We start from the raw sequence: 96,683 nt of genomic DNA, 5'->3' as shown, positions 1-96,683 counted from the left end.
ACATTCCGAACCCGGAAGCTAAGCCCTCCAGCGCCGATGGTACTGCACTCGGGAGGGTGTGGGAGAGTAGGACACCGCCGGACAATCTTCCAGTCAGGGCCACCCTTCGGGGTGGCCCTGACTGCGTTTGTGGCCTGCTTCGGTGAATCGCCCCGGGCACGCGGTCGCGTCTCGTACGGTCGGTGCGTGAACCGCCGGTGCCTGCCCCGTCAGGCCGGCGGAAAACGTGACGTGCTGTACGCGTCGTCCACGGTCGGGCCGGCCCGGCCGGGGTACCTGCTGATGGTTCGGCCGGAACTGACCGCCAGGCGCTGGCGGAGGCAGGAGTGGTCATGAAGATCGGAATCATCGGGTCGGGGCACATCGGCGGCACCCTCACCCGTCGTCTGCGGACGCTGGGCCACGACGTCACCGTGGCGAACTCGCGCGGGCCGCAGAGCCTGACCGACCTGGCCGGGGAGACCGGTGCCACGGCCGGCACGCTGGAGGAGGCCGTCCAGGACGCGGAACTGGTCGTCGTGGCCATCCCCCTCAAGGCGGTGCCGGACCTGCCGGCGGGGCCCTTCGACGGCAAGCTGGTCGTCGACGCGGACAACTACTACCCGGAGCGGGACGGCGACATCCCCGAGCTGCTCGACCGAAGCCTCAGCTCCAGCCGCTGGACGGCGGACCACCTCAAGGGCGCCCGGGTGGTGAAGGCGTTCAACAACATCCAGGCCGCGTACCTGATGGACAGCGGGAAGCCGGCGGGCACGCCGGACCGGATCGCGCTGCCGGTGGCCGGGGACGACGCCGAGGCCAAGCGCGTGGTCATGGAACTCGTGGACGCGCTGGGCTTCGACCCGGTGGACGCCGGCACGCTCGACGAGAGCTGGCGGCAGCAGCCGGGAACCCCGGTCTACGGCACCGATCGCGGCGCGGACGGCGTACGGCAGGGGCTGGCCGAGGCGCGGCCCTAGGAGGCGTACGACAGGCGAATGCCCCGCCGGCGACCTGGCCGGCGGGGCTTTTCCGTGCGTGGGTGCGACGGGCGTCAGGCGGGCGGCTTGGCGCAGATGAAGCGCGGCTCGGGGTCGTAGCGCCAGCTGAACTTCTCCCGCTTCACCACCTTGCCGTCCTTCTTGATGACCCGGAAGGCGTCCTGCGCGAAGCCGACGCTGCCCGCGGCGGAGATGCAGTCCGGGCCGGGGTCGAGGTAGACGGTCTTCGGCTGGGTGATGTTCCGGCGCGGCCCGTACTCCGTCTTGACGCTGTCGTAGATCTTGGTGCTCCACATCGACACGGTGATCGTGCTCGACGTGTAGGACGTGTCGATCAGGACGCCGTACTGGGTGTTGTTGCGGAACTTGAAGTCCAGCTGGGGCCAGTAGATGGTCGACTCGATGACCGCGGGGTAGCGGCTGAAGTAGAACGAGTGGGGCTTGTGCTCGACGTCCTCCAGGCCGGCGTAGTAGCTGGCGTTGAAGAGCGTCGTGGTGAACTGCGAGACACCGCCGCCGACGCCCGGCACCAGCTTGCCGCCGACGATGGTGGGCGCGTCCTTGTAGCCCTGGTCGTAACCTCGCTCGCCGGTGTGGCCGTTGAGCGAGAACGTCTCGCCCGGCTGCACGATGGTGCCGTCGACGTCCTTGGCGGCCTGGACGATGTTCTGGCTGCGCGGCGAGGAGAGGCCGCCGGGGAACCGGGTGGTGAAGGTGGAGACCCGCTCCTTGATGCCCAGCGCGGCGAGCTTGGCCTCGGTCAGCTCGGGCTCGGCCGGCTTCAGTGCGGCGGTCACCGTGCGGCCGTCGGCCTTCGGCAGCACGGCGAGGAGGTCCCGGCCGAGCGCCGCGGCGTCGACCTGCCGGCCGGCCCGGCCCGGCACCACCTTCGGCTTGCCGCCGCTGATGGTCAACCCGGCGTCCTTCGGCGCGACCTCCAGCTTGGCCAGCCCGTCGCCGAGCGCGGCGCGCAGCCGCTTGACGTCGACCCGAGGGGTCAGCTTGCCCGCGTCGTCAGCTGAGAAGCGCAGGCCGCGCGCGATGGCGGCGGGCGGGATCGTTACCTTGCCGCCGTCTGTGGTGAGCGTGACGGGCGCCGCGACGGCCGGCCGGGCCAGCTCGGCGAGGAGCCGGTCGACGTCCTCGCGGCTGCTCGCCGGCCACTTCTCGACCAGCGGCACGGTCACCGGCCCGCCGGCGAGCCAGCCGGCCTTCACGGCGTGGGTCGCGCCGTCCGTGTCGACCGTCAGCGCCGGCTTCGGGTAGACCGGCTTGGGGGTGGTGCCGGTGAAGATGATGGCCGGCATGGTCATCTCGCGGCCCTGGTCGCCCATCGCCTTGCGCAACGCGGCCTCCAGGCGGGCGGTGTCGACGGTCACGACCGGCTCGACCGTGCGGGAGCCGACGAGACGGCTCACCGGGTGCGCCTCGGCGGCGGCCGCCGCGGCCACGGTGGCGTCCACGTCGACCGCGAGCCCGATCTCGGCCGGCTTCAGCTCGGCGTTCTTCTCGCCCACGGCGACGGTGATCGGGGCGTTCAGCGCCGCCGACCGGCGGGCCAGCTCGGCGTGGAGGGCCTGCGCGGCCTCGGCCCGGCTCCGCCCGCCCAGCTCGGCGCCGAGGACCGTGGTGCCCCGGGGGACGTCTCCGGCGTAGGCGTAGGCGCCGAGACCGGTGCCGGCGGCGAGCACGGCGGCCACGATCCCACCGGCGAGCAGCATCCGCCCGCGCCGGGACCGCCTCGGTGTCCCGGGCCCGCCCGCGGCGGGTGCGGCGACCGGTTCCGGCTCGACGTCCGGCCAGCTCACCGCCGTCACCTTCACGGTGGGCCGGTCGTCGGCGGAAGGCACTTTTTCGCCGTACAGCGTCACAGCAACCTCGATCGGAAGTACCACGTGGGGACCGCTTCCCCCACGGGAGACACCTACGGTAACCAACGCTTGAGCCGGCCGGGAGTCTCCGTCCCGGCGCACGCCCGGGCCGCGCGTCCGCCGCCGCCGGGTGTCGTCGGCATCACCCCTGGCGAGCCCCCACACCGGTCCGGATCGTGGGACGGTGGCCGGGTGCGGACGGATGAGCGGACCCTGGCGTACGGCGGTGGCTGGCTGGACCGGGCGGCGGTGCAGCGTGCCGACCCGGGGTGGGTCGCCGACCGGTTGAGCGACCCGGAGAGCGAACTGCTGGCGCTGTGGCGGGACCGCTGCCTGGTCTCGGCCGACCGGGCGCCGGTGCGCCGCTCCGGGGCCGGGACGGCCGGGCTGCGCGCCGCCGCCGACGAGACGGTGTTCCTCGGGGTGGACGCCGGCCGGGCGGTGTTCGCCGTGGACCTCTCCGGCCGGAGCGAGGCGGAGGCGTGCGAGCTGGCCGGTGCGGCCGAGGCGGTCGACGTCCGGGCGCTCGTGGGCGGGCTGGGGCCGGCCGAGGCGGCCATCCAGGCGTACGCCAGGGGGTTGCTGCACTGGCACCGGGGCCAGCGGTTCTGCGGCGGCTGCGGGGCGGTGACGGTGGCCCGCGACGGCGGCCACACCCGGTCCTGCACCGGCCCCGGCTGTGGGCGGCTGCTCTTCCCCCGGATCGAGCCGGCGGTCATCGTGCTGGTCGAGGCGCCCGGTGAGCCGGAGCGTTGTCTGCTGGCCCGCCACCAGGGTGCGGGCGAGGACTCCTGGTCGACCCTGGCCGGCTTCGTGGAGGTCGGCGAGAGCCTTGAGGACGCCGTCCGCCGGGAGCTGGCCGAGGAGGCGGGGGTGTCCGTGGTCGACGTCGCCTACCAGGGCTCGCAGGCCTGGCCGTTCCCGGCCGGACTGATGGTCGGCTTCCGTGCGACGGCGGTCTCGACGGAGGTGCGGGTGGACGGCGTGGAGGTGGTGGACGCGCGCTGGTTCACGCGGGCGGAGCTGCGGGAGCGGGTCGCGGCCGGCCGCCCGCTCGGTCGCATCGACTCGATCGACCATCACCTGCTCCGGTCCTGGGTGGACGGCTGGAGCTGACCGCCCGCCGGACGGTCAGCCGGGTCGGCCGGACGGGTGAACGGGGCATCACCCTCAGCGGTCTGTCAGCTCCCCGTTACCGAACTGTGACGTATATGCGTGACGGCTACCACAGGTGAAACCTCGCTGCCTTCCTGTCGTAATAGAGCTGTTTTGCCCAGAGCTCCTTGCTGTCGGGATGTTAACCGTTGGTAACCATGGGCGATCTTGATACCACGACTGTGTTACCCGTCAGTAGCAAGGGACTTGTGAGGTCTGTCGCTTCGCGAGAGCATCCATCCGCGTACCGCGCAGTCCGTCGGCACACGGGCCCGCGGCGCCCCGCAGCTTTCCCCGTCCCGCGTCGCGTCTCGCGCCGGTGACGAACCCCCGTCGAGGAGGACCTTGTGAGTGAATCGGAGAACCGCCAGATGAGTGGCGGCACCCGCTGGCGTCGGTTCGCCGCCATGATGGTGCCCGCCACCGTCGTCGCCGGCGGCATCGTGCTGGGCATGGCCAACGGCGCCATCGCGGCCTCGTTCGCCGTGTCGGGCCAGACCTTCAAGGTCGGCGCCTCGAAGCTGGTGGGCAACGGCTTCAAGCAGTACGGCGGCATGGTCCAGGAGAAGAGCAGCGGCAACCAGCACCCGGTGGCCGTCTCCGAGATCGCCGACGCCAAGCTCTACGACCTCTGCCAGTCGGTCGACGCCAGCCTGCCGGGCATCCCGATCGTGCTGACCATCAACGCCGGTGGCGGCGGCAACCCGGCGACCGCCACCAACCTGCTGATCGACATGGACTCGCTCGAGGGCAACGCCACCTTCGAGAACATCCAGATCGGTCGCGACGCCAACGAGCTCAACCCGAAGAAGGGCCAGCCCGGCGGCTTCGGGCAGAGCGCGGACGTCGTGACCATCACCGACCTGGAGCAGGTGGCCCGGTCCACCAGCGCCGGCGTCTTCACCCTCAACGGCCTGAAGCTGAAGGTCAACGTGGGCAAGGACGCCAAGGAATGCTTCTGATCTGATGTCGAGGCCCGCGGAGGGCGCCCTCCGCGGGCCTCGTCCTTGTCTCACGCCGTCAGCACCGCCAGGAGGAGTACGTGACAACCGCCGATACGCAGCAGGCTCGGCCCGGTCGGGTCGGCCAGGCGTGGCGCGACTTCCGCCGGTGGCGGCGGACGCGGCCGTTCTGGGGCGGGCTCTTCACCGCGCTGGCCGGCCTGGAGATCTTCGGCACCACGCAGATGAGCCTCAACGGCCTCACCTTCCAGATGGGGCCCACCGGCTTCCTGTCCTGGCTGATCCCGGCCATCCTCTTCGCCTGCGGCATGCTGCTCTGGTTCAGCCCGCAGCAGCGGATGTTCTACTCGGTGGTCGCCGCGGTCACCGCGCTCTACTCGATGATCGGGGTGAACCTCGGCGGCTTCTTCATCGGCCTGCTGCTCGGCATGGTCGGCAGCGCCCTCGGCTTCGCCTGGGTGCCGCGGAAGCAGCCGGCTCCGGCGGAGGAGCCGGCGGAGCCGGTGGCCGGGGCCGAGGACGACGACGCGGCCGGGGAGCCGGAGCCGGCCCTGGTCGACGACCTGATGCCCCGGCAGCGCGAGGACGAGACGACCGGTGTCCTCACCGACACCCTGCCCGAACCGCGTAACCCGCTGCGCGAGGCCGCACCGGCGGAGCCGTCCGGCGGCACCGACAGCACCCAGGTGCTGCCGCCGGTCGGACCGGACACGCCCCGAAGCGGCAGCCACCGGGACCCCAGGGCGTACGCGATCCTGTTCGTCGTCGCCACCGTCTCGGCGGCCGGCCTGTTCGCGCTCCGCGGTCCGGAGCCGGCGCTCGCCGCGCCGGCCGCGTGCCTGACCGCCACCGCCCCGGCCCCGAGCGCGTCCGCCTCGGCCTCAGCCTCGCCCTCGGCGTCGGCGTCGCCGTCGGCCAGCCCGACCACCGCGCCGGCCGAGGAGCCGAAGGACGGCAACCTGCTGACCGACATCGTCGACGGCATCACCGGCCTGTTCACCGGGGGCGACGACACCGAGCCCTCGTCCAGCCCGAGCACCTCGTCCGCACCGGTTGCGGCCGCCGAGCCGGCGGCGACCGCGACCACCACCCCGACCGGCAGCGCCACCGCCACGCCGAAGCCGAGCGGCAGCGCCACGACGAAGCCGTCCGACCCGGCGAAGCCGGACGCCGACTGCGACAGCCCGGCGCCGACCAAGCCGAAGCCGGTCGAGGCGGGCGAGCCGCTGCCGAAGCTGGCCGCCGACCCGGACCAGCCGATCGTCGCGGACCCGCCCGCCAAGCTCATCGGTTCCAAGGTCACCATGACCGGGCTGCGGTTCGAGGGGATCGTCGAGCTGCCCACCCACGACGGCAAGCTCAAGTGCCTGAAGTTCACCATGGACAAGGCCGTGACGGAGGACTTCACCCTCCTGGCCAGCGGCCCGGCCGGCAAGAAGCAGCGGTACGTCACCGACCGGCTCACGGTCGAGGGCGACGTCGCCTTCTACGCCACCCGGTTCGTGGGGCACCTGCTCGGCATCAAGATCACGCTCACCCCGGACCTGCCGTTCCCCGACGGCCTTCCGATCACCTCGCCGATCCCGATCAGCTTCACCGACCCGGTGATCGACCTGGCCTACGAGAACTCCAAGTCGCTCACCGCGCGGCCGCTGCTCAAGCTCGACCTCGCCTGACCCGACGGACATGCGGAACGGCCGGGAGCCGGAGGATCCCCTCCGACTCCCGGCCGTCGTCGTCGCTCAGAGCCGGGCCAGCGCCCGGCGCAGCGGGTCGAGCCCCAGCGAGCCCAGGTCGAGCGCCTGGCGGTGGAACTCCTTGAGGTCGAAGTCGGCGCCCTTGCGGGCCTTCGCCTCCTCCCGGGCCTGGAGCCAGATCCGCTCGCCCACCTTGTACGAGGGGGCCTGCCCCGGCCAGCCCAGGTAGCGGTTCAGCTCGAAGCGCAGGTTCTCGTCCGGCACACGGCAGTGCGCGCGCATGAACTCCCAGCCCAGCTCCGGCGTCCAGCGCTCGCCCGGGTGGAAGCCGAACGGGTTGTCGGCCGGGATCTCCAGCTCCAGGTGCATGCCGATGTCGACGATGACCCGGGCGGCCCGGAACGCCTGCCCGTCGAGCATGCCGAGCTTGTCGCCCGGGTCCTCCAGGTAGCCCAGCTCGTCCATCAGCCGCTCGGAGTAGAGCGCCCAGCCCTCACCGTGCCCGGAGACCCAGCAGAGCAGCCGCTGCCAGCGGTTGAGCAGATCGGCGCGGACGGCGGTCTGGGCGATCTGGAGGTGGTGGCCCGGCACGCCCTCGTGGTAGACCGTGGTCACCTCACGCCACGTGGAGAAGTCGGTGATGCCCTGCGGCACCGCCCACCACATCCGGCCCGGCCGGGAGAAGTCCTCGCTCGGGCCGGTGTAGTAGATGGCGCCGTCGCTGGTCGGGGCGAGGCAGCACTCGATCCGGCGGACCTGCTCCGGGATGTCGAAGTGGGTGCCGTGCAGCTCGCTGATCGCCTTGTCGGCGAGCGCCTGCATCCAGTCCCGGAACGCCTCCTTGCCCTGGATGGTCCGGGCCGGGTCCGCGTCCAGCGCGGTCACCGCGTCGTCGATGCTGGCGCCGGGGCCGACGATCCGCGCGGCGACCGCCCGCATCTCGGACTCCAGGCGGGCCAGCTCGGCGAAACCCCAGGCGTACGTCTCGTCGAGGTCGACCCGGGCGCCGAGGAAGTACTGGGAGGCCAGTTCGTAGCGCTCCCGGCCGGCGGCCTGCTTCTGCCGCCCCTGCGGGGCCAGTTCGGTGCGGAGGAACTGCCCGAACTCGGCGGTGGCAGCCGTCGCGGCCGCCGCGCCCTTGCGCAGCTCCGCGCCGAGCGCGCCCTCCGCGCCCAGCCGCTCGGCCAGGCCGTGGAAGAAGTTGTCGCCGTTCGGGTCGACCCAGATGTCGCACTGCTTGGCGACCTCGACCAGCTGCACCTGCGAGCTGACCCGGCCGGCCGTGGCTGCCTCGCGCAACGTGCGCTTGTAACCCTCCAGCGCGCCCGCGAAGCGGTTGAGCCGGGCGGCCACGTTCGCCTTCGCGTCGTCGCCCTCGGTCGGCATGAGGTCGAAGACCATCCGCAGGTCGTGCAGCCCGCTGGCGATCACGTTGACCTCGCTGCTGGTCTCGCCGGCCTCGTAGCGGGCGAGCTCAAGGCCGAGGCGCTCCTGCATCGCCTCCTTGGCGGTCCGCTCGGCCTCCGTGTCCGGCTCGGTCACGTCGAGGTCGGCCAGGGCCCGCCGGGTGAGGTCGGCGCGGGCCGCGTAGCCGTCCGGGGAGAGGTCGTCGAGCTGGTCGTCGTAGCCGGCGATGCCGACGTAGGTGGCCCCGGTCGGGCTCAGCGGAGCCCAGTCGGCCACGTAGCGGTTGGCGAGGTCATCGATTCGTCCCACGATGCGACCCTACGTGACCGGGCCACCCCGCTGTCGACGGTGTTTGCCGTGTTGAAGGGCGCGGGCGGGTGCGGTGCCGCCGAGCGGCTGTGGCGGTCGACACGGCGTCCGAATATCGCGGGACTTCGTCGTACCCCTGCGGCAGAGTGTCAGGGGTGACAGCGGATATCACTCCTGACCGGGCGCCGTTGCGCAGCTGGCTGCCCGGGTTCCTCGCGCTCGGCGTGATCTGGGGTTCCAGCTTCCTCTTCATCAAGGTGGGGGTGGCCGAGCTGCATCCGCTGCACCTCACCCTCTACCGCGTCGCCACCGGTGCGGTCACGCTGCTGGTCGTGCTGGCCGTGTTGCGCGACCGGCTGCCCCGGGAGCCCCGGGTCTGGGCCCACCTGGTGGTGGTCGCCGCGTTCGGCGTCGCGCTGCCGTTCACCCTGTTCGGCTTCGGTGAGCAGCGGGTCGAGTCGATGCTCGCCGGCATCTGGAACGCCACCACGCCGCTGATCGTGCTGCCGCTGGCGGTGCTGGTGTTCCGCACCGAGCGGCTGACCGTGCGGCGAGCCATCGGGCTGGGCCTGGGCTTCGCCGGGGTGCTGGTGGTGCTCGGCGTCTGGGAGGGCGTGGGCGGGTCGCACTTCATCGGCCAGCTCATGTGTCTCGGGGCGGCGGCCTGCTACGGGGTGGCCATCCCCTACCAGAAGAAGTTCATCGCGGGCAGCGCGTACTCCGGGCTGTCGCTCTCGGCGGCGCAGCTGCTGGTGGCGACCGCGCAGCTCGCGGTGGTCGCGCCGCTGGTGGCGGGCGCGCCGCCGGTGCCCACCGGGCTCTCCGCGAAGGTGGTGGCGTCCGTGCTGGCGCTCGGCGCGCTCGGCACCGGCCTGGCCTTCGTGATCAACCTGCGCAACATCCGGGTCGCGGGGGCGAGCACGGCGTCCACCGTCACGTACCTGATCCCGGTGTTCGCGGTGCTGGTCGGCGCCGTGGTGCTCGGCGAGCGGATGAACTGGCACCAGCCGGTGGGCGCGCTGGTCGTGCTGCTGGGTGTGGCCGTCGCGCAGGGGATGCTCGGCCGGCGCCGGTCCGCGCCGGCGTCCACCCCGGCCACTCCCGCGACGGTTCCGGCCGGTCGCTGACCGCCGGCCCGGCGAGGTGGCGGGGGTCAGTCTCCCGCCGCCGCGCGGGCGTGTTTCAGCCCCGACCCGCCGTCCATTTCACGAGGCGGTCGGCCTTCCAGGTGTTGACCACCCGGTTCGCCGGCACGCCGCAGAGCGCCGCCCGTTCGCAGCCGAAGCGCTGCCAGTCGAGCTGGCCGGGCGCGTGCGCGTCGGTGTTGACGGCGAAGCGGCAGCCCGCCTCCAGCGCGCGGCGGATCAGCCGCTTCGGCGGGTCCTGCCGCTCCGGCCGGGAATTGATCTCGACGGCCACGTCGTGCTCGGCGCAGGCCGCGAGGACCGCCTCCGCGTCGAAGTCGCTCTCCTTGCGGGTACGCGCCCGGTGCCCCCGGTCGCCCGGGCCGGTCACCCCCGCCGGCCGGGAGGACACCATCCGTCCGGTGCAGTGACCGAGGATGTCCAGGTGGGGGTTGGCGATCGCGGCCAGCATCCGGCGGGTCATCTTCGCCCGGTCGTCGTTGAGGCCGCTGTGCACCGAGCCGACCACCACGTCGAGCCGGGCCAGCAGCTTCTCGTCCTGGTCCAGTGAGCCGTCGGCCAGGATGTCCACCTCGATGCCGGTGAGGATGCGGAAGCCCTTCGGCAGCGCCTCGTTCACCGCGGCCACGTGGTCGAGCTGCTTGCGCAGCCGGTCGGCGGTGAGCCCCCGGGCCACCGTCAGACGGGGCGAGTGGTCGGTGAGCACCAGGTACTCGTGGCCCAGCTCGACGGCCGCCAGGGCCATCTCCTCGATGGGCGAGCCGCCGTCGGACCAGTCCGAGTGGGTGTGGCAGTCGCCGCGCAGCGCGTCCCGCAGCTTCGCCGCGGCCTCGTCCAGGTCGGTGCCCTCGGTGGCGACCAGCCGGCGCAGGTAGACCGGTTCCTCGCCGGCCAGCGACTCGACGACGCAGCGGGCGGTGACGTCGCCGACCCCGGACAGCTCGGTGAGCTTGCCGGTGCGGGCCCGCTCGGCCACCTCGCCGGCCGGCAGGGCGCCGAGGGTCTTGGCCGCCGATCGGAACGCCCGGACCCGGTAGGTGGCCTCGTTCGCCCGTTCCAGCAGGAACGCGATCCGCCGCAGGTCGGCGATGGGATCCCGGGCAGTCATGCCCTGCAACCTACGCGCCCGCGCCGCCCGCCGCGCGGTGTCGCACCGGGTGTCGGGAGTGGACGGCGGTCAGCCGGCCGCGGCGGAGTCGCTCGGCGCCTTGGGGCAGCCGTGCCGGCGCTGCCACGCGGCCACCTCGGCGGCCGGCCCGCGGTTGCCCTGCTTGCGCCACGAGTCGAGGTACTTCGCCGGCCAGATCACACCCCGCCGGATCCACCAGTCGTCGTGCCCGGTGCACTTGGGGGAGAGCCCGAAGTGCAGGTGGCAGACGTTGTTGGCGTTCCCGGTGTGGCCCACCTTCCCGAGCTGCTGACCGGCCCGGACCCGGACGCCGGCGTCGACGCCGGTGGCGATCGCGCTCAGGTGCGACCCGTAGTAGCGGACCCCGTCGTCGCCGAGCAGCGACACCGACAGCCCGCCGTTGTTCGGCCCGAGCGGCCCCCGCTTGCTGAACCGGTCCACCCGGCTCACCTCCAGGATCACACCGTCGGTGACCGCAACCACCGGCTCGCCGCAGTCGGCGAAGATGTCCGTCCCCGGGTACGCGGAGTGGGTGGGGTGGTAGGCGACGTTGCCCGCGCGGACCGGGAAGACGTGCCGTGACGCGGTGCGGCTCGGCGACGGGGCCGGCGTGGACGGGACGGCCGACGCGGCGGGGCCGGTCGGCTGGCCGGTCGGCGCCCCGGTGGCCGACGTGCCCGGGCTCTGCCACGAGCTGTCCGGCGCCGCCGTCGGGCCGGCGTCCGGGGCGCACCCGCCGGCCAGCGTCGCCACGAGGAGCAGGACCGGGTACACCGGACGCGCGCGGCGTCCGATCGATGGCGAGCGCATCCGGTCATCCTGGCAGACCACTACCGTAGGGACGAACGCTGCGACCGGTCCGTCCCGGGCCGTCGCTCTGCGTGACCTGGGTACATCTACGGTCCGTGAAGGGGGCAGCGGTGACGAACGGGTGGCACGGCGTGGCCGGGGAGCCCGGCGCGGGGCCGGGGCGCCCGCTGCCGCGTACGCCCTCGGGGCTCTTCCCGTCCGGGGCGCCGATGCGGCCGAGCTACCGCGAGCCGTACCCGGTCACCGGCCCCGGCGTCGCGATCGGCGCGGTGACCGCGTTCGCCTGGCTGCTGCTGTTCGGCCTGCTCGGGCGAAACGTGTCCAGCTACGCCTGGTGGACGCTGCTCGCCGGTGGGCTGGCCTGGCTGGCCGCCGCGGTGCTGGTCCGGCACGGCGACCGGGGGGTGGCCACCGGGGTCGCGATCGTCACGGCGGGCGGCTGGAGCATCGCCGCGGCGATCGTGGCGGTGCGCTGGGCGCAGAGCGGCGACTGGCCGCTCTGGTGACGGTGCGTGCCGGTTTCGCTGCTCAGCGAAGACCGTCTTGACGTACGCGCGGTGACGGTCCACGCTCGCGGTATGGCCTGGATCACCCCGCCGCGGCTCGACCCCGAGCGGAGCCGCCGACGCCTGCAACTCCTCGCCGAGTTGGCCGGTGCCCGCACCGTGCGGCAGCGGGAACGGCCGCAGCAGCGGGCCCGCTCCGAACGCCTGCGCGAACTCATCGCGACCCGCCGGCGCGTCGCCGGCTGACCGACTTTCTCCGGGATCGGCGGGCCCTTCGGGGCGTTGACCGGTCGCCTGCCGACCCGACCGGTTAACGTGCATCGCGTGACGAGTCGGCGTGCTGCCGAGGCCGAATTGGGGGGACCGTGTCGTACTTCGCTGCTGCCGTGGCGCGCGTCGAGGGCGCCTGGACCGCCGAAGAGGTGAACCTGCGGGGGGTCACCGACATCGAGGAGGTGGCCGACCGGCTCCGCGACGTCGAGCCGGACGCCGACCTCTCGCTGCTGTTCGTCGAGGCCGACGACACGTACCTGGTGATCCTGCGGCTGGACGAGGGCGAGGACCTCCGGGTCTTCGGCTCCGACTCGGCCTACGCCGAGGAGTCCCGGCTGGGCGCGCTGCTGGTCGGAGATCTGAAGACCTCGGTGACCGGGCTGGAGGACGCCGACGAGCCGCGGCCGGCCGCCGGTGGCGACGAGGAGACCGAGCAGCCGGCCGTGGACCCGGAGGCCGACCCGGTGGGCGACGCGGACATCCTCGCCGACCTGGGCATCTCGGCGCCGAAGCTGCTCGCGCTCTGCGGCCACGAGGGGATGATGCCGGCCGACGTCACGGCCGAGGTCTGCCAGGTGCTCGGCTGCGCCGACGAGGTCGAGGAGCTGCGTGAGGTCTGAGCCGCCCGGCGCGGCGTGGACCGGTGGGGCGGAGCCGGCCGACGCCACCGATCCGGCCCTGGAGACCGTACGCCCGGGGCAGCCCACCCCCGGCCGGCCGGCGCGGGTCGGTCCGGGCGCGGACGAGGGCCTGGCCGACCTGAGCGCCGTGGGTCGCCGGCAGCGGCACGAGCTGTGGATGCGCCGGGCCCTGGAGGTCGCGGTGACCGGCCCGGACGGGGTTCCCGGCGCCGGCGAGGACGCGATCGAGGACGTCCCGGTCGGCGCCGTGATCTACGGCCCGGACGGCACCGAGCTGGCGGTCGGCCGCAACGAGCGCGAGCTGACCGGCGACCCGACCGCGCACGCCGAGGTGCTGGCCCTGCGCCGGGCCGCCGAGCGGCTGGGCCGGTGGCGGCTGGAGGGCTGCACCCTGGTGGTGTCGCTGGAGCCGTGCACGATGTGCGCGGGGGCGATCGCGCTGGCCCGGATCTCGACGGTGGTCTTCGGGGCGTGGGAGCCGAAGACGGGCGCCGTCGGCTCGCTGTGGGACGTGCTGCGCGACCGCCGCCTCACCCACCGCCCCGAGGTGTACGGCGGGGTGCGGGAGGCCGAGAGCGCCGCCCTGCTGCGCGCCTTCTTCCGCTGACCGTCCCCGCTCAGACCGCGGCCGGCGCGGGACGGAGCAGCGTCTCCGCGACGGCGCGGGCCGCGTCGGTCCATGCGGTGGGGCGCAGGGTGGCAGGGTCCAGCCGGACGATCGACCGGGTGCCGTCGGCGTGCAGGACGCTGCCGTCCACCGAGCGGAACTCGAAGGCGTAGCGGGCGCTGCTGGTGCCGAAGTGCTCCAGCCAGAAGTGCACCGCCACGGGGCCGACCCCGCTGACCGGGGCGCGGTAGGTGATGGTGAACTCCCGGACGGCGTGGAACACGTCGGGAGCGGCGTGCACGTCGCCGCGGAACACGACGCCGCGCTCGGCCCAGTATGGCGTCAGGGCGCGTTCCAGCAGCACCGCGTAGCGCGCGTTGTGCAGGATGCCCATGGCGTCGAGGTCGTCGAAGTGCACCGGGACGTGCTCGACGTGCCCGAACTCCTGGCTCATGGCTGGCCTTCCGCTAGCAGGGCCGGATCCGGGCAGAGCGCCCGCAGCCGGTTCAGCAGGCCCTGGCGGGCGTGCCGGTAGGTGGCGTCCGGGTCGAGCATCCGGGACCGCATGACGGCGCTGATCCCCAGCGCGTCGATCTCGTACGCCAGCAGCGGCACGTCGAGGCCGGCGGGGAGTTCGCCGAGGTCGACGGCCTCCCGGACGAGGCGTTCGAGGAACGTGGTCCACCGGCCGAACGCCTCGGCGAGCCGGTCGCGGACCGGGCCGGGGCGGGCGTTGTACTCGAACTCGGTGTTGGCGAAGAAGCAGCCGCCGGGGAGGACCCGGGCGGCGTAGAAGTCGATCCGGGCCTCGTGCAGCGCGTGCAGCCGGCGGACACCCCGAGGAACGCGCAGGGCGGGGGCGACGATCCGCTCCTCCCACTGCGCCACGGCGCGGTCGACGGTGGCGAGTTGCAGCGCCTCCTTCGAGCGCCAGTGCGCGAAGAGTCCGGACTTGCTGACCCCGAGCCGGTCGGCGAGCTGGGCGAGGGAGAGCCCGTCCAGGCCGACCTCGGTGGCGAGCGCCACGGCGGCGTCCAGCACCGCGGTGCGGGTGCGGTCGCCGCGCGCGACGCGGCCGTCGGAGATCATGCGAGCAGCGTACCGACAAAAAGCACGACCGGTCGTATTTATTTGTGTGACCCCGGTAACGCGACCGCCCCGCCACCCGGGGCGGGCGGCGGGGCGGTCGAGGGATCGGGTCGGGTCAGGCGATGGCGGTGTCGAGCGCGATCTCGACCATCTGGCCGAAGGTCTGCTCCCGCTCCTGCGACGTGGTCTTCTCGCCGGTCTTGATGTGGTCGCTCACGGTCAGGACGGTCAGCGCACGGGCCTTGAACCGGGCCGCGATCGTGTAGAGCGCCGCCGACTCCATCTCCACCGCGAGCACGCCGTAGTCGGCCAGGGTGTCGTAGAGGTCCGGCCGGTCGGTGTAGAAGGCGTCCGCGGCCAGGATCGGGCCGACCCGCATGGTGATGCCGCGCCGCTCGGCCACCTCGACCGCGGTACGCAGCAGCCCGAAGTCGGCCACCGGCGCGTAGTCGATCAAGCCGTCGAACCGCATCCGGTTCATGTTCGAGTCGGTGGACGAGCCGATCGCCGCCACCACGTCGCGCAGCTGGAGGTCCTCGGTCAGGGCGCCGCAGGAACCGACCCGGATCAGCGTCTTCACGCCGTACTCGTTGATCAGCTCGTGGGCGTAGATGGAGGCGGACGGCATGCCCATGCCGGAACCCTGGACGGAGACCTCGACGCCGTTCCAGCGGCCGGTGAAGCCCAGCATGCCGCGAACCGTCGTGTAGCAGCGGGCGTCCTCGAGGTAGGTCTCCGCGATCCACTTGGCCCGCAGCGGGTCACCCGGCATCAGGACCCGCTCGGCGATCTCTCCCGGCTCAGCGCCGATGTGCGTACTCATGGCAAGGATCCTGCCAGGCCGGGCCCGGGGATACCGGTTCGGCGTCCAGACCCGGGGTCCTGTACCCTACTCGGCGGTGGCGTGTCCGAGTGGCCTAAGGAGCACGCCTCGAAAGCGTGTGAGGGTTTACGCCCTCCGCGGGTTCAAATCCCGCCGCCACCGCCGCTCAACAGGCGAAACGCCTGGCCGGTCCGAACGGACCTGCCAGGCGTTTCGTCTTGTGGTCCCAGTTGGTGTCCGCCCCTAGCTCGCGACCGGCTGGGGCGATGTTTCTGTTGCCGGCACGTCCCCGGCCGGCCGGCGCAGCCGGGACAGCGCGACGACGCGGGCGGTCAGCACGCCGGCGTTCATCACGGCCGCGACGGCCGTCCAGCTGACCAGCGCGATCGAGTAGTAACAGAGCTGGATGAACGTGATGTCCCGCCCGCCACCGACGATCCGACCGAGGAGGTCCGGAAGAGCGACCAGCAGGGCGAGGGGGATGAGCCGGGGCAGCAGCCGGAGGGCGGGCCGCCACGACGGCCGGGTGGCGAAACGGTCCGCCCAGATCCGGGCGCGTCGTAGGTTGCGGATGCCGAGCAGAAGGCTGAGCAGGGTGAGGCCGGCCAGCGTCAGGTCGACGATCAGCCGTACCGGTGCGTCGGATGAGGGCTCGCCCCCGGTCACGAGGGTGGCCAGTTCGTCCGCAAGCGCGGTGATGCCCTCGTTGGCGAGGCCGATTCCGCTGTTGCCGATCACCGCGATGCCGTAGCCGCCCGGGAGCAGGAGTGCGTCGGCGGTGTAGGTGAACCAGATGCCGTTGTGGTTGACCCGGCCCTTCTGGTCGGTGTCCCAGCCCATCCCGTACGTCCAGCGTGGGTCCGACGAGGTGTGCATGGCGGTGATGCTCGGGGCCGAGACCAGGCGGGTCCCATTCGCGGCCAAGCCGGCGTTGCTGTGCACGATCAGCCATTTCGCCAGGTCCGACGCCGTGGTGACAACGCCGTCGGATCCGTTCACGAACCGCTTCGGCTCGGCGGCGGGAATCGACGCGCCGTAGGCGTAGACGTGTCCCTCACGCACGTCGCGCGGCAGATCCCGTGGGGTCTGGTTGATCGTGGTGGTGGCCCCCATGCCGATCGGCTCGAAGACGTGGCGCCGTAGATAGTCCGTGAACGGCTCGCCCGCGACGACCTCCACCAGCCGGGCGGCAAGGTGGTAGTTGGTGTTCGTGTACCTGTGCTCCGTGCCCGGCTCGGTCGACAGATCTGCGGTCCGGGCTCGGGTCACGGCGTCAGCGAGCGAATCGGGCTGAGGCAGACTCTTCTCCGGGAACGTGCCATCGGTGATCCCCGAGGTCTGGTTCAGCAACTGGCGTACCGTGATCCGTGCTCCTCTGGGGTCGGCGATCCGGAAATCAGGCAGGTAGTCGCGCACCGGCGACTCCAATGTCACCTCACCCGCTTCGACCAGCTGCATCACGGCGAGCGCGGTGAACGACTTGCTGACGGAGGCGGCCGGCATCGGTGTCGTCGCGGTCACTGCGGCGCCGGAGGAGTCGTGGCCGTATCCGCCCGCGTACAACACCTGGTTGCCTTTGGTGATCGTCACGGCGATCCCCGGATAGCCCGCCCTGCCCGCGTAGGCGGACACCACCCGCTCGATCGCAGCCCCGTCCGGTTCCTGCTTCGCGCTCGCGGTGCCTGGCACCATCAGAACCACCAAACCGGCGGTGAGCGGTGCCACCGCACCCCACCGCGAGCCTTTGCCCTGCCACACAGCGTGCTCCCAACGCTCGGTTGTACCGGCCACGCTAGGAGTCGCGACAGGCCAGGGGCAGGACCCGAAAGGCACGGGTGAGCCCTGACTTTCGTTGAGTTTCGGACGAGTCGTTCCCTGGCGCGGAGTGGTCCGAGGCCGCGCCTTCCGCTGTTGTGCCCTCAGTGCTCACGTCGGCGGTCGATGAGTGCCTGGATGCCGTCGAGGAGCAGGTCGAGCCCGAACGTGAAGTCGGCGTCGTCGATCCATTCCGCGCCGGCCCCGAACGCGTTCGCGCCAACGGCCTCGGTCAGCGCGGGGTAGGTGGCCGGGTCGAGGACCTCAGCCAGGATGTCGCCGTACTCCGCCAGCCCGGCGATCGGCCCGCCGGCGGCGGCGACGTTCAGAGCGTGCGCCAGCGCCGCCTGCTGGGAGGCGTAGCCGGTGAGGGTGGTCGCGATGTTGACCCGCTCGCCGGGGCCGAGGCCGGTGCCGGCGAGCGCGGCGAGCGCCCGGTCGAGCCAGCGCAGTGCCCGGGGCCCGGCGGGTGGGGTGTGCTGGCCGAGCGCCAGCAGCCAGGGCCGGCCGAGCAGGAAGTCGCGGTTGGCCCGGGTCCAGTCGGTGAGGTAGTCCCGCCAGGCCCGCCCGTCGAGCGCCGGGGGCTCGGGTGCGGCGGCGTCGGCCATGGCGATCAACAGTTCGTCCTTGCTGCCGACGTAGCGGTACAGGGACATCGTCGCCATTCCGACCTCGCTGGCGACGCTGCTCATCTTCACCCCCTCCAGGCCGTCGCGGTCGGCGATCCGGATGGCGGCGTCGACGATCCTGCCCAGGTCGAGGCTCGGCCGGGGGCCGTGCCGGGCGCTGGTCTCCCGGCCCCACATCCGGGCCACCACGGGGGGAAGACGCCGTTCCGCCACGTTCGACTCTCCTCGTTTCCCACCCGCGGGTCTTGTGCTCACTCTAGAACTCGGGGACTCTGTATCTCGTACGCTGTATCTCATACGCAGATTGCGGGGGTTCGGTCGTGAGCACATCCAGTCCACCCGGACGCGTCTTCGACGTCGACGCGGTCCGGGGCTTCGCGCTCTTCGGGATATTCGCCGTCAACGTGACCTTCATGGCCTCCGGCTATCCGGGGAACCTGGTGACCGACCCCGACTTCGGCTCGGGTCTCGACGACGCCGTCCGCGCGCTCTCCTCGGTCTTCGTCGACATGAAGTTCTACGTGCTGTTCTCGTTCCTCTTCGGATACAGCTTCACCCTCCAGATGGCGGCCGCCAGGAGGGCCGGCGCGGCCTTCCCGGCGCGCATGCTCCGCCGGATCGGCGGCCTGTTCCTCCTGGGCGCCCTGCACACCGTCTTCCTCTACGGCGGCGACGTCCTCACCACGTACGCGGTGGCATGCCTCGCGCTGCTCCTGCTGCGGCGGGTGACCGACCGGACGGCGATCCGGATCGCCGTGGCCCTCTACGCGCTCGTGCTGCTCAGCCTGATCGCCGGCGCGCTGTTCGTGGACCGGTCGGCGTTCCTGCCGAGCGAGGCCGAGGCGCTGGCCAACGGCGAGACGGCGACGCAGGCGCTGCTCGGCGGCTGGGGAGCGAACATCGGCGAGCACCTCGCCGGCCTGCCGCTGCTGGTCCTCCAGGCGGTGACCCTCCAGGGCCCGACCGCACTGGGCCTCTTCCTGCTCGGCATGGTGGCCGGCCGCCGGCAGTGGCTGACCGGGGTCACCGGCCGTGAACCCGTGCTGCGGCGGATCCAGTGGGTCGGGTTCCCGGTCGGGCTGCTCGGGTCGATCGTCTACGCGGCCAACGGCGGCAACGGCAACAGCCTGGGCGTCGCCGCGAGCGTCGCGACCGCGCCACTGCTGGCCGCCGCGTACGTGGCGACGCTGCTGCGGATCATGCACCACCCGCGTACGGCGTTCGTCCGGTCCGCGCTCGCGCCGGCCGGCCGGATGTCCCTCACGAACTACCTGGGCCAGTCGGTGGCCGGCCTGATCGCCTTCACCGGCATCGGGTTCGGGCTCGCGGGCACGTTCTCCCCGCTCGCACTCTTCGCCTTCGTGCTGGCCGTGTTCGCGGTCCAGCTCGCGGCGAGCGCGTGGTGGCTGCGCGGGTTCCGCTACGGGCCGGTCGAGTGGGCGTTGCGCTGGCTCACCAACGCCCGCCGCCCGGCCTTCCGGCACCAGCCCGCGGACCGCCCCGGCGAGGCGGTCGCACCGCCGCTGGCCGTGCCCGAGGCGGCCCGGCTCCAGGACACGAGCGGCTGAGAGCCGTGCGGTTCACCGCGGGGCGTCCCGGACCTCCTGGGCGCCCCGTAGCTCGGCCCTCCGGGACCGCCCGGCGGCGCGGAGCTGCGGCAGTGGCATGGCGGCCTCCGCGCGCCCGGCGAAGTGGTCGAGCAGTTCCCGGTGGACGAAGATGTAGCCGTCGCCGACCTGGCGCAGGAAGAGGCACTGCACCGCGTGGTCGAGGAACGGCAGCAGCGGGTGGGGAACCAGGTCCTCCCGGGCGAGTCGCCGCCGGACCAGGGCCTGCTCGATCATCGGGGTGAACGCGACGACGGTGAACAGCACGAGTGCGGTGCCGCCACCGAGGAGCACCGCGAAGCTCAGCGCCTCGGCGGTCCCCCGGGCCAGCGCGGCCGGCACGAAGCCGAGCACCGCGACGCTCAGGCCGAGCGTGGCGAAGTCCGCCGCCATGACGGTCAGCCGTTGCCGCAGCAGCGGGCTCGGCAGCTCGCGGCGGTCGGTGCGGGGCGGCGGCGGACGGAAGTGCAGCAGCACCTGGGCGCTGTCGAGGCCGACCAGGGCGACCACCGTGGCGAGGAAGAAGGCGCCGCCGTAGCCGAGGCCGGCCGTCCAGCTCGGACCGCCGGCGGCGAACCAGCCGGTGAACCCGCCGACGGCCGTGCCGGCGACGAGCGCCGAGACCAGGATGAGCCGTTCCAGCTCGGCCACGCTCGCGGTCCACGCGGCCGCCCAGCTTCCCGGCGGCCGGTCGTCGCGAGCGCGGATCGACGAGGTCAGCTCGAACAGGTCGTCGTAGTTGACGGTGTGCATGAGCACGGCCAGCCCCAGCAGGCCACCGGCGACCACCAGGCCGGTCGCCCGGCCCAGCGCCCAGCCCGCCGCGCCCAACGGCACGGCCAGCGCGGCGCAGCCGAGCAGCCGGGCGAGCACCGTCGAGGTCCACCGCGTCGCCGGACGCCGGGCCGACCAGGACTCGTCGATCAGGTCCAGCACGAAGACCGTCTGGTCGCGTAGGCGCAGCGCCCGGGCGAGGGTGGCGAGGTGACCGGTGGTCTGCTCCGGGCGGTAGCGGGGGTGCGGCCGGCGGCGCAGCATGGTGTCGACGTACCGCGCGAAGAGCCGTTCACGCCCGGAGCGGGCGGAGGACGGAGTGGTGCCGGCGTCGCCCGGGTCCGCGTACGCCAGGGCCATGATGCTGAGCATCAGCGGCGAGTCGGCGAGCTGCCACAGCTCGGGGTCGGCGTCCAGCGCGGCCCGCAGGCCGGCCAGTCCCGGCCGGTCGACGTACCGCCCGATCTGCGACCGGTCGAGCGGCTGGATGGCGACGGTGCCGTAGAGGGGCGGTGCCGAGCGGAGCCGGGCGTACTCCGCCTCGCGGCAGCAGACGGCGAGAGGCGTGAGTGGCTGCCGCTGGTGGAACGCGGCGATCGCCTCCGCGCACTCGTCGCGGTGCTGCTCGCCGACCTCGTCGAGGCCGTCCAGCAGCGGCAGGATCTCCCCGGCCGCCACCCACGTGGCTGCCTGCCCCGCCGGGATGCCGTACCGCTCGGTGAGCTGCTCGACGAGCCACCGGTCCAGGGGCCGGCGCAGGGTCGCCCAGGAGGACAGGTTGAACACGGCCGGGATCGGGGCGTCCGGGTCGTGGTCGGCGCGGTCGAGCAGGTCCCGGGCGAGTTCCAGCAGGGTGGTCGTCTTGCCGGCGCCGGGTGCGCCGACGATGACCACCGCCTGGTCGAGCTGGTCGAACAGCGCCGACATCGAGGTGCGGTCGTCCAGCGAGCCGGTGAAGCCATCCCGGTGGCTGGCCCGCAGGCTCCACGGGTGCCGGCGATCCTCGGCGGTCGCCGCGATGCCCAGCTCGATCCGGGCCTCCTCGTGCAGGGACCGGTCCAGGACGCTGGTCACCCAGTAGCGGCGGACCCGCTCCAGCAGTACCCGGCGGGCCCGCGCCGCACCGGCGGGCCCGGCCCGCCGCGGCTCCCGGCCACGCTGCACCTCGATGAGCACCAGGACCGCCACCAGCAGCAGCACCAGCGGCCAGGCCAGCCAGAGGTACGGGGACCAGCGCGCGGGCAGCGCCCCGGTGGCGACGTTCGTGGCCACGCCGAGCAGGGCCACCACGACCACCGACAGGCCGACCATGACCACTCGACGCATGCGTCGTCTCTACCGTCCGGCCGGGCGGCCGCACAACCCGTGCAGGGTCAGCAGGGGCCGTAGCCCTCGTCGAAGAGGCGGCGGGCCCAGTCGGCGTACCCGGCGATGATCTTCCGGACCGTGGTGCCGTCGTGCAGGAAGAGGTACGCGCGGTCGCCGCTGCGGGCGAGCAGCCCGTCGAACCGTTGCATCTCCTGTGGAGCGTGGAGCCCGACCACCGACGGGTAGGCGTCGTGCACCGCCTCGACCGGCGTGCCGACGGTGATCCCCTCCGGGGTGCTCATCGGGTCGTCGAGCCAGAGCAGGACGAGCCGGTCGTCGACGAAGATCGGGCTGACCGAGCCGTGCCCGGCCAGCGTCGGCCCGCACGCGTCCTCGTCGGTACGCAGCACGCCGCGCCGGGTCAGGTCCTCCTCGGTGGCGCCGAACTCGGCGTTGCCCAGCCCGTCGAGGCTGACCACCTCGGCGGCGCCGACCGGCCGGGCCGGGATGTCCGCCCCCTGTGGACGGACGCCGCTGCCGGCGATCGAGGCAGCCGCCATCAGTGTGGCGATAAATCCGAATTGTCGCAGCTTCATGCAATCCCCCAGTCCCCAACGGGACCGGGGCGATGAGGTTGCTGGTGCTGGTCGGATTGCCGCAGTTCCCACTCGTCGGCCAGTTCGTCCCAGTAGTCGGCGGAGAGCCCGCGCCGGCCGTGCGCCAGCCAGCCGGCCGTCTCGCGCTCCAGGTGCAGACCCAGTTCGGCGAACGGGTCGATCCACGGCCCCGGCTCGACGCCCAGCCGGGCGAGCGCCGCGTTGATCGGCCATTCGGCGCGCGGCCGGTCCAGCCGGTCGTCGAAGCTTGGCCCCCAGCTCGGCCGGCCGCCCAGCCAGACCGCCGCGGCCTGGTGGCCCAGCCCGCCGGCGAACTCCGCCTCCAGGTAGGCCACCGGGCCCGGCTGGGACCAGCGGGCGAACAGCTCGACCAGGGCGGGTGAGAGGACGAGCTGGAAGGGCTGCTCCGCCGACGGTTCGCCGGTGGCGAAGTCCGGCAGCCGGCCGGTCAGCTCCTCGACCAACTGCGGGGTGACCGGCAGGAGTGCGAAGTCCTGGCGCAGCGCGGCGAGCACCGCGTGGTCCAGCTCGACGGTCTGCTCGCGGAGCAGCTCGACGTCCGCGACCACCGCGCTGAGCTGGTAACTCATCCGATCCCCTCGGCGTCCACAGGCTGTGGATGGAACATGTGTACGACGGCTGGTCAGTCCTCGGCGGCCGGCGACGGGTCCGTCATCTCGAAGGCCATGAGGGTGGCGCCCACCCGGACCGTACCGGGCGCGTGCGGCGGTTGGGCGGCGTCGTGCAGCTCGGTCATGATCGCGTGCAACCGGCTGCGGGCCGCCGCCCAGGCGTCGGGGGACACCCACAGCTCGGCGTCGGTGCTGACGCCGGACGTGCCCGGGGCGCGGTGGACCACCCGGTCGAGAAGGTTGCGGGCGAGCGACTCGGCGAGCAGCGGCTGCCCCTCCTGCTGCTCGGTGAGCCAGGCTCCGCGAACCGCCCGGTAGCGGCGTTCCCGGCCGCCGCGCCGGGCGCGCACGTCGGCGAGCTCGACCAGGCCGGCGGCGTCCAGCCGGCGCAGGTGCTGACTGGCCAGGGCGTGCGAGATGGCCAGTTCCCGGGCGAGCGCGGCGGCGGAGAGCGGCGCGCTCCACAGCAGCGAGAGCATGCGCAGTCGTACCGGATGGGCCAGCGCGCGCAGGCGTGGGTCGGCGGTGCTCACGGCCGCCATTGAACCGCACCCACCCGCCGGACTCACCCCCAAGCATTGACTTGGGGGTTGCGCGTGGACAGAATCGGCACCGCACGGGGGAGGTGCCATGAACTGGGGTACGGCCAGAGTGCTGGGCAACCGCGACGCCGGGCGCTACCTCGCCGGCGTGCTCGTCTCCGGCTTCGGCACGGCGGCCATGCTCCTCGTGGCCGGGATCTGGGTGAAGGACCTGACCGGGTCGAGCAGCCTGGCCGGGCTGGTCACCCTCGGCACCTGGGGGCCCACGCTGGTCGCCCCGCTGATCGGGGTGCTGGCCGACCGGTTCCGCCGCCGGCCGCTGCTCATCGCGCTGCACCTGGCCATGGCCGCGCTGCTGCCGGTGCTGCTGCTCGTCGACTCCGCCGCGCGGGTCTGGCTGATCTTCGCGGTGATGATCGCGTACGGGTTCAGCTTCGTGCTGATCGACTCGGCCGAGGCGGCGCTGGTGCCGGCCGTGGTTCCCGGCGAGCTGCTCGGCGACTTCAACGGCCTCCGCACGACGGTCAACGAGGGCATGAAGCTGGTCGCCCCGCTGGCCGGGGCCGGTCTCTTCGCCGCGTATGGCGGGCGCTCCGTGGTGCTGCTCGACGCCGCCACCTTCGTGCTCGCCGCCGTGCTCGTCGCGCTGATCCGGGTACGCGAGGCGCCGCCACCGCCGCCCGAGCCCTGGACCCGCCAGCTCGCCGACGGGCTGGGGCACCTCCGCCGGCACGCCGCCCTGCGGCACCTCGTCGCCTGCGCCGGGGTCGCCATGCTGCTGATCGGGCTCAACGGCGCCCTCGCGTACGCCGTGGTGGACGACGGCCTGCACCGGCCGCCGGAGTTCAACGGGGTGCTCGGCACGATGCAGGGCATCGGGTCACTGGCCGGTGGACTGGCCGCCGGGACGCTCCTTCGGCGGCTCGGCGACCGGCGGGTGACCGCGGCGGCGATGGTGCTCCTGGCCGCCGGCCTGGCGCTGCGGGCCGTGCCCGGCCTGGTCCCGGTGTTCGCCGGCACCCTGGCAGTCGGGGTCGGCGCTCCGCTGGTGCTGATCACGGTCTGGACGGCGGTGATGCGGGAGACGCCGAACGCGCTGGTGGGGCGCGTCTCCGCGACCGTGAACACGCTGACCTTCGGCCCCGGCACGCTCGCCGTGCTGGCCGGCGCGAGCCTGCTGGTCCTGGTCGATCACCGGGCGATCCTCGTGGGGGCGGCGGCCGGTGCGCTCCTGCTCGCCGTGTGGGCGCTGCGCGGCGGCCCGCGTCCCGCCGGGCCGCAGGGGCCGACCCCGGTGGAGCCGGCCCCTGCCGGGGCTCCGGTCAGCTCGTGAAGCCGCCGTCCGCGTGGATCGTCGCGCCGGTCACGTACCCGCCGTCCGGCCCGGCGAGGAAGGCCACGACGGCGGCGATCTCGGCCGGGGCGGCGTAGCGGCCCAGGGCCGTGAGGCCGCGGATGGCGTCCGCGTTCGGCCCGTCCGCCGGGTTCGCGTCGGTGTCGGTCGGCCCGGGGTGGACCAGGTTCGCGGTGATCCCCCGCCCGCCCAGTTCACGGGCGAGGCCCCGGGTCAGGCCGATCAGGGCGGTCTTGCTCATCGAGTAGAGGGCGAGACCGGGGAAGACGGCCCGCTCGGCCACGTTGCTGCCGATGTTCACGATCCGCCCGCCGTCGGCCAGGTGCCGGACCGCCGCCTGGGCGAACACGAACGGCGCCCGCACGTTGACCGCGATGGTCCGCTCGACCTCGTCCGGACCCAGCTCGGTCACCGGGCCGGTCAGGAACACGCCGGCGTTGTTGACCAGCACGTCGAGCCGGCCGAACTCCCCGGCCACCCGGTCGACCGCCGCGCGCGCCGCCGCCGGTTCGGCGCTGTCGGCCCGTACCGCCAGGGCGCGCCGCCCCACCGCCTTGATCTGCTCGACCAGCTCGGTCGCCCGGTCGGCGCGCCGCTCGTAGGTCAGCGCCACGTCGGCGCCCTCCCGCGCCAGCCGCAGGGCCACCGCCGCCCCGATACCGCGGCTGCCGCCGGTCACCAATGCCACTTTTCCGTCCAGAACTCCGTTCATGCCACCAGCCTGGTCGGCGGCGGGCGGTGAGTCTGGCGGCGATCAGACGCCGCGTTCGCGCGGCCGGGGAACGACGAAGGGCCGGCCCCACGGCGGGAGCCGGCCCTTGCGTCGACGGCGGAGGATACGAGATTCGAACTCGTGAGGGTGTTAACCCAACACGCTTTCCAAGCGTGCGCCCTAGGCCTCTAGGCGAATCCTCCGCGAGCCAGGATACAGGTCCCCGACCGCCGGGCCACCCCACCACCCCCTGAAGATCCACGCCGGGTCGGGTAGGCTTGGCGGCACCCCCCGTGCGGCGTGCATCTCGTGAACCTCCCCAGGGCCGGAAGGCAGCAAGGATAAGCGGGCTCTGACGGGTGCACGGGGGGCCTTTCTGTCTCCGGGTGCCGGTAACGTCCCTGCGGGTCAGGTCACGGGGTGGTGGGTGGTCACCCGGGGCCGACCGGCGCAGAATGGCTCGGTCGAGAGGAGGCGGGACGGGTGGCACTGGCCCTTTACCGCAAGTACCGGCCCCGTACGTTCGCCGAGGTCATCGGCCAGGAGCACGTCACCGAGCCGCTGTCGCAGGCGCTGCGCAGCGGGCGGCTGAACCACGCCTACCTCTTCTCCGGCCCCCGGGGCTGCGGCAAGACCTCCAGCGCCCGCATCCTGGCCCGCTCGCTCAACTGCGAGCAGGGGCCCACCCCGGAGCCGTGCGGGCAGTGTGAGTCGTGCCGCTCGCTGGCCACCGACGGTGCCGGCTCGATCGACGTCATCGAGATCGACGCGGCCAGCCACGGCGGTGTCGACGACGCCCGTGAGCTGCGCGAGAAGGCGTTCTTCGCGCCGGCCCGCAGCCGCTTCAAGATCTATGTCATCGACGAGGCGCACATGGTCTCGTCGGCCGGTTTCAACGCCCTGCTCAAGCTGGTCGAGGAGCCTCCGGAGTACGTCAAGTTCATCTTCGCCACCACCGAGCCGGAGAAGGTCCTCGGCACGATCAAGTCGCGGACCCACCACTACCCGTTCCGGCTGATCCCGCCGAAGGTGCTGCGGCCCTACCTGGAGCAGCTCACCGAGGCCGAGGGGGTCAAGGTCGAGCCGGCGGTGTTCCCGCTGGTGGTGCGCGCCGGTGGCGGCAGCGCCCGGGACAGCCTCTCCGTGCTCGACCAGCTCATCGCCGGCGCTGGCCCGGAGGGCGTCAGCTACGCCCGGGCGGCCGCGCTGCTCGGCGTCACCGACTCCGCCCTGATCGACGAGATGTGCGACGCGCTCGCCGCCGGTGACGGCGCCGCCGCGTACGCCACCGTCGACCGGGTCGCGGAGGCCGGGCACGACCCGCGCCGGTTCGCCTCGGACCTGCTGGAGCGGCTGCGCGACCTGATCGTCATGCAGCAGGTGCCGGACGCCGCCGCCAAGGGCCTGATCGACGGCCCCGACGACCAGATCGAGCGGATGGCCGCCCAGGCCCAGCGGCTCGGCCCGGCCACCCTGTCCCGGTGCGCCGACATCGTGCACAACGGCCTGGTCGAGATGCGCGGCACCACCGCGCCCCGGCTGCTGCTGGAGCTGATCTGCGCCCGCATGCTGCTGCCCGGCGTGGACGACTCGTCCGGTGGCCTGCTCCAGCGCCTGGAGCGGATGGAGCGCCGGCTCACCCTGGGTGGCGCCGCGCCGCCGCCGGCCGCCGCCGGCTCCGCGCCGGTCGGCTCCGCCCCGGAGGTACGCCCGGCGCCTCCCGCCCCGACCGCGGCTGCCGCCGCGCCCGACCCGGAGACCGCCGGCACGCCGGCGGCTGCCGGTGCCCCGACCGGGGCGGCCGCCGCCCGCGCCGCCGCAGCGGCGGCCGGTGCCCGCTCGACCCCGGCACCCCGCCCGGCCGACCCGGCCGCGAGCGGCCAGTCCGGTCCGGGTTCCCGTCCCGCCGACCGGCCCGGTCCGGCCCAGCCCGCCCCGGCCGACCGGGCCTCTGGCGCCCCGGCTGACCAGGCACCCGACGGTCCGGTGCCCGGCGCTCCCGCCCGGCGGCCGGTCCCGGCCTCTGCGGTGCTGCCCGATCCGGCCACCCCGGAGCCGCCACGTCCCGGTGCGGCCCCGGCCGGCGCGCTGGACGCCGTCGCGGTGCGGCGGGTCTGGCCGGAGGTGGTCGGCAAGGTCAACCGCAGCAACAAGCGCATCGCGGCGCTGATGCGCGACGCGGTGGTCCGCGACCTGGACGGCGACACGCTGGTCCTGACCGTGAAGTCGACGGTGCTGGCGAAGATGATGGCCGACCACGCCGCCGTGCTCACCGACGCGCTCTACGAGGAGCTGGGCGGCCGCTGGCAGATCCGGTGCGAGGTGGCCGGCGAGCGGGGCGCGGCCTCGCTCGGCGGCCCGGCTCGCTCCTCCGGTTCGTCCCGTCCGGCGCCCGAGGCCGCCCCGGCAGGGCCGACGGCCGGTCCGGATGCCGCAGCGACACGTCCGGCTGCGGGTCCAGGCCGCCCGGCCGGCCCGCCCGACACGTCGGGTGACCAGGCGGGGGGCTCGGGCGGGGGCACCGCAGGCTCATCCGGCTCCCCGGCGAACCCGGCCGGCGGTCGGCCTGGGAACGCCGATCCGTCCGGTGGCCCTGCCCGGGCGTCGGAGTCGTCCGGTGGTTCCACCCGCCGGCCGTCCGGCCCGTCCACGCACGGTGCGGCTGCGGGTGGGGACGACGGGGAGGACTGGCCGGAACCGGCCCGCCCGGGAGGCACCGGACAGCCGGCGGGTGACGCTGCTGCGCCGACCGCTGCCGCCGATACCGACTGGCCCGAGGCCGCCCGTCCGGGTGGGGCGGCAGCGGTGGCCACGGCCACCGCGCCGGCCCCCGTCGCAGCGCCCGCCGCCGCGTCCGGCGTTGCCGCGCCCGCCGTACCGAAGCCGGCCGGACCACCGGGCAGCACGCCGGCGACGGGTGGCTCGCCGAAGAGCAGCGCCATCGCGGCGGCCCGGGCGGCCGCGGCGGCGGCCGCCGCCGGTGGGGGGGCCAGCAAGGGTCCGCGGGCGGCGCAGGCGGCCCGGAAGACCGCCGACGCCGACTGGGCGGGGGAGCCGCCCTACGACCCCGACTACGACGGGCCGGTCGGCAACCGGTCGGCGGCCCCGGCGCCGGCGGCGCCCGCCTACGAGGGCTTCGACCCGGGCGACGAACCGCTGGACGACGTGATCGACGAGCGGACCGCCCGGCAGTCCAGCGAGGAGCAGGCGGTGCAGTTGCTCCGCGAGGCGTTCGGGGCCGAGAAGATCGACGAGGTCGACGCGCGCTGAGCGCGCGTCGACCGCCGAGGAGCAGTGCCGTCGCCCGACTAGGCTGGGCGCGGCCGATCAGACGAGTGCGAGAAGGAGCCATCCGTGCGCCCAGGTGGACAGCCGAACATGCAGCAGATGCTGAAGCAGGCGCAGAAGATGCAGCAGCAGATCGCCAAGGCCCAGGCCGAGCTGGCCGAGGCCGAGCTGACCGGCACCGCCGGCGGGGGCCTGGTCACCGCCACCGTGGCCGGCACCGGTGAGCTGAAGGCGATCAAGATCGACCCGAAGGCGGTCGACCCGGAGGACGTGGAGACGCTGGAGGACCTGGTCGTCGCCGCCGTGCACAACGCCGCCGAGGCGGCCCGGGAGCTGACCGAGAAGAAGATGGGCCCGGTCGCGGGCGGGATGGGCGGCCTCGGCCTGCCCGGGTTCTGAGCCGGCAGATGTACGAGGGTGCCATCCAGGACCTGATCGACGAGCTGGGGCGGCTGCCGGGCGTGGGCCCGAAGAGCGCCCAGCGGATCGCGTTCCACGTCCTCTCGGCGGATCCCGCCGACATCAACCGGCTGGCCGGTGCGCTGCGCAAGGTCAAGGAGCTGGTGCGGTTCTGCACCAGCTGCTACAACGTGGCCGAGTCGGAGCAGTGCCGGATCTGTCGTGACCCGCGGCGCACGGACGAGGTGCTCTGCGTGGTCGAGGAGCCGAAGGACGTCGTGGCGATCGAGCGGACCGGCGAGTTCCGCGGTCGCTACCACGTGCTCGGCGGCGCCATCAACCCGCTGGAGGGCATCGGCCCGGACAACCTGCGGATTCGCGAGCTGATGACCCGGCTGAGCGGGGGCGGGGTCCGCGAGCTGATTCTCGCCACCGACCCGAACACCGAGGGTGAGGCGACCGCGACCTACCTGGCGCTGATGGTGAAGCCGATGGGCATCTCGGTGACCCGGCTGGCCAGCGGCCTGCCGGTCGGCGGCGACCTGGAGTACGCCGACGAGATCACCCTGGGCCGCGCCTTCGAGGGTCGCCGGGCGATCTGACCGGAACGACGAGCGACGCCGGCCGGCCCCGCAACGGGACCGGCCGGCGTCGCTCGCGTATCCGGAATGTGAGACGGGCGTGATTCACCACATGCTCGCCACCCGATCGACGACCTGCCCGGTTTTGCACTGATACGCCCGGTCCCACTATCTGCTCATGCCTGTGACAGTCCTGTTTGTCGGGAGATCGCGCGCTGTCAGACCCGGCCACTTGGTGTCGGCTTGATAGCGATTGCCTCACGGGCGTTCCGCATTCTGTGTGTCGTGTCATAGCCTCCCGCACACGGACTGAGTCACAGCTCGGCGTGGACACATGTGCATGACAGAGGTGAGAGATGCAGGCGAGCAGGCTTAAAGCGGCCGTGGCCCTCGCGGCCGCCGCCGCTCTGGCGGTCGGAGCGTCCGGCTGCGCCAAGAGCGAGCGCGACGAGGACAGCGGTGGGGCCAAGACCGGCGGCACCTTCGTCTTCGCGGGCGCCGGTAACCCGAAGAACTTCGACCCGATCTTCAACGACGACGGCGAGTCCTTCCGGCCGATCCGGCAGATGTACGACACCCTCGTGCAGAACAAGCCCGGCACGGCCGATCTCCAGGGCGCCCTGGCGGAGAGCTGGGAGCACGACCCCGAGGGCAAGGTCTGGACCTTCCACCTTCGGAAGAACGTCAAGTTCCACGACGGCACCCCCTTCAACGCCGCCGCGGTCTGCTTCAACTTCGACCGCTGGTTCAACATGAAGGGCGCCGCCGCCCAGTCGCAGATGATCTACTACTCGGACGTCTTCGGCGGCTTCGCCAAGAACGAGGCCGAGGGCGTGGGCGACCCGGTCTACAACAAGTGCGAGGCGAAGGACGACGGCACCGCCGTCGTCACGATGAACCGGTACAAGGGTGCCTTCCCCGGCGCCTTCGCGCTGACCGCGCTCTCGATCGCCAGCCCCGAGGCGCTGAAGAAGTACGACGCCGACACGGTGAAGCAGAACGGCGACTCGTTCGAGTACAGCGCGTTCGCCAACGAGCACCCGGTGGGCACCGGCCCCTTCACCTTCGGTGGCTGGGACAAGGCCAAGGGTGAGATCACCCTGAACCGGAACCCCGACTACTGGGGCGAGAAGGCCAAGGTCGACAAGCTCGTCATCAAGATCATTGAGGACGAGAACACCCGCAAGCAGGAGCTGCGGGCGGGCACCGTCCAGGGCATCGACTTCCCGGCCCCGGCCGACCGGAAGGCGCTCGCGGGCGAGGGCTTCCAGGTCCTCGACCGCCCGGCGTTCAACATCCTCTACCTCGGCTTCAACCAGAAGAACCCGAAGCTGAAGGACCTGCGGGTGCGCCAGGCGATCGCCTACGCCCTCAACCGCCAGGGACTCGTCCAGACCAAGGGCCCGGGTGGCACCAAGGTCGCCGACGAGTTCATGCCGGACACCGTGCTCGGCTACGCCCAGGACGTGCAGAAGTACGACTACAACGTCGACAAGGCCAAGCAGCTGCTCAAGGAGGCGGGCGCCGAGAACCTGACGCTCAACTTCTACTACCCGACCGACGTCTCCCGGCCGTACATGCCGAACCCGCAGGAGATCTTCACCGTCCTGGCCAACGACCTGCAGGCCGTCGGCATCAAGGTCAACGGTGTGGCCCGCCCGTGGAACGGTGGCTACAAGGACGACGTGCAGCAGTTCGGCAAGCACGACCTGCACATCCTCGGCTGGACCGGTGACTACAACGACCCGGGCAACTTCGTCGGCACCTTCTTCGGCCGTGCCAAGGTCGAGTTCGGCGACCAGGCGATGACCGAGATGTTCGACGCCATCAACAAGGCCGACGCCACGGTTGACGACGCCGGCAAGAAGGCCGCGTGGGAGCAGGTCAACCGCGACATCGCCGCCAAGTGGCTGCCGGCCGTGCCGATCTGGCACGCCCCGCCGGCCATCGTGGTCACCAAGGACGTCAAGGGTCTGGTCGCCAGCCCCCTGACCGACGAGCGGTTCAACACCGTCAGCGTTGGCTGAAGGCGTTACTGACCACTGACGCCGTACGCGGAATCGGCCCGGGCCGGGCTCTCTCTCCCGGCCCGGGCCGACCCGCTGTTACCGAGAATCTGGTGTGTGAGAGATGTTGCGAGTCATAGTCCGCCGCCTGCTGCAGCTGGTGGTGACCCTGATAGGGCTGTCCGCGCTGGTCTTCATCTGGCTGCGGAACCTTCCCGGCGGCCCGATCGAGGCGCTGCTCGGTGAGCGGGCCACGCCGGAGCGGCGTGCCCTGCTGATCAAGGCCCTCGGCTACGACCAGCCGATCCTGGTGCAGTACGCCAAGTTCATGCAGCGGCTGCTGACCGGCGACCTCGGCAACTCGATCCGGAGCGGCGACCCGGTCACCGAGGTGATCGGCCGCGCCTTCCCGGCCACCATCGAGCTGGCTGCGGCTGCCATGATCATCGCCATCGGGCTCGGCGTGCCGCTCGGCTACCTGGCCGCCCGGCACCGCGGCCGGCTGCTCGACAACATGAGCATCGCCGGCACCCTGCTCGGCATCTCGATCCCGATCTTCTTCCTGGGCTACCTGCTCAAGGACGTGTTCACCCAGAACATGCACTGGTTCCCGCCCTCGGGCCGGATCAGCACCGGGGTGGACAACACGAACGTCACCGGCTTCTTCGTCCTCGACGGGCTGCTCACCCGCGAGTTCGACGCCACCGCCGACGCGCTGTGGCACCTCATCCTGCCGGCGTTCACCCTGGCCACCATCCCGCTCGCGGTGATCGTCCGGATCACCAGGGCCAGCGTGCTCGACGTGCTCAACGAGGACTACGTCCGCACCGCCGAGGCGAAGGGCCTGCGCCACAAGACCATCCGGGGCCGGCACATCCTGCGCAACGCCTTGCTGCCGGTGGTCACCACCATCGGCCTCCAGACCGGCGCGCTGCTCTCCGGCGCGGTGCTCACCGAGCGGGTCTACAACTGGGGCGGCCTCGGCACGCTGATCTACAACTCGATCAGCGGCGGCCGCGACTACCCGGTGCTCCAGGCGCTGATCCTGCTCGCCGCGCTGGTCTTCGTGGTGGTCAACCTCCTGGTCGACCTCTCCTACGCCTTCATCGACCCGAGGGTGCGTGTGCGATGAGTGACCCGATCACCCGGCCCACCGTGGGCACACCGCGCGAGAGCGTGGACTCCTCCGCAGTCGAGGAGAAGCGCGAGGGCACCCTGCCGCGCGGCATCGACCGGCTCGGCGAGCGCAAGCGCGCCCGGCTGGAGCAGCTGGCCCAGGCCACCGCCGACAAGGGGGGCGTCAGCCTGGTCCGGGACGCTTTCCGCCGGCTCCGGCGCAACCCGACGGCGATCGTCGGCGCGTCCATCGTGGCGCTGTTCGTCCTGGTCGCCATCTTCGCGCCGCTGCTCGCGCCGCACGACCCCGCGCAGCGCTTCGACGAGCTGACGAAGAACCTCACCGTCGACAGCATCCCCGGTGCCAGCAGCGAGTTCCCGCTCGGCTCGGACCCGCTCGGTCGGGACTTCCTGTCCCGCATGATCCACGGCAGCCGGCAGACCCTCTTCGTCGGCGTGCTCGCCACGCTCATCGGGCTGGCCCTGGGTGTGCTGATCGGCGCGATCGCCGGCGCGTTCGGCGGCTGGGTCGACAACATCCTGATGCGCGTCACCGACGTGATGCTGGCTCTGCCGGCCCTGCTGCTGGCCATCAGCCTGGTGGCCATGGCCAGCCGGTCCAGCCAGTGGACGGTCATCCTGGCGGTGGCCATCGTCAACGTGCCGATCTTCGCCCGGCTGCTGCGCGGTTCGATGCTCGCCCAACGCGAGAGCGACCACGTGCTGGCCGCCCGGGCACTCGGTGTGAAGCAGGGGTCGATCGTGCTCCGGCACATGCTGCCGAACGCGATGACCGCGGTGATCGTGCAGGCCACGCTGACCCTCTCCACCGCGATCCTGGAGGCGGCGTCGCTCTCCTTCCTCGGTCTCGGCGACCCCGACATCAACCGCGCCGAGTGGGGCCTGATGCTCGGTGTGGACGGTCAGCGCTACTTCGAGGTGCGGCCGGAGCTGGCCTACTACCCGGCCGTCGCGATCATCGTGGTGGCGCTCGGCTTCACCCTGCTGGGTGAGGGCATGCGCGAGGCGATCGACCCGAAGAGCCGGCGGTGACGGCGATGCGGACCAAGGACCAGCACGGTGAGGAAGTGACCCGATGAGCCTGCTCGACGTACGCGATCTGAGCGTGGTGTTCCAGCGTCGCGGTGAGCGGCCGTTCACCGCGGTCGACAAGGTCAGCTTCAGCGTGGAGCCGGGGCAGACCGTGGGCCTGGTCGGCGAGTCCGGCTGCGGCAAGAGCGTGACCAGCCTGGCGATCATGGGCCTGCTGCCCCGGCGGGGCAACAAGGTCACCGGCGAGGTCAACTTCGACGGCGCCGACCTGCTCAAGCTGCGCCCGGACGACATGCGGGACCGGCGCGGCCGGGACATCGGCATGATCTTCCAGGACCCGCTGTCGTCGCTGAACCCGGTCGTGCCCATCGGCATCCAGGTGGCCGAGGTGCTGGAGCGGCACCGCGGGATGGACCACAAGGTGGCCATGAAGGAGGCCCGGGAGCTGCTCGACGCGGTCGGCATCCCGGACCCGACGCGGCGGCTCAAGGAGTATCCGCACCAGATCTCCGGCGGCATGCGGCAGCGCGCGCTGATCGCCATCGCGCTGGCCTGCAAGCCGCGGCTGCTGATCGCGGACGAGCCGACCACCGCGCTGGACGTGACCATCCAGGCGCAGATCCTCACCCTGCTCAAGCAGCTCGTCGACGAGACCGGCACCGCGCTGATCATGATCACGCACGACCTGGGCGTCGTGGCCGGCCTCTGCGACACGGTCAACGTGCTCTACGGCGGCAAGGTGGTCGAGCGGGCCGCCCGGCACGAGCTGTTCGCCCGGCCGCGGCACCCGTACACGCACGGGCTGCTGAACTCGGTGCCGCGGCTGGACTCGCCGCGGGGCGAGCGGCTGCACGCCATCCGCGGCTCGGTGGCCGACAACATCCCGTGGGTCGAGGGCTGCGCGTTCGCCCCCCGCTGCGACAACGTGGTGGACGCCTGCCTGGAGGGCACGCCTCCGCTCGAACCCACCGCGACCGGCGGCGACCTGCGCTGCAACAACCCCGTTTCCGAGGAGGTGGCGGTGCCGTGACCGAGTCGACCGAGCGGACCGGACCACTTGTCGAACTGCGCGACGTCAAGGTCCACTTCCCGATCAAGAGCGGCGTGCTCTTCGACCGCACCGTCGGTCACGTCTACGCCGTCGACGGCGTCTCGCTCTCCATCAACAAGGGCGAGACGTACGGGCTGGTGGGCGAGTCGGGGTGCGGCAAGTCCACCCTGGGCCGGGGCCTGCTGCGGCTGGTCGAGCCGACCGACGGCGAGGTCGTCTTCGACGGCACCGACATCCGCGCGCTCAAGGGCGAGTCGATGCGCCGGATGCGCCGCCGGATCCAGATGATCTTCCAGGACCCGCTGTCCAGCCTCGACCCCCGCCAGTCGGTGGAGTCGCTGCTGGTCGAGGGACTCAAGGCGCACGGCCTGGCCAAGGACAAGGCGGCCACCGCCAAGCGGCTCCGGGAGGCGCTCGCCGCGGTGGGCCTGCCCGCCTCGGCGCTGAGCAAGTACCCGCACGAGTTCTCCGGCGGCCAGCGGCAGCGCATCGGCATCGCCCGGGCGCTGGTGCTCGACCCGGACCTGATCGTCGCCGACGAGCCGGTCTCCGCGCTGGACGTGTCCATCCAGGCCCAGGTGATCAACCTGCTGGAGGAGCTCCAGAACGAGCGTGGCCTGACGTACCTGATCATCGCCCACGACCTGGCGGTGGTCCGGCACATCGCCGACACGGTCGGGGTGATGTACCTCGGCGGCCTGGTGGAGGAGGCGTCCAGCGACGACCTCTACCGGGAGCCGATGCACCCGTACACCAGGGCGCTCATGTCGGCCGTGCCGGTGCCGGACCCGCAGGTGGAGGACCGCCGCGAGCGGATCCTGCTGGCCGGCGACCTGCCCTCGCCGACGAACCCGCCGGCCGGCTGCCGGTTCCACACCCGCTGCCCGTGGGCCCAGCCGACCCGCTGTGCCGACGAGCGGCCGGCGCTGCGCCAGGTGCTGGACGGGCACCGGGTGGCCTGCCACTACGCGGAGGACATCGCGGCCGGCCGGATCCGGCCGCACGAGGTCGAGCCGGAGCTGGTCCGGCCGGACGACGGCGCGGCGCCGGGCGACACCGGCGAGCTGATCCCGACCCCGTGACCTGACGACACGAGGCCCCTTCCCCGCCGTGGGGAAGGGGCCTCGTCGCGCGTGGAGGGGGTCAGCCCTCGGGGCGGTTGAGCAGGGCCACCGCGACGGTGTGCACGGCGTCCAGCGCGGCCGGGTCGGCCAGCGGCACCCGGCCGCCGGTCACCGCGTACCACTCGTCGGCGTCCTTGTACTGCACCCGCAGGGTGACCTGGCCGTCGGCGTACTCCGTGCGCAGCGTCAGCTCTCCGGTCACCACGCCGGCCTCGTCGGTCATCACGCCGCCCGGACCGGCCGTGATGTCGCTGGTCCGTTCCCGGGCTCCGGGCGCCGCCGGTGCGGCGGCGGGCGCGGCCGGTGTGGCGTCGGCGGACATCCCGGCCCCGGAGACGTCGGCGGGGGCGGACGGCGTGCCGTCGGCCGTCATCCCGGCCGAGGTCGGGCCCGGCGCGGTCGCGCCGCCGGCGGTCGCCGCGGCGTCCTCGCCGGTGGCGTCCGGCGTCCTCTCCGGCGCCGGCACGCCACCGGCCCCGGTCACGGCTTGTTCGCCCATGTGCAGCCCTCCAACATGTCGGTGAGGGCGGCCTTCTCGGCACTGGTCACCGTCAGCCGCCAGTAGTGCTTGACCGTCACCCAGTCCGCCGCGTACTGGCACCAGTACGACCGGTTCGCCGGCTTCCACTGGGACGGGTCCTGGTCACCCTTTGCCCGGTTGGAGCGGAGGGAAACCGCAATGAGCTGCGGCCGGGTCAGGTCGTTCGCGAAGTCGCCACGCTTCGAGTCGTCCCACTCGTCGGCGCCGGAGCGCCAGGCGTTCGCCAGCGGGACGACGTGGTCGATGTCCACGTCGGCCGGATCGGTCAGCGCCAGCCCGTCGTACGGGCTGTCCCAGCGGCCGTCGACCACGTTGCAGCCGGAGAGCTTGATGCCCTCGCCGTCCCGTTGCAGCACGCTGTCCCGCACGTCGCAGTTCTTGCCGGTGTCCCGCCAGTGCGGGAAGCGGGTCCGGCTGTAGCCCTTCATCGACCCGGCGGCGGCCACCGTCAGCTGGCCGAGCTGCTGGTCGACGTTGCCGGCGCTGCTCGGCGGCGTGTCCGGTTCGCCGATCGGCACGCAACCGGCCGCGCCGAGGGCGAGCACCGCGGTGAGCGCGACCGCCATCCCGGCACGGGCTCCTGATCTCGTACGCACAGATGACACCTCTCCAGCTTGCGGGCTCCCGGCGAGTACGCACAGTACCCAGCGACGGATTCCCAGATTCGTGGCGTCGGGAGTGGAGTCGCGGCAGAGTGGTTACCCATGACCGCACCCGCTCCCGAACTGCGTCTCGGGTCCGCCGCCGGGCGCGGCACGCTGCTCGCCGCGATCCTCGCCTCCGGCATGGTCTTCCTGGACAGCACGGTGGTCAACGTGGCGCTGCCCCGACTCGGCGCGGAACTGGACGCCACCGTGGCGGGTCTCCAGTGGACGGTCAACGGGTACCTGCTGATGCTGGCCGCCTTCGTGCTGCTCGGCGGCGCGCTCGGCGACCGGTTCGGGCGGCGGCGGGTCTTCCTGCTCGGCGTGGTGTGGTTCGCCGCGGCGTCGATTCTCTGCGGGCTCGCGCAGGGGACCGGCTGGCTGATCGCCGCCCGGTTCCTCCAGGGCGCCGGCGGGGCGCTGCTCACTCCCGGCTCGCTCGCGGTGCTCCAGGCCAGCTTCCACCCGGACGACCGGGCCCGGGCCATCGGCATGTGGTCCGGGCTCTCCGGTGTCTCCACCGCGCTCGGGCCGCTCCTCGGCGGCTGGCTCATCGACGCGCTCTCCTGGCGGTGGATCTTCTTCGTGAACCTGCCCCTGGCCGTCGGGGTGGTGCTCGCCGCGTTGCACTGGGTGCCGGAGAGCCGGGACGAGGCCGCCTCGCGTACCGGGGCCGGCCGGCGGTTCGACGTGGCCGGAGCGCTGCTCGGCGCGCTCGCGCTCGGCGGCGTCACGTACGCCCTGATCGACGCGCCGGCGCGCGGCGCCGGCTCCCCGGCGGTGCTGGCCGCGGCGGTGGTCGGTGTGCTCGGCACGGTGGTCTTCGTGCTGGTCGAGCGGCGTCGCGGCGACACCGCCATGCTGCCCACCGGGCTGTTCAGCAGCCGCCTCTTCTCGGTGCTGAACATCTTCACCGTGGTGGTGTACGCGGCCCTGGGCGGGTTCACCTTCTTCCTCGCCGTCTACCTGCAGAACGTCGTCGGCTGGTCGGCGCTGCTCACCGGCCTGGCCACCGTGCCCATGACGCTGCTGCTGCTCGTCGGCTCGGCCCGGGCCGGGGCACTCGCCGCCAAGATCGGCCCCCGGTTGCCGCTCACCGTCGGCCCGGTGGTCGCCGCGGCCGGCCTGCTGCTGCTGCGCCGGGTCGGCCCCGGTGCGTCGTACTGGACGGACGTGCTGCCCGGGGTGCTCCTGTTCGGTGCGGGGCTCACGCTGGTGGTCGCCCCGCTGACCGCGTCCGTGCTGGCCGCGGTGGCGGACCGGTTCGCCGGCGTGGCGAGCGGCTTCAACAACGCGGCCGCCCGGGCGGGCGGCCTGCTCGCGGTGGCCGCGCTGCCGCTGCTGGTCGGTCTCTCCGGCAGCGGCTACGAGCAGAAGACCGCGCTGGCCGGCGCGTTCCGCGGGGCGATGCTCTGGTGCGCCGGGCTGCTGCTCGCCGGCGCGGCGCTGGCCGGCCTGCTGATCCACCGTCCGCAGCGGGAAGGGCCCCCGTCGGCGGGGGGCCCTTCCCACGGCGGGATCAGGCGCGGGCGCGGTTGACCGCGCTGGTGACCGCCTTGATCGAGGCGGTCACGATGTTGGCGTCGACCCCGACGCCCCAGACGGTCCGGCCGTCGACCTCGCACTCCACGTACGCGGCGGCCTGCGCGTCCCCACCAGAGGAGAGCGCGTGCTCGTGGTAGTCGAGCACCCGCACCGCCACGCCCAGCGACTGGAGCGCGTTGACGTACGCGTCGATGGGGCCGTTGCCGACCGCGGTGAGCGGCTGGACCTCGCCGTCGTAGCCGACGCGGGCCTCGATCTCGACCTTGCCGTCGGCGGTGCCGATGGCGTAGCCGGCCAGGGTGACGGCCGGGTCGACCTGGTGGTCGACCAGATAGTTGCGGGCGAAGATCTCCCACATGGCGCCCGGCTCGACCTCGCCGCCGTCGTGGTCGGTGACCTGCTGGACCACGCCGGAGAACTCGATCTGGAGGCGGCGCGGCAGGTCGAGCTGGTGCTCGGACTTCATGATGTACGCGACGCCGCCCTTGCCGGACTGCGAGTTGACCCGGATGACCGCCTCGTAGGTGCGGCCCAGGTCCTTCGGGTCGATCGGCAGGTAGGGGACGGCCCAGGTGAACTCGTCGACGGGCACCCCGGCCGCAGCCGCGTCGGCGTGCAGTGCGTCGAAGCCCTTCTTGATCGCGTCCTGGTGGGAGCCGGAGAAGGCGGTGTAGACCAGGTCGCCCGCGTACGGGTGACGCTCGTGCACCGGCAGCTGGTTGCAGTATTCGACGGCGCGCTTGACCTCGTCGATGTTCGAGAAGTCGATCATCGGGTCGATGCCCTGGGAGAACATGTTCAGCCCCAGGGTGACCAGGTCGACGTTGCCGGTGCGCTCACCGTTGCCGAACAGGCAGCCCTCGATCCGGTCGGCGCCGGCCAGCAGGCCCAGCTCGGCGGCGGCCACGCCGGTGCCCCGGTCGTTGTGCGGGTGCAGGCTCAGCACCAGGCTGTCCCGGCGCGGCAGGTGCCGGTGCATCCACTCGATCGAGTCGGCGTAGACGTTCGGCATGGCCATCTCGACGGTGGCCGGCAGGTTGACGATCAGCTTCCGGTCCGGGGTGGGGTCGACCACCTCGATGACCTTGGCGCAGATCTCCAGCGCGTACTCCAGCTCGGTGCCCGTGTAGGACTCCGGCGAGTACTCGTAGTGGATGTCGGTGTCCGGCGTGTGGATCTCCGCGTACTTCTGGCAGAGCCGGGCGCCCGTGGTGGCGATGTCGGTGATGCCGTCCCGGTCCAGGCCGAAGACCACCCGGCGCTGGAGCGTCGAGGTGGAGTTGTAGAAGTGCACGATGGCCCGGCGGGCGCCGCGCAGCGACTCGAAGGTCCGGTCGATCAGGTGCTCCCGGCACTGGGTCAGCACCTGGATGGTGACGTCCTCCGGGATCAGGTCCTGCTCGATCAGCTGCCGCACGAAGTCGTAGTCGGTCTGGCTGGCCGACGGGAAGCCGACCTCGATCTCCTTGTAGCCCATCTGCACCAGCAGCTGGAACATCCGGCGCTTGCGCTCCGGCGACATCGGGTCGATCAGGGCCTGGTTGCCGTCACGGAGGTCGACGGCGCACCAGCGGGGCGCGGCCTCGACGCGGCGGGTGGGCCAGGCGCGGTCCGGCAGGTCGAACCGGAACTGCTGGTGGTAGGGCAGGTAACGCTGGAACGGCATCCGGCTGGGGCGCTGCCGGGCGATCGGATCGGTTTCGGCGTCAGTGACAGGTTGAGCCATCTCGGAGTGCTCCCTGGGAACATGTGGCGTCAGCAGATCGGAAGGTGTCGGCGAGGTGCCGGGCGACGGTGCGCGGCGGTGCCGAGAGGAAGTTCGGATGTGCTGGACGGCGCGGTTCAACTCCGCGACGAGGTGCCGGCCGGTCAGGCCTCGTCGCGGCAGCCAAGGAGAAGGTACGCCCGCCACATGACAAGGTCACCCTACGTGGTGAGGGCGGGAGTGGGAAGCCGGGTCCGGACTATGGGACCGGGGTCACGGTCTGCTCCGGGGCCGTCGCACCCAGCCGGGGCGTCCGGCCGGCCCAGGCCACCACGGGGACGATCGCCAGCCCGACCAGCGCGAAGAGTGCCGCCGTCGGGAACCACCCCCAGCCGCCGGTGGTCACGCCCAGGGCGGTCAGCCCGGCCGGGGCGATCAGGTACTGCAGCTGCGTGCCGAGCCGGAAGGCCCCCACGTACGCGCCGCGCTGGGCGGCCGGTGGCAGGGTGGCCGTGAGCCGCCAGGTGCCCGCCGACTCGACCAGCTCGGCCACGATCAGCAGCATCGCGGCCGCCACCAGCACGACCAGGGTGAGCGCGCCCCGGGTCACCCCGGAGATCGGCAGGACCAGGCAGAACAGGGCGATCAGCAGGGCGCCCCGGCGGGACGACCGGGCCGCGCCCGGCGCGGTGTCGGCGCCCCGGCTGGCGCGTACCTGGAGCAGCACGATCAGGACCGTGTTGAGCAGCACCAGCCCGGCGATCACGGTCTTCGGCGCGTCGGTGTGGGTGAGGATCCAGAGCGGCATCACCGTCAGATAGAGCGTCTGGTGCGCGGTGAGCAGCCCCGAGAGCAGCGAGACCGCCATGAACGGCCGGTCCCGCAGCACGGCGAACCGGCTCATCGGCTCGGCCGGGCGGGCAACCTCGGGCAGCCGGGGCAGCCGCCGCACGAAGAGCGCCGTCACCAGAAAGACCGCCGCGATGAACCAGACCATCGCCCGGTACGCCGCGATCGTGTCCACCGCCAGCACCAGGCCGCTGATCGTCGCGCCCAGCCCGAAACCGACGTTCAGCAACGAGCGCTGATAGGCCATCGCGGTGACCCGTTCGGCCGGGGGGAGCGCGTTGATCGAGTAGACCTGCCGGGCCACGCCGGCCGCCGCGTCCACGGCGGCCAGCGCCACGACCACGGCGAGGAACCCGGCGAAGCCACCCACGAGCGGGTACGCGGCGAACAGCGCGGCCTCCAGCACCAGCGCGAGCACCCAGACCCGCTGCGGACCGTACCGGTCGGTGAGCCCGCCCAGCGGCACCGTGCCCAGCAGCGACACCCCCGCCGCGATGGACAGCCCCAGCCCCACCTGGGCGGCGCTGAGCCCCAGCGCCCGGGTGAAGAACACGGCGCTGCCGGCCTGGAACAGGCCGCCGCCGACGGCGTAGACCATGGCCTGCACGGCCAGGGCGCGGGTCAGCCCGGCCGGCGGTACGACGTGGCGGACGGCGGTGCGGATGGTGTCTCTGGCCCCCATGGCCGGTGAGTGAACCGTGCCCCCACAGCCCAACGCGAGCAATTTCAGTCTGGGGCGAATCCCCGGCCCGGGTGGGTCAGGTGAGCAGCAGGGCGGCGAGCGGCCGGCGGCGGCGCAGCGCCGTCTCCCGGTCCCGCAGGTCCTCGGGGAGTGCGGACGGGTCCCCGAGCCGGCCGATCGCGACCACCACCAGGGGCCGGACCCCGCTGGACAGGTCCAGCTCGGTGGCGAGGCCGGCGCGGTCGACGCGCGTGAGCTGGTGCACGTGCAGGCCGAGCGCCGTGGCCTGCACGGTCAGGTGGGCGACGGCCTGGCCCAGGTCGTAGGCGGCCCGTTCCGCGTCTCCGGCGGTGTGCGCACCGACGACCAGGGCGGAGGCGTGTCGCGCCCAGCGCTGGTCGCCCTCGGGCAGGTTGACCAGGATGCGCTTCCACGTCTCGTCCTGCCGGTGGCCCAGCGCGAAGCGCCACGGCTGGGCGTTGCCGGCCGAGGGTGCCCAGCGGGCGGCCTCCAGCAGGGAGACGGCCTCGTCGCCGGTCAGCTCGGCGGCCGGGTCGAAGGCACGCGGGCTCCACCGGAACGCGAGCAGCGGGGTGAGGTCAGGCATGCGGAGAAGCATCCCCGATGGGTGTTTTGCCCTGCCGAGCACCCCTGGCCAGATGTGGCCAAGAGCACCCGTAACGGACATCGAGGTCAGGGCGTTCCCGCGGACGGGCTGTCGGCCGGCGACGGTGCCTCCCGGCTCACCGGCTCGCCGCCCTCGCTGACCGGCCCGGCCAGCGGCACGGTGGCCGGCGCCGCGCCCGGCTCGCCGGCCAGCTTCAGGGTGCCGAAGGCGGCCCGGACCGCCGCCGGGGTGCCGTCCGGCAGGTAGCAGTAGATCCCGACGTCCAGCGGGGCGTTCAGCGAGGCCGACGTGGACTCGACCGAGTAGCACTGGCCGTGCACACCGGGCAGCGGGGCGGCCGGCGAGACGGCGAGCGGGGCGCGCCGGTCGGTGAGCACCTCCAGCCAGTCGGTGAACGGGTGCTGCACCCGCGGGTCCAGCCTCCGGGGCACGGCGTCGTCGGCGTCGCCGAGGCGTACGCAGGCCGCCGGCTGCGCCCAGCCGGCCGAGGGCAGGGCGCACTGGAAGAGCCCGTCGCCGGTGGCGGCGAGCGAGACGTCGACCGTGCCGCCCTGCCCCCAGCCCGGCACGTCCACCCGCCAGGTGCCGTCGTTCGCGCTGGTCACCGTGACCGTCCGGGGAGCGCCGTCACCCGGCTCGAAGGCGTACGTGGCGGTGAGGTGCCGGTCCTGCGCGGCGGCGGCCAGCGCGGCCAGCTCGTCCCGGGCGGCGTCCACCTCGGCCGGGACCGGGTCGGCGGTGCCCGTCGGGGCCGGAACCGGTGGGTCGGCGGTGCAGGCGGCCAGGAGCGCCGGCAGGGTGAGCGCCAGGGCGCCGGTCAGCCGCCGGGCCGCGCGTCGGTGTGCGTGCACCGGGTCATTCTGCGGTGCGGACCGGGCTCCGGGGAGCCCGCCGTACGGGTGTTCCGGCCGGCGTGTCGCGCGGCCGCGCCGGGCCGGTGAGCCGCCCCACGCCGGGCCGGATGGTGGGATCACCCGACCCGGCGTCGTCCGCCGCCCGATACCCTGGGGAGGTCTGACACGCGCCGCCGGACCGAAGAAACCGGCGGCGCAGGCACGCTCAGGGTCGTCGCTGGGAGGGAGTGCACCGTCGTGGCACTCGTGGTGCAGAAGTACGGCGGGTCCTCCGTCGCCAACGCCGAGCGGATCAAGCGGGTGGCCGAGCGCATCGTGGCCGCCCGCAAGGCCGGCGACGACGTGGTCGTGGTGGTCTCCGCCATGGGCGACACCACGGACGAGCTGCTCGATCTGGCCAACCAGGTCAGCCCGCTGCCGCCGGGCCGCGAGCTGGACATGCTGCTCACCGCCGGGGAGCGGATCTCCATGGCGCTGCTCGCCATGGCCATCCACAACCTGGGATACGAGGCCCGCTCGTTCACCGGCTCGCAGGCCGGCGTGCTCACCACCTCGGTGCACGGCCGGGCCCGGATCATCGACGTCACCCCGGGCCGCCTCAAGGGCGCGCTGGACGAGGGAGCGGTGGTCATCGTGGCCGGCTTCCAGGGCGTCTCGCAGGACACCAAGGACGTCACCACGCTGGGCCGGGGCGGGTCGGACACCACCGCCGTGGCCCTGGCCGCCGCGCTCGACGCGGACGTCTGCGAGATCTACACCGACGTGGACGGCGTCTTCAGCGCCGACCCGCGGATCGTGCCGAACGCCCGGCACATCAAGCACATCACCTACGAGGAGATGCTGGAACTGGCCGCCTGCGGCGCCAAGGTGCTGCACCTGCGCAGCGTCGAGTACGCCCGGCGCGCGGGCTTGCCGATCCACGTCCGTTCGTCATACTCGACCAACACCGGCACGATGGTCACCGGATCGATGGAGGACCTTCCTGTGGAACAGGCACTGATCACCGGGGTCGCCCACGACCGCAGCGAGGCGAAGATCACCATCGTCGGGGTGCCCGACGAGCCGGGTGCCGCCGCGCGGATCTTCGACACGGTGGCCGGCGCCGAGATCAACATCGACATGATCGTGCAGAACGTGTCCACCGAGGGCACCGGCCGCACCGACATCTCGTTCACCCTGCCGAAGACCGACGGCCCCACCGCCATGGCCGCGCTCAGCAAGATCCAGGAGCAGGTCAAGTTCAAGGGTCTGCTCTACGACGACCACGTCGGCAAGGTCTCCCTGATCGGCGCCGGCATGCGCTCGCACCCGGGTGTCGCGGCCGGCTTCTTCGCCGCCCTCGGCGCGGCCGGCGTGAACATCGAAATGATCTCCACGTCGGAGATCCGGGTCTCGGTGGTCTGCCGGGACACCGATCTCGACAAGGCGGTCCGGGCCATCCACGACGCCTTCGACCTGGGCGGTGACACCGAAGCCGTCGTCTACGCCGGCACCGGGCGGTAGCGCGGATGTCGCCGCTGCCCACCCTCGCCGTGGTCGGAGCGACCGGTGCCGTCGGCACGGTGATGTGCCAGATCCTCTCCTCCCGCCGCAACGTGTGGGGTGAGATCCGGTTGCTCGCTTCCGAGCGGTCGGTCGGCCGCCAGGTGTCGTGCCGCAGCGAGCTGCTGACCGTCCAGGCGCTCACCCCCGAGGCGTTCGACGGCGTGGACGTGGCGATGTTCGACGTCCCGGACGAGGTCTCGGCCGAGTGGGCGCCGGTGGCGGTCAGCCGCGGCGCCGTCGCGGTGGACAACTCGGGCGCGTTCCGCATGGACCGCGACGTGCCGCTCGTCGTCCCCGAGATCAACCCCGAGCAGGTCCGCAACCGGCCGAAGGGGATCATCGCCAACGCCAACTGCACCACCCTCGCGATGATCGTGGCGATCGCCCCGCTGCACCGGGAGTACGGCCTGCGCGAGCTGGTGCTCGCCTCCTATCAGGCGGTCTCCGGCGCGGGGCAGGCCGGTGTGGACGCGCTGCACGCCCAGCTCGGCAAGATCGCCGGGGACCGGGTGCTCGGCTCCCGGCCCGGCGACGTCCGGCAGGCGGTCGGCGACGAGCTGGGTCCGTTCCCCGCGCCGCTCGCGCTCAACGTGGTGCCCTGGGCCGGCTCGCTCGCCGACGGCGGCTGGTCGTCCGAGGAGCTGAAGATGCGCAACGAGTCGCGCAAGATCCTTGGGCTGCCCGACCTCAAGGTCTCCGCGACCTGCGTCCGGGTGCCGGTGGTGACCGGTCACTCGGTCGCCGTGCACGCGGTCTTCGCGACCGAGGTCGACGCCGAGGGCGCCCGCGAGGTGCTCCGCAACGCGCCGGGCGTGATCCTGGTCGACGACCCGGCCGCCGGTGAGTTCCCCATGCCGATCGACGCGGTGGGCACCGACCCGTCCTGGGTCGGCCGCATCCGCCGGGCCGTCGACGACCCGCGCGCGCTCGACCTCTTCGTGACGGGCGACAACCTGCGCAAGGGCGCCGCCCTGAACACCGCCCAGATCGCCGAACTCCTGGCCAAGGAGCTGACCCGCCCCTGACCTCCGCGCCCCCTCGGCCGCGATCTTGCACTTCGTGTCCGGGTGAACCGGAAGTGCACGATCGCGGGAGAGGTCAGGCGGCGGACAGGTGTACGCCGTCGCGGCCATCCCGCTTCACCGCGTACAGGGCCTGGTCGGCTCGGCGCAGGGTTCGCTCCGGCGACTCGCCGGGCTCCGGAAGGGCGATGCCGACGCTGATCGTCCGGCCGGTGCGGCGGGCGGCCTCGGTGAGCCGCTCGGCGATCCGCACGGCCTCCTCGGGGCGGCTCACCTCGATCACCGCGACGAACTCGTCGCCGCCGGTGCGGTAGAGGTCGTCGCCCTGGCGCAGCGCGCCCTCCAGCGCCCGGGCCAGCCCCACCAGCAGCCGGTCGCCGGCCTGGTGGCCGTACGTGTCGTTGACGTCCTTGAAGCCGTCCACGTCGATCGCCAGCAGGGCGGTACGCCCCGGCGTGGCACTCGCGATCCGCTGCCCGAACGGCCCGGTGTGGCGCAGCCCGGTGAGCGGATCCGAGCTGGCCTGCTCGCGCAGCCGGGCGAGCGTACGCAGCCGGTCGAGGCAGATCCACGCCTGCCCGGCCAGCAGCTCGATGAGGTTGACAGTGATCGGGTCGGGGCGCAGCAGCCGCTCGTCGGCGGCCAGCAGCACGCCGCCACCCTCGGTCGGGCCGACCGGCACCGCCACCAGGGTGCGCGCCCCGGCCCGGGTCAGCGGCAGGTAGTCCGCGGTCGGCGGATGCCCCTCCTCGCCCAGCGTGTACGCCGAGCCGTGCCGGTGCGCGCGGGCGATCATGCGGGCGAGCGCCGCCGGGCCGGCCTCGGCCAGCTCGGCCCGGATCCGGGCCTCCAGTGCTCCGGGGGTGCCCGTCGGCGCGCCCAGCCGGGGTTCGCGCGGGCCGGGGAGGATCAGCACGGCCGCGGAGAGCGCCGAGACGTCCCGCGCCGCGGCGATCGCGGCGGTCATCAGGTCCCAGTCGGTGGCGGCGGTGGTCATGGCGGCGGCGTGCCGGAGCAGCTTCTCGCTGCGGCTCTCGGCGGGCGGGCCGCCGAGAGCGGCGATCCGGGTGCCGAGCCGGTCGGCCAGCCGCTGGGCGGTCTTCCGCCACCGCTCCGTCTCGACCGGGCCGCTCCACTGGAGGTCCAGCACGCCGAGCGGTCGGCCCGCCCGGTCCCGCACCGGCACGCAGATCTCGGCGGTGACGTCGGGGCGTACCGGCAGGTAGTCCGGATCGGCGGTGACGTCGGGTACGAGGGCGGGCTCACCGGAGTCGTACACCCGCGCGACGATCGAACGCCGGTGGTCCCGGCGCGGCGGGCCGGAGTCGTCGTTCCCGGTTCGCGCCGGCACGGTGGAGAAGACCTGCCAGGCGCCGGTGGCGGCGACGCACCGGAGCGAGTCGTGGACCCCGAGCAGGATCGAGATCGTCGCCGGGGTGTGCCGGGCCAGCGCCGAGACGGTCCACTGGCACGCCTCCAGCGCGGTCGACGCCATCGGAAGGCGGACCGTGACGTCCCGGACGACTCGCTCGTGATCCACGTCGTTCCTGCTCGGAGGGGGCGGGGCGCGATCAAGAGTACTCATCGGCGACGCCGGCGACCTTCGTACACATGTGCTATCCACAGGCTGTGGACGGCGCCTGTGGGTGCGGTGGGGCCGCGCGGCGGGGTGCGGCGGCGATAGCGTGGTGGTCCCGGGCCCGTCAGGAGACGCCGATGCTCATCGCCCAGCTCAGCGACCCGCACGTGACCACCGGCCCGCTCGCCGCCGAGCAGGCGTCCGGGCTGCATCGCGCGCTCGGCCGGGTGCTCGCCCTGCGTCCGCGGCCGGACTGCGTGGTGATCACCGGCGACCTGGTGAGCAACGGCCGGCCGGACGAGTACCTGGCGCTGCGCGAGATCATCGGGCGCTTCCCGCTGCCCGTCCACCTCGCCGCGGGCAACCACGACGACCGGGAGTCGTTGCTCGACACCTTCGGCGGCACCCCGTACCTGGGCGGCGGCTTCTCGGCGCACTACCACGTGGACCAGCCGGACGGCACGCTCGTGGTGCTCGACTCGCTCGCCCCCGGCGACGACGCCGGGCGGCTCGGCGACGACCAGCTCGGCTGGCTCGACGGGGTGCTCGCCGGCCGCCCGGAGGCGCCCGCCGTGGTGTGCCTGCACCATCCGCCGGTGGCGGTCGGCGTCCCGGCCATGGACGCCATGGGGCTCACCGACGCCGCCGCTCTCGCCGAGGTGATCGGGCGCCACCCGCACGTGGTGCGGGTCGCCGCCGGCCACCTGCACCGGCCGGTGACCAGCGCCTTCGCCGGCACGGTGCTGACCACCGCGCCGAGCACCTGGATGCAGGTCAGCCTCGCCATGACCGACGAGGAGGAGATCGGGTGGGTCGCCGAGCCCACCGCGTTCCTGCTGCACCGGGTGGCCGGCGGCGGTTGCGTGACGCACACCGTCCAGGTCAGCCACGCCGCCGGCCGGACCTGCTGGTTCTGATCCCGTGGACCCGCTCGTCTGGTACGTCGCGTACGGCTCGAACCTGCACGCGGCGCGGCTCGACCGGTACCTGCGCGGCGGGCGGCCGCCCGGCGGGCTGCGCACGTACCCGGGCTGCCGGGACCGCCGGCCACCGCGGCGGACCGTCCCCGGGCTGCTCCCCGGCGGCGTCTACTTCGCCGGCGAGTCGCGGGCCTGGACCGGCGGGATGGCGTTCTACGACCCGGCGCTGCCCGGCCGCGCGGCAGTGCGGGGCTACCTGGTGACGGTCGAGCAGTTCGCCGACATCGCGGCGCAGGAGATGTACCGACCGCCCGGCACGGACCTGGACCTGATCCGGGTGGCGGCGGAGACCGGCCGGGCCACCCTCGGTCCCGGCCGCTACGAGACCCTGCTCCGGGTCGGCGCGCGCGACGGCCTGCCGATGCTCACCTTCACCGCGCCGCACGCGGCGTCCGACGTGGACTGGACCTCGCCCGCCCCGGTCTACCTCGGCATGCTCGCCCGCGGGCTGCGCGAGGCGCACGGCTGGGACGTCGCGCGGATCACCGACTACCTGGCGGCCCGGCCCGGAGTACGGGGCAACTGGCCCGGGTCGCGGGTCCGCCACCTGGCCGAGGACGCGGTCGCCGGGGCGCGGCGCGACGGCGGCCACCGGGATCCGGCGCCGAGCGAGGTGCCGGCGGAGTCGGTGAGGGTGCCGGTCGGCGTGCCGACGGCGGCGAGCTGACCCTTCTGGTTGACGAACCGGATCGGCGTGCATCCGGTCCAGGGGTGAATTGTCCCGATGCAACCCGGCTCGCGGGTGCGTCCGTCCCAGGTGCGGAGAGTCCCGGAGAGGAGCGGCATGCGGGCCGAGGACGAGACGGAGTACGTGGGGTATGTGACGGTGCGGTTGCCCGCGCTGTACCGCACCGCGTACTTGCTGTGCGGGGATCCCCATCAGGCGGACGACATCGTGCAGACCACGCTCACCAAGCTGTACCGGCACTGGCGGCGAGCGGCCGGCGCGGACAACACCGACGCGTACGTCCGCCGGATGCTGGTGCGCACCTACCTCGACGACCGGCGCGGCGGCTGGTCCCGGATCCGGCTGGTGCCGGAGACGCCGGACCGGCCGGTCCCCGGGGCGCCCGGCATCGAGGACCGCGAGGCAGTCCGTGACCTTCTTGCCGGGCTGCCACCGGCCCAGCGGGCCGTCCTGACGCTGCGGTTCGCCTGCGATCTCTCCGTCGCCGAGGTGGCCGACGTGCTCGGTTGCTCCACCGGCAACGTCAAGAGCCACACCTCACGAGGGCTGGCGGCGTTGCGCCGCCGCCTGGACCTCGAAGCCTGTACCGACCAGCGAGCGGGGGGATGACATGACCTGGGACGAGGAGCGGGCGAGCCGCTTCGTCCGTCGGACGTTGACCCAGGCGCACGTGCCGCCAAGCCGGGTGGACGTCGGTGCGGTGCTGGACGCCGGACGCCGGTCGGAGCGTCGGCGTCGCCGGCTCACCGTCGGGCTGGCGGCGGTGGCGGTGCTGGTCGTGGGACTCGGCTCGACGGTGGTCGTCGGCCGGAGTGGGCACGACCGCGGCCTGAGTCAGGTCACGGACCGTCCGCCGGAGATCCTGCCCACCGCGACCCTGGTGCCGGTCACCGTCGACATCGCTGCTGGCGCCGCTGCCCCGTGCAGGTATGAGCAGTACCCGGTGCCGGAGGAGGCGTGGTTCCCCCGGGTGTCCGCCGCCGATCCCAGCGGCCGCGTCCTGGCCGGGCGGGCCGAGGTGAGCAACAAGGCGGTCGAGCAGGTGCGGTCCTATCTTCTGCTTTGGGACCGGGGGAGGCCTTCCCTCATCGACCTGCCCGAGGTGCGGGGCGCCACGGTGAACGCCGTGAACGCCTCCGGCGTCGTCGTCGGCACGAGCCGACGCCAGGATGACGAATCCCGGGTCTCCTGGGTCTATCGGGACGGGAGGCTGAGGCACCTGAGCCCTCCCCCGGGATACGACCAGACCCTTCCGCTGGCCGTGAACGACCGCGGTGACATCCTGGGGATAAGCAGCGCGGTCGGTCGCGGCAGCACGCCGGTGGTCTGGCCGGCGGGCTCGGAGGGACCACCGCGGATCCTCAGGGGACCCGACCGCGGTCGGGTCATCGGCTGGACTGCCGACGGCACCGTCGTCTGGTTCGTTCCGGAACCGTCGGCCGGGGTGAAGGTGCCGGCGGAGATCCGCTTCCTGCGGGCCGACGGAAGCAGCGCCCTGCGGCCCGTCCCGGCCGGTTGGAGCCCGGGAAGTATGCGGTTCGAGCAGCTGCCGATGCGCGGCGACTGGGTGGCCGGCATCATCCCCGGCGCGGGGGAGAAGTCTCCACCGGCGGTGTTGAACCTGCGTACCGGGGAGCTTATCGTCTACCACGGCCTGGACACCCGCAATCACTTCTCCGTCGTCGCCAGGCCGGACGGCGGGGTCCTGGCCGGCGTTCCGGGCCAGGGCTGGAAGCTGGTCGATCGGGACGGCACCACACGCTCCGTCCCTCTACCCGCCGGCGCGGACCCCGAGTACGGCCCGCAGCCGCTTCTGATCGACGACGCGGGAACCATCCATGGAGCGGTGCATCCCGCTGATCCCGGTTCCCGGCGAGCCGACCAGGATGTGCCGACGGTCTGGCGCTGCCGATGAGGCCAGGCCTTCGGCCGGATACGACCGGCGGACCGGCAGATGTTGACCACCGATCGGTCGCCTTCGGCTCGTCCGCGGATGTATTTACCTCTGGGAAGGTTGCGCGAGCAAGGTTCTCCACGTGACATGAAGGGGCCGGCCTCGACCGCCGCCTGATCGTGGATCAGCAGGCGCCGCACCCTCCTGCTGGTCCGCCCCGCGCACGGCGCCGGCTCCCTGGTCCCTGGGAGCCGGCGCCGTGGGCGTAGATGCGGGACTTTCCCGGCTCCGCCCGGTCCGCGGAACTCAGCCGAGCAGGGCGTCGCGCAGTGCGGGGGCCAGTACCTCCGGCGGCACCTCGTGGAAACCGCCCGGCAGGCTGAGGTGGGTGGCCCCGGGGATCGCCTCGGCGGTCGCCCCGGCGGCGTCCCGCAGCCACGGCGGGCTGCCGGTGCTGTCCACGACCACGGTGGGCACGGCGATCGCCGCGAGCCGGTCGGCGGGCAGGCCACCGTAGCCGGTGACCGTGGTGTCGTAGGCCAGGGTGTGTGCCAGCCCCGTCATCCAGCCCCATTCGGGGGCGTCGCGCATCCCGCCGACCGCCTCCTCGGGCACGCCGACCGCCTCGGTCAGGAAGAGGGCGACCGCGTCGTCGCGCCGGCCGGCCGAGACCAGCTCGCTCAACCGCTCGGCCAGCCCCGGCTTCCGGCCGCCGTGCGGGCCGGCCTGGAACGGCGGCTCGAACAGCGCCAGCCCGGTGACCGGAACCCCCTCGGCCGCCACGTACACGGCCAGGATCGCGCCGGAGGAGAGGCCGTAGAGGTGGGCGCCGCCGCCCGCCCGGTCGGTCAGGGCCGCCACGTCCTCGATCTCGCGCTGCACCGCGTAGGGTCCGGTGTCGCCACTGTCGCCGCGACCCCGGCGGTCGTAGCCGTAGACCGTGAAGTCGGCGCTGAGTGCGGCGGCCAGCGGCCTGGTCGTGCTCCGGTCGTTGAACGCCCCGCCGACCAGGATGATCGGCGGCCCCTCGCCGGCCGTCTCGTAGGTGATCGTGGTGCCGTCGGTGGATCGCACCGAGTCCACCGTCCAGTTGGTGCCGCTCGACTCCATGGCTACTTTCCTAGTCCATACCTCCGACAGCGGCAGGGCATGAAGGAATTCACCCGCCGGTCATGTCCGACTAGTCGGGCGTACCGGTGCAGGTTGCCCTCGGTATCCACGGTTGAGATGGACTGCCCCGGTCGACCGATCGCTTGACGGGTGGCAAGCTTGCTTCGGCAGGCGGCGTCCCCCGACCGCCGTCATCCGCGATCGACCCCTGTCACGGCACGTCCAGGGTCACCGGTGCGAACCATCGCCCGGACAGCCACGCGCCGAGTCTCACGAGGAGTTCCATGTCCGTCCCCGGGATGCGCCGGGCCGCCGTCGGCCTGGCCGCACTCGCCGCGACCGCGTTCACCGCGGTCGCCGTCAACCCCAACCAGGCCGCGGCCGACCCGAAGCCGGTCGACGTCAAGCTGCTGGCGATCAACGACTTCCACGGCAACCTCGAGCCGCCGACCGGGTCCAGCGGCACCATCGACGGCAAGACCGCCGGTGGCGCGGAATACCTGGCCACCCAGCTGAACATGCTGCGCGGCACCACCGAGGAGGAGCGGGAGCGCACCGTCACGGTCGCCGCCGGTGACCTGATCGGCGCCTCCCCGCTGCTGTCCGCCGCGTTCCACGACGAGCCCACCATCGAGGAGATGAACCTCGCCGGGCTCGAGTTCACCAGCGTCGGCAACCACGAGTTCGACGAGGGCGCCACCGAGCTGCTGCGCATGCAGAACGGCGGCTGCCACCCGGTCGACGGCTGCGGCGACGGCACCCCGTTCAAGGGCGCCGACTTCCAGTACCTGTCGGCGAACGCCTTCAAGACCGCCACCGGCAAGCCGCTGCTGCCGCCGTACGGCATCAAGAAGATCGACGGCGTCAAGATCGGCTTCATCGGGATGACCCTGGAGGGCACCCCGCAGATCGTCAGCCAGCAGGGCGTCGCCGGCCTGTCCTTCGCCGACGAGGCGGACACCGCCAACAAGTACGCCCGCATCCTCCAGGCCCAGGGCGTGCAGTCGATCGTCGTCCTGCTCCACGAGGGTGGCGTGCAGAACGGCGGCGGCATCAACGACTGCACCGGGTTCAGCGGCCCGATCGTCGACATCGCGAACCGGATGGACCCCGCCATCGACGTGATCGTCAGCGGGCACACCCACGCCGCGTACAACTGCAACATCAACGGCAAGCTGGTCACCAGCGCCAGCTCGTTCGGCCGGCTGGTCACCGACATCGATCTGAAGATCGACCGGCGGACCAAGGACATCGTCAGCGCCAGCGCGAACAACGTCGTGGTCACCCGGGACGTCGCCAAGGACCCGGCGACCACCGATCTGATCAACCACTACAAGACCGCCCTCGGCCCGGTGGCCGACAAGGTGGTCGGCGAGACCACGAGCGCGATCACCAAGACCCAGGAGAACCTGTACCAGACCGGGGTCGACGCCAACGGCAAGCCGACGTACCAGACCGGTGAGTCGCCGCTCGGCAACGTGATCGCCGACGCCCAGCTCGCCGCCACCGACAACGAGCAGAACGCGGTCGCCGCGTTCATGAACCCCGGTGGTGTCCGCGCCGACCTCGACGCCGGCCCGGTCACCTACGCCGAGGCGTTCACCGTCCAGCCGTTCGCCAACAACCTGGTGACCCTGGACCTGACCGGCGCGCAGCTCTACTGCCTGCTGGAGCAGCAGTTCACCACCGCCAAGGTGCTGTACGCGTCCTCGACCGTGCACTACGTCGTCGACGTCAACGGCACCACCGCGCCGGTCGCCTCGCCGTGCAGCGGCACCCGGGTGGTCCGGGGCAGCCTCACCATCAACGGCGCCCCGGTCACCGACACGGCGACCTACCGGGTCACGGTGAACAACTTCCTCTCCGGCGGTGGCGACGGCTTCAGCGTCCTCACCGGTGGCACGAACGCCGTCACCGGCATGATCGACCTGGACGCCTTCACCGCGTACCTGACCGAGAAGTCGCCGGTCTCCGCGCCGGCGCTGGACCGGATCCAGACCACCGCGGAGGTCCCGGCCGCCTGACGGCCGACCCGTACGACGACGGGCCCCGGAGCGGATGCTCCGGGGCCCGTTCGCGTGCCGCGACAGTGCTCAGGCGTGCGCGGGCTCCGGCTCCCGGACGACGGCGGCGACGCGGCCGTCCTGGGCGCTGGTGAGCAGCCGGCGCAGCGACAGGGCCAGCACCGAGGCGGTCAGGCACCCGCCCACCACGACCGCCACCCAGAGCCGGCCGTGCGCCGCGCCGATCAGCGGGCCCGCGGTGACCGGGCCGATGACCCCGCTGATCCCGAAGATCATCGAGCTCATGGCGTTGTAGCGCCCGCGCAGCTCGTCGGTGGCGAGCGCGTTGGTCAGCGCCGGCATCACCGGCGACAGCATCGTCTCGCCGAACCCGAAGATCACCGAGCAGGCCACCACACCCAGCGCCGCGAGCAGCGCGTTGCCCGTGCCGACCACGCCGGCCGCACCGAGGACCAGCCAGGCGGCCGCGAAGACCGCGCCCACCGCGGCGAGCGCACCGGTCCGGCTCCGGCCCTCCATCCGCCGGATCACCAGCAGCTGGGCGACCACGATCATCACGGTGTTGCCGGCGAGCGCCCAGGCCACCACCCGGGGCGACACCTCCACCACCCGCACCGAGTACGCGGCGAAGCCCACCTCGACCTGCGCGTAGCCGCAGGTGGTGAGGACGAGGCCGAAGAGGACCAGCCGGCGGAACGGCCGGTCCCGCAGCACGGTGAGGTAGCCCCCGGCCTTCGGCGCGGCGTCGGCCGCCCCGCCCCCGACCAGGCGGTGGCCGACGTGCGGCAGGGTGAGCAGGATCAGCCCCGGCATCAGGTAGCTCAGCGCGTCCAGCAGGTAGATGGCCTGGAAGGTGGCCGGCCGGGCCACGTCGACCACCGCGCCCGAGATCAGGCCGCCCACGCCGATGCCCAGGTTGAGCAGGGCGAAGTTCAACCCGAACACCCGCTGCCGTTCGCCGTCGCCGGTGAGCGAGGCGAGGATCGTGTTCTGGCCGGCCCAGATCGCCGAGCTGCCCACGGCGATCAGCGTCATCACGCCGAACGCCGAGGCCGTCGAGTCGACCAGGGCCAGCGAGCCGGTGCCGAGCGCCTCGATCACCAGGCAGGGCAGCACGACCCGGCGCGCGCCGAACCGGTCGATCAGCGTGCCGCCCAGCGGCGACAGCGCGAGCGTCACCGCGCCGAACCAGCCGATCACCAGGCCGGCCCGGGCGTCGCTCAGCCCGCGTACGTCGGTGAGGTAGATGAAGAGGAAGGGCAGGGTGAGGCCGCGCCCGACGGCCGACAGCAGGGTGCCGATCAGGAGGCGGCGGGCTTCGGGACGGGCGGGCAGGGCGCGGCGCAGCATGGCTGCATTCTTCGTGCCGGGTACGACGACCCGCGAACGGATTTGGGCCGGTTATGCGCTGGGCAGAGCCGGCGGGTGAGGAAGCTAACGCCGTCTGCCATGCTGGCCCGGTGACGACGACCTGGCGCCACCTGCCCGCCCCGGCCCGCGAGATCGCCCAGGCCGCCGCCGAGGCTGTCGGCGCCGCGCAGGCCCGGGACGCCGGGGCGTACGAGCCGGCGGTCGAGCGGCTCGCCGCCGCGGACCGGGCCGGGCTGGTGCTCGGCGGCGTGGTCCGGTTGCTGCTCGAGGAGAGCCACCCGGACGGGCTGGACGGCGACGACGTCCGTCAGGTGCTGGAGCGGTGTGTCCGGTCGAACGGGACCTGGCGGCCCGACGTCGACCCGCACGTGCTGCTCGTGCTGCTGGCGAGCGCGCTCGGCGTCTACGACCCCGGCGACGACGACGCGCCGCCGGCTCCGGCCGCTATCGCCCGGCAGGCCCCGCTGCTCGTCGCCGACCTGCTGGCGGCCACCGGCCGGCCCCTGGCCGACTACCTGTCGGCCGCGTTCGCCGAGGTGGCCCGCACCGAACTGCACGACTGACGCCCTCGGCGACGCCCGGGGCCGCCGACGGCCACGGCCCGGTGGCGATCACGGACCGGCGACGGTCACGGAGCGGGTGGCGGTCACCGGCCGGTGGCGGTCACGGGCTGGCGGCGAGGAAGACGAACGCGGCGAGCAGCACCAGGTGCACCCCGCCCTGGAGAACGGTCGCGCGGCCCGGCACCACGGTGAGTACGCCGGTCACCGCGGTCAGCGCGAGCAACGTCAGCTGGGTGCCGCCCAGCCCCAGCAGCAGCGGACCCTCCAGCCAGATCGAGGCAAGCGCTATGGCCGGGATGGTCAGGCCGATGCTGGCCATGGCCGAGCCGAGCGCCAGGTTGAGGCTGATCTGCACCCGGTCCCGGCGGGCCGCCCGGGCGGCGGCGAGGGTCTCCGGCAGCAGCACCAGCAGGGCGATGACCACGCCGACGAACGCCTGCGGCAGGTTCGCCGCCTCGACGCCCGCCTCGATCGCCGGGGAGACGCTCTTCGCGTCCCCGACCACCGCGACCAGGGCCACGACCAGCAGCACCAGGCTGGCCAGGGCGGTACGCGTGGACGGCGGGTCGGCGTGCCCGTCGCCGTCGGCGTCCTCGGGCATGATGCTGCCCTCCTGCGTCACCGGCAGGAAGTAGTCACGGTGCCGGCCGGTCTGCACCATCACGAACAAGCCGTACAGGGCGAGCGAGGCGACCGCCGCGAAGGCGAGTTGCGCCGGGGAGAATTCCGGGCCGGGCCGGCTCGTGGTGAAAGTGGGCACCACCAGGCTGAGAGTGGCGAGCGTGGCCACGGTGGCCAGCGCCCCGCCGGTGCCCTCCGGGTTGAACACCGCCACCCGCCGGCGCAGCGCGCCGAGCAGCAGCGACAGGCCGAGTATCCCGTTGCAGGTGATCATCACGGCGGCGAAGACGGTGTCGCGGGCCAGCGCCTGCGTCTTGTCGCCACCGCTGATCATCAGCGTGACGATCAGACCGACCTCGATCACGGTGACCGCCACCGCGAGCACCAGCGAACCCAGCGGCTCGCCGACCTTGTGCGCCACCACCTCGGCGTGGTGCACGGCCGCCAGCACCGCGCCGGCGAGCAGCGCGGCCACCAGGATGACGAGAGGGCCGGACAGCTTCCGATCCCAGGTGGCCGCGAGCACGACAACCGCGATCAGGGGTAGGAGGGTGGTCCAATCGGTCAGACGGGATCGGATCATGGCGGCCATGGCATCAACCTTGCCAGGAAGATTGATCAACCGCCCGTGCCCGGACGTCTGGGATCCGGTCATGCCAGGTTCTGTGGTGAGCCGGGCCACAGTTGAGCCCACGACATGCCAAGCGGCCGCACCCGGGGATCGGTCTCAGGACCTGCGTGACAGCCAGGCGTGGCAACCGTCAGGTGGTGGTCTGGAGCCGTTGGGGAAACGTGGCCTCGGTGATCGTTGCTGTGCCGGCCACTGGCATCCGCCCGTGCATCCTGATCACTTCGCCGGCGGTCAGACGTCGCCAGCGTTCCGGGCTCAGTGGTGCCAGACGAACAGCACCACGCTCGCCGGGCTTGAGATCCGACCCGCCCTCGATCCAGATGCGCGCGACGTACAGGTCAGGGCTGCCGGCAGCTGTCACGTCGCCGATGTCCCACAGCGGTCGCAGGCGGCCATCGCCTGGTATGGGCGTGTGCCTGCCGCCCGGAGCAGTGGCCTCGACGAGCTGAAGGTCCGCGCGGACAACGCCGTGAAGGGCTTCAAACCGGCGCCAGTGACACCACCGCTCGACACTGTCGAGCTGCATCCCCTGGGCGGCCTGGGCGCACAGCTCCCAGAACGGGGTTTCGGCCGCGTAGGCATCCCCGAGCTCAGTGAGGACGTCCAGTGCCGCCCTCCAGTCGTGGTGCCCGAGGTACTCGTTCGCATCGGCCACCGTCCAGCCAGTGCTGCTCGTCGCTGATGCGGGGACGCGAGAGGCTGCCTCGCGGAGCAGCTCCGGGACATCCAGCCGGCGATTCTCCCGCAAGGCTCGGCGCTCCTGTCCGCGCCGACGGGCGCTGGTGTGAACTCGGCACGTGACCGGGATCGCAGAGCGCCCGCCTCGGTTGTTGCCTCCTCGCTGCCTCAGGAGGAGCGGTGACCTTGAGAAATGAATCAAGGCCCCTCCGTGGAGGGGCCTTGACCTGCTGTTACCTCTGGTCGGGGTGGCCGGATTCGAACCGACGACCTCTTCGTCCCGAACGAAGCGCGCTACCAAGCTGCGCCACACCCCGAGGCGTGCCGACAAATAGTAGCCCACCCGGTCCGATGGTCAAACTCGGTATCCCCCCGCGCCGACCTGCCCGCAGATCTCGGTAGCTGCCGGCCCCGGTGGGGGCCGTGTCGTACCAGGATCTGCGGTCAGCGGGGGATCAGCGTGAGGATGCTCGCCTCCGGCGGGCAGGCGAAGCGCACCGGCGCGGTGGGGTGGGTGCCCAGGCCGGCCGAGACGTGCAGCCAGGAGTCGGAGCCGGGCCAGCGGTGCAGCCCGCGCGCCATCGACCGGGGCAGCCCGCAGTTGGTGACCAGCGCGCCGTAGCCGGGCACGCAGACCTGTCCCCCGTGGGTGTGCCCGGCGAGCAGGAGCCCGAAGCCGTCGGCGGCCATCCGGTCCAGCACGGCTGGTTCCGGGGAGTGGGCCAGGGCGATGGAGAGTGCCGCGCCCGCGCTGACCGGCCCGGCCACGACCGGGTAGTCGTCGCGTTCGATGTGCGGGTCGTCCACGCCGACCAGCTCGATCTCCCGGCCCCCGGCCTTGAGGGTGGTCCGCGCGTTGTTGAGGTCCACCCAGCCGGCGCCGATGAAGACGTCGCGCAGCTCCTCGTACGGCAGCGGCACGCCCTCGGTGTACTCCCGGTCGGGCAGGAAGTAGGTGAACGGGTTCTTCAGCACCGGCCCGGTGTAGTCGTTGGAGCCGAACACGAAGGCGCCGGGCAGGTCGAGCAGCGGTTGCAGGGCGCGCAGCACACCGGGCACCGCGTCCGGGTGAGCCATGTTGTCCCCGGTGACCACCACCAGGTCGGGGTCGAGGGCGGCCAGCGAGGCCACCCAGTCCTGCTTGCGCCGCTGGTCGGGCATCATGTGCAGGTCCGACAGGTGCAGTACGCGCAGCGGCTCGGCGTCGGTCGGAAGCACTGGTACGTCGTACCGGCGCAGGGTGAACATGTTGCGCTCGATGAGCGACGCGTACGCCAGGGTGGCCGCCCCGGCGGCGACGGTCCCGGCCGCGAGCCGGAATAGTGTGCGCTTTCGCATGGCGTTCAGGGTAGTTTGACCGTCCATGAGCACGCTGAAGGACCGCCTGACCGCCGACATGCGCGCCGCCCTCAAGGCGCGCGACGAGCTGACCACCTCCACGCTGCGGATGGCCCTCGCGGCCGTCGGCAACGCCGAGGTCGCCGGCCGGGAGAAGCGCGAGCTGAGCGACGACGAGGTGCTCGCGGTGCTGACCAAGGAGGCGAAGAAGCGCCGCGAGGCGGCCACCGCCTTCGCCGACGCGGGTCGCGCGGAGCAGGCCGGCAAGGAGACCGCCGAGGGTGAGGTGCTGGAGCGCTACCTGCCCAAGCAGCTCTCCGACGACGAGTTGGCCGAGCTGGTCTCGGGAGCGCTCGGCGCGGGCGGCTTCACCGGCAAGGCGCAGATGGGCCCGGCCATGAAGGCGGCCCAGTCCGCGGTGGCGGGCCGGGCCGAGGGCGGCCGGGTCGCCGCGGAGGTACGCCGCCAGCTCGGTCTCTGACCGCATCCGACGACGAAGCGGGCGGGCACCCGGTGGGGTGCCCGCCCGCTGGCGTTACCGGGGTCAGCCGCGCGGTCGGCCCGGGCGGCCCTGGTTGGGCGGTGGCGGGACCACCGGGCCGCCGGGACCGGTGCCGGTGCCGGGCTTCGGCTGGCCGCCGCCGGCGCTGACCTCGATGGTCACCACGCCGCCCTTGATGGTGCGCCCGTCCGGGCTGGTGCCGGCCGCGGTGCCTTCCGGGCACTCCGACGGGGTCTTCTGGCTCGCCACCACCGGCTCGAAGCCGGCGCTGCGCAGCCGCGACTTCGCGGTGTCGATGGACTCGCACTTCACACCGGGGATGGAGCGCTGGTCGCCCTCGATGATCTTCCCGCTTGGCGGGGTGAAGTTGATTCGCTCCTTGCCCTTCATGGCGTCCCGCAGCGTCTGGTAGACCGCCGGGTTGATGCCCCACGGCACCTCGTTGTGCCGCATCCGCTGGGTGGTCTGCGGCCAGTCCGGGTCAGCCTCGATGCCGGCCACCGCGTACTGCTTGGTCATGGCGACCAGGGCCGAGGTCTTGTCCCCGTCGGTGGTGCCGGACTTGCCGGCCACCGGGGCGTTGACGATCCCGCGGACGTTGCCCGCGGTGCCGTTCTTGCACTTCGAGGTCGACGAGTGGTCACCCACCGGGCAGCGCGCCGCGTCCACGGCGGCCCGGGCCACCTCGGTGCTGATCCGCTGCTCGCAGTGCGGGTTGGCGATGTCCAGCTTGTCGCCGTCCGGGCCCCGGATCTCCTGCACCGGGATCGGCTCGCAGTACTTCCCGTCCGCCGCCAGGGTGGCGTACGCGTTGGCCAGCTCCAGCGGAGTGGTCTGCGAGACGCCCAGGGTGAACGCGCCCCACTGGTGCGCGGCGTCCTTGTTCGCGGCGAACGCGGCGTCGTTGGACGCCCGGAAGGTGATGCCGAGCTTCTGCGCGGCCTTCACCACGTTCTCCGCGCCGACCCGCTGCTGGAGCTCCACGAAGAAGGTGTTGACCGAAGCGCCGAAGGCGCTCCACATGTTGTGCACACCGGCCATCGACTTCGCGGCGTTCTGCGGGCAGTAGAAGTGGGTGCCCTTGCAGGCGGCCGGGTTGCCCGAGTCGATGATGTATTCCGACTTGAACTGCTCCTGGGCGTTGATGGTGTAGCTGAGCGGGTAGCCCTTCTCCAGGGCCGCCACCAGCGTGAACATCTTGAAGGTCGAGCCGGCCTGGTAGCCGGTGATGCCGCCGCCACCGCTGATCAGGGGGTTGACCGTGTTCGGCCGGCTGCCCCGGATCTTCTTCTTGGCCTTTTTCGGGTCGCTGGAAATCTTGTTCTGCGGATGGTCCGGGTCGTCGAGCTTGAAGTTGCGGTTGACCGCGATGGCGCGGACCCGGCCGCTGCCCGGCTCGACGACGGCCACCATCCGGGCCGCCGTGCTGCTCTCGCTCAACTGGTTGCGGACCGCCTTGTCGGCGCCCTTCTGCGCCTGCACGTCGAGCGTGGTGGTGATGGTGTAGCCGCCGCTCTTCAGCCGCCGCTCCCGGTCGTAGGAGGTGGAGCCGAAGGTCTCCTGCTGGAGCCACCAGCGGTAGAAGTAGTCGCAGAAGAAGCCCCAGGAGCGGGTGTTGGTGGCGACGCAGCCGTTCGGGGTGCGCTTCTTCGCCACTCTGAGCTTGATCTGCTTGGCCTGGTCGGCCTGCTCCTTCGTGATGGCGCCGATCTGCACCATGTTGTCGATGACGTAGTTGCGCCGGTCCACCGCGTCCTGATAGCCGCCCGTGGTGGTGGGGTCGAACGCCGTCGGCGCCTTCACCAGACCGGCGAGCAACGCCGACTCCTGGATGTCGAGCTTGCTCGGCGGCTTGTTGAAGTAGACCTGGCTGGCGGCGTAGATGCCGTACGCGCCGTTGCCGAAGGCCGCGATGTTCAGGTAGCGCTCCAGGATCTCGTCCTTGGAGAGCTCCTTGTCGATCTGGAGCGCGTAGCGCATCTCGCGCAGCTTGCGGGCGCTGGTGTCCTCGGTCGCCGCGACCACGTCGGCCGGGTGGGTGGCCGAGTAGGAGATGGCCAGGCGGACGTACTGCATGGTGAGCGTCGACGCGCCCTGCCGCGAGTTCGTCCCGGACTGGTTGTTGACGAACGCCCGGGCCACGCCGTTGAGGTCCACGCCGTTGTGCTTGTAGAAGTCGTGGTCCTCGGCCGCGACGATGGCCTTCTGCATGATCGGCGCGATGTCCTTGAGCTTCACGTCGCGCCGGTTCTCGTCGTACATGGTGGCCAGCGGCGTCTTGCCGTCGGACGCCATCAGGTAGGTGATCTGCGGAGACCGCGCCACCGTCAGTTCCGTGGGGAGCGCCCCGAAGGTTTCGGCGCCGGCCTTGGCGGCCAGTCCGGACATCGCCACCGCGGGGAAGGCCGCCGCTGCGACCACCACGCCGGCCAACAGGCCACAGATGAGTAGCGATGCGGCGTTGGTCAGCACGTTGTGGTCACGTTTCCGCATCCAGGTCACCTCGACAGGGTACGCGAGTAGGGAACGAGGGGCGCGCGGGGAAGTTTCCCCATTTCCTGCGCGCGCCGGCCTCGTTGTGCTAAACGCACGAACCCCGGTGCGTGGTTGCGTGAAACCTGGCAGAAGTCTCCTCCGAACGGGGGAGTGGCGCAGCGTTTTCACCCACTCCGGCGGGGTAGACGGCGGGCGAAAGCCCGGGAAGCCGGGAGTGTCCGGAATGATGGATTTCGCCGACAACGTTGCGTAATCAGGCGACTACACAGCATGATGGTGGCGGCGACAGCAGCCACACGTCGTCCGCGCCGCCCTGGGGAGGCCGGCCCGGACGACCGGGGGGAATTCGACGGCTGGTCGCGCGAAGTCGGTAGGTACTGCAAGGGGGGACGTGTACAGATGGGCATGATCACTGACTGGCCGTCACTGGCGGCGTGTCAGAACGGGGACCCGGACGCGTTGTTCGTACAGGGCGCCGAACAGAACGTGGCGAAGAGGATCTGCCGGAGCTGCCCAGTTCGGTACGAGTGCCTGGCCGACGCGCTCGACAACCGGATCGAGTTCGGCGTGTGGGGTGGCATGACCGAACGCGAACGCCGGGCGTTGCTGCGGCGTCACCCGCAGGTCACCAGCTGGCGGAAGATGTTCGAGGCGGCCATGAGGAAGAACGCCAAGGAGAAGGCCGGCCGGGACAAGGTCCTCGTGACCACGGCCAACTGACCGACGCGCCGGTCGGCCGCGCCGCTCAGCGCCGGCTGATCGCCTCGCCGATCGTCCGCAGCCCGTCGACGTCGTGCACGTCGGCGGGCTGCGCCGTCACCGACACCGCCGGCACCGCCGGGAACTCACCGGTGAACCGGGCCGCCACCTGCTCCTCGCGTGCCGCCTGCTGGGCCAGCGCGGCGTGCGCCCGCAGCACCTCGGCGGTGCCCTCGTGCCCGCCCGCACCGGCCAGCCGCTCCGCGGCGGCCAGACTGTCCGCCGCGGACAGGTCCGGCACCGCCGGCCGGTGCACCCGGTTGAGCACCAGGCCGGCCAGCGGCATCCGCTCGGCACGCAGCCGGCCGGCGAAGTAGGCGGCCTCCCGGACCGCGTCCGGCTCCGGCGCCGCGACCAGCAGGAACGCCGTCTCCCGGGCCTGAAGGATCCGGTACGTCTGCTCGGCCCGCTGCCGGAAACCGCCGAACATCGAATCCAGCGCGGCGACGAAGCCGGACAGGTCGGTGAGCAACTGCGCGCCGATCACCTTCTGCACGACCTTCGAGAACATCCCGAAGCTGGCCGTCACGAGGCTGAACATGCTCCGCCCACCGCTGCGGGCCGGGGCGAGCAGCAGCCGCAGCATCCGCCCGTCGAGGAAGCGGGAGAGCCGGGCCGGCGCGTCCAGGAAGTCGAGCGCCGAGCGGGACGGCGGGGTGTCCACCACGATGAGGTCCCACTCGCCCCGGGCGTGCAGCTGGCCCAGCTTCTCCATGGCCATGTATTCCTGCGTGCCGGCGAAGGTGGAGCTCATGGCCTGGTAGAAGGGGTTGGCGAAGATCTCCGCCGCCTTCGCCGGATCGGTGTGCTGGAGCACCACGTCGTCGAAGGTGCGCTTCATGTCGAGCATCATGGCGTGCAGCTGGCCGCCGCTGGACTCGACGTCGATCCCCTTGACCTGGCGCGGGGTGTTGTCCAGCTCGGTCAGGCCGAGCGACTGGGCCAGCCGGCGGGCCGGGTCGATGGTGAGCACCACCGTCCGCCGGCCGTGCTGCTCGGCCGCCCGCAACGCCAGGGCCGCCGCGGTGGTCGTCTTGCCCACTCCGCCCGCCCCGCAGCAGACCACGATCCGTACGCCCGGATCGGCGAGGATCTGGTCGACGTCCAGCGGTGGCGCCGCGTCTTCGGAAGGCACCAATCGAGCGTATCGGTCTCGAGGGTCTCTCTGCTCCGTGCCGGCCGCAGGTGTGAGTCAATCCGCCCGGACGAGCGTCTCGGCCAGCGTCTCCAGCCCCGCCCGGTCGACCCCGCCGGGCAGCAGCGGCAGCTCGGTCAGGGGAAGACCCAGCTCCACCAGCTCGGCGCGGAGCGAATCCTCCAGCTCCCGGCGTACCTGCTGGTCACGGGCCTCGGCGGCGAGGCCGGCCACGGTCCGCGCGTCGGTCGGCAGGCCGGCGGCGGCCAGCCCGCGCTTCAGCTCGGCGCCGGTCACCGTGCGGCCGGCCGGCACCGGGGGCCGGGCCCCGTTCACGATCACCCGGCCGACCGGGAAGCCGAGCTTGGTCAGCTCGGCGATCGCGTCGACGGTCTCCTGGACCGGCATCTCCTCCAGCAGCGTGACCACGTGCACCGCGGTCATCGGCGATCGGAGCAGCGCGGAGACCCCCTCGCTCTGGGTCTTGATCGGGCCGACCTTGGCCAGCCGGGCGGTCTCCGCGGTGACGTTGAGGAAACGGCCGATCCGGCCGGTCGGCGGCGCGTCCAGCACCACGGCGTCGTACGCGCGGCGCTGCCCGCTGGTCCGGGTGGTCGCCTCCTTGACCTTGCCGGTGAGCAGCACGTCCCGCAGGCCCGGGGCGATGGTGGTGGCGAAGTCGATGGCGCCCAGCTTGCGCAGCGCGCGGCCGGCCGCGCCGAGCTTGTAGAACATGTCCAGGTACTCGAGGAGCGCCTCCTCGGCGTCCACCGCCAGGGCGCGCACCTCGCCGCCGCCCGGGGCGTCGGTCAGGTGCCGCTCCTCGTAGGGCAGCGGGTCGGTGCCGAAGAGCTGGGCGATGCCCTGCCGCCCCTCCACCTCGACCAGCAGGGTGCGCCGGCCGCCGGCGGCCAGCCCGAGGGCCAGCGCCGCCGCCACGCTCGTCTTGCCCGTGCCGCCCTTGCCGGTCACCACGTGCAGGCGGGCCGGCCATCTGCCGGCGGACTCGGCCGGCTGCTCAGTCGCTGCCACCCGTCGAGCCTAACCAGCCGCCGCGCTCACGCGACCTCGCAGACCCACCAACCCGTCTTCCGCACCACCGTGAAGCGCAGCTCCTGGTCGGCCACCTTCTCGTCGGCCGTGGTCATGGTGACCCGGGTGCTGACCGTGGCGCGGTCCCCGGTCTGGTTGTCGACCTTCGGGGTGGTCCACCGGAACCGCGCGTTCTGGTACTGCCCGGCGTACTTCCGCACCTCGGCGACCTTGGCGGCGATCTTCTTGTCGTCGCGTGACGACGAGCAGACGAAGGTGGCCGCCGCGCGGGGGTCCTGGTCCTTGTAGACCGCGGTGAGGAAGCCGTCCACCGCGACCGCCGGCTCCTTGGCGCCCTGGCCGTCCTCGGCCTGCCGCAGGGTGAGGAACGCGGCGGTGGCGCCACCACCGCAGAGCAGGATCGCCGCAGCCAGCACGATCGAGGCGATCAGCAGGCCGCGCCGTTTCTTCGGAGCCACCGGCTGGGGGTACGGCGGGTAGCCGGGCGCGGGCAGGGCACCGGGGGCCGGCGTGGCGCCGGCGGGCGGCTCCGGGTGGGCGGGACCACCGGGCGAGCCGGCGGCGCCACCGATGGGCGGTTGGGTCATGTCTTCCCCCGGGGTGCGGCGCGCCGACGCCGCCCGAGGCGACGGACACGTGATCGAGCGTGGCGGGCGAGCGCGGGGTGGCTCGTCCAGACCGGAAGGGTAGCGGTCGGCGGGCGGCTTGCCAGCCCCGCGTACGCCCCGCGCCGGACGTGAAGCCGCCGCCGCTCTCCCGATCGACGATGTGTCGCATATGTGACTCCACGTGGCCGGGCGTGCGCGTCCCGTTGTCGGGACTTGCCGCAGGTCCTACGTTCGTCGCGAGGCGGGGGCCCGGCCGGCGACGTTTCCGAGCCGGATGGTGACGGTGAACAGGCACGAGGCCCGGAGGCAGCTGGATGCGCGACGCGGAGAACATTCCCCGAGCCCACTTTCCCCCCGGCGAACGGGCGGGCCGGCCCGGCGACGCCGAGGGGCCCGGCGCGGGAGGGCCGGTCAACGAGCGGTCCTACCGCCCGCCGGCGGAGGTGCTCCGCGTCCTGGTCCGGCCGGCCGGGCGGAGCCGGGACGAGGAGGAGCCCGGCTACGTCATCCACCTGCCCGTCCGCGTCCCCGACCTGGCGGCGGCCACCGCGCTCGCCGGCACCGTGGCCACCTCGCTGGGCTTCCTCGGCGAGCTGGACGCCGGCGAGACCACGGTCTCCACGGCCGACGACCAGAACAACCGCCACCGGGTCTTCTGCGATCTGCTGCTGCCCGACCGCACCCGGTGCCCCCAGCGGTACGAGCACGAGGGCCCCTGCGGTGAACCGCCCGCTGCGCCCGACCAGCGTCCCGCGTCCCCGTAGCGGCGCCGGACCGTAGGCTGTGCCTGACCGAAGTCCATGCCAGGCAAGGGAGCCTTCACCCGATGCAGAAGTGGGAATACGCCACCGTCCCGTTGCTGGTCCACGCGACCAAGCAGATCCTCGACAACTGGGGCGAGGACGGCTGGGAGCTGGTCTCCGTGGTTCCCGGCCCGAACCCGGAGCAGCTCGTCGCCTACCTGAAGCGTCCGAAGGGCTGAGGCGATGAGCAACGGACCGCACGCGAAGCTCGCGGAACTCGGCCTGACCCTGCCCGAGGTGGCGTCGCCGCTGGCCAGCTACGTGCCGGCCGTCCAGTCGGGGCAGCACGTCTACGTCTCCGGCCAGCTCCCGCTCGCCGAGGGCAAGCTGCTCGCCACCGGCAAGGTCGGCAACGGCGTCTCCGCCGACCAGGCGAAGGACCTGGCGCAGCGGTGCGCGCTGAACGCGCTCGCCGCGATCGACTCGCTGGTCGGGCTGGAGAACGTGGTCAAGATCGTGAAGCTGACCGGCTTCGTGGCCAGCGCGCCCGGCTTCACCGGCCAGCCCACCGTGGTCAACGGCGCCTCCGAGCTGTTCGGCGCCGTCTTCGGCGAGGCCGGCCGGCACGCGCGCAGTGCGGTGGGCGTCGCCGAGCTTCCGCTCGACGCCCCCGTCGAGGTCGAGGTCATCGTCGAGGTCGCCTGACGCCGCGCACCCGCGATCTTGCGGATGCCGGTGGGCAGACGCCCCCGCAAGGGGACATAACCCCTGGTGGCACCGCAAGATCGCGGGGAGTGGCGGGCGGGGTCGTACGATCGCTGCCATGGGCGCTGTGACCGGAGCCGCAGGGGCTCTCGCGGACGAGCTGCCGGGGTGGGTGACGCTGGTGCGCGCCCCGAACCCGGGGCCGATGACGCTCGACGGCACGAACACCTGGGTGCTGCGCGCCCCGGGCGCCGAGCGGGCCGTGGTGGTCGACCCCGGTCCGGCCGACGAGGAGCACCTGGCCGCGCTCGCCGCGCACGGCCCGGTCGGCTTCGTGCTGATCACCCACGGGCACGCCGACCACACCGAGGGCGCGCCGCGGCTCAGTGAGCTGCTCGGCGGGGCGCCGGTCCTCGCCGTCGACCCGGCGCACACCGTGGGCGGCACGCCGCTGACCCCGGACACCGCGCTCGACGCCGGCCTGGAGATCCGCCTGCTGTCCACCCCCGGGCACACCGCCGACTCGGTCTGTTTCCTGGTCGGGCACGGCGACCAGCGCGTCGTGCTCACCGGCGACACCATCCTGGGGCGGGGCACCACCGTGGTCGCCCACCCGGACGGGCACCTCGGCGACTACCTGTCGAGCCTGGAAGTGCTCGCCACGTACCGCGGGATCCCGGCGCTGCCGGGACACGGCCCGGCGCTTGCCGACTGCGGCGTGGCGGCCGAGTTCTACCTGGCCCACCGGCGGGCCCGGCTCGACCAGGTCCGCGCGGCGGTCGCCGCGGGCGCGACCACCGCGCCGGAGGTGGTCGAGCGGGTCTACGCGGACGTCGACCGGTCCCTGTGGTGGGCCGCCGAGTGGTCGGTCCGGGCCCAGCTGGAGTACCTCGGGGTGACGCCCCGGGAATCCGGCGCCGGGGGTGCGGGGTTGGAGCAGCCGTGACGTGCCCGGTGTGTGGAACCGTCGCCGTGCCCGGCGCGCGGTTCTGCCACAACTGCGGCGCCGCGCTGCCGGCGGCCGCCACGCTGCCCGCCGCCGAGCGGCGGGTGGTCACCGTGCTCTTCGGCGACCTCTCCGATTTCACCTCCTGGTCGGAGGACCTGGACCCGGAACGGGTCGGCGCGGTCACCGACCGGGTGCTGGCCGCCCTGGCGGGCGCCGTCAAGACCTTCGGCGGCCACGTCGACAAGCTCACCGGCGACGGGATCATGGCGGTCTTCGGTGCGCCGGTGGCGCACGAGGACGACGCCGAGCGTGCCGTCCGGGCCGCGCTCTCCATGCAGCGGGCGGTCCGGCGGGTGCTCGACGACGAGCGGGGCGGCGGCGCGCCGCTCGGCCTGCGGGTCGGGCTGAACACCGGCGACGTGATCGCCGGCATCCAGGCCGCGATCGAGTACACGGTCATCGGCGACACGGTGAACACGGCGGCCCGGCTCGCCGACGCCGCCGCCGTGGGCGCGATCTACGCGGGCGCCCGCACCTCAGCCGCCACCCGGCACGTCGCCTCCTGGCGGGCGCTGCGCCCGCTGCGGCTCAAGGGCAAGCGCGAGCCGGTCGAGGCGTACGAGCTGCTGGGCCTGCTGGACGCGCCGGGCACCCGGTCCGGCCTCGGCGACGAGGCGCCCTTCGTGGGCCGGGAGACCGAGATCGGCCGGGTCGCCGGCCGGCTCGCCGAGGTGATCGACCGGGGCGAGCCCCGGGTGCTGCTGATGACCGCCGAGGCGGGGATCGGCAAGTCCCGGTTCGCCGCCGAGGTGGAGCGCCTCGCCGCCGGCTACGACGTCGGCGCCGGCCGGTACGCCGCGCACACCGGCGCCCGGGTGCTCTCCGTCCGCTGCGCCGCGTTCGGCGAGCGGCGCCGGCTCGCCCCCCTGGCCGACCTGGTCCGGGCAGCCGTCGGCCTGCCCAACGACGCCGCCACCGCGCTCACCCGTCCGGCCGTCGAGGAGCGGTTGCGCCGGCTCGGGCAGCGCCTCGGCCGGCTCCCCGGCGAGGTGCCCCCGCTCGCCGTGGACCAGCTCCTGGCCCTGCTCGGGTACGCCGAACTGCCCGCCGCCACCGAGAACGGCGAGTGGAACGCGGCGTCGCCGCCGCCGGACGCCGAGGCGGTGCCCAACGCGGTCGCCGAGCTGCTCAGCGCGCTCGCCCGGGAGGCGCCGCTGGTGATCGTGGTCGACGACCTGCATGACGCCACCGCCGAGACGATCAAGGCGCTCGCGCTGACCCTCAACCGGCTCGGCGGCCCGGTGCTTGTGCTGCTGCTCGGCCGGCCCGAGCTGGTGCGGACCGCCGGCGCGCTGACCCGGGTCGCGGACGCCGAGGTGCACGCGCTGCCCCCGCTGCGTGGCGCCGACGCGTCCCGGCTGCTCACCAGCTATCTGGGCGGCGGCAAGCTGTCGTCCGCCGACGCGGACCGGCTGCTCGCCACCGCTCAGGGCAACCCGTTCTACCTGGCCGAGCTGGTCACCCTGCTCATGGAGCGCGGCGCGCTGACCGCCGGCCCGGGGCGGGACGCCAACGTCGGCTGGCGGCTCGCGCCCGGCTCGCTGGGCAGCCGGCTCCTCTCCCGCGACCTGGCGGCCGTGCTCGCGGCGCGTATCGACGCGCTGCCGCCGGACGCCCGCTCGGTGCTGCGGGACGCCGCGGTCGTCGGCGACACCGTGCCCGACGGCGCGCTGGAGGCGCTGCGCGAGCAGCGCGTCGGGCGAGACGGCCGGCCCGCCGCGGTGGCCGCGGTCGAGCTGGACCGGGCCGTCGAGGAACTGTTGCAGCGCCGCATGCTGCACCGCACCCGCACCGGGTTCGCCTTCGCCACCCCGCTGATGCGGGAGGCCGCGTACGCCGGGGTGAGCAAGGCCGAGCTGGCCGAGCGGCACGCCGCGCTGGCCCGCTGGGCCGCCCCGGAGAGCGCCGAAGGCACTGCCGTGCCGCCCGGCGGGTTCACCGAGTCCGCCCGGGACGACTTCGTCGCCGAGCACGTCGAGCGGGCCGCCGCGCTCGCCGACGCGGTCAAGCTCCGGCCGGACGCGCCGGCCCGGGCGGTGGCACCGCTCGGCGTCGCCGCGCTCGGGCGGGCCGCCCGCCGCGCCCTGCGGTCGGGGGAGCCGGCGATGGCCGTCGAGTACGCCGAACGCGCCGCCGAACTGGCCCGCGACGGGTTGCCGATGGCCGACCGGGTGGTGCACGCCCGGGCGCTGCTCCAGATCGGCCGCCCGGCCGACGCGCTCGCCTTCGCCGAGAAGATCGCCGCCAACGCCGGGGACGCGGCGGCCACCCGGACCAGCGCCCTGCTGCTGGCCGGGCAGGCCCACCAGACGCTGGGTGACGCCGCCCGGGCCGAGCGGAGCTGGCAGGAGGCGTTGCAGGTGGCCACGGCGGCCAACCTGCCGACCATGCGCGCCTCGGCGATGCGCCGGCTCGGCATGGCCGACTTCATCGCCGGCCGGCTGGGCCAGGCGAGCAGCCGGCTGGCCGCCTCCTACCAGGTCAGCCTCGCCGCCAAGGACCCGCGCGGGCAGGCCTGGTCGTTGCAGAACCTGGCCTGGGTCTCCACCACCCGGGGCGACTTCGCCGGCACCGACGCGGTGCTCGGCCGGGCCGCCCGGCTCTTCGCCGAGCTGAAGGACCCGTACGGGCGGGCCTGGTTGCGCGGCACGACCGCGTTCGCCCGGCTGCTCGCCGGCCGGCTCCGCGAGGCGTGCCGGATGGCGCAGGTGTTCCTGCCGTTCGGCGAGCGGGTCGGCGAGGCGTGGGCGGTGGGCACCCTCCGTGCCGTCGAGGCGTACGCCACCGCGGAGCTGGGCGAGCTGGGCGAGGCGGACCGGGCGGCGCGCCGCGCGTACCGGGACTTCGCCGAGGTCGGCGACGACTGGGGGCAGGGCTTCGCGCTGGTCGTGCGCGGGGTGGTGGCGCGCGGCCTGGGCGAGCCGGAACATGCCGCCGACCTGGTCACCGACGCCCTCACGTACGCCGACCGGACGGCGCACCCGCTGCTCACCGGGATGGCCGGGACGCTGCGCGGCTTCGTGGCACTGGACATGGGTGACGCCGAGACGGCCGAGCGGGAGGCCCGGTCGGTGCTGACCACCGTGGAACCGCACAACCCGCAGGCGCCCGCCCAGGTCGCGCCCCGGGTGCTCCTCGCCATGGCCCGGCTCGCCGCCGGCGACTCCGCGACCGCGGTCGGGCTGCTCGCCCCGGTGGCCACCACCGCCGCCAACACCCCGTCGCTGCTCTTCTCCCGCCGGCAGACCATGGCCCGCTACGCGTCCGCGCTGCTCGCCCACGGCCAGCGGGAACAGGCGCTGGACTGGGCGCAGCGGGCGGTGTCCGCCCCGGCCGAGGACGTCCGCAGCCAGGTCGTCGCGCGGATGGTGCTGGCCGAGGCGCTCGCCGCCTGCGGCCGTCCGGCCGAGGCGCTGGCCAGCGCCGAGGAGGCGGTGCGGCTGGCGTACGCCACCGAGCAGCGCAGTGAACGGGCCGTGGCCGACGCCCTCCGCGTTCGTCTCGCCGGAAGCTGATTCCGCCGGCGCGTTCGTCTCGCCGGAAGCTGATTCCGCCGGCGCGTCCGTCTCGCCGGAAGCTGATTCCGCCGGCGCGTCCGTCTCGCCGGGAGTTGATCCCGCCGCCGGTTCTGCCGGTTCCGGGGATGTGTCCGTCGTAGGGGGCGGTTAGCGTGGGGGCGAGGGCCGTCCACGCCGACGGCCGCGGGTGGGAGGGACGATGAGGCTGCCGCGCTCGGGCGCCGGCTGGACGATCGCGGTCTTCGGGCTTCTGGCGCTGCTGCTCGGCGCGCTGGGGCTGATCTGGCCGGAGGCCCAGCTCCGCCTGCTCGGCTTCGAGGTGCCGGCCGAACGCGCTTCCGGTGACTACACCGGGACGTTCCTGACCGCGTCGTCGATGGCCTCGTTCAACATGGGCGTCTACTACCTGCTCGCGGTGGTCACCGAGTGGCGGCCGTTCTACCGGTTCACCGTCTGGTTCCGGCTGGTGACCTTCACGGTCTTCAGCATCGCGGTGCTCTCCGACGTCGCACCGGACCGGTTCTTCGGGGTCGCCGCCTGGGAGGGCCTGGGCGCGGTCGCGACCGCCGTCGGCCTGTGGTGGGACGCCCGCCGGGCGGCCACCGGGCCGGGCCGGCCGGCCGCTGCTGACGACGCCGTGCCGGGGCCGGGCCCGGTTCCGGCCACCGACGCGGTGCACTGAGCGACCGGAACCATTGGGTATTTTCGAGTCGTGACCGAGACCCCGCCCGGTGCCCTGCGGCTGCCCATCGTGCCCGGTCTGACCGACCTGGAGGTCTTTGCCCGGGGTGGCTACGCCACCGTCTACCGGGCCACCCAGATCTCGGTGGGGCGCGAGGTCGCGGTCAAGGTGGAGAACCGCACGCTGGACAGCGATCGGGACCAGGCCCGGTTCCTGCGCGAGGCGCGGGCCGCCGGAAAGATGTCCTCCCACCCGCACGTCGTGGACCTCTTCGACGTCGGGGTCACCGTCGACCAGCACCCCTACCTGATCATGGAGCTCTGCGACGGCTCGTACGCGGAGCGGATGCGCCGGCGTCCGCTGGGGGCGGCGGAGGCCCGCGACCTCGGTGTGAAGATCGCCGACGCGCTGGCCCACTCGCATGCGGCCGGGGTGCTGCACCGGGACGTCAAGCCCGCCAACATCCTCTACTCGCACTTCAACCCGGCGGTGCTGGCCGACTTCGGGCTGGCGGTGCTGGCCGAGGTGCGCGACGCGTCGGTCACCCTGGAGGTGCTCACACCGGCCTACGCGCCGCCGGAGATGTTCAGCCACAGCCCGCCCAGTCCGGCCGTCGACGTCTACGCGCTCTGCGCCACCCTCTACGCGGTGATGCACGGCCGCCCGCCGCGCTGGCAGTCCGAGCGCAACCCGAGCCTCGTCACCGTGCTGGAGATGTTCCAGCAGCCGATCCCCGGCCTGCCCGGTGTGCCCGACGAACTGGTCGACGTGCTGCGGCTGGGCATGGCCAACGACCCGGGCGAGCGTCCCTCGGCCGTCGAGCTGCGCGGCATGCTCGCCGCACTCCCGCTGGACCCGGGCGCCGCGCCGGTGAGCGGTGCGCCCTATCCGGGGCCTCCGTTCAGCGGCGGCTCCACCACGGGCGGCCACCCGCTGACGCGCTCCGGCCAGCCGAGCCCGCGCCCGCCTTCGGACGACACCCACCCGACCGTGCCGGCCCGCGGCCGGCGCTGGCCGCGGCGCTGGTTCCTCGGCGGGGCGGGTGTGCTCGCGCTCGCCGCCTCGGCCGGGGCCGGTGCCTGGCTGGCCGACGGTGGGCCGACCGTGGTGTCGCCGACTCCGGTGGCCAGCGGGGCCGGAGCGAAGGTCGCGCCCGGCTGCGCGGCGGGTGACGCCCGGTTGCCGGCGGGTGCCCGGTGTGCGTCCGAACTGGAGTGTTACGGCCCGGTACGCCTGCGCCGCAACCAGGCCGAGGCGACCCAGGTGCCCTGCGACGGCCGGCACACGTGGGAGACCTACGCCCAGGGCGACCTGCCGGCCGCGCTGGCCGGGGCGGGCCACGGCGCCGTGCTCGCCGACCCGGCCGTCCAGCAGGTCTGCAGCGTCAGCACGTTCCAGCTGGTCAGCGGAATCCGGCAGGTGACCGGCTGGAATCTGGAGGTGCTGCCGCCGGCCGCGACGGACCTCGACCGCACCTACCGGTGCCTGGCAGGGCGGGGCGTGGACGCGCTGGCCGTGCCGACCCTCACCGGTCGCTGATCCCGTTCGCCGCCCGCTGCTGCCGTACCGCCCGCGGGTCGAGTGCGGCCAGGGTGTCGGCGTCGCCCGGGTGGCCGCCGGCCGCCCGCAGGTCCCGCACCGCTCGCGGATCGAGTGCCTCCAACGTGTCGGCGTCACCCGCGTAGCCACCGGCCGGCGTGCGGAGCTGCCGGACCGCCCGGGGGTCGATCGCCTCCAGCGTGTCGGCGTCCACTCCGTACGGGGCGGGGACCGGCCATTCGTCGCTCGGGGCGTCGACGCGGGGCGGCGCCTGCCGGGCGGCGGTGACCGCCACCCCGGCGATCATGCCGAGCAGCACGCAGACCAGGGCCAGCACCACCGACAGGATGCCGGCCGGGCGCCACACCACCAACGTCACCAGCGCCGCCACCGCCGCCAGCGACGCGACGACGGCCTTGACCCGCGCATCGGGCTTCGGGAACGAACTCACCCGACAAGCATGGCCCAGGGTCCCGAACTGTCAACCGCCGGACCCGGACGGCTTCCCGTCAGAAGGCCCGCGCAGCCGGTCACCCTCTACTCCGGAGGGCTGCTTAAAGCGCCGATCAAGACAATCTCGTTACATCAATCGGCAATCTGTCGCTTCTGCCCGCGTTTGACGGACGACTCCGGATGGCCGTGATCCCTAGAGTCATGGACGCGGCGGGTGATCGGGCACCCGCCGCACCCCAGGCCCTGACCCGGTGGACGGTCGGAACGCCGAGCGTTCGGGACACCGGAAGGCCGGTGCGGCGGGTTAGAGTACCGCCGAACCCCGCTCCGGCCGATACCCCCGGCCCGAACGCGAGGGTGTTCCGCCGCCGTGATCCGCGCCTGGGCGACCGGCGGCCCTCGACCTCCCGACCGAGGAGATCCCGACCTCCATGTCCCGAAGACTGATCTCTGTTCTGGTGTCCGCCGGGCTCGCGCTCGGCACGGCGTTCGGCATGTCGCAGCCGGTCAGTGCGGCCGGCTCCGCTCCCGACGGCGGTGGCCGGGCGAACGCCGGCGTCAAGCCCGGTGCGCGCACCGCCTCGGCATCCACGAGCGCCACCACGCCGGCCGGCTACGCGATCCGCGGCATCGACGTCTCCAGCCACGACCACAATCTCGGGCCGATCGACTGGCCGGGTGTGGCGGCCAACGGCTACAAGTTCGCGTACGTCAAGGCGACCGAGGGGCAGACGTACCGCAATCCCTACTTCGCCGAGGACTACGCGGCGGCCAAGGCGGCCGGCCTGCTCGTGGGCGCCTACCACTTCGCCCGCCCGGACGGGCGCGACCCGGTCACCGAGGCGAACTTCTTCGTCGACAACGCGAAGTTCGCCAAGGACAGCCAGACGCTGGTGCCCATGGTGGACATCGAGTGGCCCTACTGGTCCGGCGCGCCGACCTGCTACGGGCTGACCACGACGGAGATGTCCGCCTGGATCAAGTCCTTCACCGACCAGGTCAAGGTCCGCATCGGGCGGCCCGTGATGATCTACACGAACACCAACTACTGGAACCCGTGCACCGGCAACAATGCCACCTTCGGCGCCAACCCGCTGGACATCGCCGGCTACACCACCACCCGTCCGCCCCTGCCGGCCGGCTGGACGACGGAGACCATCTGGCAGTACGCCGCCGGTGACGCCAGCAAGCCCGCCAACTACAGCCAGAACGTGTTCAACGGCGACTACGCGGCCCTGACCCGGCTCACCGGAGCCCCGGCGGTCGCCGCCCCGATCGCCCTGCGCGCGCGGATCAACAGCCGCTACGTCGTGGCCGAGAGCGCCGGTGCCAAGCCCCTCATCGCCAACCGCACCTCCATCGGCCTGTGGGAGCAGTTCGACGTGGTCGACGCGGGCGGCGGCTTCGTGGCCCTCAAGTCGCGGGCCAACGGCCGCTACGTGGTCGCGGAGAGCGGGGGCGCCAAGCCGCTGATCGCCAACCGGACGGCGGTCGGCCCGTGGGAGAAGTTCACCATCATCACCAACGCGGACGGCAGCATCAGCCTCCGGGCCAACGCCAACGGCCGGTATGTGGTGGCGGAGAACGCGGGCACCAAGCCGCTCATCGCCAACCGGACGGCGATCGGCCCGTGGGAGAAGTTCGACCGGATCGCCACCTCCTGAGCCGCCGCCGTCGCCCGGCGCCCTGACCAGGGGTGCCGGGCGCCGGCGCTCACCGGGCTCAGTAGGACTTGTCCTGGCCCAGCACGTGCTGGGCGACGAAGTTGAGGATCATCTCGCGGCTGACCGGGGCGATCCGGCCGGCGCGGACCGCGCCGAGCAGGGTGGCCACGCCGTACTCGGTGGTCATGCCGGCACCGCCGAGCGCCTGGACGGCGGTGTCCACGGCGAGCGCGGCGGCCTCGCCGGCCGCGTACTTGGCCATGTTGCCGGCGACGCCGGCCTCCAGGTCGCGCCCGGCGTCGTAGAGGGTGGCCGCCTTGTGGATCATCAGGCGGGCCAGCTCGACCTGCACCGCCGCGTGGGCGAGCGGGTGGGCGACGCCCTGGTGCGAGCCGATGCTCTTCCCGCCCCACACCGTCCGGGTGGCGGTGTACCCGCTGGCCCGTTCGATGGCGTACCGGCCGGTGCCGGCGCCCATCGCGGCGATGGTGATCCGCTCGGGGTTGAGGCCGGAGAAGAGTGCCGGCAGCCCGGCGTCGAGGGACTCGCCGACCAGCGCGTCGGCGGGCAGCCGGACGTCGTCCAGGTAGAGCAGGAACTGGTTCTCCGGGGACAGGATCTCCATGTCCAGCTTGGACCTCTCCAGTCCGGGTGCGTCGGTCGGCACGATGAACAGCGCCGGCTTGAGCTTCCCGGTGGACGCGTCTTCGGTACGTGCCACGACCAGCACGTGCCCGGCCTCGTCGACGCCGGAGATGTAGCACTTCCGGCCGGTGAGCAGCCAGTCGTCGCCGTCGCGGCGGGCCACCGTGCCGAGCCGGTGGAAGTTCGACCCGGCCTCCGGCTCGGTGATCGCGAACACGATCTTCTGCGAGCCGTCGGCCAGGCCGGGCAGGTGGCGCTTGCGCTGCTCGTCGGTGCCGTGCTTGTTGATGACGGTGGCCGCGATGGCCGGCGAGACCACGAGCAGCAGCAGAGGGCAGCCGGCCGCGGCCAGCTCCTCGCAGACGATGGCCAGCTCGGTGATGCCGCCGCCCCCGCCGCCGTACTCGGTGGGGATGTTGACGCCCAGGTAGCCGAGCCGGCCGGCCTCCTGCCACAGCTCGGTGGTGTGCGCGCCGGCCTTGGCCTTCTCGACGAAGTAGCCATGGCCGTACTTCCGCCCCAGCGCGCGGACGGCGTCGCGGAGCTGGTCCTGCTCGGGGGTGAGGTCGAAGTTCATCGGGGGTCCTCCTCGTCGGCGTTGACCACGGCCAGCACGGCCCCGGTGTCGACCTGGCCGCCGGCCGGCACGGGCAGCTCCGCCACCACGCCGTCGGCCGGGGCGAGCACGGGGTGTTCGAGCTTCATCGCTTCGAGGGTCAGCAGCAGGTCACCGGTGCTCACCCGCTGGCCGACCTCGACGTGCACCCGGGTCACCGCGCCGGGCAGCGGCGCGAGCAGCGACCCGGCCGCCGGCTCCGCGGTGGGCAGCGGAAAGCGCGGCAGCTCGGTGAGGCTCGCCGCCCCGTCCGGGCCGTCCACGAAGACGTCCGACCCCACGCGGTGTACGCGGAACGCCCGCCGCACCCCGTCGACGTCGAGCACCACGCGGTCCGGGGCGGCCTCGACCAGGGTCACCGCCTCGACGCCGGATCCGGGGTCGCCACCCGCCGCCGACACCGACCAGTCGGCGAGCGCTCCCGTGCGGTCCAGCCGGTACCGAACTTCGATCTCGGCGCCGTCCGCTCCGGCGAACCGGGCGACCTGCGGGAACGCCGGCACGTTGCGCCACCCGGACGGCAGCCCGGCCAGCATGGTGGCCTCGGCGCGCCGCCGCACGGCCGACGCGAGCGCGGCGGCCAGGGCGGCCAGCGGGAGCCGGTCCGGCGGGAGCAGCGGGGCGAAGACCTCGTCGTGCCGGTCCAGGAAGCCGGTGTCGATGTCGGCGGCGCCGAACTCCGGGCTGCGCAGCACCCGGACCAGCAGGTCCCGGTTGGTGACGACGCCGTGCAGCTCGGCCCGGGCCAGCGCGCCGGCGAGAGCGCGGACCGCCTCGGCCCGGGTGGGCGCCCAGGCGATCAGCTTGGCGAGCATCGAGTCGTAGTGGACCCCGACCGTGGAGCCGTCGACCACGCCGGAGTCGAGCCGCAGGCCCTTCGCCGGGGCGAACTCGGCGGCCACCCCGGGAATCGCGAACCGGTGCAGCGTGCCGGTGGCCGGGCGGTAACCCTGGGCCGGATCCTCGGCGCAGAGCCGTACCTCGACGGCGTGGCCGTCGGCCGGTGGGGTGGCCGTCAGCGGCAGCGGCTCCCCCTCGGCCACGAGGAGTTGCAGCCGCACGAGGTCCAGCCCGGTGGTCAGCTCGGTGACCGGGTGCTCCACCTGGAGGCGGGTGTTCATCTCCAGGAAGTGGACCTGCCCGTCGGGGGCGAGCAGGAACTCCACCGTGCCCGCGCCCACGTAGTCGACCGCCCGGCCGGCGGCCACCGCCGCCTCGTGCAGCCGCTCCCGCACCTCGGGCGGCAGGACGCCCGGCGCCTCCTCGACGATCTTCTGGTGCCGGCGCTGGATCGAGCAGTCGCGCACCCCGAGAGCCACCACCGTGCCGTGGCTGTCGCCGAAGATCTGCACCTCGACGTGCCGGCCGCGTTCGACGTACCGCTCGATGAAGACCGTGCCGTCGCCGAACGCCGCGGCCGCCTCGCGGCGCGCGCCCGCGACGGCCTCGGCGAGCCCGGCGGCGTCGCGGACCACCCGCATGCCCCGGCCGCCACCGCCCGCGGCGGCCTTGACCAGCACCGGGAAGTCCGTCACCTGATCGGTCTCGGTCCAGGTGTGCAGCATGGGCACGCCCGCGTCGGCGAGCAGCGCCTTGGCCGCCATCTTGTCGCCCATCGCGGCGATCGCCTTGGCCGGCGGGCCGACCCAGATCAGCCCCGCGTCGGTGACCGCCGCGGCGAACTCGGCGTTCTCGGCCAGGAAGCCGTAGCCCGGATGGACTGCGTCCGCGCCGGACCGGCGGGCCGCGTCCAGGACCAGGTCGATCCGCAGGTACGTCTCGGCCGGCGTGTTGCCGGGCAGCCGGACGGCCTGGTCGGCCTCGGCCACGAAGGGCGCGCGGGCGTCGGCGTCGGAGTGCACGGCGACCGTCTCGACGCCGAGCGTGCGGCAGGTGGCGAAGACCCGGCGGGCGATCTCCCCCCGGTTGGCGACCAACAGCCTCGTGATCATGGCTCGACCCCTCACATCCGGAAGACGCCGAAGCCGTCGGCGCCCTTCACCGGTCCGTTGTGGATCGCCGACAGGCAGAGCCCGAGGACGGTCCGGGTGTCCCGGGGGTCGATCACCCCGTCGTCGTAGAGCCGGCCGGAGAGGAAGAGCGCTCCGGACTGCGACTCGATCTGCTGCTCGACCATCATGCGCATCGCGGCGTCGGACTCCTCGTCGTAGTCGCGGCCCCGCGCGGCAGCGGCCTGGCGGGCGACGATGGAGAGCACACCGGCGAGCTGCGCCGGCCCCATCACGGCCGACTTGGCGTTCGGCCAGGTGAACAGGAACCGCGGCTCGTACGCCCGGCCGCACATGCCGTAGTTGCCGGCGCCGTAGGAGGCGCCGAGGTTGACCGTCAGGTGCGGGACCGTCGAGTTGGACACCGCGTTGATCATCAGGGCGCCGTGCTTGATGATGCCGCGCTGCTCGTACTCGGTGCCGACCATGTAGCCGGTGGTGTTCTGGAGGAAGACCAGCGGGGTGTCGGCGGCGTTGGCGAGCTGGATGAACTGGGCGGCCTTCTGCGCCTCCTCGCTGAACAGCACGCCCCGGGCGTTGGCCAGCACCCCGACGGGGTAACCGTGCAGCTCGCCCCAGCCGGTGACCAGCGCGGTGCCGTAGGTGGGCTTGAACTCGTCGAACTCGCTGCCGTCGAGCACCCGGGCCAGCACCTCGCGCGGGTCGAACGGCACCTTGAGGTCCGCGCTGGCGATGCCGAGCAGCTCGTCGGGGTCGTACCGGGGTGGCGCGGGGGACGGGTTGCGCGGCGGTGGCCCCTGCCTGCGCCGGTTCAGCCGGCGTACGCACCGCCGGGCCAGCCGGATGCCGTCCCGCTCGTCCTCGGCCAGGAAGTCGGCCAGGCCGGACCTCGTGGCGTGCATGGCCGCCCCGCCCAGCGACTCGTCGTCGGTGACCTCGCCGGTGGCCATCTTCACCAGCGGTGGCCCGGCCAGGTAGACCTGCGACCGGTCCCGGATCATGATCGTGTAGTCCGACATGCCCGGCACGTACGCGCCGCCCGCCGTGGCGTTGCCGAAGACCACGCTGACCGTGGGGATCCTCGCCGCGGAGAGCCGGGTCAGGTCGCGGAACACCCGGCCGCCCGGTATGAAGATCTCGGCCTGGGTGGGCAGGTCCGCGCCGGCGCTCTCCACCAGGTTGACCATGGGCAGCCGGTTGGCCAGGGCGATCTCACCGGCCCGCCGGGTCTTCGCGAGCGCCCAGGGGTTCACGGCGCCGCCGCGTACGGTCGGGTCGTTGGCGACCACCAGGCACTCCACGCCCTCGACCACCCCGATGCCGGTCACCGTGCTGGCGCCGACCGGGAAGTCGGTGCCGTACGCGGCCACCGGCGACAGCTCCAGGAACGGGCTGTCCGGGTCGAGCAGCAGCTCGATCCGCTCCCGGGGGAGCAGCTTGCCCCGCTCGTGGTGCCGGGTCACGTACTTCTCACCGCCACCGGCCCGGGCCCTGTCCAGCTCGGCGTCCAGCTCGGCGAGGCGTTCCAGCAGCGCCTCGCGGTTGGCCCGGTATGCCGGCGAGGACGGGTCGATCGCGCTCTCCAGTGTGGTCAAAGGCCCATGCCCTTCGCGATGATCTCGTTCATGATCTCGGTGGTGCCGCCCCCGATGCCGAGGATGCGGGCGTCGCGGTAGTGCCGTTCCACCTCGGCGTCGCGCAGGTAGCCGAAGCCCCCGTGCAGTTGCAGCGCCGCATCGACGACGAAGTCGCAGGCGGCCACCGCGACGTTCTTCGCCATCGCCACCTCGGCCACCACGGGCTGGCCCGCGGCGACCCGCTCGGCCACGTCGTGCACGTACGCCCGGGCCGCCTCGGCGCGGGTGTGCATCTCGGCCAGCCGGTGCCGGACGAGTTGCCGGCTGGCGAGCGGGCGGCCGAAGGTGTTCCGGTCCCGGCACCAGCGGGCGGCCAGCTCCACGCAGCGCTGCGCGGTGGCGTACGCCTGCGTGGCCAGGGAGAGCCGCTCGGTGGCGAACTGCTGCATGATCGCGAGGAAGCCGGTGTCCTCCGGGCCGATCCGATTCGTCACCGGCACCCGGACGTCCACGAAGGAGAGCTCGGCGGTGTCGGAGCAGTGCCAGCCCAGCTTCTCCAGCCGCCGCCCGACGGTGAACCCGGGGAGGCTCTTCTCGATCACGAGCAGGCTCAGCGAGCCGGAGCCGGGGAAGTCGGTGCAGACGGCGGTGGTCACGAAGTCGGCCCGCCGGCCGCTGGTGATGTACGTCTTCGACCCGTTCACCACGTAGTGGTCGCCGTCCCGCCGGGCGCAGGTGCGGATGCCGGCCACGTCCGAGCCGCCGTCCGGCTCGGTGATGGCCAGGGCGCCGATCATCGTGCCGGCGAGCGTGGGCCGCACGTACCGGTCGATCAAATGCTGCGGACCGGCCGCGCCCGGGCCTGCCTTGTCGCCGCAGGCGGCGACGATGTGCGGCAGCGCGATGCCGTGGGTGAAGAGCGCGGCGACCAGGCCGGACGAGCCGCCCGAGCGGATGATCTCCTCGGTGACCAGGATCGAGTCGAGCAGGTCACCACCGCTGCCGCCGACCGCCTCGGGGAAGCCGATGCCGAGCAGCCCGATCTTCGCGGCGGTCTCGTGCAGCGCGCGGGGCACCTCGCCGGCCCGCTCCCAGTCGTCGAGGTGGGGCAGGACCTCCCGGGTCACGAAGGCGCGGGTCAGCTCGCGGAGCTGCCGCCGCTCGGGGGTGTCCACGATGGTCACGAGGTCACCCCCGGGGTGAGGTCGGCGGGCAGGTCGGCCAGTCGGGAGCGGAGCAGCTCGCCGAGCGCCTTGGCCTGCGGGTCGAAGCGGGTGGAGGCGGCCACCCCCTGGCCGAGCAGCCCCCGGATCACGAAGTTCACCGCGCGCAGGTTCGGCAGCTCGTAGCGCTCGACCGTCAGCGGTGCGGTCTCCGGCAGCAGCTCGGCCAGCCGCGCGACGGTCAGCCAGCCGCGCAGCCAGGCCCAGCCCGCGTCGTCCCGGGCCCAGACGCCGAGGTTCGCGTCCCCGCCCTTGTCGCCCGATCGGGCGCCGACCAGCTCGCCGAGCGGCGCCCGCCGGGTCGGCCCGGCGTGGTCGGACCGCCCGCCGGGGGTCTGTTCGCCGGTCGGGGGTGCCGCCGTCCGCGCCGGTGGGGCGATCGGCACCCGGGCGCCGTCCGGCAGCACGGCCACGTGCGCGACCGCGTCCTGCGGCACGGCGTCGGCGGTGAACACCCCGTACGGCGTGGCGTCGCCGGGCAGGGTGGTCAACGTGCAGCCCGGATAGGAGGCCAGCGCCAGCTCCACGGCGGCCGCCGAGAAGGCCCGCCCGGCCCGCGCCTTGTCGCCGTCCCGCAGGTGTACGTGCAGCAGCGCGCTCGCCGCCTCGGTGTCGCCGGCGTCCGGGTGGTCGGTCCGGGCCAGCGTGAACTCCAGCCCCTCCTTGCCGACCGCCTCCTCCAACTGCCCCCGCACGAGGGCCGCCTTGGCCGGGATGTCCAGCCCGCAGAGCACGAACGTCATCGAGTTGCGGAAGCCGCCCAGGTTGTTGACGCCCACCTTGAGGGTGCCCGGCGGGGGCGTGCCCCGGACGCCGGAGACCCGCACCCGGTCCGGCCCGTCGGGGGCCAGCTCCACCGTGTCCAGCCGGGTCACCACGTCCGGCCCGAGGTACGCCGGCCCGCCCACCTCGTACAGCAGCTGGGCGGTGACCGTCTCGACGGTGACCGCGCCGCCGGTGCCGGGGTGCTTCGTGAGCACCGACGAACCGTCCGCGTGGATCTCGGCGATCGGAAAGCCGGGGCGGTGCCCGCCGTCGGGCAGCTCGGTGAAGAAGCTGAAGTTGCCGCCGGTGACCTGGGCCCCGCACTCGATGAGGTGCCCGGCGACGGTGGCCCCGGCCAGCGCGTCGAGGTCGTCGCGGGTCCAGCCGAAGCGGGAGATGGCCGGGCCGACCGCCAGCGAGGCGTCGGTGACCCGCCCGGTGACCACGACGTCCGCCCCGGCGTCGAGGCACGCCGCGATCCCGAACGCCCCCAGGTAGGCGTTCGCGGTCAACGCGTCCGGCCGGGCCAGGGCGTCGCCCTCGACGTACCCGATCCGGACGGTGAGGCCGAGCCGGTCGGCGAGCGCGCCGATCGCGGCGGCCAGCCCCGCCGGGTTGAGCCCGCCGGCGTTGGTGACCAGCCGGACCCCGCGCTCCAGCGCCGTGCCGAGGGCACCCTCCAGTTGGCGCAGGAACGTCTTCGCATAGCCGAGCGAGGGGTCGCGCATCCGGTCCCGCCCGAGGATCAGCATGGTCAGCTCGGCCAGGTAGTCGCCGGTCAGCACGTCCAGCTCGCCGCCGTCGAGCATCTCCCCCCAGGCGGAGAGGCGGTCGCCGTAGAAGCCGGACGCGTTGCCGACCCGCAGCGCGTTCACCGGGCCACCCCGCTGCCCGCCGCCTCCCGCTTGTCACCGGGCGGGCCCGCGAACGCCTGGGCCACGTCGAGCCACTCGTCGGCGACCGGCCCGGTGGCGACCAGCGCCAGGTCCGCGCGGTGGCGGCGCTGGGTCACCAGCAGGCAGAAGTCGAGCGCCGGGCCGGTGACCCGGTCGGCGGCGTCCGCCGGCCCGAAGGCCCAGGTGCTCCCGTCGGGTGCCACCAGCTCGACCCGGACCGGCGCCGTCGGCACCGCGCGGCCGTGGGCCGCGAAGCCGTGCCCGAGGGTACGGAAGCCGAGGTGCGCCACGTGCCGCAGCCGGGCTGTCGGGGCGCGCCCGACGCCCAGCGCGTCGGCCACGTCCTCGCCGTGTGCCCAGGTCTCCATGAGGCGGGCGGTCGCCATCGAGGCGGGTGACATGCGGGTGCCGTACCAGGGCAGCTTCTCCCCGGCCGGGACGGCGGTGAGCGCCGCGGCGAGCGCGGTGCGGCCCGCCCGCCAGCGGCCCAGCAACGCGGCGGGCGGGGCGAGGAACGCCTCGGCGCCGTCGTCGACCAGCCGCGACGGGTCCGGCGCGGAGGTGACCGAGGCGAAGAACGCCGCCGCGTCGGTCGCCGCGAGATGGGCGACGTGGTCGGTCCAGGCCAGGTGCGCGATCTGGTGCGCGATGCTCCAGCCGGGCGCCGGGGTCGGCCGCGCCCAGGCCTCCGGCGGCAGCGGCGCGACGAGGGCGTCGAGCTCCTCGGACTCGGCGGCCAGGTCCGCGAGCAGGGCTGTCAGGTCGACCATGGTGCCTCCGGAGGGATCAGTGCGGCCGCGCGCTCCCGGGCGTCGGCGGGCCGTCGTCGGGGGTGAGCAGGGCGGCGAGCTGGCGCTTCCAGGTGTGCAGCAGGGCGGTGCGGCGGGCCGAGTCGTCGCTGAGCAGGTTGGCCACGCCGAGGCCGCGGAGCAGATCGAGGGTGGCCTGCACGGCCTCGCGGACGCCGGGCCGCCGCTCGTCCACGCCGAGCAGGTCGGCGGTCAGCCGGTGCATCTCCCGGCCCACCCGGGCTTCGAGGGGGACCAGGGCGTCGCGCAGCTCGGCGTCGGTGCGGGCGGCCACCCACAGCTCCAGCGCCGCGACGAACAGCGGCCCGGTGAAGGCGGCGGCGAGCAGGTCGACCACCCCGTCGAGCCGGCGCGGGCCGGCCGGCAGCGCGGCGGCCTCGGTGCGCAGCTCCACGGCCCGGCGCTCGGTGAGGTGGGTGACCGCGGCGGTGACCAGGGCCGCCTTGGTCGGGTAGTGGTGCAGCTGGGCGCCCCGTGAGACGCCGGCCCGGGCGGCCACCACGGTCGTGGTGGTGCCGGACCAGCCGTGCTCCACCAGGCACTCGACGGTCGCCTCCAGCAGCCGGGCCTGGGTGGCGCGGCTGCGCTCCTGCTGGGGGACGCGGGTCGATGCGGCGGGCACGGGGACAGCGTGCCGCCCCTGAAACAAACAGTCAAGACTGACTTTTTCTGCGTCGCTTTGTCGATGTTTTCAATCCAGGCACATGGATCTAGCTGTCCGCCGGTGGCTGGACTAACGTGCGGCCTCACCAGATCAAGGAGGCGTGCCGTGACTCAACCTCCCGACCCATCCGCCACCGGTGCCCAGGTCGAACGGTTCGGCTACCGGCAGGAACTGAACCGGACCCTCAGCTTCACCGACCTGCTCATCTACGGACTGATCTTCATGGTGCCGATCGCACCCTTCGGCATCTTCGGCAGCGTGTACTCCGGCTCGGGCGGCATGGTCGCGCTGGCCTACATCATCGGCATGGTGGCGATGATGTTCACGGCCCTGTCGTACGCCCAGATGGTCCGCGCGTTCCCCATGGCCGGCTCCGTCTACAGCTACACCGGTCGCGGCATCGCGCCGCCCGTCGGCTTCCTCGCCGGCTGGGTGATCCTGCTCGACTACGTCCTCGTGCCCGGCCTGCTCTACCTGGTGGCCAGCGTGGCCATGCACTCCCTGGTGTCCGGCGTGCCGGTGTGGGCGTGGCTGGCGGCCTTCGTCGTGCTCAACACCGTCGTCAACTACTTCGGCATCCGGATGACCGCCCGGGTCAACCGGGTCATGCTCGCCGCCGAGCTGGTCATCCTCGCGATCTTCCTGGTGGTCGGCGTGGTCGCGCTGGCGCAGGGCAAGGGTGCGGGCTTCTCGCTCCGGCCACTGTTCGACGGAGACACCTTCTCCTGGCCGCTGGTCTTCGGCGCGGTGTCGATCGCCGTGCTGTCCTTCCTCGGCTTCGACGGGATCTCCATGCTGGCCGAGGAGAGCCGCGAGGAGGCCCGGCAGATCGGCCGGGCGATGGTCGCGGCGCTGCTGCTGGCCGGTGCCCTGTTCGTCGTGCAGACCTGGGTCGCGGCCCTGCTGGTGCCGGACGCGCCCGGCCTGCTCGACAACGGCGACCCCGAGGGCACCGCCTTCTACGACGCGGCCCGCGTGGCCGGCGGGGGCTGGCTGGCCGGGCTGACCGCCCTGGCCACCGCCATCGCCTGGGGCTTCGCCAACTCCCTCGTCGCCCAGGCCGCGACCTCCCGCCTGCTGTACGCCATGGCCCGCGACCGGCAGATGCCGCGCTTCCTCGCCCGGATCAACCCGAGGCACAAGGTGCCGGCCAACGCCACCCTGCTGGTCGCCGCCATCTCGCTGGCGCTCGGCCTCTACATGGCCAGCCGGGACGACGGCATCTCGCTGCTGTCCACACTTGTCAACTTCGGTGCCATGACCGCGTTCCTGGCGCTGCACGTCTCCGTGGTGACCCACTACGTCGTGCGCAACGGCAGCCGGGACTGGTTGCGGCACCTGGTGGTGCCGGTGATCGGGTTCCTGATCCTGCTCTACGTCGTGATCAACGCCAAGGTCGCCGCCCAGGTGCTCGGGTTCGTCTGGCTGGGCGTCGGGCTGCTGGTCCTGGTGGTCTTCTACCTGACGGGCCGGCGTCCCGAGCTCGCCGCGCTGGTCGACGTCGCCCACGAGAGCACCGACGAGCCGGTGAAGGAGCCGCACTGATGACCGACGTGGTGAAGTACCGGCCGGAGCCGGACGAGCTCTCCTACACCTTCGGCGGGCGCGAGGCGGTGCTCCGGGTGCGCCCGGGCACGATCCTCGAGCTGTACACCGAGGACTGCTTCGGCGGGCGCGTCCGGAGCGTCGACGACCTGCCGTCGCAGGTCTGCGAGTTCCCCTACCTCAACCCCGTGACGGGGCCGATCCACGTCGAGGGGGCCGAGCCGGGTGACACCCTGGCCGTGCACTTCGTCGCCATCGAGCCGGCCCGGGACTGGGCGGTGTCCACGACCTTCCCGCACTTCGGCGCGCTCACCGGCACCCACACCACGGCGACCCTGCACCCCCCGCTCGACGAGGTGGTCTGGCGGTACGACGTCGACGTCGCCGCCGGCACGGCCACGTACCGGGCCCGCCGGGGCGACTACACCGTGGCGCTGCCGCTGGACCCGATGCACGGCACCGCCGGGGTGGCGCCGGGCGCCTTCGAGGCGCGGATGACGATCACCCCGGACGCGCACGGCGGCAACATGGACACCCCGGAGCTACGGGCCGGCGTCACCGCGTACTTCGGGGTGAACGTGCCGGGCGCGCTCTTCGCCCTCGGCGACGGGCACTGCCGGCAGGGCCACGGCGAGGTCTGCGGCACCGGCATCGAGGCGGCCATGAACACCACGGTCGTGGTGGACGTCGTCAAGGGGGCCGGCACCCCGTGGCCGCGGCTGGAGTCGGACGACGCGCTGATGTCGACCGGCTCGGCCCGCCCGCTGGAGGACGCCTACCGGATCAGCCAGCACGACCTGGTCACCTGGACCGCCGAGCTGGTGGGGCTGGACCAGCTCGACGCGTACCAGCTGGTCAGCCAGGCCGGCGAGGCGCCGGTCGGCAACGTGTGCGACACGAACTACACGATGGTGGCGAAGGTGGACAAGCGTTACCTGGGCGGGGCCGGCGCGTACGACGGCGTGCACGCCCGGCTGCGGGAGACGGCCCGGCACTACCTGACCCACCGCTGACCGGCACAGAGGACCGGCCGGGTCGCCTCCGGCCGGTCCCGCCGCCCGCGGCACGAGCCCGCGCGGGCGGGCCCGGTCAGCGGCCGTCGCGCGGGCCGAAGACGGTGAGCGCGTCGGCGTCCGAGTGACGGGAACGCAGGTACTCGTCGGCCCAGGCAGCGGCGTCCGGGAAGCCCGACTCGGCGGCCACACGGGCACAGGCGGCGTCCACGTCGTAGCCGGTCCGGCGCAGTTGCACGCCCGGCCCGAGCAGCGCCCACCAGGCGCCCGCGCCCCCGTACGGCATGCCGACGCTGCCCGGGTTGACCACGAGGCGGCGGTCGACCAGCCGGGTGAACGGCATGTGGGTGTGCCCGCAGACCACCGTGCCGACCTCGGCCGGCAGCCCGGCGAACACCTCGGCCCAGCGCTCCAGCCGGGAGTCGACAAGCACCACCTCCTCGTCGTCCCGCGGCGTGGCGTGGCAGAAGAGCACGTCGCCGAGCCCGGCGACCGGCAGCGTGACGGTCGGCGGGAGCGCGGCGAGCCGGGCCACCTGGTCGTCGCGGAGCCGGGCCGCGGCCCAGTCGGACACCTCGATACCGGCCGGCCGGCCGGCCCGTGCCTCGACCAGTTCGCGGTCGGCGTTGCCGCCGACCCAGCACGCCCGGTCGCCGAGCGCGGTGAGCAGGTCGAGCACCTCGACCGGCTGCGGGCCGGCGGCGATGTCGCCGGTGAGCACGATGAGGTCGGCGGCGGCCACGTCCGGCTCGGCCAGGACGGCCTCCAGCGCCGGCAGCGCGCCGTGGATGTCGGAGAGGACGGCCACCCGCTCGATCATCGCCCCAGCCTGCGCCCGGGCGGGCAGTTGGTCCAGCAATTCTGCGGCCGGCAGAGACGGAACCGGCCCGGACCCGCGGAACCATTGCGCCGGGCCGTCCGCCGTGCCGCAGCGTCAGACGGAACCGGCCCGGACCGCAGAAGCGGGCCGGGCCGGGGCGTCGGTAAGCGGTCAGACCCGCGCGCGGCGGGCCAGGCGCTCCGGGTCGAGGATGATGATGCTCTTGCCGTCCAGCCGCAGCCAGCCGCGCGAGGCGAAGTCGGCCAGGGCCTTGTTGACGGTCTCCCGGGAGGCGCCGACGAGCTGGGCGATCTCCTCCTGGGTGAGGTCGTGGGTCACCCGCAGGACGCCGCCGTCGCGGGTGCCGAACCGGCCGGCCATCTGGAGCAGGTTCTTGGCGACCCGGCCGGGCACGTCGGTGAAGATCAGGTCGGCGAGCGAGTCGTTCGTCCGGCGCAGCCTGCGGGCGAGCACCCGCAGCAGCTGCTCGGCGATCTCCGGCCGGTTGTTCAGCCAGGGCCGCAGCGCCTGCTTGCGCAGCCGGACCAGCCGGGTGTCCGTGACCGCCGTGGCCGTCGCCGTACGCGGGCCGGGGTCGAAGAGCGACAGCTCGCCGACCATGTCCGACGGGCCCATCACGGCGATCAGGTTCTGCCGGCCGTCCGCCGCGCGGCGACCCACCTTGATCTTGCCGGACAGGAGGATGTAGAGACTGTCGCCGGGCTCGCCCTCGTTGAAGACGACCTCGCCCTTGCGGACCTCGATCGTCTCCATCTCCTTGGCGAGCGCCTCGGCAGCCTCCGGGTCGACACCCTGGAAGATCCCGCTGCGGGCCAGTACCTCGTCCATCGCGCACCTCCGCTTGCGCGTGCCGTCCGTCGGCCGGGTCCGCCGTCCGCTGATCCCTCGCGCGCCGCCAGTCTAGGCGCACATGAGCAGGAATCAGAGGTGCACCCCTGGAATCTTGATCGTTGGGCGTAACCTGCCCGACCCGGTCAACGACTAGGATCCCGGCTCCGGTGCGGGTGGGCACCACCCGTCCCCACCTGTGATCGTAGGGTGACCGGCGTGCTGAGCGAGCCGTTCCTGACCACCCGGCCCGAGGACGGGTCGGACATCCCGCTGCTGGTCTGGCGGGCCGAGGCGCCGTTGCTGGCGGTCGGCTCCGCCCCGCTGGGCGGGGGGATCGGCGCCCGCGGATGGGTGGTCAACGCGACCGTGCCGATGTCGTACGACCGGGACGACCCCGCCGCCCACCTGGCCGAGCTGGCCGACGGCCTCGGCCTGACCGGGCCCGGCGTCGGGCTGCTGACCGGCGTCGACGTGAGCGAGGTGGTGGCCCGGACGGACGGCGGCGTGCGGGTCTGGGCGACCGTCGGCCTCGGCATGCCGATCTGGGCCGCCGCGCCGGCGCCCGCCACGCCCGCCCAGCGGGTCGGCACGGTCAACATCGTCGTGTACGTGCCGGCCCGGCTCGGCGACGCCGCTCTCGTCAACGCGGTGGCCACGGCCACCGAGGCGAAGGCCCAGGCGATCTGGGAGCTGGGGTTGCCCGCCACCGGCACCCCCACCGACGCGGTGACGATCCTCTGCCCGGCCGACGGCGAACCGGCCCCGTACGGCGGCCCCCGGTCGGCCTGGGGCGCCCCGCTGGCCCGGGCCGTGCACGCGGCCGTGCTGGCCGGCGGCGCCGGCACGGTCGTGCCCTGGTCCCACCGGCGGGCGGGCTGAGCGTGGACCCGTCCTCGCCGGGCCGGCGGGTTTTCCGACCGATCGGCCCTCGTCGCCGCGTTCCCGGGACGGTAGCGTCGCCCACGATGTACGCTTCCGCCCGCTCCGTGCCTCGTCCCGGTCGCCGCCGCCCCACCGCCCTCGGCGGCCGCCTCACCGCCGCCCTCGGTGCCGTGCTCGTCATCCTGCTCGCCGCCGGCTGCGGCGACGCCGGTTCCGGCGACGGGCCGCTCTGGCAGGCGGGTCAGGGCGGGGGGTCGACCGCGTCGGGAAGCCCGGTCGAGGGCGACCAGCCCGCCGCGCCGAGCGAGGCGGCGGAGAAGTCGATCTCACTGACCGCGACCGGCGACGTGATCATGGGCAACGCCCCGTCCCGGCTGCCCGCGAACGGCGGGAAGGGCTTCTTCGACGACGTCGAGGCCGCGCTCAAGGGCGACCTGGTGATGGGCAACCTGGAGGAGCCGCTCACCGACGACACCGGCGCCGGCAAGTGCGGCCCGCAGCCGAAGAACTGCTACCAGTTCCGGGCGCCCCCGGGTTGGGCGGCGCACCTGCGCTCGGCCGGGTTCCAGCTGCTCAACCAGGCCAACAACCACGGCTACGACTACGGGCGGCAGGGCTACGAGAACACCCAGTCGGCGCTGGAGGCGCACGGGCTCAAGCACACCGGCGCGCCCGGCGAGATCACCGTGGTCGACGTCAAGGGCATCAAGGTCGCGGTGGCGGGCTTCTCGTCGTACCCCTGGTCGAACAGCCTGCTCGACCTCGACGCCGCGAAGCAGGTCATCACCATGGCCAAGGGGATGGCCGACCTGGTCGTGGTGCAGGTGCACATGGGCGCCGAGGGCGCCGATCGCAGCCACGTGAAGCCGGGCACCGAGATGTACGTCGGGGAGAACCGGGGCGACCCGATCCGGTTCTCGCACGCCGTGATCGACGCCGGTGCCGACCTGGTGATCGGGCACGGCCCGCACGTGCTGCGCGGCATGGAGTTCTACAAGGGGCGGCTGATCGCCTACAGCCTGGGCAACTTCGCGGGCGGCGGGAAGTCGCTGAACAGCTCCGGCCGGCTCGGCTGGGGCGGTGTGCTGAAGGTCTCGCTGACCGCGGAGGGCCGCTTCGTCGGCGGCCAGTTCACCTCGACCCAGATGAACAGCGTGGGCCGGCCGGCCATCGACGGGCAGGACCGGGGCCTCGGGCTGGTCCGCGACATGAGCCGGGCCGACTTCCCGAACTCCGGCGCGCGGCTCGACGGATCCGGCAAGATCAGCGTCCCGGCGGGTGACTGAGACGCACCGCTGCCCGCGTGGGCCCGGCCGGGACGTCGTCCCCGCGACGTAGGCTGGCCGGCGTGACCACGCGCTCCCCCGAGACCGACCTCGGTCGCACGCGCCGTGCCCGCCGGATCGGCCGGGTGCTGACCGAGACCCACCCCGACGCGCACTGTGAGCTCGACCACTCCAACGCGCTGGAGCTGGCCGTCGCCACGATCCTCTCCGCGCAGTGCACGGACAAGAAGGTCAACGAGGTCACCCCGAAGCTGTTCGCCCGCTACCGCAGCGCGGCGGACTACGCCGGGGCCGACCGCGCCGAGCTGGAGGAGCTGATCCGGCCCACCGGCTTCTACCGCAACAAGACCAGCTCACTGATCAACCTGGGCCGGGCCCTCTGTGAGCGCTACGACGGTGAGGTCCCCGGCAAGCTGGCCGACCTCGTCACCCTCCCGGGGATCGGCCGCAAGACCGCCAACGTGATCCTCGGCAACGCCTTCGACGTCCCCGGCATCACCGTCGACACCCACTTCCAGCGGCTCGTGCAGCGGTGGCAACTGACCACCGAGACCGACCCGGTGAAGATCGAGCACGCGATCGGCGCGCTCTACCCGAAGCGCGACTGGACGATGCTGTCGCACCGGATCATCTTCCACGGCCGGCGGGTCTGCCACGCCCGCAAGCCGGCCTGCGGCGCCTGCACCCTGGCGAAGCTCTGCCCGGCGTACGGCACCGGGCCGACCGATCCGGCGGCCGCGGCCAAGCTGCTCAAGGGGCCCCGCGCCCGGGATCTGGCGGCGGCTGTCGGCATCGACCCCGACCTGGTCCCGCAGCAGGCGGTCGCGGCGGAGGTGCCGTGACCCGCCGGCTCGCGTACCTGCTCGTCCCGCTCCTGCTCGCGGTGGCCGGCTGCACCGCCACCACCGACGAGCCGGCGGGCCCGGCGCCGGCCACCCGGGCCGACCGGCCCTCGCCGTTCGCCGACTGCGCCCCGCTGACCGCCGCCGCACCGGCCTCCGGCCCGGCCGCGTCCGGCGCCTCCGGCGATCCGCTGCCCGACCTGACCCTGTCCTGCTTCACCGGCGGCGCCCCGGTCAACGTGCGCGACGTCAAGGGACCGGCGGTGATCAACGTGTGGGCGTCCTGGTGCCCGCCGTGCCGCAAGGAGCTGCCCGCGTTCCAGCGGCTCAGCGAGCGGGCCGGCGGCCGGTTCCAGGTGATCGGCGTCAACAGCCGGGACAGCCGCGGCGGGGCGCAGTCCATCGGCGAGGACTTCGGTGTCCGGTTCCCCATGCTGGTCGACCAGGGGGACGCGTTCGAGCGGGCGCTCGGCCGCAACGCCTTCCCGCTGACCGTCCTGGTCGACGCCGAGGGGCGGATCCGGCACACCGACTCGACCGGGGCCCTGGACGACGCCCGCCTGGCCGAGCTGGTCCGCACCCATCTCGGGGTGCGGCTGTGACCCGACAGCACCCGGACTGGCTCGACCCGCTGCTCGACCGGCTCGGCAGCGCGCGGGCCGAGGACTTCACCCGGCTCACCACCCCGGAGAGCGGCGGCCGGGAGAGCGCCGTGCTGGTGCTGCTCGGCGAGGAGCCGGGCGCCGGTCCGGACGTGCTGGTTCTCCAGCGCGCCGCCACGCTGCGCAACCACGCCGGGCAGCCGGCCTTCCCGGGTGGCGCGGCCGACCCCGAGGACGCCGACGCCCGGGCCACCGCGCTGCGCGAGGCGAACGAGGAGGTCGACCTCGACCCGGCCAGCGTGACCGTGCTGGCCGAGCTGCCCAAGCTCTGGATCCCGGTCAGTGACTTCGTGGTCACCCCGGTGCTCGCCTGGTGGCACGACCCGCACCCGGTGCACCCGCGCGAGCCCGCCGAGGTGGCGCACGTCGCCCGGCTGCCGGTCGCCGAGCTGGTCGACCCCGAGAACCGGATGCGGGTACGCCACCCGAGCGGCTGGATCGGCCCGGCCTTCTCGGTGCGGGGCATGCTGGTCTGGGGCTTCACGGCCGGCGTGCTGAACACGCTGCTGGAGATGGGCGGCTGGTCGCGCCCGTGGCCGCGTTCCCGGGTGGTGGACCTGCCGCCGCCCGGCGCCGCTCCGGCCCCCTCGGCCGGCACCGACGCGGTCGACGAGAGCCCGGTCCGCTGAGCCGGGCGCGATCACCGGCGCGGATCCGAAGGTCACGTTCAGCGAGCGGTCAGCCTCTTGCGGGCACGGTGCCCGTACCCTGGGGGCGTGTCCGCCGTGGATCTCGTACTGCTCCTGCTCATGCTCGTGTTCGCGATCAGCGGATACCGTCAGGGCTTCGTCATCGGGGCGCTGTCGTTCTCCGGGTTCTTCCTGGGCGCGCTGCTCGGCCTCCAGGTCGGCCCGCTGATCGCCCGGCAGTTCGCCGACAGCGGCACCCGCGTGCTGATCTCCCTGGTGGCCATCTTCGGGCTGGCCGTGCTGGGTCAGGCGTTGGCCGGCTGGCTCGGCTCCAACCTGCGGGCGGCGATCACCGGGCCGGTCGGGCGGAAGGTCGACGACGCCGGCGGCGCGATCATCTCGGTCTTCGCGGTCATGCTGGTGGCCTGGCTGGTCGCCGTGCCGCTGGGCTCGTCGTCGGTGCCCTGGCTGGCCTCCTCGGTGCGCAACAGCGCGGTGCTCACCGTGGTCGACCGGGTGCTGCCGGACAAGGCGCAGGAGCTGTCCACGGCGCTGCGCGACACGGTCGACACCAACGGCTTCCCGGACGTCTTCGGCGACCTCGCGCCGACCCGCGCCCGGCAGGTCTCCCCGCCCGACCCGGCGCTGGCCAACTCCCAGGTCGTGAAGAACAGCCAGCGGGCGGTGGTGAAGGTGCTGGGCTCCGCGCCGAGCTGCGCCCGCCGCATCGAGGGCTCCGGCTTCGTCTACGCCGACGACCGGGTGATGACCAATGCGCACGTGGTGGCGGGCACCCGGTCGGTGGCGGTGGAACTGCGCGGCGAGCGCTACGACGGCGAGGTCGTCGTCTACGACCCCGCGCGGGACCTGGCGGTGCTGCACGTCCCGGGGCTGCCCGGGCCGTCGCTGCGCTTCGCCGCCGGCGAGGCGGGCAGCGGCGCGGACGCCATCGTGCTGGGCTTCCCCCTCGACGGCCCGTACGACGCCCGGCCGGCCCGGATCCGGGACGTCGACCGGATCACCGGGCCGGACATCTACTCGGCCGGTGACGTGACCCGGGAGATCTACACGATCCGGGCGCTGGTCCGCAGCGGCAACTCGGGCGGCCCGCTGGTCTCCTCGAACGGGCTGGTGCTCGGCGTGATCTTCGCGGCCGCCGCGGACGACCCGAACACCGGCTTCGCGGTCACCGCCGCCGAGGCCCGGTCGGTGGCGCTGGCCGGCGCGGAGCGTACCCGGGGGGTGGCCACCGGCGACTGCACCTGAGACACCGGCGGTCAGCCGGTGACGGTGCTGGCCGGGGTGACGTCGTCGCCGGAGCGGCCGAGCGGCAGCCTGGCCCGGCCCCAGGTGAGCGTGCGGTCGAGCACCGCCCGCGCCATGATCGCCACACATAGGCCGCCGTTGACGAAGGACGCCACCACGTCGCTCGGGTGGTGCATGCCCCGGTACATCCGGGTGAGCGCGACCCCGATCGGCACCAGCACCAGCAGGGTCCACCAGGTGATCTTGGCCGGGGTGCTCCGCGCCCGCAGCGCCAGCAGCACCGCGATGCCGACGTAGAGCGCCATGGCGGCCGAGGTGTGCCCCGACGGGAAGCTGGAGGTCGGCGGCGAGTCGTCCATGTGCTCGACGGCCGGCCGGTGCCGGTCGATGACCATCGTGGTGAAGAGGAAGATCAGCGCCTGCGCGCTCACCGCGGCGCAGAGGAAGATCGGTTCTCGCCAGCGGTGCAGCACCAGCCGCAGCACCAGCGCCACCAGCACGGTCACCACGACGATCAGCTGGGTGCTGGCGAGCGTGCTGAACACCAGCGAGACGTCGTTCCAGCCGGGAGTCCGGTGCGCCGCCAGATCGCGGTTGACCGTGTCCTCCACGGTGAACGGCCAGGTGTGCGCGAGCACCCGGGTCACCAGCAGGCCGAGCCCCACCAGCAGGGCGAAGAGCAGGGTCACCGGCAGCAGCACCCGCCGGGCGATCTGGACCGCGACATCGGACATGAGCGGCCCTTTACCCCGGCGGGTACCGGACTACGCGTGCCGGCCGTCCGGCCCCGGTTCGGCCAGCTCCGGCTCGACCCCCTCCCGGGCGGTACGCGCCGGCCGCCGGCCCACCCGGGTCCGCCAAGTGGAGAACGCGGCCGTGGTGGCGGCGATGACCGCCACGCCGAGCAGCCAGCCTCCCACCACGTCACTGGTCCAGTGCACGCCCAGCACGATCCGACTGAGCCCGGTCGCCACGGCGATCAGCACCGCGGCCGTCCAGAGTGCGCCGCGCAGCGGCCTGCTGTGCCGGGCGAACGGCAGGAAGACCAGCAGCAGCACCCCTGCGGCCAGGGTGGCGTTCAGCGCGTGGCCGGAGGGGAAGGAGTAGCCGGCCGCTCGTGCGACCGGGTCGAGCAGGTCCGGCCGGTGCCGGCCGACGAGCAGCTTGAGCAGCGCGCCGAGCAGCCCACCGACGGTCATCGTGGTGACCACCCAGAGGGCCAGCCGGGGGGCGCCGCGCCACAGCAGCCAGATCACCACGCCGGCGGCGGCCACCCGGAGCGGACCGGGCCCGAACACGTTGGTCCAGACGTCCGTCAGCCGGACCAGGGTCGGGTGGTCGAGGGCGTACC

General features: G+C 73.2%; 88 protein-coding genes, 3 tRNA genes and 1 other RNA gene (1 of these 92 only partly in view). 48 read left to right on the top strand and 44 right to left on the bottom strand.

The window, feature by feature from the left end:
• Positions 1-332 precede the first annotated feature (332 nt).
• Positions 333-959, top strand: a complete 627-nt coding sequence (locus ABZW14_RS17145; protein ID WP_355346786.1) for an NADPH-dependent F420 reductase — start codon at positions 333-335, stop codon at positions 957-959.
• A 74-nt stretch (positions 960-1,033) separates the two neighbouring features.
• Here ABZW14_RS17145 and ABZW14_RS17140 read toward each other — a convergent pair whose 3' ends face one another.
• Positions 1,034-2,851 (bottom strand): VanW family protein, encoded by a 1,818-nt coding sequence (locus ABZW14_RS17140; protein WP_355346783.1) that lies wholly within the window; start codon positions 2,849-2,851, stop codon positions 1,034-1,036.
• 192 nt (positions 2,852-3,043) lie between these two features.
• Here ABZW14_RS17140 and nudC point away from each other — a divergent pair, with 192 nt between their 5' ends.
• The 3 genes from nudC (at position 3,044) to ABZW14_RS17125 (ending at position 6,644) form a co-directional block, all read left to right on the top strand.
• Positions 3,044-3,967 carry an NAD(+) diphosphatase gene (gene nudC / locus ABZW14_RS17135; protein ID WP_355346780.1) on the top strand — a complete coding sequence of 308 codons (924 nt, stop codon included), beginning with the start codon at positions 3,044-3,046 and terminating at the stop codon, positions 3,965-3,967.
• Positions 3,968-4,377: 410 nt separating this feature from the next.
• Complete coding sequence (locus ABZW14_RS17130) at positions 4,378-4,968, top strand: DUF6230 family protein (RefSeq protein ID WP_355346816.1); 591 nt, start codon at positions 4,378-4,380, stop codon at positions 4,966-4,968.
• A gap of 80 nt (positions 4,969-5,048) precedes the next feature.
• The gene (locus ABZW14_RS17125) at positions 5,049-6,644 is read left to right on the top strand and encodes a DUF6114 domain-containing protein (protein WP_355346777.1); all 1,596 of its coding nucleotides are present in this window, start codon (positions 5,049-5,051) and stop codon (positions 6,642-6,644) included.
• A gap of 66 nt (positions 6,645-6,710) precedes the next feature.
• Here ABZW14_RS17125 and ABZW14_RS17120 read toward each other — a convergent pair whose 3' ends face one another.
• Positions 6,711-8,381, bottom strand: coding sequence for a DUF885 domain-containing protein (locus ABZW14_RS17120; protein WP_355346774.1), 1,671 nt, complete (start codon positions 8,379-8,381; stop codon positions 6,711-6,713).
• A gap of 155 nt (positions 8,382-8,536) precedes the next feature.
• On the opposite strand from ABZW14_RS17120, the gene ABZW14_RS17115 reads away from it, so the two are divergent.
• A complete protein-coding gene (locus tag ABZW14_RS17115; protein WP_355346771.1) occupies positions 8,537-9,508 on the top strand; it encodes a DMT family transporter in 972 nt (323 codons plus the stop codon).
• A 55-nt stretch (positions 9,509-9,563) separates the two neighbouring features.
• Here the strand turns inward: ABZW14_RS17115 and ABZW14_RS17110 are convergent, their stop codons facing one another.
• Both ABZW14_RS17110 and ABZW14_RS17105 read right to left on the bottom strand, forming a co-directional pair.
• Positions 9,564-10,634, bottom strand: a complete 1,071-nt coding sequence (locus ABZW14_RS17110; RefSeq protein WP_355346768.1) for a PHP domain-containing protein — start codon at positions 10,632-10,634, stop codon at positions 9,564-9,566.
• 69 nt (positions 10,635-10,703) lie between these two features.
• Positions 10,704-11,465, bottom strand: a complete 762-nt coding sequence (locus ABZW14_RS17105) for a M23 family metallopeptidase (protein ID WP_355346765.1) — start codon at positions 11,463-11,465, stop codon at positions 10,704-10,706.
• Between the two features lie 209 nt (positions 11,466-11,674).
• Between ABZW14_RS17105 and ABZW14_RS17100 the strand changes: the two genes are divergently transcribed.
• The 4 genes from ABZW14_RS17100 (at position 11,675) to ABZW14_RS17085 (ending at position 13,492) form a co-directional block, all read left to right on the top strand.
• Positions 11,675-11,971 (top strand): hypothetical protein, encoded by a 297-nt coding sequence (locus ABZW14_RS17100; RefSeq protein WP_355346814.1) that lies wholly within the window; start codon positions 11,675-11,677, stop codon positions 11,969-11,971.
• A 72-nt stretch (positions 11,972-12,043) separates the two neighbouring features.
• Entirely contained in the window at positions 12,044-12,217 is a 174-nt protein-coding gene (locus ABZW14_RS17095) for a hypothetical protein (RefSeq protein ID WP_355346762.1), read from the top strand.
• Positions 12,218-12,336: 119 nt separating this feature from the next.
• Positions 12,337-12,864 carry a tRNA adenosine deaminase-associated protein gene (locus ABZW14_RS17090; protein WP_355346759.1) on the top strand — a complete coding sequence of 176 codons (528 nt, stop codon included), beginning with the start codon at positions 12,337-12,339 and terminating at the stop codon, positions 12,862-12,864.
• Positions 12,865-13,042: 178 nt separating this feature from the next.
• Positions 13,043-13,492 carry a nucleoside deaminase gene (locus ABZW14_RS17085; RefSeq protein ID WP_355346811.1) on the top strand — a complete coding sequence of 150 codons (450 nt, stop codon included), beginning with the start codon at positions 13,043-13,045 and terminating at the stop codon, positions 13,490-13,492.
• A gap of 10 nt (positions 13,493-13,502) precedes the next feature.
• Here the strand turns inward: ABZW14_RS17085 and ABZW14_RS17080 are convergent, their stop codons facing one another.
• The 3 genes from ABZW14_RS17080 to deoD form a co-directional block, all read right to left on the bottom strand.
• A complete protein-coding gene (locus ABZW14_RS17080) occupies positions 13,503-13,946 on the bottom strand; it encodes a thioesterase family protein (RefSeq protein WP_355346756.1) in 444 nt (147 codons plus the stop codon).
• Positions 13,943-14,581, bottom strand: coding sequence for a TetR/AcrR family transcriptional regulator (locus ABZW14_RS17075; RefSeq protein WP_355346753.1), 639 nt, complete (start codon positions 14,579-14,581; stop codon positions 13,943-13,945). Before ABZW14_RS17075 ends, ABZW14_RS17080 begins: the two co-directional genes overlap by 4 nt.
• Positions 14,582-14,696: 115 nt before the next feature.
• Entirely contained in the window at positions 14,697-15,404 is a 708-nt protein-coding gene (deoD, locus tag ABZW14_RS17070) for a purine-nucleoside phosphorylase (RefSeq protein WP_148431748.1), read from the bottom strand.
• A 75-nt stretch (positions 15,405-15,479) separates the two neighbouring features.
• Between deoD and ABZW14_RS17065 the strand changes: the two genes are divergently transcribed.
• Positions 15,480-15,566, top strand: a tRNA-Ser gene (locus ABZW14_RS17065).
• An 81-nt stretch (positions 15,567-15,647) separates the two neighbouring features.
• On the opposite strand, the gene ABZW14_RS17060 is transcribed toward ABZW14_RS17065, so the two are convergent.
• Together ABZW14_RS17060 and ABZW14_RS17055 are read right to left on the bottom strand one after the other, a co-directional pair.
• Positions 15,648-17,096 (bottom strand): serine hydrolase domain-containing protein, encoded by a 1,449-nt coding sequence (locus ABZW14_RS17060; protein ID WP_355346750.1) that lies wholly within the window; start codon positions 17,094-17,096, stop codon positions 15,648-15,650.
• A 227-nt stretch (positions 17,097-17,323) separates the two neighbouring features.
• Positions 17,324-18,061 carry a TetR/AcrR family transcriptional regulator gene (locus ABZW14_RS17055; RefSeq protein ID WP_355346747.1) on the bottom strand — a complete coding sequence of 246 codons (738 nt, stop codon included), beginning with the start codon at positions 18,059-18,061 and terminating at the stop codon, positions 17,324-17,326.
• Between the two features lie 107 nt (positions 18,062-18,168).
• Between ABZW14_RS17055 and ABZW14_RS17050 the strand changes: the two genes are divergently transcribed.
• Positions 18,169-19,416: a DUF418 domain-containing protein gene (locus ABZW14_RS17050; RefSeq protein ID WP_355346744.1), complete on the top strand. Its 1,248-nt coding sequence runs from the start codon at positions 18,169-18,171 to the stop codon at positions 19,414-19,416.
• 12 nt (positions 19,417-19,428) lie between these two features.
• Here the strand turns inward: ABZW14_RS17050 and ABZW14_RS17045 are convergent, their stop codons facing one another.
• From ABZW14_RS17045 to ABZW14_RS17030, 4 genes are read right to left on the bottom strand one after another with little or no spacing between them, the layout of a single operon-like run.
• Positions 19,429-21,555 carry an NACHT domain-containing protein gene (locus tag ABZW14_RS17045; RefSeq protein WP_355346741.1) on the bottom strand — a complete coding sequence of 709 codons (2,127 nt, stop codon included), beginning with the start codon at positions 21,553-21,555 and terminating at the stop codon, positions 19,429-19,431.
• Positions 21,556-21,602: 47 nt separating this feature from the next.
• Entirely contained in the window at positions 21,603-22,133 is a 531-nt protein-coding gene (locus ABZW14_RS17040) for a hypothetical protein (protein WP_355346738.1), read from the bottom strand.
• Entirely contained in the window at positions 22,130-22,744 is a 615-nt protein-coding gene (locus ABZW14_RS17035) for a hypothetical protein (protein WP_355346735.1), read from the bottom strand. The genes ABZW14_RS17040 and ABZW14_RS17035 overlap by 4 nt, the downstream gene beginning before the upstream one ends.
• 53 nt (positions 22,745-22,797) lie before the next feature.
• Complete coding sequence (locus tag ABZW14_RS17030) at positions 22,798-23,319, bottom strand: winged helix-turn-helix domain-containing protein (protein WP_355346732.1); 522 nt, start codon at positions 23,317-23,319, stop codon at positions 22,798-22,800.
• Positions 23,320-23,416: 97 nt separating this feature from the next.
• On the opposite strand from ABZW14_RS17030, the gene ABZW14_RS17025 reads away from it, so the two are divergent.
• Positions 23,417-24,661 (top strand): MFS transporter, encoded by a 1,245-nt coding sequence (locus ABZW14_RS17025; RefSeq protein ID WP_355346729.1) that lies wholly within the window; start codon positions 23,417-23,419, stop codon positions 24,659-24,661.
• Here ABZW14_RS17025 and ABZW14_RS17020 read toward each other — a convergent pair.
• Positions 24,651-25,394 (bottom strand): SDR family oxidoreductase, encoded by a 744-nt coding sequence (locus tag ABZW14_RS17020; RefSeq protein ID WP_355346726.1) that lies wholly within the window; start codon positions 25,392-25,394, stop codon positions 24,651-24,653. The two genes, ABZW14_RS17025 and ABZW14_RS17020, sit on opposite strands and share 11 nt — an antisense overlap.
• Positions 25,395-25,512: 118 nt before the next feature.
• Positions 25,513-25,597, bottom strand: a tRNA-Ser gene (locus tag ABZW14_RS17015).
• Between the two features lie 82 nt (positions 25,598-25,679).
• Here ABZW14_RS17015 and ffs point away from each other — a divergent pair.
• The 9 genes from ffs (at position 25,680) to ABZW14_RS16970 (ending at position 35,970) form a co-directional block, all read left to right on the top strand.
• Positions 25,680-25,770, top strand: an RNA gene (gene ffs / locus ABZW14_RS17010) — signal recognition particle sRNA small type.
• A gap of 107 nt (positions 25,771-25,877) precedes the next feature.
• Positions 25,878-28,664: a DNA polymerase III subunit gamma and tau gene (locus tag ABZW14_RS17005; RefSeq protein WP_355346723.1), complete on the top strand. Its 2,787-nt coding sequence runs from the start codon at positions 25,878-25,880 to the stop codon at positions 28,662-28,664.
• Positions 28,665-28,772: 108 nt separating this feature from the next.
• Entirely contained in the window at positions 28,773-29,081 is a 309-nt protein-coding gene (locus ABZW14_RS17000; RefSeq protein WP_030502117.1) for a YbaB/EbfC family nucleoid-associated protein, read from the top strand.
• 8 nt (positions 29,082-29,089) lie between these two features.
• Entirely contained in the window at positions 29,090-29,683 is a 594-nt protein-coding gene (recR, locus tag ABZW14_RS16995) for a recombination mediator RecR (RefSeq protein WP_355346720.1), read from the top strand.
• 335 nt (positions 29,684-30,018) lie between these two features.
• A complete protein-coding gene (locus ABZW14_RS16990) occupies positions 30,019-31,689 on the top strand; it encodes an ABC transporter substrate-binding protein (RefSeq protein WP_355346717.1) in 1,671 nt (556 codons plus the stop codon).
• 103 nt (positions 31,690-31,792) lie between these two features.
• Entirely contained in the window at positions 31,793-32,800 is a 1,008-nt protein-coding gene (locus ABZW14_RS16985; RefSeq protein ID WP_355346714.1) for an ABC transporter permease, read from the top strand.
• A 95-nt stretch (positions 32,801-32,895) separates the two neighbouring features.
• Positions 32,896-33,837 carry an ABC transporter permease gene (locus tag ABZW14_RS16980; protein ID WP_355346807.1) on the top strand — a complete coding sequence of 314 codons (942 nt, stop codon included), beginning with the start codon at positions 32,896-32,898 and terminating at the stop codon, positions 33,835-33,837.
• A 43-nt stretch (positions 33,838-33,880) separates the two neighbouring features.
• Positions 33,881-34,867 (top strand): ABC transporter ATP-binding protein, encoded by a 987-nt coding sequence (locus ABZW14_RS16975; RefSeq protein WP_355346711.1) that lies wholly within the window; start codon positions 33,881-33,883, stop codon positions 34,865-34,867.
• On the top strand, positions 34,864-35,970 hold the full coding sequence (locus ABZW14_RS16970) for an oligopeptide/dipeptide ABC transporter ATP-binding protein (protein WP_355346708.1): 1,107 nt from the start codon (positions 34,864-34,866) through the stop codon (positions 35,968-35,970). The genes ABZW14_RS16975 and ABZW14_RS16970 overlap by 4 nt, the downstream gene beginning before the upstream one ends.
• Positions 35,971-36,031: 61 nt before the next feature.
• Here ABZW14_RS16970 and ABZW14_RS16965 read toward each other — a convergent pair whose 3' ends face one another.
• Positions 36,032-36,511 (bottom strand): hypothetical protein, encoded by a 480-nt coding sequence (locus ABZW14_RS16965; protein WP_355346705.1) that lies wholly within the window; start codon positions 36,509-36,511, stop codon positions 36,032-36,034.
• Positions 36,493-37,119: an HNH endonuclease family protein gene (locus ABZW14_RS16960; protein WP_355346702.1), complete on the bottom strand. Its 627-nt coding sequence runs from the start codon at positions 37,117-37,119 to the stop codon at positions 36,493-36,495. Before ABZW14_RS16960 ends, ABZW14_RS16965 begins: the two co-directional genes overlap by 19 nt.
• 138 nt (positions 37,120-37,257) lie before the next feature.
• Here ABZW14_RS16960 and ABZW14_RS16955 point away from each other — a divergent pair, with 138 nt between their 5' ends.
• A complete protein-coding gene (locus tag ABZW14_RS16955) occupies positions 37,258-38,736 on the top strand; it encodes an MFS transporter (protein ID WP_355346699.1) in 1,479 nt (492 codons plus the stop codon).
• On the opposite strand, the gene leuA is transcribed toward ABZW14_RS16955, so the two are convergent.
• The 4 genes from leuA to ABZW14_RS16935 form a co-directional block, all read right to left on the bottom strand.
• Positions 38,717-40,468, bottom strand: coding sequence for a 2-isopropylmalate synthase (gene leuA, locus ABZW14_RS16950; RefSeq protein ID WP_355346696.1), 1,752 nt, complete (start codon positions 40,466-40,468; stop codon positions 38,717-38,719). The genes ABZW14_RS16955 and leuA overlap by 20 nt on opposite strands.
• A gap of 238 nt (positions 40,469-40,706) precedes the next feature.
• Positions 40,707-41,978, bottom strand: a complete 1,272-nt coding sequence (locus ABZW14_RS16945; protein WP_355346693.1) for an MFS transporter — start codon at positions 41,976-41,978, stop codon at positions 40,707-40,709.
• Between the two features lie 76 nt (positions 41,979-42,054).
• Positions 42,055-42,585 carry a nitroreductase family protein gene (locus tag ABZW14_RS16940; protein ID WP_355346690.1) on the bottom strand — a complete coding sequence of 177 codons (531 nt, stop codon included), beginning with the start codon at positions 42,583-42,585 and terminating at the stop codon, positions 42,055-42,057.
• An 86-nt stretch (positions 42,586-42,671) separates the two neighbouring features.
• Positions 42,672-43,457: a hypothetical protein gene (locus ABZW14_RS16935; RefSeq protein ID WP_355346687.1), complete on the bottom strand. Its 786-nt coding sequence runs from the start codon at positions 43,455-43,457 to the stop codon at positions 42,672-42,674.
• A gap of 240 nt (positions 43,458-43,697) precedes the next feature.
• Between ABZW14_RS16935 and ABZW14_RS16930 the strand changes: the two genes are divergently transcribed.
• Both ABZW14_RS16930 and ABZW14_RS16925 read left to right on the top strand, forming a co-directional pair.
• Positions 43,698-44,963: an aspartate kinase gene (locus tag ABZW14_RS16930; protein WP_091266848.1), complete on the top strand. Its 1,266-nt coding sequence runs from the start codon at positions 43,698-43,700 to the stop codon at positions 44,961-44,963.
• Positions 44,964-44,968: 5 nt separating this feature from the next.
• The gene (locus ABZW14_RS16925) at positions 44,969-46,030 is read left to right on the top strand and encodes an aspartate-semialdehyde dehydrogenase (protein ID WP_355346684.1); all 1,062 of its coding nucleotides are present in this window, start codon (positions 44,969-44,971) and stop codon (positions 46,028-46,030) included.
• A gap of 73 nt (positions 46,031-46,103) precedes the next feature.
• Here the strand turns inward: ABZW14_RS16925 and ABZW14_RS16920 are convergent, their stop codons facing one another.
• The gene (locus ABZW14_RS16920; protein ID WP_355346681.1) at positions 46,104-47,567 is read right to left on the bottom strand and encodes a diguanylate cyclase; all 1,464 of its coding nucleotides are present in this window, start codon (positions 47,565-47,567) and stop codon (positions 46,104-46,106) included.
• A 176-nt stretch (positions 47,568-47,743) separates the two neighbouring features.
• On the opposite strand from ABZW14_RS16920, the gene ABZW14_RS16915 reads away from it, so the two are divergent.
• The 4 genes from ABZW14_RS16915 to ABZW14_RS16900 all read left to right on the top strand — a co-directional run bounded on the left by ABZW14_RS16915 (position 47,744) and on the right by ABZW14_RS16900 (position 51,189).
• Positions 47,744-48,523, top strand: coding sequence for a phosphodiesterase (locus ABZW14_RS16915; RefSeq protein WP_355346678.1), 780 nt, complete (start codon positions 47,744-47,746; stop codon positions 48,521-48,523).
• A gap of 4 nt (positions 48,524-48,527) precedes the next feature.
• On the top strand, positions 48,528-49,253 hold the full coding sequence (locus ABZW14_RS16910) for a histone deacetylase (RefSeq protein WP_355346675.1): 726 nt from the start codon (positions 48,528-48,530) through the stop codon (positions 49,251-49,253).
• A 117-nt stretch (positions 49,254-49,370) separates the two neighbouring features.
• Complete coding sequence (locus ABZW14_RS16905) at positions 49,371-49,883, top strand: SigE family RNA polymerase sigma factor (protein WP_355346672.1); 513 nt, start codon at positions 49,371-49,373, stop codon at positions 49,881-49,883.
• A 1-nt stretch (position 49,884) separates the two neighbouring features.
• Complete coding sequence (locus ABZW14_RS16900) at positions 49,885-51,189, top strand: hypothetical protein (protein WP_355346669.1); 1,305 nt, start codon at positions 49,885-49,887, stop codon at positions 51,187-51,189.
• A gap of 285 nt (positions 51,190-51,474) precedes the next feature.
• Here the strand turns inward: ABZW14_RS16900 and ABZW14_RS16895 are convergent, their stop codons facing one another.
• A complete protein-coding gene (locus ABZW14_RS16895) occupies positions 51,475-52,278 on the bottom strand; it encodes an alpha/beta hydrolase (protein WP_355346666.1) in 804 nt (267 codons plus the stop codon).
• A gap of 284 nt (positions 52,279-52,562) precedes the next feature.
• Here ABZW14_RS16895 and ABZW14_RS16890 point away from each other — a divergent pair, with 284 nt between their 5' ends.
• Positions 52,563-54,302 (top strand): bifunctional metallophosphatase/5'-nucleotidase, encoded by a 1,740-nt coding sequence (locus tag ABZW14_RS16890; RefSeq protein ID WP_355346663.1) that lies wholly within the window; start codon positions 52,563-52,565, stop codon positions 54,300-54,302.
• Positions 54,303-54,371: 69 nt separating this feature from the next.
• Here the strand turns inward: ABZW14_RS16890 and ABZW14_RS16885 are convergent, their stop codons facing one another.
• Entirely contained in the window at positions 54,372-55,652 is a 1,281-nt protein-coding gene (locus ABZW14_RS16885) for an MFS transporter (protein ID WP_355346660.1), read from the bottom strand.
• Positions 55,653-55,762: 110 nt separating this feature from the next.
• On the opposite strand from ABZW14_RS16885, the gene ABZW14_RS16880 reads away from it, so the two are divergent.
• On the top strand, positions 55,763-56,236 hold the full coding sequence (locus tag ABZW14_RS16880; protein ID WP_355346658.1) for a hypothetical protein: 474 nt from the start codon (positions 55,763-55,765) through the stop codon (positions 56,234-56,236).
• A gap of 100 nt (positions 56,237-56,336) precedes the next feature.
• Here the strand turns inward: ABZW14_RS16880 and ABZW14_RS16875 are convergent, their stop codons facing one another.
• The 4 genes from ABZW14_RS16875 to ABZW14_RS16860 all read right to left on the bottom strand — a co-directional run bounded on the left by ABZW14_RS16875 (position 56,337) and on the right by ABZW14_RS16860 (position 59,504).
• On the bottom strand, positions 56,337-57,440 hold the full coding sequence (locus ABZW14_RS16875; RefSeq protein ID WP_355346655.1) for an ionic transporter y4hA: 1,104 nt from the start codon (positions 57,438-57,440) through the stop codon (positions 56,337-56,339).
• Positions 57,441-57,618: 178 nt separating this feature from the next.
• Positions 57,619-58,143 carry a hypothetical protein gene (locus tag ABZW14_RS16870; protein ID WP_355346652.1) on the bottom strand — a complete coding sequence of 175 codons (525 nt, stop codon included), beginning with the start codon at positions 58,141-58,143 and terminating at the stop codon, positions 57,619-57,621.
• Positions 58,144-58,406: 263 nt separating this feature from the next.
• Positions 58,407-58,483: transfer RNA gene (locus ABZW14_RS16865), tRNA-Pro, on the bottom strand.
• A gap of 127 nt (positions 58,484-58,610) precedes the next feature.
• Entirely contained in the window at positions 58,611-59,504 is an 894-nt protein-coding gene (locus ABZW14_RS16860; protein ID WP_355346649.1) for a metallophosphoesterase, read from the bottom strand.
• A 25-nt stretch (positions 59,505-59,529) separates the two neighbouring features.
• On the opposite strand from ABZW14_RS16860, the gene ABZW14_RS16855 reads away from it, so the two are divergent.
• Positions 59,530-59,985, top strand: coding sequence for a GatB/YqeY domain-containing protein (locus ABZW14_RS16855; RefSeq protein ID WP_355346647.1), 456 nt, complete (start codon positions 59,530-59,532; stop codon positions 59,983-59,985).
• A 63-nt stretch (positions 59,986-60,048) separates the two neighbouring features.
• On the opposite strand, the gene ABZW14_RS16850 is transcribed toward ABZW14_RS16855, so the two are convergent.
• Positions 60,049-62,499 (bottom strand): transglycosylase domain-containing protein, encoded by a 2,451-nt coding sequence (locus ABZW14_RS16850; protein WP_355346644.1) that lies wholly within the window; start codon positions 62,497-62,499, stop codon positions 60,049-60,051.
• A gap of 402 nt (positions 62,500-62,901) precedes the next feature.
• Between ABZW14_RS16850 and ABZW14_RS16845 the strand changes: the two genes are divergently transcribed.
• A complete protein-coding gene (locus tag ABZW14_RS16845; protein ID WP_355346640.1) occupies positions 62,902-63,222 on the top strand; it encodes a WhiB family transcriptional regulator in 321 nt (106 codons plus the stop codon).
• 25 nt (positions 63,223-63,247) lie between these two features.
• On the opposite strand, the gene ABZW14_RS16840 is transcribed toward ABZW14_RS16845, so the two are convergent.
• Genes ABZW14_RS16840 through ABZW14_RS16830 form a run of 3 tightly spaced genes read right to left on the bottom strand, consistent with a single transcriptional unit; the run spans position 63,248 to position 66,036 of the window.
• Positions 63,248-64,399, bottom strand: a complete 1,152-nt coding sequence (locus ABZW14_RS16840) for an ArsA-related P-loop ATPase (protein WP_355346637.1) — start codon at positions 64,397-64,399, stop codon at positions 63,248-63,250.
• 54 nt (positions 64,400-64,453) lie between these two features.
• Complete coding sequence (locus ABZW14_RS16835; protein ID WP_355346634.1) at positions 64,454-65,428, bottom strand: ArsA-related P-loop ATPase; 975 nt, start codon at positions 65,426-65,428, stop codon at positions 64,454-64,456.
• 26 nt (positions 65,429-65,454) lie between these two features.
• A complete protein-coding gene (locus tag ABZW14_RS16830) occupies positions 65,455-66,036 on the bottom strand; it encodes a hypothetical protein (RefSeq protein ID WP_355346631.1) in 582 nt (193 codons plus the stop codon).
• A gap of 335 nt (positions 66,037-66,371) precedes the next feature.
• Between ABZW14_RS16830 and ABZW14_RS16825 the strand changes: the two genes are divergently transcribed.
• The 7 genes from ABZW14_RS16825 to ABZW14_RS16795 all read left to right on the top strand — a co-directional run bounded on the left by ABZW14_RS16825 (position 66,372) and on the right by ABZW14_RS16795 (position 74,253).
• Positions 66,372-66,821: a hypothetical protein gene (locus ABZW14_RS16825; protein ID WP_355346628.1), complete on the top strand. Its 450-nt coding sequence runs from the start codon at positions 66,372-66,374 to the stop codon at positions 66,819-66,821.
• A gap of 62 nt (positions 66,822-66,883) precedes the next feature.
• Positions 66,884-67,039 carry a DUF4177 domain-containing protein gene (locus ABZW14_RS16820; RefSeq protein WP_013289021.1) on the top strand — a complete coding sequence of 52 codons (156 nt, stop codon included), beginning with the start codon at positions 66,884-66,886 and terminating at the stop codon, positions 67,037-67,039.
• 4 nt (positions 67,040-67,043) lie between these two features.
• Entirely contained in the window at positions 67,044-67,505 is a 462-nt protein-coding gene (locus tag ABZW14_RS16815) for a RidA family protein (RefSeq protein WP_355346624.1), read from the top strand.
• Between the two features lie 118 nt (positions 67,506-67,623).
• On the top strand, positions 67,624-68,451 hold the full coding sequence (locus tag ABZW14_RS16810) for an MBL fold metallo-hydrolase (protein ID WP_355346621.1): 828 nt from the start codon (positions 67,624-67,626) through the stop codon (positions 68,449-68,451).
• Positions 68,448-72,029, top strand: a complete 3,582-nt coding sequence (locus tag ABZW14_RS16805; protein WP_355346618.1) for an adenylate/guanylate cyclase domain-containing protein — start codon at positions 68,448-68,450, stop codon at positions 72,027-72,029. The genes ABZW14_RS16810 and ABZW14_RS16805 overlap by 4 nt, the downstream gene beginning before the upstream one ends.
• A gap of 202 nt (positions 72,030-72,231) precedes the next feature.
• Complete coding sequence (locus tag ABZW14_RS16800) at positions 72,232-72,714, top strand: hypothetical protein (RefSeq protein ID WP_355346615.1); 483 nt, start codon at positions 72,232-72,234, stop codon at positions 72,712-72,714.
• 30 nt (positions 72,715-72,744) lie between these two features.
• Positions 72,745-74,253 (top strand): serine/threonine-protein kinase, encoded by a 1,509-nt coding sequence (locus tag ABZW14_RS16795; protein WP_355346612.1) that lies wholly within the window; start codon positions 72,745-72,747, stop codon positions 74,251-74,253.
• On the opposite strand, the gene ABZW14_RS16790 is transcribed toward ABZW14_RS16795, so the two are convergent.
• Positions 74,240-74,704, bottom strand: coding sequence for a hypothetical protein (locus tag ABZW14_RS16790; protein WP_355346609.1), 465 nt, complete (start codon positions 74,702-74,704; stop codon positions 74,240-74,242). The two genes, ABZW14_RS16795 and ABZW14_RS16790, sit on opposite strands and share 14 nt — an antisense overlap.
• Positions 74,705-75,137: 433 nt before the next feature.
• Between ABZW14_RS16790 and ABZW14_RS16785 the strand changes: the two genes are divergently transcribed.
• Positions 75,138-76,370, top strand: coding sequence for a GH25 family lysozyme (locus ABZW14_RS16785; RefSeq protein ID WP_355346606.1), 1,233 nt, complete (start codon positions 75,138-75,140; stop codon positions 76,368-76,370).
• A 58-nt stretch (positions 76,371-76,428) separates the two neighbouring features.
• Here ABZW14_RS16785 and ABZW14_RS16780 read toward each other — a convergent pair whose 3' ends face one another.
• The 7 genes from ABZW14_RS16780 to ABZW14_RS16750 are packed head-to-tail and all read right to left on the bottom strand — an operon-like array spanning position 76,429 to position 85,493.
• The gene (locus ABZW14_RS16780; RefSeq protein WP_355346604.1) at positions 76,429-77,592 is read right to left on the bottom strand and encodes an acyl-CoA dehydrogenase family protein; all 1,164 of its coding nucleotides are present in this window, start codon (positions 77,590-77,592) and stop codon (positions 76,429-76,431) included.
• On the bottom strand, positions 77,589-79,583 hold the full coding sequence (locus ABZW14_RS16775) for a biotin carboxylase N-terminal domain-containing protein (RefSeq protein ID WP_355346601.1): 1,995 nt from the start codon (positions 79,581-79,583) through the stop codon (positions 77,589-77,591). Before ABZW14_RS16775 ends, ABZW14_RS16780 begins: the two co-directional genes overlap by 4 nt.
• A gap of 11 nt (positions 79,584-79,594) precedes the next feature.
• A complete protein-coding gene (locus ABZW14_RS16770) occupies positions 79,595-81,196 on the bottom strand; it encodes a carboxyl transferase domain-containing protein (RefSeq protein ID WP_355346598.1) in 1,602 nt (533 codons plus the stop codon).
• Positions 81,193-82,362: an acyl-CoA dehydrogenase family protein gene (locus ABZW14_RS16765; RefSeq protein WP_355346596.1), complete on the bottom strand. Its 1,170-nt coding sequence runs from the start codon at positions 82,360-82,362 to the stop codon at positions 81,193-81,195. The genes ABZW14_RS16770 and ABZW14_RS16765 overlap by 4 nt, the downstream gene beginning before the upstream one ends.
• A complete protein-coding gene (locus ABZW14_RS16760) occupies positions 82,359-84,041 on the bottom strand; it encodes an acyclic terpene utilization AtuA family protein (protein WP_355346593.1) in 1,683 nt (560 codons plus the stop codon). The genes ABZW14_RS16765 and ABZW14_RS16760 overlap by 4 nt, the downstream gene beginning before the upstream one ends.
• Positions 84,038-84,832, bottom strand: coding sequence for a TIGR03084 family metal-binding protein (locus ABZW14_RS16755; protein WP_355346590.1), 795 nt, complete (start codon positions 84,830-84,832; stop codon positions 84,038-84,040). The genes ABZW14_RS16760 and ABZW14_RS16755 overlap by 4 nt, the downstream gene beginning before the upstream one ends.
• Positions 84,833-84,848: 16 nt before the next feature.
• Positions 84,849-85,493, bottom strand: coding sequence for a TetR/AcrR family transcriptional regulator (locus ABZW14_RS16750; protein ID WP_355346587.1), 645 nt, complete (start codon positions 85,491-85,493; stop codon positions 84,849-84,851).
• A gap of 147 nt (positions 85,494-85,640) precedes the next feature.
• Between ABZW14_RS16750 and ABZW14_RS16745 the strand changes: the two genes are divergently transcribed.
• Both ABZW14_RS16745 and ABZW14_RS16740 read left to right on the top strand, forming a co-directional pair.
• Positions 85,641-87,080, top strand: coding sequence for an APC family permease (locus tag ABZW14_RS16745; protein ID WP_355346584.1), 1,440 nt, complete (start codon positions 85,641-85,643; stop codon positions 87,078-87,080).
• Positions 87,080-88,093 carry an acetamidase/formamidase family protein gene (locus tag ABZW14_RS16740; protein WP_355346581.1) on the top strand — a complete coding sequence of 338 codons (1,014 nt, stop codon included), beginning with the start codon at positions 87,080-87,082 and terminating at the stop codon, positions 88,091-88,093. Before ABZW14_RS16745 ends, ABZW14_RS16740 begins: the two co-directional genes overlap by 1 nt.
• A 76-nt stretch (positions 88,094-88,169) precedes the next feature.
• On the opposite strand, the gene ABZW14_RS16735 is transcribed toward ABZW14_RS16740, so the two are convergent.
• Together ABZW14_RS16735 and ABZW14_RS16730 are read right to left on the bottom strand one after the other, a co-directional pair.
• Positions 88,170-88,913 (bottom strand): metallophosphoesterase family protein, encoded by a 744-nt coding sequence (locus ABZW14_RS16735; protein WP_355346578.1) that lies wholly within the window; start codon positions 88,911-88,913, stop codon positions 88,170-88,172.
• A gap of 171 nt (positions 88,914-89,084) precedes the next feature.
• Entirely contained in the window at positions 89,085-89,762 is a 678-nt protein-coding gene (locus ABZW14_RS16730; RefSeq protein ID WP_007073398.1) for a Crp/Fnr family transcriptional regulator, read from the bottom strand.
• 219 nt (positions 89,763-89,981) lie between these two features.
• On the opposite strand from ABZW14_RS16730, the gene ABZW14_RS16725 reads away from it, so the two are divergent.
• From ABZW14_RS16725 to ABZW14_RS16700, 6 genes are all read left to right on the top strand, one after another.
• Positions 89,982-90,644: an adenosylcobinamide amidohydrolase gene (locus ABZW14_RS16725; RefSeq protein WP_355346575.1), complete on the top strand. Its 663-nt coding sequence runs from the start codon at positions 89,982-89,984 to the stop codon at positions 90,642-90,644.
• Between the two features lie 86 nt (positions 90,645-90,730).
• Positions 90,731-91,933, top strand: coding sequence for a CapA family protein (locus ABZW14_RS16720; protein WP_355346572.1), 1,203 nt, complete (start codon positions 90,731-90,733; stop codon positions 91,931-91,933).
• A gap of 62 nt (positions 91,934-91,995) precedes the next feature.
• Complete coding sequence (gene nth, locus ABZW14_RS16715) at positions 91,996-92,775, top strand: endonuclease III (RefSeq protein WP_355346569.1); 780 nt, start codon at positions 91,996-91,998, stop codon at positions 92,773-92,775.
• The gene (locus tag ABZW14_RS16710) at positions 92,772-93,377 is read left to right on the top strand and encodes a TlpA disulfide reductase family protein (RefSeq protein ID WP_355346566.1); all 606 of its coding nucleotides are present in this window, start codon (positions 92,772-92,774) and stop codon (positions 93,375-93,377) included. Before nth ends, ABZW14_RS16710 begins: the two co-directional genes overlap by 4 nt.
• Complete coding sequence (locus ABZW14_RS16705; protein ID WP_355346563.1) at positions 93,374-94,066, top strand: CoA pyrophosphatase; 693 nt, start codon at positions 93,374-93,376, stop codon at positions 94,064-94,066. The genes ABZW14_RS16710 and ABZW14_RS16705 overlap by 4 nt, the downstream gene beginning before the upstream one ends.
• 87 nt (positions 94,067-94,153) lie before the next feature.
• Positions 94,154-95,332 (top strand): MarP family serine protease, encoded by a 1,179-nt coding sequence (locus tag ABZW14_RS16700; protein WP_355346560.1) that lies wholly within the window; start codon positions 94,154-94,156, stop codon positions 95,330-95,332.
• An 11-nt stretch (positions 95,333-95,343) separates the two neighbouring features.
• On the opposite strand, the gene ABZW14_RS16695 is transcribed toward ABZW14_RS16700, so the two are convergent.
• Positions 95,344-96,066 carry a phosphatase PAP2 family protein gene (locus ABZW14_RS16695; protein WP_355346557.1) on the bottom strand — a complete coding sequence of 241 codons (723 nt, stop codon included), beginning with the start codon at positions 96,064-96,066 and terminating at the stop codon, positions 95,344-95,346.
• A 30-nt stretch (positions 96,067-96,096) separates the two neighbouring features.
• A protein-coding gene (locus tag ABZW14_RS16690; protein WP_355346554.1) for a phosphatase PAP2 family protein crosses the window boundary here: on the bottom strand, positions 96,097-96,683 show its 3' portion. 211 nt of this gene lie beyond the right edge of the window; the window shows 587 of its 798 coding nt (coding positions 212-798); its start codon lies off the right edge, out of view; its stop codon occupies positions 96,097-96,099.

The organism is Micromonospora sp. NPDC004551, assembly GCF_040609975.1.
GTDB lineage: Bacteria > Actinomycetota > Actinomycetes > Mycobacteriales > Micromonosporaceae > Micromonospora.
Note: the sequence above shows the minus strand (reverse complement) of the source record. Positions and strands in the feature narration are given on the sequence as shown.

Excerpts from the sequence above, each read along its gene's own strand:
- ABZW14_RS17145 (WP_355346786.1), top strand. The coding sequence starts at position 333 with ATGAAGATCGGAATCATCGGGTCGGGGCACATCGGCGGCACCCTCACC.
- ABZW14_RS17130 (WP_355346816.1), top strand. The coding sequence starts at position 4,378 with ATGAGTGGCGGCACCCGCTGGCGTCGGTTCGCCGCCATGATGGTGCCC.
- ABZW14_RS17110 (WP_355346768.1), bottom strand. The coding sequence starts at position 10,634 with ATGACTGCCCGGGATCCCATCGCCGACCTGCGGCGGATCGCGTTCCTG.
- ABZW14_RS17105 (WP_355346765.1), bottom strand. The coding sequence starts at position 11,465 with ATGCGCTCGCCATCGATCGGACGCCGCGCGCGTCCGGTGTACCCGGTC.
- ABZW14_RS17100 (WP_355346814.1), top strand. The coding sequence starts at position 11,675 with ATGCGGCCGAGCTACCGCGAGCCGTACCCGGTCACCGGCCCCGGCGTC.
- ABZW14_RS17095 (WP_355346762.1), top strand. The coding sequence starts at position 12,044 with ATGGCCTGGATCACCCCGCCGCGGCTCGACCCCGAGCGGAGCCGCCGA.
- ABZW14_RS17085 (WP_355346811.1), top strand. The coding sequence starts at position 13,043 with ATGCGCCGGGCCCTGGAGGTCGCGGTGACCGGCCCGGACGGGGTTCCC.
- ABZW14_RS17080 (WP_355346756.1), bottom strand. The coding sequence starts at position 13,946 with ATGAGCCAGGAGTTCGGGCACGTCGAGCACGTCCCGGTGCACTTCGAC.
- ABZW14_RS17075 (WP_355346753.1), bottom strand. The coding sequence starts at position 14,581 with ATGATCTCCGACGGCCGCGTCGCGCGCGGCGACCGCACCCGCACCGCG.
- deoD (WP_148431748.1), bottom strand. The coding sequence starts at position 15,404 with ATGAGTACGCACATCGGCGCTGAGCCGGGAGAGATCGCCGAGCGGGTC.
- ABZW14_RS17060 (WP_355346750.1), bottom strand. The coding sequence starts at position 17,096 with ATGGTGCCAGGCACCGCGAGCGCGAAGCAGGAACCGGACGGGGCTGCG.
- ABZW14_RS17045 (WP_355346741.1), bottom strand. The coding sequence starts at position 21,555 with ATGCGTCGAGTGGTCATGGTCGGCCTGTCGGTGGTCGTGGTGGCCCTG.
- ABZW14_RS17040 (WP_355346738.1), bottom strand. The coding sequence starts at position 22,133 with ATGAAGCTGCGACAATTCGGATTTATCGCCACACTGATGGCGGCTGCC.
- ABZW14_RS17035 (WP_355346735.1), bottom strand. The coding sequence starts at position 22,744 with ATGAGTTACCAGCTCAGCGCGGTGGTCGCGGACGTCGAGCTGCTCCGC.
- ABZW14_RS17025 (WP_355346729.1), top strand. The coding sequence starts at position 23,417 with ATGAACTGGGGTACGGCCAGAGTGCTGGGCAACCGCGACGCCGGGCGC.
- ABZW14_RS17020 (WP_355346726.1), bottom strand. The coding sequence starts at position 25,394 with ATGAACGGAGTTCTGGACGGAAAAGTGGCATTGGTGACCGGCGGCAGC.
- ABZW14_RS17000 (WP_030502117.1), top strand. The coding sequence starts at position 28,773 with ATGCAGCAGATGCTGAAGCAGGCGCAGAAGATGCAGCAGCAGATCGCC.
- recR (WP_355346720.1), top strand. The coding sequence starts at position 29,090 with ATGTACGAGGGTGCCATCCAGGACCTGATCGACGAGCTGGGGCGGCTG.
- ABZW14_RS16990 (WP_355346717.1), top strand. The coding sequence starts at position 30,019 with ATGCAGGCGAGCAGGCTTAAAGCGGCCGTGGCCCTCGCGGCCGCCGCC.
- ABZW14_RS16985 (WP_355346714.1), top strand. The coding sequence starts at position 31,793 with ATGTTGCGAGTCATAGTCCGCCGCCTGCTGCAGCTGGTGGTGACCCTG.
- ABZW14_RS16975 (WP_355346711.1), top strand. The coding sequence starts at position 33,881 with ATGAGCCTGCTCGACGTACGCGATCTGAGCGTGGTGTTCCAGCGTCGC.
- ABZW14_RS16965 (WP_355346705.1), bottom strand. The coding sequence starts at position 36,511 with ATGGGCGAACAAGCCGTGACCGGGGCCGGTGGCGTGCCGGCGCCGGAG.
- ABZW14_RS16960 (WP_355346702.1), bottom strand. The coding sequence starts at position 37,119 with ATGGCGGTCGCGCTCACCGCGGTGCTCGCCCTCGGCGCGGCCGGTTGC.
- ABZW14_RS16955 (WP_355346699.1), top strand. The coding sequence starts at position 37,258 with ATGACCGCACCCGCTCCCGAACTGCGTCTCGGGTCCGCCGCCGGGCGC.
- leuA (WP_355346696.1), bottom strand. The coding sequence starts at position 40,468 with ATGGCTCAACCTGTCACTGACGCCGAAACCGATCCGATCGCCCGGCAG.
- ABZW14_RS16945 (WP_355346693.1), bottom strand. The coding sequence starts at position 41,978 with ATGGGGGCCAGAGACACCATCCGCACCGCCGTCCGCCACGTCGTACCG.
- ABZW14_RS16940 (WP_355346690.1), bottom strand. The coding sequence starts at position 42,585 with ATGCCTGACCTCACCCCGCTGCTCGCGTTCCGGTGGAGCCCGCGTGCC.
- ABZW14_RS16925 (WP_355346684.1), top strand. The coding sequence starts at position 44,969 with ATGTCGCCGCTGCCCACCCTCGCCGTGGTCGGAGCGACCGGTGCCGTC.
- ABZW14_RS16915 (WP_355346678.1), top strand. The coding sequence starts at position 47,744 with ATGCTCATCGCCCAGCTCAGCGACCCGCACGTGACCACCGGCCCGCTC.
- ABZW14_RS16905 (WP_355346672.1), top strand. The coding sequence starts at position 49,371 with ATGCGGGCCGAGGACGAGACGGAGTACGTGGGGTATGTGACGGTGCGG.
- ABZW14_RS16900 (WP_355346669.1), top strand. The coding sequence starts at position 49,885 with ATGACCTGGGACGAGGAGCGGGCGAGCCGCTTCGTCCGTCGGACGTTG.
- ABZW14_RS16895 (WP_355346666.1), bottom strand. The coding sequence starts at position 52,278 with ATGGAGTCGAGCGGCACCAACTGGACGGTGGACTCGGTGCGATCCACC.
- ABZW14_RS16890 (WP_355346663.1), top strand. The coding sequence starts at position 52,563 with ATGTCCGTCCCCGGGATGCGCCGGGCCGCCGTCGGCCTGGCCGCACTC.
- ABZW14_RS16885 (WP_355346660.1), bottom strand. The coding sequence starts at position 55,652 with ATGCTGCGCCGCGCCCTGCCCGCCCGTCCCGAAGCCCGCCGCCTCCTG.
- ABZW14_RS16875 (WP_355346655.1), bottom strand. The coding sequence starts at position 57,440 with ATGATCCGATCCCGTCTGACCGATTGGACCACCCTCCTACCCCTGATC.
- ABZW14_RS16860 (WP_355346649.1), bottom strand. The coding sequence starts at position 59,504 with ATGCGAAAGCGCACACTATTCCGGCTCGCGGCCGGGACCGTCGCCGCC.
- ABZW14_RS16855 (WP_355346647.1), top strand. The coding sequence starts at position 59,530 with ATGAGCACGCTGAAGGACCGCCTGACCGCCGACATGCGCGCCGCCCTC.
- ABZW14_RS16850 (WP_355346644.1), bottom strand. The coding sequence starts at position 62,499 with ATGCGGAAACGTGACCACAACGTGCTGACCAACGCCGCATCGCTACTC.
- ABZW14_RS16845 (WP_355346640.1), top strand. The coding sequence starts at position 62,902 with ATGGGCATGATCACTGACTGGCCGTCACTGGCGGCGTGTCAGAACGGG.
- ABZW14_RS16830 (WP_355346631.1), bottom strand. The coding sequence starts at position 66,036 with ATGACCCAACCGCCCATCGGTGGCGCCGCCGGCTCGCCCGGTGGTCCC.
- ABZW14_RS16825 (WP_355346628.1), top strand. The coding sequence starts at position 66,372 with ATGCGCGACGCGGAGAACATTCCCCGAGCCCACTTTCCCCCCGGCGAA.
- ABZW14_RS16820 (WP_013289021.1), top strand. The coding sequence starts at position 66,884 with ATGCAGAAGTGGGAATACGCCACCGTCCCGTTGCTGGTCCACGCGACC.
- ABZW14_RS16815 (WP_355346624.1), top strand. The coding sequence starts at position 67,044 with ATGAGCAACGGACCGCACGCGAAGCTCGCGGAACTCGGCCTGACCCTG.
- ABZW14_RS16810 (WP_355346621.1), top strand. The coding sequence starts at position 67,624 with ATGGGCGCTGTGACCGGAGCCGCAGGGGCTCTCGCGGACGAGCTGCCG.
- ABZW14_RS16800 (WP_355346615.1), top strand. The coding sequence starts at position 72,232 with ATGAGGCTGCCGCGCTCGGGCGCCGGCTGGACGATCGCGGTCTTCGGG.
- ABZW14_RS16785 (WP_355346606.1), top strand. The coding sequence starts at position 75,138 with ATGTCCCGAAGACTGATCTCTGTTCTGGTGTCCGCCGGGCTCGCGCTC.
- ABZW14_RS16780 (WP_355346604.1), bottom strand. The coding sequence starts at position 77,592 with ATGAACTTCGACCTCACCCCCGAGCAGGACCAGCTCCGCGACGCCGTC.
- ABZW14_RS16775 (WP_355346601.1), bottom strand. The coding sequence starts at position 79,583 with ATGATCACGAGGCTGTTGGTCGCCAACCGGGGGGAGATCGCCCGCCGG.
- ABZW14_RS16755 (WP_355346590.1), bottom strand. The coding sequence starts at position 84,832 with ATGGTCGACCTGACAGCCCTGCTCGCGGACCTGGCCGCCGAGTCCGAG.
- ABZW14_RS16740 (WP_355346581.1), top strand. The coding sequence starts at position 87,080 with ATGACCGACGTGGTGAAGTACCGGCCGGAGCCGGACGAGCTCTCCTAC.
- ABZW14_RS16735 (WP_355346578.1), bottom strand. The coding sequence starts at position 88,913 with ATGATCGAGCGGGTGGCCGTCCTCTCCGACATCCACGGCGCGCTGCCG.
- ABZW14_RS16730 (WP_007073398.1), bottom strand. The coding sequence starts at position 89,762 with ATGGACGAGGTACTGGCCCGCAGCGGGATCTTCCAGGGTGTCGACCCG.
- ABZW14_RS16720 (WP_355346572.1), top strand. The coding sequence starts at position 90,731 with ATGTACGCTTCCGCCCGCTCCGTGCCTCGTCCCGGTCGCCGCCGCCCC.
- ABZW14_RS16695 (WP_355346557.1), bottom strand. The coding sequence starts at position 96,066 with ATGTCCGATGTCGCGGTCCAGATCGCCCGGCGGGTGCTGCTGCCGGTG.